Raw genomic sequence first — 115,343 nt, 5'->3', positions numbered from 1 at the left:
GCGAAGCCGACATCGAACTCGCGCTCGACGCCGCGCACAAGGCCAAGACCGCATGGGGCAAGACCTCGCCCACCGAGCGCGCCAACATCCTGAACCGCATTGCCGACCGGATCGAGCAGAACCTGCACAAGCTCGCCGTGGCCGAAACCATCGATAACGGCAAGCCGCTGCGCGAAACGCTCGCCGCCGACATTCCGCTCGCCGCCGATCACTTCCGCTACTTCGCCGGCTGCGTGCGCGCGCAGGAAGGCGGCATCTCCGAGATCGATCACGACACGGTCGCCTATCACTTCCATGAGCCGCTCGGCGTGGTCGGCCAGATCATTCCGTGGAACTTCCCGATTCTCATGGCCGCCTGGAAGCTCGCGCCCGCGCTCGCCGCCGGCAACTGCGTGGTGCTCAAGCCCGCCGAGCAAACACCCGCCTCGTTCCTCGTGCTCGTCGAGGTGATCCAGGACCTGCTGCCGCCCGGCGTGCTCAACGTGGTGAACGGCTTCGGCCTCGAAGCGGGCAAGCCGCTCGCCTCGAACAAGCGCATCGCCAAGATCGCCTTCACGGGCGAGACCACGACCGGCCGCCTCATCATGCAGTACGCGAGCCAGAACATCATTCCGGTGACGCTGGAACTGGGCGGCAAAAGCCCGAACATCTTCTTCGCCGACGTGCTCGACCACGACGACAGCTACTTCGACAAGGCGCTCGAAGGCTTCGCGATGTTCGCGCTCAACCAGGGCGAAGTGTGCACGTGCCCCTCGCGCGTGCTGATCGACGAGAAGATCTACGACCGTTTCATGGAGCGCGCGCTCAAGCGCGTGGCGGCGATCCATCAAGGACACCCGCTCGACACGAAAACGATGATCGGCGCGCAGGCCTCGCAGGAACAACTGGAAAAGATCCTCTCGTACATCGACCTGGGCAAGCAGGAAGGCGCGCAATGCCTGATTGGCGGCGAGCGCAACACGCTGGGTGGCGAGCTGGGTGACGGCTACTACGTGAAGCCCACGGTTTTCCGCGGCCACAACAAGATGCGCATCTTCCAGGAAGAGATTTTCGGGCCCGTGGTTTCGGTCACGACCTTCAAGACCGAAGAGGAAGCGCTGGAGATCGCCAACGACACGCTCTACGGGCTCGGTGCGGGCGTCTGGACGCGCGACGGCACGCGTGCCTACCGTTTCGGCCGCGCGATCCAGGCGGGCCGCGTGTGGACCAACTGCTATCACGCCTATCCGGCGCACGCGGCGTTCGGCGGCTACAAGCAGTCGGGCATCGGGCGCGAGAACCACAAGATGATGCTCGACCACTACCAGCAAACGAAAAACCTGCTCGTGAGCTATAGCGAGCAGCCGCTCGGGTTCTTCTGACCGCTCCTGGTGCTTTGGCGTCGCGCGATGCGGCGGCCAGACGGCCGCCATGGCGTGCGACGCCACCCTTTTTGGCATCCTCATTGGAGCGATCTGACATGGTCGACCGCGTAACCGCCACACCGGCCGCGCTCGCGCTGATAGAGCAACTCGCGCGCGAGCACGGCTCCCTGCTCTTTCACCAGTCGGGCGGCTGCTGCGACGGCAGCGCGCCGATGTGCTTTCCCGCCGGCGAGTTCATGGTCGGCAACGCCGACGTCCAGTTGGGCGAGATTGGCGGCGTGCCGTTCTATATGACGGGGGCGCAATTTGAGTACTGGCAGCATACCCAGCTCATCATCGACGCCGTGCCGGGCAACGGTGGCATGTTTTCGCTGGAAAGGCCCACGGGACTGCGCTTTCTCACGCGTTCGCGGCTGTACGACGATGCGGAAAACGCGTGGCTCGAGGCGCATCCCGTGACGCGGGTGAGTTCGTAGCGCCCGGCACGCTGACACACACGAAGTACGTCTCTCAAGGCGCGGTGCTATCTTGGACCGCATGTAGCCGCGCATTCGCGCGGCCAGCGCACCTGGAGAGATCATCATGCCGAACCGCGAAGCGAAGCTCCTTACCCTCGAGCCAATGGACCTGCTCGCTGTTAGCCACGTGGGCCCGTACATGAAGATCGGCGACGCGTTCTATACGCTCGCGCAGTGGCTCAGCGAGCGCAACGTGCGCACGTCGGGCGCGAAGATGGTCGGCATCTATTACGACGATCCCAATACGGTCGAAGAATCGAAGCTCAGGTCGAAGGCGGCGCTGCGTCTTGCGCACGAGACCGACGTGGAGATCGTTTCACCCGTGGAGAAGTTTCAGCTACGCGGCGGCGAGCACGCGATGGTCCTGCACGTAGGGCCTTACCAGGGGCTGCAACAGGCGTGGATGTGGTTCTACAACGAGGGATTGCAGAAGCTCGGGCGCAAGCCGGACTTTTCGGCGCCTTCGTTCGAGGTGTATCTGAATACGCCGGATGAAGCGGCGCCGGAGGATTTGAAGACCGAGCTCTATATCCCGCTGGCTTGATTTGCGCGATTCGCCGGTTTGCACGATGCCGCCTGAGAGGTTTTCCGGCGGCGTCGCTGTTTCCGGTGAGCGGTTTCTTAGGTTTCTTTAATTTATGTATACGTAAACGTAGTAATAGTTAACAAGCCCCTGGGTAATCTGTGGATAACGGGGGAAAACCGTTGAGTAAACAAAGCTGTGGAAAATTCATAACCTTGCGGGCGTTAACGGGACAACGCCAGGCAGCTGCTGGCAACTTTTCCACATTTTCCGGGTGACGCAAGTTATCCCCGATTCGTGCACAGTGATTTCCAGGGGTTTTCCGAGGGTTTTCCGAGGGTTATCCGCTGGGGGCTGTGGATAGTGTGTGGCCCGTGGCTGCGCTGCGTTCAGGGCAAAAAAAAGCGCCCCGAAGGGCGCTTTTTTGCTGGCGAGTAAGCTCGCGCGTTGCGATCAAACGTCAATATTCCCCGCGCGCAACGCATTGCTCTCGATAAACGCGCGACGCGGCTCGACATCGTCACCCATGAGCGTCGTGAAGATGCCATCGGCGGCGATCGCATCTTCGATCTGCACGCGCAGCAAACGGCGCACAGCCGGATCCATCGTCGTTTCCCAGAGCTGCCCAGGGTTCATCTCGCCGAGGCCCTTGTAGCGCTGTTTCGACACGTTGCGCTCGGCGTCCGCAATCAGCCACTTCATCGCGCTCTTGAAGTCGTTCACGGCCATGCTGCGCTCGCCACGCTTGATGATCGCGTTCTTGCCGATCAAGCCCTTGAACGTATTGGCCGTGTTCACGAGCTGCTGATAGTCGGCGGTGAGCTGGAACTCCTCGTCGATGACCGACACCTTCACGTTGCCGTGATGGCGGCGTTCCACGCGCAGCGAACGCTGTTCGCGCACCGCGTCGTACATCGGCACCACGGTCACTTCAGGCTTCAGCGGATCGTCGCGCAGTTGCGCTTCGAGCGCACGCGCCGAAGCTTCGGTCGACTCCTCGCTCGACAGATCGAGTGCCACGCCGTCCATGATCGCTTCGAGCGCACGCACATCGTACAGGCGGCTCAAACGGTCCACCACGCCGCGCGCGAGCTGGTACGAACGCGCGAGTTCGCCGAGCGCGTCGCCCGAGATCGGTGTCGCGCCTTCGGTCGGCACCAGTTCCGAGCCGTTCAGCGCGAGACGCAGCATGTGTGCGTTCAGATCGGCGTCGTCCTTCAGGTAGCGCTCGTCTTTGCCCGCCTTGAGCTTGTAGAGCGGCGGCTGCGCGATATACACGTAGCCGCGCTCGATCAGCTCCGGCATCTGGCGATAGAAGAACGTGAGCAGCAGCGTGCGGATGTGCGCGCCGTCCACGTCCGCGTCGGTCATGATGATGATGCGGTGATAGCGCAGCTTTTCCAGGTTGTAGTCGTCCTTGCCGATGCCGCAGCCCAGTGCGGTGATCAGCGTGACGATCTGCTCGGAAGACAGCAGCTTGTCGTAGCGCGCCTTTTCGACGTTCAGCACCTTGCCGCGCAGCGGCAGGATGGCCTGGAACTTACGGTCGCGGCCTTGCTTGGCCGAGCCGCCTGCCGAGTCGCCCTCGACGATATAGACTTCCGACTTCGCCGGATCCTTTTCCTGGCAGTCCGCGAGCTTGCCCGGCAGGCCCACGCCGTCGAGCACGCCCTTGCGGCGCGTCATTTCGCGTGCCTTGCGCGCGGCGTCGCGCGCACGCGCAGCGTCGACGATCTTGCCGCAAATGGTCTTCGCGTCGTTCGGCGTTTCCAGCAGGAATTCTTCGAGCGCCTTCGCCACGACGTCTTCGACGGGCGCACGCACTTCCGAAGAAACCAGCTTGTCCTTCGTCTGCGAGCTGAACTTCGGCTCCGGCACCTTCACCGACAGCACGCACGACAGGCCTTCGCGCATGTCGTCGCCCGAGGTCTCGACCTTGGCTTTCTTGGCGATTTCGTTATCGGCGATGTACTTGTTGATCACGCGCGTCATGGCCGCGCGCAGACCCGTCAAGTGCGAGCCGCCGTCGCGCTGCGGGATGTTGTTTGTGAAGCACAGCACGCTTTCGTTGTAGCTGTCGTTCCACTGCATCGCCACTTCCACGCCCACGCCGTCCTTCTCGCCCTGGATGTAGAAGATGTTCGGGTGCAGGACGGTCTTGGCCTTGTTGATGTACTCGACAAAGCCCTTCACACCGCCCGCGAACGCGAAATCGTCTTCCTTGCCCGTGCGCTGGTCGGTCAGGCGAATGCGCACGCCGTTGTTCAGGAACGAGAGCTCCCGAATCCGCTTGGCGAGGATGTCGTAGTGATACTCCACGCTGCCGAAGATCGTTTCGTCGGCCATGAAGTGCACTTCGGTGCCGCGATTTTCGGTGTCGCCGAGCACTTGCATCGGCGAGACGGCGTGGCCGTCGCGCTCTTCGAGAATGCGGTTCTGCGGCACGCCACGGTGGAATTCCATGAAGTGCTTCTTGCCGTTGCGGCGCACGGTCAGGCGCAGGAAGCTCGACAGTGCGTTCACGCACGAGACGCCCACGCCGTGCAGGCCGCCCGAGACCTTGTAGCTGTTCTGGTCGAACTTGCCGCCCGCGTGCAGCTCGGTCATCACGATTTCAGCGGCGCTGCGCTTCGGATCGTGCTTGTCGTCCATCTTCACGTCCGTGGGAATGCCGCGGCCGTTGTCGGTGATCGAGATGGAGTTGTCCGCGTGGATCACCACGTGGATGTCGTTACAGTAGCCGGCGAGGGCTTCGTCGATCGAGTTGTCCAGCACTTCGAAGACGAGATGGTGCAGACCGGTGCCGTCCGACGTGTCGCCGATGTACATCCCGGGGCGCTTGCGCACCGCCTCCAGACCTTCGAGGATCTGGATCGACGAGGCGCCGTAGCTGTTGTCGGGTTGCGAGTTGTTCGTATCAGTCATGGATTTTTCCGGTTCTGCGTACTGCCTGTGTTACTGCTCGAGACTTTTTCGAAAAGCCATAAAAACGCCAAAGGGGCGCAGCGCCCCCTGGTGTTCTTCTTCTGTCGCGCTTTTTAGATGCGCATTGGCATCACCACGTACTTGAATTCCTCGTTCTCGGGAATCGTGATGAGTGCGCTGGAACTGGCGTCGCCGAGGCTCACTTCCAGCGTGTCGACCTTCAGGTTCGCGAGTACGTCGAGCAGATACGTGACGTTGAACCCGATGTCGATGGTGTCGCCCTGGTAGGCGATTTCCAGCTCTTCCTGCGCCTCTTCCTGGTCGGCGTTGGTCGACATGATCTTGAGCTGGCCCGGCTCGATGATGCAGCGCACGCCCTTGAACTTGTCGGACGTGAGAATCGCCGCGCGTTGCAGCGAGCGTTGCAGTTCTTCGCGGCCGATCTGGAAGGTGTTCTTGTGCGCCTTCGGAATCACGCGCTGGAAGTCGGGGAACTTGCCTTCCACGAGCTTCGAAACCAGTTCGACCTGGCCGAACGTGAACTTCACCTGGGTCGAGCCGATGTCGATCTTCAGCGTGTCGTCGATGTCTTCGAGCAGGCGCTGGAGTTCGAGAATGGTCTTGCGCGGGATGATGACTTCCTGGCGCGCGAACGAGCCTTCGATCTTCATCGACGAGAACGCGAGGCGGTGGCCGTCGGTCGCGACCGCCATGAGCTGGTCGCCGTCCACGACGAGCAGCATGCCGTTCAGGTAGTAGCGGATGTCCTGCTGCGCCATGGCGAAATACACCATGCCGAGCAACTGGCGGAACGTCTTTTGCGGCACCGCGAGGTTCGCACCGAAGTCCTTGGCCTGCGCCACCGTGGGGAACTCGTCCGCGGCGAGCGTTTGCAAGGCAAAACGGCTTTTGCCCGACTGCACCGTGAGGCGCTTGTCGGCGAGCGTGAGCGTGACCTGGCCGTCGGGCATCGCGCGCAGGATGTCGAGCAGCTTGCGCGCCGCGACCGTCGTGGCGACCTGGTCGTTGCCAACGCCGAAATCGGCGGTCGTGGTGATCTGCAACTCGAGGTCGGTCGACAGGAACGAGACGTCGGAACCGGTTTTGGTGATCAGCAGATTGGCGAGGATCGGCAACGTGTGGCGGCGTTCGACAATGCCGCTCACCGTTTGCAGCGGCCTCAGCAGGTTATCGCGTTCGGTCTTGACCAGTTGCATAGAGTTCCTTCGTTGATGTGACGGTCTGCGCGCCCGCCCGGCGCCGATACTGCCGACGTGACTCCACGTAAGTCACGCGGCCCTGGCGCCGCTCAGGCGGTTGATGCAGCACAGGCCGCGGCGTGGTGACCGCCCCGGACCGCCGGGCGGTTAAACCCATATTGTGCCTGAAAACGGACCACTTCCCTAAATTGGGGGCGATCCGCGAAATAAACAGGGGGTACCTGCCCGGCTGCGACCTCCGGCCCCGCCTTTTGCCTGCTGCGTGGGTGCTACGGACCTGCGATTAACCCTTCAGCGTCTGCTCCAGCACGTGCAGCTCGTGGTTGAGCTGGGCGTCCTTGGTGCGTTCGTCGGCGATCTTGCGCACGGCGTGCAGCACCGTGGTGTGGTCGCGGCCGCCGAACAGCTCGCCGATTTCCGGCAGGCTCTTCTGCGTGAGCTCCTTGGCCAGATACATGGCGATCTGGCGCGGGCGCGCGATGTTGGCCGGACGCTTCTTCGAATACATGTCGGCGACCTTGATGCTGTAGAAGTCGGCCACCGTTTTCTGGATGTTTTCGACCGAAATCTGGCGGTTCTGCACCGTCAGCAGGTCCTTGAGCGCTTCCTTGGTCAGCTCGATCGAGATCTCGCGGCCGTGGAACTTCGAGTACGCGAGGATCTTGCGCAGCGCGCCTTCGAGTTCGCGCACGTTCGAGCGCAGGTGCTTCGCGACGAAGAACGCCACGTCCTCGTTCAGGCTCACGCCTTCCGATTGCGCCTTGCGCATCAGAATCGCCACGCGCATTTCCAGCTCGGGCGGCTCGATCGCGACCGTCAGGCCCGAGTCGAAGCGCGAGATCAGGCGGTCGTCGATACCCGAGATTTCCTTCGGATACGTATCGCTCGTGATGATCACCTGCGCCTTGTTGGCGACCAGCGCCTCGAACGCGTAGAAGAACTCTTCCTGCGTGCGCGACTTGCCCGAGAAGAACTGAATATCGTCGATCAACAGCAGGTCGAGCGAGTGGTAGTAGCGCTTGAAGTCGTCGAACGCCTTGCGCTGGTACGCCTTCACCACGTCGGACACGTACTGCTCCGCGTGGATGTAGCGAATGCGCGCGCCCGGCTTGTCGAGCAGAAGCTGGTTGCCGATCGCGTGGATCAAGTGGGTCTTGCCGAGGCCCACGCCGCCGTACAGGAACAGCGGGTTGTATGAAATGCCGGGGTTGTCCGCCACCTGGATGGCAGCCGCGCGCGCGAGCTGGTTCGCCTTGCCGGTCACGAAGTTGTCGAACGTGAGCACCGGGTTGAGCTTCGAGCGCTCGTAGGTCGGGTCCGGCTCGCCGCTCGAGGCGGCCGCAGCCGCGCCCTGACCGGGGCGCCACGTGCGGCGGCCGGCGGCGGCTTCGTTGGCGTCGAGGCTCGGCAGGTCGAGATCGGCGGCGTCATCGGCGCTCGCGTGCGCGGCGGCCGAAGCGGCTTGCACCATGCCCGCGAGGCCCGTGCCGCCCATCGTGGCCGATTGGGGCGCGCTGGCGCTCATGGCCGCGCCAACCGGCGCGGCGTCGACACGCGCGGGCGAAAGCGGCGCGCGCGGCGCAGCGGGTGCCGCGACGTGAGGCGCGCGCATGCCCGCCTTCGGGTCGAGGACGAACTGCACGTCGACAGGCGTCTGCCAGAAGTCGCGCGCCATGTCGGTGATCCGGCCCGAAAACTGGCTTTTGACCCAGTCGAGCTTGAAGCGGTTGGGAGCGGCTATCTGCAGCGTGTTCGCCGCAGCATCGAAGGCAACCGGGGCCAACGGTTTAATCCACGTCACGTACTGCTGGGGCGTTAGCTCACGCTCCAGTAGTGCGGAACAGTGTTGCCAGAATTCGTTCATCGAGTTGCTGTGGTCGTTTTGTTTGCATACATTGCGGTCGCTCCGCTCTTGTCGCACCAATGCAACGAGGCCCTGGCGGAGCGACGGCAAATGCTCCGGAAGCCCGCGCGGCAAGGGTTTTGCGGCAAGCAGGCGGGCCGGAGCGGCATGCAGGATTCTTGGGATAGCCGAGATTCTAACGCCGAAATCCCCTGACCAGGAAGTTATCCACAGGGACGGATCAACGCACGGACGTTCGGTCGCCACCGGCCCCGCAGCCCCGTCAATATGGCCGCCGCATAGCCGTCGCGTGCGGTTCGATGCCCTAACCTATTGACGGCCAACGAAAAAGCGGCTTAAATAGCGGGTTCCTCGAAAACCAATCCCTAGTACCACCGGCCATTGCCTTTTTCCGCGATGCTCGCCGCGGTCAAAACTCAACAGTGAGAGCAACATGAAACGTACTTTCCAACCTTCCGTTACCCGTCGCAAGCGTACCCATGGTTTCCGCGTGCGCATGAAGACCGCCGGTGGCCGCAAAGTGATCAACGCACGCCGTGCGAAGGGTCGCAAGCGCCTCGCCGTCTAAGTCGGGCAGCATCGCTATCAGCGAAATCACGGGTAGCGGCCCGCTCGCGAGCACGGCGAACAGGACGACCCCGGTAACTGATCGGGGCGTCATGCCGTCGCGAACGCAAGCCGCTTTTCCGAAAGCCGCAAGGCTACTGAAAACGGATGAATTCTCATCCGTTTTTCGTTTGCGCCCTTGGCGCCGCACCGAGCACTTCGTTGTGTACGGCCGGCCCACGGGTAACGAGGCGCGGCTCGGGCTCGTGATCGGCAAGAAGTTCGCGCCGCGCGCAGTCACGCGCAATCTCGTGCGCCGGATCGCCCGCGAGGCGTTTCGCGTGCGTCGCGCGCAGTTCGAAGGTTTCGACCTGCTGCTGCGCCTGCACACGAAATTCGACCGCAAGGCGCGGCCGGCCGCGTCGTCGCCGGGGCTCAAGGCCTTGTGCCGCGGCGAGATCGAGACGTTGCTCGAAAAGGCCGCGCGCGAAGTCACGCGGCGCGCAGGCGCTTCGCCTGCCGCGCCTGCGACATCCGCGCGCACCCCTTGCGCGACGCAAACCGCGGCACCAGATGCAGATCCGGCGCGTGACCAGGCCGGTAAGGATTTGCCGCCGGACCAGGGCACGTCCGAAACAGGCACACCCCGCACGTCATGAGCGGGGCGCGCGAGTCCGGTATTTCCGATGTGCGCGCCGCGCGAGCGGCGCGTGCTTCGTCATCGAGCGCGGCGCAGTCGGGCCGCAACGCCATGCAAACGGTACTGATCGCACTGCTGCGTTTCTACAAGCTTGCCGTGAGTCCCCTCCTCGGCAACCGGTGCCGTTTTTATCCTTCCTGTTCGGATTACGCACGCGAGGCAATCCAGTATCATGGCGCCGCGCGTGGGACTTACCTCGCCGCGCGGCGGCTGTGCCGCTGCCATCCGTTTTCGGCGGGCGGCGTCGATCTCGTCCCGCCTGCATCTCCGAAAAAGCGCTGACGCGCCATTCCATCGACACTGAGACAACGCATGGATATCAAACGCACCGTCCTATGGGTCATCTTCTTCATGTCAGCGGTCATGCTGTACGACAACTGGCAGCGCGACCACGGACGTCAGTCGATGTTCTTCCCGAGCGCGACGCAAACGCAGACGCAAACCGCCGCGGGCGGCGCCGCGCCCGCCAGCGCCGCCAATGGCGCGTCCGACTTGCCGACGGCTAACGCCGCCGCCGGTCAGGCGCCGACGAACACGGCCCAGCCCGCCGCCGTCGCGGCACAGCTCGTGCATTTCCGCACCGACGTCTACGACGGCGTGATCGACACGCGCGGCGGCACGCTCGTGAAGCTCTCGCTCGTGAAGGAAAGCGCCGACGGCAAGGGTCCCGAGCAGTACATCACGCTGTTCGACCACACGAACGACCACACGTATCTTGCGCGCACGGGCCTGCTCGGCGGCGACTTCCCGAATCACAACGACGTGTTCACGGCCGTCGACGGTCCGCGCGAGCTGACCGGCGACGCCAACTCGTTCCAGGTCGCGCTCCAGTCGCCCGAGAAGGGCGGCGTGAAGGTCACCAAGACCTACACGTTCACGCGCGGCAGCTACGTGATCGGCGTGGACTGGAAGGTGCAGAACGTGAGCGGCGCGCCCGTCTCGCCCACGCTCTACATGGAAATCGTGCGTGACAGCGAGCCGGTCGAAACGCCGCGCTTCTCGCACACCTTCATCGGCCCGGCGGTGTACTCGAACGAGCATCACTTCCAGAAGATCACGTTCAGCGACATCGACAAGAACAAGGCCGACTTCGTGAGCCAGGCCGACAACGGCTGGATCGCGATGGTGCAGCACTACTTCGCGACCGCGTGGATTCCGCAGCAGGGCGCCAAGCGCAGCATCTATGTCGAGAAGTTCGACAACTCGCTCTACCGCGTGGGCGTGAAGCAGCCGCTCGGCACGATCGCTCCGGGTGCGACGGACAACGTGCAGGCACGCCTCTTCGCCGGTCCGGAAGAGGAGCGCATGCTCGAAGGCGTCGCGCCGGGTCTGGAGCTCGTGAAGGACTACGGCTGGGTGACGATCATCGCCAAGCCGCTCTTCTGGCTGCTCGAGAAGATCCACGGTTATGTGGGCAACTGGGGCTGGGCGATCGTGCTGCTCACGCTGCTCATCAAGGCCGTGTTCTTCCCGCTCTCCGCCGCCAGCTACAAGTCGATGGCGCGCATGAAGGAAATCACGCCGCGCATGCAGGCGCTGCGCGAGCGCTTCAAGAGCGACCCGCAGAAGATGAACGCAGCGCTCATGGAGCTCTACAAGACCGAGAAGGTGAATCCGTTCGGCGGCTGTCTGCCGGTGGTGATCCAGATTCCGGTGTTCATCTCGCTGTACTGGGTGCTGCTCTCGTCGGTGGAAATGCGCGGCGCGCCGTGGATTCTCTGGATTCACGACCTTTCGCAGCAGGACCCGTTCTTCATCCTGCCGGTGCTGATGGCCGTGTCGATGTTCGTGCAGACCAAGCTGAACCCGACGCCGCCGGACCCCGTCCAGGCCAAGATGATGATGTTCATGCCGATCGCGTTCTCGGTCATGTTCTTCTTCTTCCCGGCGGGTCTCGTGCTGTACTACGTCGTGAACAACGTGCTCTCCATCGCGCAGCAGTACTACATCACGCGCATGATGGGCAAAGGCAAGAAGAAGGAAGCTTGAGTGTAGAAGCGGCGCGGAGTGACTCCCGCCGCTTGCTCGGGGCTCGAAAAAAAGCCGTCCGGTTCACGCCGGACGGCTTTTTGTTTTGCTGGGCCGCTATTTTCTTGACGGCGCAAAGCGCGGTGGTCGCGCTCGCGGGTCAATTCTTGTCGGCGTCACCGTAGAATTGGGCGATCAGTTCCTGCACGAGGTAACGGTGGTGAGCGCTGAGCGATTCGATTTTCGAGGCCAGTTCCAGCGCTTCTTCGGAGAGCGGATATTTTTCGTCCGGCTTGCGCGGTCTCGGCACTGCTGAAACGGCGTTACCCGGCGGCCCGTAATGCAGCCAGTGCAGATCGACGTCGAACCATTTCGCCAGTGTCTCCAGTTTGTCGTGCGTAGGGATGGTGCGGCCGCTCAGCCATTTGTGCGCCGTTTGCGGCGACACCGGATGCTCGCCGTGATGCCGCAGGTTGAACCGGTTGGCCAGGTCGGTGCTGCCACGCAATTTTTCGGGTGCGCGCTTCATCGCGAACTTAAGACGTTCGGCAAAGGCGGCTTTTTCTTCGGGTGTGGGCATGGGCCAGATTGTGCAGCCCGAAATCGACGAAGAAGACAACCAATTAGGCTATGTTTAGCGCATAAAAGCGATAACTTGCCCGCCTGTAATCGTCTTATGATTTCGATCGTGTCTCCATTGATTCCTTGCTCAGCCGACGATTGGCCGAACAGCACACCGGTTTTTTCCTTGATTTGGCAGAAATAAATAAGATCACTCTTATCTAAATCAAGATAAAACGCGACGGCTCTCAAAGCGACTTGCCACCGGGGAACGATCTGTCCGCCGCGTTACAATGCCTCGCGTTCCGCGACCGCTCTGCCTGTCGCCGTTCGCGCCGATTCCAGCTCTGCTCTACGGTCCACTCCTGCCATGCTCGCCACCGATTCCGATCCCATCGTCGCCATTGCCACTGCGCCCGGACGCGGCGGAATTGGTGTTGTGCGCGTCTCGGCGGGCCGCGCGGGCGCCGCGGCGACCGAAGCCCTGATGCAGGCCCTCACCGGACAGAAGCTGGCCGCCCGCCACGCGAGCTACGTGCCCTTCCTGGACGGCGCCGGCACGGTGCTCGACCGTGGCATCGCGCTGTCCTTCCCGGCTCCGCATTCCTACACCGGCGAGCACGTGCTCGAACTACAGGGCCACGGCGGCCCGATCGTGCTCCAGCTCGTCTTGCAGCGCTGCATCGAGGCAGGCCGCGAGTTTGGGCTGCGACTTGCCGAACCGGGCGAGTTCACGCGGCGCGCGTTCCTCAACGACAAGCTCGACCTCGCCCAGGCCGAGGCCGTGGCGGACCTGATCGAAGCGAGCACCGAGGCCGCCGCGCGCTCGGCCGGACGCTCGCTCGACGGGGCGTTCTCGCGCGACATCCACGCGCTCGTGGACGACGTCGTCACGCTGCGCATGCTTGTGGAGGCGACGCTCGACTTCCCCGAAGAGGAGATCGACTTTCTCGAAGCCGCCGACGCGCGCGGCAAGCTCGCGCGCATCCGCGCGCAGCTCGACCACGTGCTCTCCGAGGCGCGCCAGGGCGCGTTGCTGCGCGAAGGGCTTGCGGTGGTGCTCGCCGGGCAGCCGAACGTGGGCAAGTCGTCGCTGCTGAACGCGCTTGCGGGCGCCGAGCTCGCGATCGTCACGCCCGTGGCCGGCACGACGCGCGACAAGATCTCCCAGACGATCCAGGTCGAAGGCATTCCGCTGCATGTGATCGACACCGCAGGTCTGCGCGACACCGAGGACGAAGTCGAGAAGATCGGCATCGAGCGCACGTGGAGCGAAATCGGCCGCGCCGACGTGGTGCTGCATCTGCTCGATGCGCGCACGGGCATGAACGCCGAAGACGAGACGATCGCCGCTCGATTCCCCGCGGGCGTGCCGGTAGTGCGCGTGCTCAACAAAACGGACCTAACCGGCGCGGCGTCCGACGTGACCCGGCGCGCGGCTGTGGACGGCAGCGAAGTTTGCGAGGTGCGCCTTTCCGCGAAAAAAGGCGAAGGCATCGGGCTGCTGCGCGCGGAGCTGTTGCGCATTGCGGGCTGGCAGGCGGACGCGCAGAGCGTGTATCTCGCGCGCGAGCGGCATCTGATTGCGTTGCGGGCGGCGCGTGAGCATCTCGAGCAGGCGGCGGCGCATGCGGACCAAAACTCCCAACTACTCGATTTGTTCGCCGAGGAACTGCGGCTCGCACAGGAATCGCTCAACGCGATTACGGGCGAATTCACGTCCGATGATCTCCTGGGCGTGATTTTTAGCCGGTTTTGTATTGGGAAGTAACCGGTTTCTCTCAGCTTCGCTGGCCACCGCGAATGCCGTATCAAGCAGGCCTCCACGCGCCGAGTCGATCCCTGCATTCTGCTGCGGGCTGGAACAATGCCTTCGATTCATAGGGGTTAACCCTTGAGCGCAACACTCCTAGACTTTCACTCATCGGATGCAGACAAGTTGTCGCACCGCTAACAAAAGTCGATGGAGGTAGTAATCATGAAGTCCCTGATCCAGGCCGTTGCCGTTGCTGTTGCCCTTGTTGTGCCGGTTGCTTCGTTCGCACAGTCGAACGGCCCGGTGACCCGCGCCCAGGTCCGCGCGGAACTCGTTCAGCTCGAAAAGGCTGGTTATCACGTTGGCGACGGCGACCAGGCGCACTACCCGGATGCGATCCAGGCCGCCGAAGCGAAGGTCGCTGCGCAGCAAGTGGCAACGAGCGGTTACGGTGGTGTTGTGAGCGGTTCGTCGGAAGCGGGTCGCCCGGCAGTGTCGAAGGCCGACTGGAACGCGATGTACAGCCATCCCTGATGCACTGATTTCGGATACACGGGCAGGATGCCCGAAGTACCTGATCTGAGCATCGCAGTCTGAGCGCGCAGTACCGTAGCGCGCTCCCATTTAAAGAACCGGCTCGCTAGCGCGGCAATATCCGCGAGCGGGCCAGTTCCATTCCGAATACCTCCGCCGTCGGCCATCCGATGGCTTCGCTCGGGCCTGACGGCCTGGGCGCTTTTTCGATGAGATCGATCCAAGGCTTTTGCCCTTGATCGTCTATCGCACCCATTTCGCTAAACACGCTGTCTATCGCCGCTGCGCCGCTCCGGTGCCGCGCATCAAGTGGTGGGCACGCGTCTGTGGCGCCATTCACGACAGCCCATTCTGCTTGCGGCGTGGCTTTCGGTTCGTCCCCGAGTTTTGTATCGCACCGATTTCTCCCGGCTTTGCAGGCCAGCACCAATGTCAGTACCAAGCCGACCTGCACCTGCTTTGCCGATGCCTGCATTCTGCTACGGGCTGGAACAATGCCTTCGATTCATAGGGGTTAACCCTTGGGCGCAACACTCCTAGACTTTCACTCATCGGATGCAGACAAGTTGTCGCACCGCTAACAAAAGTCGATGGAGGTGGTAATCATGAAGTCCCTGATCCAGGCCGTTGCAGTTGCTGTCGCCCTTGTTGTGCCGGTTGCTTCGTTCGCACAGTCGAACGGCCCGGTGACCCGCGCCCAGGTCCGCGCGGAACTCGTTCAGCTCGAAAAGGCCGGTTATCACGTTGGCGATGGTGACCAGGCGCACTACCCGGATGCGATCCAGGCCGCCGAAGCGAAGGTCGCTGCACAGCAAGTGGCAACGAGCGGTTACGGTGGTGTCGCAAACGGCTCGTCGGATGCCGGGCAAGCGCGCGACAGTCGGGTTTCGTCGTACTCGGCTCCCGTGTACAACCACCATTAAGCAGGCCGTCGTCGAGCGCAGCGCTTAAGCCGCTGCGAGACCGGTTTGAATTGCGGTGACCAGGCGCGCTCCGAAAGGGGCGCGCTGTGATAACGCGCGTACTTTCGCCGTCGGCCAGGCGATGGTTAGTGGAGTTGGTGCTCGATGAGTTTCGGGAGATTGGATTCGCTGAAGGTGACCGTTTTGCCCGTGTAGTAATTCGCGCGCTCGAACTGGGCCTTGCCGACCGACGTTTGACTCTCCGCGATGGCCAGAACAAATCCCGGCTTCTTTTCCAGGCGATATTGGACGTGAATGACTTCTGCCTCGAGCAGGCGGGTTGCATTCGTCGCCGCGATGACCAACAGAGGCACCTGGTGATCGAGGATGTAATCAGCCTTCATACCTCCCGCGATTGGTAACTCCACGTCCGAGCGGAATGCAACACCCAAAGTCGTGGCGGTTTTCTCGATCACCGCTGCCAGGCGCTCACGGAAATCACTGGTCTTTTTGGGACCTCGAGCCGTTGCGACGGAAAATAGATGCTGCGCCGCCTCGGCGACGCGGAAAATATAGGGTGCCGTTAGTCGTTCGTCAGGAGTGGTGACAGAGATAACCTCGTCATCCGAGAACGTGGTGGGCGAATAGGCAAGCGTCTCCTCTACCCAGCGTGCCACGACGTCCGATTCGACATCACCGCCAGCCATACTCGCGTAGAGCGCGGCCTCGCCGTTGTCGTCAATCTTGTAGCCGGTCTGGGTGGGCCGAACCCGGATGACAATGCGATCCCCGCTGCCAGGGTATTCGAGAGGCGTGATTACCCGTTGCACGCCCTTCTCGTCGGCGTGCACCTCAAATAGACCACAGATGGCCCGTTTCAGGGTGGATGTCAGTTCCATAAGTCGTCAGCTCGCCCGAGCGTGATGCCGGTCGCCTTGCAGAATACCGTGATCAAGTGACTTCGGTCACTGGGAATCCGCGGATCGAACGTGCGAGTGGATTTTAATGCCAACTCAGGAGCACCGGGGAGTAACCGATTGGTGTAATCCAGATTGGTATTGCAGGGAACTTTGATGTGGATACCTTTGTGGCTTGGATGCCAATGGAACTCAAGTAGTGGGGACCAGGAACCGTTAGGCAGTCCGCACAGCAGATACCCGTAAAACTTCGTGTCTGTGAGAATTTCGCCGTCGCCCCAAATGAACAGGACCGAATGGGAATGCGAAACAGGAATCAGGCCCGTCGCGAAATAGCGTGGACCACCGATTTTGTGGAACGGCCTCGGCAGCTTCCCTCGCTTCAGTTGCTTGAACGAGGGCATATGCGGCAGGCGCTTCAAGGCGGTCTTGTGGCCGGCAAGGTCGCGACTTTTCACTGTCAGTCCTCGGGCGATGGAGTGCGATACGCTAGCACGCACCCCATCCAACAAAAGCGCCCTCCCTGATTGCGACTGCGTGCATCTGGTAGTCCTTTGATTAATGGCATATGCGATGGCGGACAAATGCGCGCAATTTGCCCGGAGATGTGGCGTGTTGGTCTGCGCGAAGCCTCGCCATGCCGCACATCACCCCCGCCTCACCCCACCCCATTCTTCCACCGCCTGGAACAATGCTTCTGAAGCATAGGGGTTAACCCGCGACGACGATCCTCCTAGACTTTCACTCATCGGATGCAGACAAGTTGTCGCACCGAATCAAAAACCAAAGGAGGTAGTTGCCATGAAGTCCCTGATCCAAACCGTAGCCGTTGCCGTTGCACTCGTCGTACCGATGGCATCGTTCGCGCAATCGAATGCGCCCGTGACCCGCGCCCAGGTGCGCGCCGAGCTCGTGCAGCTCGAAAAGGCGGGCTGGCGTCCGGGCGCAGGGGCGGACCCGCACTACCCCGACGACCTCCTCGCTGCCGAAGCAAAGGTGGCAGCCGCCAACGGTGCCACGAGCGGTTACGGCGGCGTGGCCGCAGGCAGTTCGGATGCCGGCCGCCCCGCTGTCACCAAGGCCGACTGGAACGCGATGTATAACCATCCGTAACACAGCAGCACGGCAAAAGCGCTTGCCTCGAACGTACGCAAGCGCTTTGCACACCTGATCGAATACCTCCGCCGTCGTTAATCCGATGGCTTCGCCCGGGCCTCCCGGCCCGGGCGCTTTTTCCGGCGATCGCCAGCGCGTGTGGCGCCGCCCACGAAAACAATGCTTATCCACGCGTCCATCCTCGCACTACGAGCTAACTGCATCGCCATTTAGTTCGTAGTGCGATTCAATTTTCAGCTCTCGATCGCGCGACATATCCAACGCGGCTTCGCCCTCGCCGCTCATTGCCGACCCGGCGCTACATCCACGGCTGCCCCACGGCCGCCAGTCGCCGCTGTAATTTGCGGACACACATCGTTGCGATTCCAAACCCTCTCCATCGCATCGCTCATCGACAATCGAGCGCATCAGGAGAATGACGATGAAAACACTGTTCTGCGCGATTGCCATGGTTGCCTTGTCGGCGGGCCTCACGGGTTGCATCGTGGCCCCGCCCTATGCCTACGCACCGGCGCCAGCCTACGGCTACGCGCCGGGCTACTATGCCGCCCCTGCGGTGGATATCGGGGTTGGCGTGGGTGGCTATTACGGTCACGGCTGGCGACATTAAGGGGACCGTAACAAGCTGATTGAAAGGCTTGCGCGAGACTCGTCTGAAGACCTATCCGATGTGATAGCTGCGCAGGCGCTGCCGTCGCACTAAAGTGGCGGCAAACGGTTCGCAAAGACGCTGGACCATCGCACGGGGCAACCATGAAATTCATCGACGACGAAATCGCGCACATTACGCGCGCCATGGCGCCCTCATTATCGGCTGGCACGAGACCCGCCGTTTTCTCATTCGACTACTGGTACAAGCGGCTTGCCGCGCTGCTCGATCTTGGCCAGATCACGCCGGCCCAGTTCAGGACGATCGACGCGCTCATGGTCGAACTCGAAGCGATCAAGCGCACTGTCGACGTGAACACGCCCGAGCCGCTCGCCGCCTGACCTGCGGATTCACGAATTCGATTCACCGGCGCCTCGCACCGTGAATCTCACCCGCTAACCTCGCCATGTCACCCGAGCATGGATTCGCCCGCGCATGCGGGCTTCTTTCTTTCTGGATGTTCGATGCGCCGGCCAGGGCGGCCCAGCCCACCTGACAAAAAAAGACCGCGACAGGGGCCGCGGTCAAGAGCTTGTACTGCGTCTTCCAGCGCGGCGCGAGGGGATGTCGCCGCCACATCATTCTCGCGGCACGCCTCGCACGCGGCAACGACTAGTGCCCTGATTTGACTATCGTTAACGTTTGAGGCACGCCGGCTCGCGCTCTTGAAAACGTCTTGCGGCCCCTGCATGTACAGCCCACTTTTCTCGGAGATTCAGATCGTGGGCAGAAGACCTTCCTTCATTGACGATCTGGCTCGCGGCGTCCCATCCGACGGCGCGGGCCAGCGTCCCGGCATCGACGACGACGCGCTCCTCGACGCCTATTCACGCACCGTGATCGGCGCGCTCGAGCGCGTCCAGCCAGCCGTGGCTTACATCGCGGTCGAGCGCCGCGCATCGGGCCAGGCCGCCGCGCGCGGCGGCAGCGGCTCGGGCTTCCTGTTCACGCCCGACGGCTATCTGCTGACGAACAGCCACGTGGTGCATGGCGCGAGCAAGCTACGCGTAACGCTCGCTGACGGCGCGACCTACGCGGCCGACCTCGTCGGCGACGACCCGAGCACGGACCTCGCCGTGCTGCGTATCGGCGCTTCCGAAGCATTGCCGCACGCGCAACTCGGCGACTCGGCAGGGCTGCGTGTCGGGCAGGTCGCGATTGCGGTGGGCAGCCCGCTCGGGCTCGCGCAAACGGTGACGACAGGCGTGGTGTCGGCGCTCGGCCGTTCGTTGCGCTCGGAGTCGGGGCGCCTGATCTACGACGTGATCCAGACCGACGCGGCGCTCAACCCCGGCAATTCGGGTGGGCCGCTCGTCAATTCCGCCGGTCAGGTGATCGGCGTGAACACGGCGATCATTCCAGGCGCGCAGGCCATCTGCTTCGCCACGGCCATCGACACCGCGAAATGGGTCATCACGCAGCTTTTCGCGCATGGGCGCGTGCGGCGCGCCTACATCGGCATTGCCGGCACCACGGTGCCGATCGCGCGCAAGGTGCAGCGCTATTTCGACCTGAGTGCGACGACTGGCGTGCGGGTGATGGAGATCGTCAAGGGCAGTCCCGCGGCGCTCGGCGGCCTGCGCGTGGACGACACGGTCGTCACGATCGACGGCGCGCCGGTGGACGGCATCGACGCGCTACAGCGCCTGCTCGACGCTTCGCGCATTGATCGGGAAGTGGAAATCGGCGTGGTCCGCTTGACGCAGCGCCTCAACCTGCGCGTGACGCCCGTCGAGCAGACGAGCTAGGCGAACGAAGCGCGGTCGGCGCTGCGGGCGCGCCGGCCGTGTTGCACCGTCTCGCACCGTGTTGCACCGTGTCGGATACGGCGCGCATTTGCATGGTGCCTTTGCATGATTTACCAGCCGCTGCCAGGCTGGGCATAGACGGGCGCTTGCCCATAGCCGGGCTGCGCGTAACCGTCATCGTATTGCGGCGGCGGAAGCGGCGCGGGTTGAGCCGGCGCGCAAGCCACATAGCGGCCCGAATACTGGTCGTAGCACGCTCCCGGCGGGGCTGCGGCGTAGACCGGCGCGGGCTGCGCATACACAGGCGCCGGCTGCTCCACATAGGCCGGTTGCGCCGGGTATGCCGGGTACGCCACTGCCGGGCCACTGTTCAGCACGGCGCCTACGGCTGCGCCGATCAGCGCGCCGCCAACCAGCGCACCCACCACGTCGCCGCCGTGGTCGTGCGCGCTCGCGGGGCCGGCCGCAACTGCACAGCCCGCCAGCACTAAAACGGCTGCCATCTTTCGCATTTCGTTCTCCCTGAGAACCTTTGAAAACATGCGACGGATTGTCAGCCTGATCGGCGGATACAGGTGCTGCAAGTGGTAACGACGAATTACGCGCGGTGCGGGTGCGCACGCTCTGCCGGGAGTCCCGTCAGTGTGCGTGCGTGCCGTTCTGAGTGTCGTCCTCCGGTGTGCGCGGCGTGCTGTTGCGCCGCCCGGCAGACGGACAAAGAGGCGTGAGCGCGATGGCTAGCACCATCAGCACGAGCAGCGGCACGAAGTACGGCTTCCAGGAGAACTCGACATCGCGAGTGCCTCCCTGCCATTTCGGTGCGTTTAGTCGCGCGAGGTGCGGTCCGGCTCAGTGATGCAGGATGCTGCGCAGCGGATGCCGCCAGTCCATGTGATGTCCGTCCCCCGCTTGTACGCGCTGTCGGTGTTCCTCGAGAATCTCGTCGGAAAACAGGAATACGACAATGACGAGGGGGATGACCAGAAACGCGCCCAGTATTACGTGTTCGATCACGATAACCTCCTGGTTGTCAAGCGGCTTGCAGTTGCATTGTAGCCGCGACGCGACAGTTTGCACATTGGGCGTGCTCAGAAGCGCCAAAACAATGTTCGCCAACCATCACAACCGGGATGACGCAATACATGTGCCCGCTCGCGCAACCCTGCTTGTAGAGGCGAATGCCGGGCGCCGGGAGGCCGCGGCACGGACCACCGGCGATCGATGTGAATAACCCCTGGATAAGTAGGGGTGATGGTCTGGATAAGGCCTGGAAAACTGCGGGAAAACTTCGGGGCTTGTGGAGAAACGCGCGGAAGGGACGGTTGCCCGCGCCAAAGCGACCGACAACCGGGTGATGCGCGGCTCATGTCGCCGACTTTCGCCACGCGGCGGCGAAGAGGCCGGCGCCGATCAGCAGCGTGCCGCCGGTGCGATTGACCGCGCGCTGCACGCGCGGGCTGCGCACGGCTTTGCGCGCCGCGGCCGCGAGCAGCGCATAGCCGAACGCATTGAGCGATGCGAGCACGAGGAAGGTGGCTTCGAATACGACAATCTGCGGCGCGATGGCCATGTGCGGATCGATGAACTGCGGCACGAAGGCGACGAAGAAAATGATGCTCTTCGGGTTGAGGGCCGTCACCGCGAAGGCATGCGCGAAGATGCGGCCGGTGCGCGTTTCGGACGTGTCGGGTTCATTGCCTTCGCTAACGGGGGCGCGCCAGAGTTTCAGGCCGAGGTAGATCAGATACGCCGCGCCCACCCATTTGAGCACCGAGAACAACGTGGCGGAGGCTGCGAGGATCACACCGAGGCCGAGCATGGAAGCCGTCATGGCCGTGAAATCGCCAAGCGCGACGCCGGCCGTGGTGGCCAGCGCATAGCGGCGGCCGTGGCCCAGCGCGTACGAAACGACGAGCAGCACGGTGGGTCCGGGAATGGCAACGAGAATCGCCGACGCGATCGCGAACGGCAGCCAGTGAGCGAGAGTCATGGAGGTCTCCTTTGGGAAGCCCGATTTATCCACGAACTCAGACGGTGTGCAAGCGTGTCGGCGGCGCTGGCTATGGCATGCACCAACGCGCCTGGCATTGTTTTTATTCTGCGTTCAGCACATTAATGCGCCGGGTTTGGATCGCGCCGTCAGCGACTTTAGGTGCGGTGCGTCATTTGCCCATTTGGCGACCATTAAATCGATTCCGTAATCGCAAGCCGAACGGGCCTATTCCGGCTATAACCGTAAGCGCCTTGTAGTACAAGACGCCAGGTCTTTTAATCGACGTTTCGGACTGCTCCAAAACTTGCAATGGCGCCGCTTCTCGCGGCATTGCGGTGTCCCCGGCTACGCGGCGTGAATTCCTTGCTGTTGCGATCGCACACAAGTCGGGCTTGCAGTCTTTGAGCCGTTTTCTATGTTTAAAAACGCGGGTGAAACGTGAGAGTTAAATACATAGCTAACCTGAGTCAAAACCCGCAGGAGGCAAAAATGAAAATGCTGTCCGGTATGGTCCTCGTGGCGGCAAGCCTGGCTTGCGCCGTTGCCGCTCAAGCTCAGGATGCGAGCGTCAAGCCGCAGCAAACCGTGCAGTTCAAGCCCGGCTCCTATGGCTGCCTCTCGAAGGACAAGCTCGACGCGGTCGCGCAGCACGAGCAGGCTGGCGAGCACCAGCAGATGCAGGAGTACTTCACGGGATTCCAGTGCCTTTCCACACCGGATAACCAGTCGTTCCGCGTCGTTCAGGTGGTGGGTCATGACGTCGAATTCGTCAACGCGGCCAACACCGACCAGCAAGGTCTCTGGACCAACGACCGCTTTATCAAGCAATAACGCCACGGCGGGTGTGCCAAAGGATTACGCGCGCATGCACGCGTGCGAGCCTGCCCGGAACGCCCTCATCGCCTCCGATACGCCCCTCGCAAAATGGCCCGACGCGCGAGCGCCGGGCCCTTCGCATGGCTGCCCGCACAGCCGCGACGTGAAGTAAAGCGCCGCGCGCCGCTGTCAAACCACCGTCATTTTCGCGTCAGACTATCCGCATTGCGCCGCACGCGCAGGTTCGCCGTGCGCGCGGCCCGTGCGTTGTACGGCACGTGGTTTGCTCCAAACTTCGCTATCATGTGCGGCTTTCGCGCGCCCGGAATTCGGCATGGCACTCAAATCGACCATCTATAAAGTAGAACTGCAAATCGCGGACATGGACCGGCACTATTACGCCGACCATGCGCTCACGATCGCGCGCCATCCGTCCGAAACCGACGACCGCATGATGGTCCGCATCGCCGCCTTCGCGCTGTTCGCGAGCGAGCGGCTCGAATTCTGCAAGGGCCTGTCCGATACGGATGAACCGGACCTCTGGTGCAAGGACTACACGGGCGCGATCGAAACGTGGATCGAGGTCGGCCAGCCCGACGAACGCCGCATCGCCAAGGCAAGTGGCCGCGCCAACGAAGTCATCGTGATCGCTTACGGCGGCCGCACGTCCGATATCTGGTGGCAAGGGGTGCGCAGCAAGGTCGAGCGCCTGCGCAACGTCACCGTGTGGTCGCTGGGCGAGGGCGTCGCCGCATCGCTCGGCGCGCTGGCCGAACGCACCATGCGCCTGCAATGCACGGTGCAGGACGGCGCAGCATGGATCGGCAATACGAGCGCCGAGCCCGTCGCGGTCGAGTGGAGCGTGTTCAAGGCGCCTGAAAACGTCTAGGCGTCGTCTGGACGCGCCGTGCGCGCGGACCTTCACGCGCGCGGCGGCCCCTTGAGCTCCAGCATGTTGCCCTCCGGGTCGAACAGATACAGCGACGGCCCCAAACCCTCGGCTCCATAACGCTCGACGGCATTGCCGGGCCGCGCGCCATGTTGCGTGAGATGCGCGGTGAGCGCCTCGGCGTCGAATGGTTCGACGCGCAGGCAAAGGTGGTCCATGTTGCCGTCGGCGCCGGCGGGCGGTGCGCCCGCGCCGCGATCCAGCGGGCCGCCAATCGTGACCAGGTCGATGAGCGAGCGCCCGGCGCGCAACTGCACGAGCCCGAGGTCGCCTTGCTCGCGCTCGGGCTCACAGCCGAGCACCTCGCAATAAAAGCGCCTCATCGCGGCCGGATCGGCCGCCCGGATCACGACGTGATCGATCTCGCGAATCTGGATCCGCATGGCGTCCTCCAGGACATGCAAGGCATTCCATGATGAACCTATGGACGTGCGCCTGCGCGGCGCGCGCGCATACGCACGGCATTCGGGCGGGCTTGGACGGCAAAACGGAGGGAACCGGCGGAGAATAGCCGGATAAACCGGGAGAGGTCGGGCGCAGCGCAAACGCTGGACGAAAAAAAGCCCGCTGCTGTGAGCGGGCTTAATCCATATCAGGAGGAGACATGGAGGAGACAGGAACCACTATACACAGCCGCCTGACGCGACGCAACAACTTTTTAAGGGAAAACCCGCAATTTCGTTATTTTGTCGCACGGGAATGCGCAACGCGCCACCAGGGATTCACCGCAGGCCCTAAAAGGGCTGGATAAAGCGTCAGATGGCAGCGGAATCGGCGGCAATGACAGCGCAAGATCCGGCGCGCCGCAGTCGATGCGCGACGGTACAGTGAGGGCATGCAGAGAGGCACCTCAAGGAGTCGTGAGATGAGCGCCGTCCAGAATCTGAAAGCCCAGGTGAAAGATCCGATGAAACCCGCGATGCAATCCACCCAGCCCGCCGCGCCGCGGAGCGAATGGTCGACCGATGCCGCGCGCTGGCAGGCCGTCACCGCACGCGACGCCCGTGCCGACGGCGCGTTTTTCTACGCCGTGCGCACGACCGGCGTGTTCTGCCGCCCGTCCTGCGCGTCGCGGCTGCCGCGCCGCGAGAACATCGAATTTTTCGCCGACCCGGACGCCGCGCGCGCCGCGGGCTACCGCGATTGCAAGCGCTGCCGGCCCGGCGGCTTGCCGCGCGAACTGGAGATCGTGCGCCGCGCCTGCGCGGCCCTCGACGCCGATCCGCAGCAGCACCTCACGCTCGCGCAACTGGGCGACGCCGTGCATCTGAGCCCATTTCACCTGCAACGCCTCTTCAAGCGCGTGCTGGGCGTCTCGCCGCGCCAGTACCAGGCGGCGCGTCGCGGCGCCGTGCTGCGCGACGCGCTGGGCGAGGGCGCCGACGTCACCCGCGCCAGCGCCGACGCGGGCTTCGGCTCGTCGTCGCGGCTCTATCACAGCGTGCCGGGCGAACTCGGCATGGCGCCTTCCACATATCGCCGCAAGGGTGCGGGCCTGACGATCCGCTATGCCGCCACGCCCACACCGCTCGGCTTCGTGCTTATCGCGGCCACGGGGAAGGGCATCTGCCGGATCGCGTTCGGCGACGACGCCCAAGCGCTCACTGCCGCGCTCGCCACGGATTTCGCAAACGCGAACTGCGTCGAGGATCAGGCCGCCGTCGCGCCGTTCGTCGCGCAGATCGACGCGTATCTGCACGGCCGCCGCGAGCGTTTCGACCTGCCGCTCGACATCGCCCCCACGGCGTTCCAGCAGCGCGTCTGGGACGCGCTCCAGCGCATTCCCTACGGCGAAACGCGCAGTTATTCGCAGATTGCCGAGACGCTCGGTGCGCCGCGCGCGGTGCGCGCCGTCGCGAGCGCCTGCGCGTCGAACCCTGTGGCGCTGGCGATTCCGTGCCATCGCGTCGTGCAAAAGGGCGGCTCACTCGCCGGTTATCGCTGGGGGCTGGAGCGCAAGGCGGCGTTGATCGACGCCGAGTCGCGCGCGGGCGAGATCCGCGCGGACGCCGCGCCCAACGCCAGCGTCACGCAGCCAGGCAAGTCCGCCCGCACCACCCCGAGCCGCGCCAACACGCCGGAGACCGCCGCTTGAGCGCCATCGCCCCGCAAACCCGACAGCAACCCGAACCACCGCCAACACAGAGCGCCACGCTCGAACTGCCGTTTCGCGCGCCCTACGACTGGCCGCGCGTGCTGCGCTTCTTCGGCGGCCGCGCGACGCCGGGCGTCGAGGCCGTGGAAGACGGCGCATGGCTGCGCGCCATCGACTTCAACGGCGCGAGCGGCACGCTCGCCGTGCGCCGCCATGCCCGCAAGCATTGTCTCGTCGTGCAGATCGACGGCGCCGTCAGCGCGCACGCCGCCGCGCTCGCCGCGCCGCTCTCGCGCATGTTCGACCTGCACGCCGATCCCGCCACGATCGTCGCGCATCTGCGCACCGATCCGTGGCTGGCGCCGCTCGTCGCCGCGGCGCCGGGGCTGCGCGTGCCCGGCGCATGGTCGGGGTTCGAGCTCGTGGTGCGTGCGATCGTCGGCCAGCAGGTCAGCGTGAAAGCGGCGACCACGATCGTCGGGCGGCTCGTCGAGCGCGTGGGCGAACCGATCGAAGGGCATCCGCACGCGCGTACCGCGTGGCGCTTTCCGAAGCCCGCCGCGCTCGCCGCCGCCGATCTCGCGGGCATCGGCATGCCGGGCAAGCGCGTGGCCGCGTTGCAGGGCTTCGCGCAAGCTGTGGCGAGCGGCGCGGTGGTGATCGAACGCGGCTACGACGCGACGCACTCGGCCGACCGCCGTCAAGGCCGCCAAAGCAGACGAATCGAGGCCGTCGAGCCGGCGGCCGGGAACATCGAAGACCTCGACGCCATGCGCACCGCGCTGCTCGCCTTGCCGGGCATCGGCCCGTGGACCGTCGAATACGTCGCGATGCGCGCGTGGCGCGACGCGAACGCGTGGCCCGCCACCGATCTCGTGCTCATGCAGGCCATCGCGGCGCGCGATCCGGCGCTCGTACGCGCGACGCAACAGCGCACGCGCACCGACGCCTGGCGCCCCTGGCGCGCGTACGCGGCCATGCACTTGTGGAACGAAATCGCCGACCGCGCGGGCGCGGCGCGCGGCGGCTGAGGCCGGGCGCGGCGAACCCGGCAAAGCCGCGCGCGAGCAGGGTGAAACCCCGCCCGAGGTAGCCCCAAGCAGGTCTTCCGGCGAGATGTTAAAGTGCCCGCTACCGAAAAGAATCCCGGCCGGCGAGCGCGCGCAGCACCGCACCGCCGGCCCGAGCCCGACTTGCCTCAATGTCAGACACGACCTCTACACGCACGAACGACGTTCTCGCACAGCGCCTTTCCGTGCTGGGCGACGGGCCACATCGCGACGCGCTCACGCGCGGTCTGCGCGGCATCGAAAAGGAAAGCCTGCGCGTGACGCGCGACGGCCGTCTCGCCATGACGCCGCATGCGCCGGCGCTCGGCTCGGCGCTCACGCATCCGTCGCTCACGACCGACTATTCGGAAGCGTTGATCGAGATCATCACGCCCGCCGAGCAGGACGCGTCCATCACGCTCGAAAAGCTCGACGAACTGCATCGCTACGTCTATGCCGTGCTCTCACGCGACGGCGAACTGCTCTGGAACGAGTCGATGCCGGGCCTGCTTCCGGCGGCCGACGACGACATTCCCATCGCACGCTACGGCAGCTCGAACATCGGGCGGCTGAAGTACGTGTACCGCATGGGCCTCGCGCTGCGTTACGGGCGCACGATGCAGTGCATCGCGGGCATCCACTACAACTATTCGCTTAGCGAAGACGTGTGGCGCGTGCTGCACGCGCATCATCAGTCGACGGCCACGCTCACCGACTACCAGTCGGAGCGCTACCTCGCGCTGATCCGCAATTTCCGCCGCACGAACTGGCTGCTGATGTACCTGTTCGGCGCGTCGCCCGCACTCGATGCGCGCTTCCTGCGCGGCCACGAACACAAGCTCGAAGCCTTCGACGCCGACACGCTATATCTGCCGTATGCCACGAGCCTGCGCATGAGCGACCTCGGCTACTCGAACACGACGGGGCAGTCCGCGTTGCGCGCCGACTACGACACGCTGGCCGGCTATCTCGACGCGCTCGCGCAGGCCGTGAGCCAGCCCTATCCGCCCTACGAGGCAATCGGCACGCATCGCGACGGCGAGTGGGTGCAGATCAACACGAACGTGTTGCAGATCGAAAACGAGTTCTATTCGACGATCCGCCCCAAGCGCGTGACGCATCCGGGCGAGCGGCCCTTGCATGCGCTCGCGGCACGCGGCGTGCAGTACGTCGAAGTGCGCTGCATGGACATCGACCCGTTCGAGCCCATCGGCATCTCGCTCGAAACCGCACGTTTTCTCGACGCCTACCTGCTGGCCTGCGCGCTCGACGACAGCCCCTTCCTTCCCGAAGACGCTTACGCCGAATCGAATGCGAACTTCGGCCTGGTGACGAAAGAAGGGCGCCGTCCCGGCCTCACGCTCGCGCGCGACGGCCAGGACGTGCCGCTGCGCGACTGGGCCGAAGAGTTGTTCGAAAAGATCGGACGCGCGGCAGCCACGCTCGACGCGGCGCGCGGCGGCGACGAGCACATGCGCTCGTTCGCGGCGCAGCGCGCGAAGCTCGACGACCCCTCGCTCACGCCTTCGGCGCGCGTGCTGCAAACGATGCGCGATGCGAAGCAGTCCTTCCTTCAATTCGCACTCGCGCAAAGCGAGCGTCACGCGGCGCAATTCCTCGCGCACCCGCTCGACGCCGCGACCACGGCGCAATTCGAAGCGCTCGCTCGCGACTCGCTCGACGAACAGGCGCAACTCGAACGCAACGAAGTCGGCTCGTTCGACGCTTTCGTCGCCGCCTACCGCGCCTACACGCTCAATCGCTTCAGCGTTTGAGCGAGGCGCCGCCGCGGCGGCGCGCGCGTCCTTCTCCACCTCGTTTGCCCCAGGCACCGCATTTGCTCGCAACACCCGTGCGCAAATGCGGTCCAACAAGGTAACAGGCGCCACGTTGCCGGGCGCGCCAATGGGCTGGCAGCAACGGACTCGCAGCCGTGGGCCAGCGCCAACCTCACCGGGCGAACGACGCTGTAAACATCAAAAAAACGCACGGGCCGCGTGAGGCGGCTCACTCTGGGAGGAACCCACGCGATGAAACGAATTCTTGCGATCCTGCTGTGCGCGACGGCTGCGGCCTGCGCGTCGCACGGCCAGGTCAACCCCGACGTCATGCAGATCGCGACCGCGCCGCTCACCTGCTCGAACAAGACCGAATGCGATCTCTGGTGGAAACGTGCCGAGGACTGGGTGCGCAGTCATTCGAAGTACGAAGTGCAGACCGTGACCGACACGCTGATCCAGACGTCGGGCCCGGGCGGCGGCAGACGCCTGCTCGCCTATGAGATCACGAAGGCCGTCAGCAGCGACGGCACGGCCACCATCGGCTTCGCGGCGCACTGCGACAGCTCGCTCGGCTGCAAGCCCAACCCGTGGTCGGCGGGCGCGGCGTTCAAGCAGTTCGTGCGCACCGGCGTCGACGCGCCGCTGCCCGACGACACCACCACCGGCTCGGGTGGCGACACGGCCGGGGTGAGCGGCGCGGCCGTCGCCGAGCCCGCTTCCAGCGCGCATTGATCGGTGCCGGACACGTTGGCCGTGCGTGGTTCGCGGCCAACGCCTGCGGCTGACATTACGGATTTCGAATCATGTCGATTGCCGATTTAGGCATTGTCTGATTGAGGGAGGGAACGGGGTGCCCGTATTGTGGCCTCGCTACGGCCGGCGTGTTGCGGGCCGTCACCCCGTCACCAACAACTCGAATCGACAATGAAACTGCGACTCCTGTCCGCCAGTGCCATGGCCGCTGCAATCGTCGTGGCCGCCGGCTGCACCACCGCCTCGGGCCCCACCTACAACCTCGACGTCGTCACGCTCGCGAATGGCACACAGGCGTACCGCGTGCAGTGTCTCGGCGTATTCGAAAGCTCCAGGACCTGCATGGCCAAGGTCAACGAGGTTTGCGGCGACAAGACGCCGCTGCGCGTATCGTCGGTGGATCGCGCCGCTTCCGGGTTCACGCCCAAAGACGACCCGCGTGAAATCACGTTCATCTGCCAGACGCCGCAGGCACCGGCCCCCGCGCCTGTCGTCCAGCCCCCGCCGCCTCCGCCGCCCGCCGTTCAGCCGCGCACGATCACGCTGAACGCGGACGCCAACTTCGCGTTCGACAAGGCCGATCTCCTGCCGGGCGGCAAGCAGACGCTCGACAAGTTCATTCAGGAAAGCGACGGCGTGAACATCGGCACGGTCGCGATCAGCGGCTACACCGACTCGGTCGGTTCGAAGGCGTACAACGACCGCCTGTCGCTGCGCCGCGCCCAGACCGTGCGCAGCTACCTCCAGTCGCACGGCCTGCACGCCGGCCAATACGAAGTGAACGGCTACGGCTTCTCGAATCCGGTCGCGCCGAACACCACGCCTGAAGGCCGCGCGAAAAACCGCCGCGTCGAGATCGAAACGAGCGGCATCACGCAACGCCAGTAACGCTGCACCCGACCTTGCGCGCCCCCCCCCGCGCGCAAGGTCTTTCGCGGGACCGTCAATGACCCATTGCCGGTCCCGCGCCTTTTTTCGGCTTTGTCACCCACACCAGCACGGCCAGCACCACGAACATCGCGCAGGAAATGCGGAAGAAGTCGTTGGTGGCCATCATGTAGCCCTGTGTCGTCACGACATCGTTGAGCTTCGCGGTCAGGCTCTGGCCCGCATACCCCAGGTTCTTGAGCGCGTCCTGGTAGGCAATCGTGTTCTGCGAATACGGGCTGACCGACTCCGAAAGCACGGCATGGTGATAGATCGCCGCGTCTTCCCAGAACGTCGTGCTCGCGGCAGTGCCAATCGCGCCTGACAGCGTGCGCAAAAAGTTCGAAAGGCCCGAGGCGCTCGCAAGACGCTCGTCGGAAATGCTCGACAGCGTAATGGTGGTCATCGGCACGAAGAAGCAGGCCACGCCTATGCCCTGCACGAGTCGCGGCAGGATCACGTGGTCGAACGGCACGTCGAGCGTGAACGTGGAATTCCAGAGCGAGACGAGCGCGAACACCACGAAAGCGAAGCTCGCGACCATGCGCAGATCGAGCCTGTGCATGTTGCGGCCGATGAGCGGCGAGAGCACGAGCGCAAGCAAACCCACGGGCGCGGTGGCGAGACCCGCGAGCCCGGCCGTGTAGCCCATCACCGTTTGCAGCCAGAGCGGGAAAATCACCACCGAGCCGAAGAAGGCCATGAAGCCGAACGAGATGATCATCGCGCCGAGTGCGAAATTGCGATCGCGAAAGAGCGAGAGGTCGACTACAGGGTCTTTCTCCGTGGCCTCCCACGCGAGCATGAACGCGAGCGCCACCACCGCGACGATGGCGAGCGTGACGATGAACTTCGAATTGAACCAGTCACGGTCCTTGCCGAGGTCGAGCACCATTTGCAGGCACGACACCCCGATCACGAGCAGCGCGAGGCCCACGGCGTCGATGCGCTGCTTCGTCGTTTTCGTTTCGCGCCCGCGCAAAAGCAGATATGCGCAGACGCCCGAGAAGAGACCGATCGGCACGTTGATGTAGAAGATCCACGGCCATGTGTAGTTGTCGGTGATCCAGCCGCCCATGACCGGCCCGAAAATCGGCGCGACGATCACGGTCATCGCCCACAGCCCGAGCGCGAGGCCGCGTTTGGCAGGGGGATAGGAGCGCATGAGGATGGTCTGCGAGAGCGGCACCATCGGCCCGGACACGAGGCCCTGCACGAGGCGGAACGCAATGAGCGTCTCGAAGTTCGTGGCGAACCCGCACAAGGCCGAAGCCACCGTGAAGAGCAGCACCGACAGGGTGAAGAGGCGCACTTCGCCCACCCGGCGCGCCAGCCAGCCGGTGAGCGGCACGGCAATCGCGGAGGCGACCGAGTATGACGAGATGACCCACGTGCCTTCGCTGTTGGCCACGCCCAGGTTGCCCGAGATGGTCGGCACGGCCACGTTCGCGATCGAGGTGTCGAGCACCTCCATGAAGGTGCCGAGGGCGAGCCCGACGGTGAGGAGCGCCAGTGTCGCGCCGGAAAACGGCGCGGGTTCGGCCCGCGCGGGCACCGTGGTGGAAGCGTTCATATTCCGTTTCCTTGTTCGGGCAGTCCGTTGCCGCTGCAAGAAAGCGCCTGCGTGCACCGGCCTGCCATTTCGTGTCCGTGCATTTTCTGCCCAGACAGTGATTTATCCGAAGTGCGGCCCGTGCTGCGCCGCCGCGTTGCGCGATGCTTTTTAGCCGCCGCCTTCCACCGGCCCGCAAAGAGGCGTGTTCAAGCCATCATTTGCGATGAAGCGCTGCAACAAATGCACGAGCGTCGTGACTTCCTCGGGCGCGAAACCGCGCAACTGCTCGGTCATCACCGCCGCGATCAGATCGGGCAATTGTTGCGCTGCGTCGCGGCCCTGGTCGGTGAGCGCGAGTTCCACCACGCGCCGGTCCGACTGGCTGCGCTGACGCACGAGAAAGCCTTTCTTCTCCAGGCGATCGAGCATGCGCGTCATGGAACCCGTGTCGTACGACAGCACCCGCGACATCTCATTGGGCGTGCGGGCGCGCTCGTACCACAGCAGCAGGATCACGCCGATTTGCGACGACGTGAGCCCGAGCGGCGCGACCGCGCGGTCCATCCGGCCGGCCAGCACGTTGCGCGCGGTCGAAAGGAAATAGCCAAGACTCGGCTCGACGCCAACCTTGGCCGGTACGAAAAGGTCGTCGCTCATGACAGTTCGCTAGCTTGCATCTCGAAAACGGGCGAATTATAGCGGCTTGTTTCGCTGCTCAGGCAGATAAATCAATCGACGGTCGGCGAACACGGAGGCTGCGACGATCAGCGCGAAAAAACAACAGATCGGTTGATGCGGTGCAAAGTATGTTGTGATTTGATTGCATAGTCAATATTATGACTGGCAAGCACTTATATGCTTCAGCTTTCACTCTCATTTCACGCTCGCACCATGCTTTACTTCATCAACGCGCTTGGCGGCCTTGGCCGCTCCGTCACCGGCACCGCCCGTCTCGCCTTCGCGAAGGCCGGCGCGTCGTCGCGCTGGCGCAAGCTCGCGTTGTATGCGGCCATGTTTGCGTTGCCGGGCGGCTCGCTCGCCGTGGTCGCCATGGAGTTGGTGCGGCGGCGCCGCGCGCGCCAGGCATCGGCGTCGGCCACGGGTGCCGTCGCACCCGCCGTGGCGGCGGCCGCAACGTTGGCGCCTGCGTGCGGCGGCGGCCAGCTCGCATGCCGCGCGCAAAAGCGCCGTCGTAACGACGCGTAACCTGCGCGTCCCGCGCCGTAACACTCACCCAGCCTTCCAACGCGTAAGCTTGCGGATTCCGCGCAGTGCGTAACGCGTGCGCTACCATTGCCGCAACGCGACAAACCCGTGCGCGCCGGGCCTGACGGCGCGGCAGCGCGCCGCCCGGCCGGCCGCCGAACCCGGCGCCGGTCGCATCGACAGGAATCCTTGCATGCCTTGCCGTTTCGTCAGCCCCGGCGTCGCCGCCGGGCCCGTGGCGCGCCGCGCGCCCTCGCTCGCCATGCTGTGCGCCGCCACCGCGCTCACGTTCCAGCTGGCCGGCTGCGCCGTCGGCCCTGACTATCACCGTCCCGCCGCCGCTGTGCCGGCTTCCTACAAGGAAGCGCCCGAGGGCTGGAAGGTCGCGCAACCTGCCGATACCGCCGACCGGGGCGAGTGGTGGCGCATTTACGACGATGCGCCGCTCAACGCGTTGATGGACCAGCTCAACGCGAACAACCAGACCGTCGCCCAGTACGCCGCCGCCTACCGGCAGGCGCGCGCGCTCGTGGGCGAGGCCCGCGCGGCGTATTTCCCCGTGATCAGCGGGTCGTTCTCGGGCACGCGCTCGCACACGCCCACGCGCGTGTCCAACTCGAGCGGCGGACTCTCGAGCGGCGGGATCACGAACAACGTCAACCTGGGTCTCGACGCGACCTGGGAACCCGACCTGTGGGGCAAGGTGAGCCGCACGGTAAGCTCGCAGGAAGCGGGGCAGCAGGGCGCCGCAGCCGATCTCGCGAACGCGCGTCTGTCGGCCCAGGCCACACTCGCGCAGACCTACTTCACGCTGCGCTCGCTCGACGCGCAGCAGAAGCTGCTCGACGACACGGTGCTCGCCTACCAGAAGTCGCTTCAGCTCACACAGAACCAGTACGCGCAGGGCGTGGCGGGCCGCGCCGACGTGATCCAGGCGCAAACGCAACTGCAATCGGCCCAGGCCTCGGCCATCGACAACGGCGTGGCGCGCGCCCAGGACGAGCACGCGATCGCCGTGCTGGTCGGCCAGCCCGCCTCCACGTTCTCGATTCCGCCAACGCCACTCACCGCCACGCCGCCCACGGTGCCGCTCGCGATGCCTTCGGCGCTGCTCGAGCGCCGGCCCGACATCGCCTCGGCGGAGCGCAAGGCCGCGGCCGCCAACGAGCAGATCGGCGTCGCCATCGCGGCGTTCTTCCCGACGCTCACGCTTTCCGCGAGCGGCGGCTTCGAAAGTTCGGTGATGTCGCAGCTTCTGCAAATGCCTTCGCGCTTCTGGACGCTCGGGCCTTCGCTTGCCGGCACGATCTTCGACGCCGGACTGCGCAAGGCGCAGACCGAGGCCGCGCGCGCCGCCTACGACCAGCAGGTGGCCACTTACCGGCAAACCGTGCTGGCCGCGTTCCAGGACGTCGAGGACAACCTCGCTTCGCAGCGCATCCTCGGCCAGGAAGTCGTCGTGCAGCAGCAGGCGGTGGACTCGGCGCAGCATGCGCTCGCGATCGTGACGAACGAGTACAAGGCTGGCACAACCGATTTCCAGAACGTGCTCTCCGCGCAGGCCACGGCGTTTACGGCGCAGCAAAAGCTCGTGAGCATCGGCGGGCAGCGGATGGTGTCGTCGGTGGGACTCGTGAAGGCGCTGGGCGGCGGCTGGGACGCCACGCAGATGGACCGCGAAACCGGCGACGTGGCCGCCCCCGAACCCGCGTCGGCGACGCTTGCCGGTTCCGCGCCGACCGTGGCCGACTCACAGGCTGATTCACAGGCCAAACCACAGCCGCAGTGACGCAAAAACGCAAAAGGGCGCGCGCGCCTAGTGCATGAACGTCAGCGCGACGGTTCCCGGCGAAACCGGGCGGCCCAGCAAGTTGAGGAGGCCCGCCAGGTTGTCGCGCTGCTCGGGCGTCGCGCTCGCCGTGCCCTGAAACGACGCCGACGCGCGCGAGAACGTGCCGTGACCGTCGAGCAGCAGCGGTCCCTTGAGCGTCGAGAGATCGAGCGTCGACGAGGCGCCCTGCGCCTGAAGCACCACCTGATACGAACCGAGCGGCTTCACGAGCGACACGCGCGAACTCATGTCCGTGAGCGAGACGCTCAGGCGGCCGAACGCGTCGGCGCCGAAGGTGCGCCACGGGCTCCACGCGAGCTTGACCTTGCCGTCCAGATCGAGCGTGTTGAAAGGCGCGCCCAGGCCCGCGAGCAGCGAAGCCGGCACCGCGATGGCGCCCGCGCTCACGTTCGCGCCGCGCAGTGTCGCGTCGAGCGTCACCGCGTCGGGCATCGCTTCGGTCTGGAGCAGTTCCATGCGCACGCGCGCGATGAAAAGCGGCCAGAACGCCGTGCGCCAGACAATGCGCCCCGGCAGCAGCGTCGCGCCGCTGGCGTCGCGCCCGGCGGAAAGCATCAGCGTGGCGGAGCCATGCCAGAGCGAACCCTCCGGATCGACGAGATTCACGTGGCCTTGGGTCGCGCGCGCGAACTGCGGCGCAATCCAGGCCGCGGGCAGGCGGGCGAGCAGCACGAAGCCGCTCGATAGCAGGCCCACCAGCAGCCAGGGCAACGCGGCGCGCACGCGCCGCATCCAGTAAGTCATGCGTTATTCCTCGCGGCGTGTTTCAGCGCATCTCAGTGCGCGTTCGCCGGTTGCAGCGAGGCCGTCAGGTCGACCTGGCCATCGGCCTTCAGCGCGGTGAAGTGCGCCTCGACCACCTGCACCTTGAATTGCTTGCGCACGTCGTCGAGCCATGCGGTCCACGCCGGAAACGACGCGTTCTTCATCTGCACCTGCACCGTCGTGCCGATCAGCTGCACCTGCGCGCCCCCGAGCGCATGATCGGCGAGCGACGCCGTGAGCGCATCCTTGAGCGCCTGGCCGCCCGGCGCCACGCTCGCCGCCGCCCCCGCAAGCGCGCGCGCCTCGTCGGCCTGTGCCGTCATCTGCGCAAGCTCGCGCTGCATGCCGGGCAAGCTTTCACGCAGATGCGCACGGCCGTCGGCGGCCGGCTGCCAAAGCACCGACCAGCCGATCGCCACGGCCAGCACCGCGCCGCCCCAGGTGAGGAGTGTCTTTTCGCGCGGCGTGCGCGCTTCCCAGAAGGTCGTCCAGGCCTCGGCCAATGCGCCGCTCGTCGCTGTTGTCTTCACGATGCGCTCCTGATGGTCCATTTGCCCGTGCTGGCGTCCGCCGTGCCCGCGAGGCCGTTGCCCGCAAGGCGTTTGGCGAGATCGGGGTCGACATTGACGCCGGGTTTGAAGGTGACTTCCAGACGGCGGTCGTGATAGTCGAGCGCCGCGATGCCGTTGGCGGGCACCGGGCCGAGCGAGCGCGCAAGGCCGTCGGAAAGCGCGAGGAAGTCGTCGGGCGAAGGCTCGCCCGCCGCCAGGCGCAACTGCTGGAGCTGGCGCGACATCTGGCCCGCGGGGTCGAGCACCACGGTGGTCTTGGGGAATGCGTTGAGGAGCAGCTCGGTCATCTGCGCGCTCATCGCGTCGCGCTGGCGCGCCATCATGAGCCACTGCACGTTCGCGCCCACCACGGCCACCACGAGCGACGCCGCCACGAGCGCGATCGGCACGCGCAGGCGTCGCAGCGTCGCGCGATCGAGCCGCCACGGCTGCGCGGCGAACTCGAACTGGCAAAGGTCGAAGCGGCACGCCAGCGCGCGGCGCGCGAGCGCCTCGAAGGTGAGCGTTTGCGCGCCCGGCAGCACGGCGGCCAGCGACGCGCGCGCGGCTGCGCTGGTCGGCTCGCCCGGCAGGTTGGTCAACACGTAGCTCGAGACCGGCGCCGCGCCGGCGAGCGCCGAAACGGTCGCGGCGACGCTCGCGGCCGGCACCGCGAAGCCGTCGGCCAGCACGCCGCGCACGATCGCGAGTTCGAGCGCGCTTTCGGAGGTGGCGGCAGCCGGCTCCGGTGCGCCGCCCGGCAGGAGAGCCGGCGCGGTGGCGATGACGTGGCCGAGCACGCACGCCGTCACCGGCGCGAGCGCGGGCGTGTCCGTCGCCGCGGCGTCGGCAGTGCGCGTGGCGTTGGCATCGCCGGCGGTTTCGGTCGGCTCCGCCGCCGCAGGCTCCGGCGCTTGCGCCACAGGCAGACAGCGCGCCACCGGCACCGCGCGCAGGTTGCGATGCCCCGCGCCGGCGAAGCCTTCCACGAGAAAGCGGAACCAGCCGCGATCGATGGCCGCGACGACCTGGCGTCCGTCGGGCAGGCGCTGGGGATCGAGCGCCAGATGGCAGGTCTGCGGGTCCTGGATCAGATGATCCTCGACCACGTTCGGCAGCGCCTGGCGCAGGCGCGGACCCTTGAGCGGCGGCACCACGGCGGCGAGCGTGAGCAGGTCGCGCGCGGCGATCAGCAGGATCGTGGCCGAAGCCTTCGGCAGCAGCCCGAGGGCCGCGCGGCCCGCGCGCTGCGTGTTGCCCGCCTTGTCGAGCAGCACGAACGGCAGTTCCGGCAGCTGCCATTCCTGCGAGTGAACCGCCGGGTCGCGGGGCGGCATGAGAACGATCAGCGTGCTCAAACGCACCTCTTTTTGATGTGGATCGGGGACGGGTTCATGGTTCGTCGCGAACGCGCACGATGCGCGTCGTATGGGTGAGCGGGTCGCGCCAGACGAGCGTCGTGCGGTCCACCTCGGCGCGCTCGTGCTGCACGCGCCCATGCACCAGAAAATAGCTCGTGTTGACGTCCAGCTGCGTCGTATCGATGGAAACCTGCTTCACGCCCACCGCTTCGAGCGCGAGCTGCACGTCGCCCACATTGCGGAAAAACACGTTCTGGCGGTGGGCGACGAGCGCCTGCGCGCTCGAAAGACTCATGCCCGTCACGACGGAGGCGATCACCTCGGCGCTCGCCGTGTTCATGTTCACGGGTGTGACGGTTGGCAGCACGGTCACGAACGGGCGCAGCCGCGCGACGGCTTCGGGCGTGAAGCCGGGCACGTCGAGCAGCGCGTCCACGCTCGTCATCATGAGCGGCGCGACTGCGCTGTTATTGTCCGCGTCGGCAAGGCCGGGGTTGTTGGTGAAGTTGCCGCCGCCGGTCGAACCGCCGCCCGCGAGCTGCTGCGTGCTGCTGCTCGTCGTGGTGGTTTGCGTCTGGAAGCGCGTGGCCGAGTAGGCGAGGCCCGAGCGCAGGTACACGGCGGTGTTCTTCGCGAGCTGCTGATCGATGCCGAGTATCTGCAAGAGGCGCGCGAACGCCTCGATTTCCGTGAGGTTCAGTTGCAGCGCGCCAGGCGCGCTCGTCGCGACGAGATCGCGCAGATTGAAACGCGCCTGGGCGTCTTCGATCGAGCCCGAGAGCCAGGTGTCCGCGCCTTCTTCGGCACGCACCTCGCCAATCTGGCCGAGAAAGTCGGACAGGCGCGTTTTCGCGAGCGGCACGCCCCACGCGCCGCCGAGATAGGTGATGCCCGCCGCCGTATCCGCCTCGGAGCGCAGCACGAGGCGCGTCCAGTCGAGCGAAGCGCGCGCGATCCATTGCGCCTGGGCCAGCAGACGCTGGTTCTCGATGCGGCGCAGTTGCACCTGCTGACGCCACAACATGCCGGAGACGAGAATCGCCGAAAGCGCCACCACGAGCAACGCGCTGATGATGGCCGCGCCGCGCCGCGTGCGTGACGAGCGCTTGCCGGAGGATCGTTGCGCGCGCACCCTTATTCCCCCACCATGAACACGCGGGTCACGGGCCGCTCGAACGAATGCGAGCCGACGCTCACCTGCACGCCCGTCACCGCGCGCGGCAACGGCGCGTTGCCGAGCTGCGGCACCTTGAGGCCTTCGTTGTTGCCGTTCACCTGCGAGCGCACGTCGCCCATGTTCGAGGTCCAGCCGGTCTTCGGCACGTAGAGGCGCGCGTTGATGACGTCCACGCCGCCCATCATCGGCAGCGCGCTCCAGTTGCCGCTTTCGCCGCCGCGCAGCGCGCGCCGCAGTTCGCCGAGATTGGCGAGCGGAGGCGACGCATAGCGCACCACCTGGCCGCCCGTCACGCGATAACGCACCACCTGGAGCCGCGGCGCCGCGCCTGGCGGCACCGCGAATGCGCGCACGATCTGGAGCGCGCCGCCGTCGAGCGAAATGGCGAGCCCGCCCGCTTCGTCGTCGGAGGCGGCCGCGCGCGCGTCGAAGCGCATCTGGTCGAACATCTGCGCGAACACGCGCTCTTCGGCCATCGACCGCGTGATGGTCTCGCGCCCGCGCACGATCGCGTCGAGCCCGCGCCACGAGAGCAACGCCACGACGGCCATGATGGCGATCGCGACGAGCAGCTCGATCAGCGTGAAACCACCCGCCGATGAGGCGCCGCGCACGCGGTCACAACGAGCGGTTCGTCTCATTGGCGAGCACCGTGACGAGTTGCGCGAGATTGCCCGCGCGGCCTGGCGTCGCGACCGACACCTCCACGCGGCGAAAAACCGGGTTGGGCGTGGCCGTGACGTGCTGCGTGCACGTGAGATGCAGATTGCCCTGCGAGCAGTCGAACCGCTGCTCGCCGACATCGGGCCACGCATGCGCGAGACGCAACTGGGCAAGCGCGTTGTCGGCGCTCCATCCCGCAAGCAGGCGGTCATGCAGATCCGCTTCGCTCGCGGCGAGACTGCCCACGGCGCGCAGCGAAGCGGCCAGCGCGATCGCGATGATTGCGAGCGCAACGAGCACTTCGATCATCGTGAAGCCGCGCGCGCCCATGGTGCGCACGGTGCGCTTTTCCCTGCGCTTCGAAGCGAGCATCTCAGCGCACCTCGAAGCGGCCGGTGCCGGTGCCGACAATCGTCGCGCGGCCCGCCGCCGAGAAAAGCGTCACCTGCACCGGCACATCCACCGCTTCGGTGCCGAACACGAGCCGGTTCGCATGCATGTCGTCATCGGCGCCGGGGTAGGAGATCGCAACGCCGGTCACACCGCCTTCCCAATGACGCGCGCCGAGCAGATCGTCGCGCAGCGGGCGCCAGCCGTCCTCGGTTCGCACATCGAAGCGATACCCGCCCGCGAGCGGCTGCCACGCAATGGGTCGCGCACGCACCTGCGCCTCGTCGCCCGCCGACTCGAACAGCAGCGCGAGACGCTGCGCTTCCTCGTTCAGATCGGTGCGCGGATTGCGCGTGAGCGTGAGCGAAGCCAGCGAAATGAGGATCCCCGCGATCAGCAACACCACGAGCATTTCGAGCAGCGTAAAGCCCGCCGCGCGCGAGCGGGCGCTCACGCGTGCAGATCGGCGGTCCCGGCAAGGGGAAGGGCGGCGCGGTGGCATGGATGCTGACGGATGAATGACGGCCAGGAATTACTGCCAGGATCCCACGTCGGCGTCGTTGCCTTCGCCGCCCGGTTTGCCGTCGGCGCCGTAGCTGAACACATCGATCTCGCCGTGTACGCCGGGGTTCAGGTACTGGTACGCACTGCCCCACGGGTCGTTCGGCAGGCGTTCGAGATAGCCGCCGTCTTTCCAGTTGTTCGGCACGGGGTCGGTGGTCGGCTTTTGCACGAGCGCCTGCAATCCCTGATCCTGGGTCGGATAGCGGCCGTTGTCGAGGCGGTAGAGCTTCATCGCCTGCATGATCGTGCCGATGTCCTGGCGCGCGGCGACGCGACGCGCTTCGTCGGGACGACTCATGATCTTCGGGACGATCAGCGCGGCGAGAATGCCGAGGATCGCGATCACGACCATGATTTCGATGAGCGTGAAACCGCGTTGGCGGCGCGCGCGCATCCCTTCGATTTCGGCACGGCGTTTGGCCCACATGGACATGAGTGACTTCCTCCCTCGCTAGATTGGGTTGCGGCGCACGCCTGTGCGCCGCGCTTTCGTTGCGCCCGCGTTGCGGCCTGCCCGATGCTTCCGGCCGGGTCGTCGCGCGCGTGACGGGTCATTGTAATGTCACACGATGACGCCTTTCCGACGCCTTGCGGGCATCGCAAACGCGCACATCAAAAATTTCATAAACCTTCGTACAATGAGCGCATGAACCCACTGCAAATCCGCCTTCTTTCCCTCGCCGCGTTTGCGGTGTTCTGCGCCACGGCCACGTGGTGGGCGATCACGCTCGCCACGAGCCGCGGGGCACCCGTGCAGGCCGCCGCCGCGCACGCGCCGGTGTCGCTCGACCAGGCCGCCACGCTCTTTGGCGGCAAGCTCGAACGCAACCCCGTGCAGGACATTCACCTGTTCGGCATCCTCGCGCTTTCGCGGGGCGCCGCGGCTATCCTGAGCGTGGGCGGCGAGCCGCCCAAGGCCGTTTCGCTGGGCGGTCCGGTCGACCAGAACTCAACGCTCGCCGAAGTGCGTCCCCGCTCGATCGTCATCGACCGCCACGGCGTGCACTCCGAAATTTTCCTGCCGCCCAACGCAGCCGGTCCCACCATCTACATGCGCTGAACTCGCGCATCGCCTCGTGCCGTTCGGATCCCTTACTGCACGAGGTTGTTCAACTCGATGATCGGCAGCATCACCGCTAGCACGATCACAAGCACCACGCCCCCCATCGCCAGGATCAGGAGCGGCTCCAGCAGGCTCGTGAGGAACATCGTGCGGCGCTCGAGCTCGCGCGCTTCGCCTTCGGCCGCGCGGTCGAGCATGGTCGTCACGTCGCCGGTCGCCTCGCCCGAGCGGATCAGGTGCACGAGCACGGGCGGAAACGTCTTCGTATTGCCGAGTGCGCGCGAGAGCGACGTGCCTTCGCGCACGCGCACGATGGCTTCGTCGATGTTCGTGCGCATTGCCTTGTTCGAGAGCGTTTCGCCCGCCGCCTGCAACGCGCGCAGGATCGGCACGCCCGCCGCGCTCAGAATGCCGAGCGTGCTCGCGAAACGCACCGTGTTGTAGCCGCGCACGAGCTTGCCCGCGAGCGGGGCGCCCAGCATCCAGCGGTCGAACGCGAGACGGGGCCCGGGCCGGCGCAAGGTCGCGCGCACGATCCACACGAGCACGGCCACGACGATCAGCACCGCCCACCACCATTGCCGCACGAACGCCGAGAGCGCCATCATCATGATGGTGAGAAACGGCAGTTGCTGCTTGGTGCTCGCGAACACGTTCACGACCTGCGGCACCACATAGCTCAGCAGGAACGTGACGATGCCGAACGCGATGATCGTGACGATGGTCGGGTACGTGAAGGCAAGCACGATCTTCTGCTTGAGCGCGTTGCGTTGCTCGATGTAGTCGGCCAGACGCGAGAGCACGATGCCGAGTTTGCCGGTATGCTCGCCCGCCGCCACGAGCGCGCGATAGATATCGGGGAAGTCGCGCGGATGCTGCTCGAGCGCGCTCGCGAGCGAATGGCCGCCCAGCACCTCGGCGCGAATCGCGGCCATCAGTTCCCGGATGTAGTCGCGCTCGGCCTGCTCGGTGAGCACGGCGAGCGCTTCGCCGAGCGGCAGGCCCGCCACCAGCAGGCTCGCGAGCTGGCGCGTGAGAATGGCCTGCTCGCGCTGCGAGAGCTTGCGCCCGAGCGCGAGCCGCTGCGCTCGTGCGCCGCGCGTGCGGCTCGCGGCCGGTTCGACCACGAGCGGCGTAAGGCCCTGGCCGCGCAACTGCGCGCGCGCGCCGCGTGCGCTGTCGGCGTCGAGCACGCCTTTTTGCGCCTTGCCTGTGGCGTCGATGGCTTCGAAGCGAAATGCCGGCATCTTGCTGATCGCCCTCGCTTATTGGCAGTCCGTCGGGTGAGGCATCATGCGCCACCCGTCACGCGCAGCACTTCTTCGAGCGATGTCCGGCCCGCGTCGACCCAGCGATCGCCGTCTTCGCGCAGCGTGCGCATGCCTTGTGCGCGGCCGGCTTCGAAGATTTCCGCGTCGGCCGCGTTGCGATGGATGAGCGCGCGAATCGGCTCGTCGATGAGCAGCAGCTCGTACACGCCGCGCCGCCCCGAGTAGCCCGAATGGCCGCAACGATCGCACCCCACCGGATGCCAGCGCTTCCTGCCGTCGTCTTCCACGCGCTCTTCCTTGCACACGGGGCAGAGCTGGCGCACGAGGCGCTGCGCGAGCACGCCGAGCAGCGACGAAGCGAGCAGATACGGCTCGACGCCCATGTCGGTCAGACGCGTCACGGCCGAGGCGGCGTCGTTGGTGTGCAGCGTCGCGAGCACGAGGTGGCCCGTGAGCGAGGCCTGCACGGCGATCTGCGCGGTTTCGAGGTCGCGGATTTCACCGATCATGATGATGTCCGGGTCCTGACGCAGGATCGAGCGCAGCGCGCGCGCGAACGTCATGCCGATGCGCTCGTTCACCTGGGTCTGGCCGATGCCCGAGAGGTCGTACTCGATCGGGTCTTCCACGGTCATGATGTTGGTCGTGGCCGTCTCCAGCCGCGACATCGACGCATAGAGCGTGGTCGTCTTGCCCGAGCCCGTCGGGCCGGTCACGAGCACGATGCCGTGAGGCTTCGCGATCAACTGGTCGAACTTGCCGAGCGTGTCGCCGGCCATGCCGAGCGCCTCGAGGTTCAGGCGCTGCGCGTCTTTTTCCAGCAGACGCAGGACCGCGCGCTCGCCGTGGCCCGTGGGCAGCGTGGAAACGCGCACGTCCACCGGCCGCCCGCCCACGCGCAGCGTGATGCGGCCGTCCTGCGGCAGGCGTTTCTCGGCGATGTCGAGCTGCGCCATGATCTTGATACGCGAGATGAGCGCGCCGTGCAGCGCCTTCTTCGGGCGCACGACGTCGCGCAGCGTGCCGTCCACGCGAAAGCGCACCACCGAGGCATTCTCGAACGGCTCGATGTGAATGTCCGACGCCTGCTCGCGCGCGGCCTGCGTGAGGAGCGCGTTGATCATGCGGATGATCGGCGCGTCGTCTTCGGACTCCAGCAGGTCTTCCACCTCGGGAATGTCCTGCATGAGGCGCGAGAGATCGACTTCGCCTTCCACTTCGCCCACCACCTGCGCCGCGCTGCCGTCCTGGCGCGCATACGCCTGGTTGATGGCCTGCGCGAGTTCGTCGGCGGGCACGCGCACGAGCGCGAACGCGCCGAAGTTGCGCGCGACCTCGGCGATGGCGGCCTGCGACGTGCGCTCGCTGATCCACACTTCGAGGCCGTCGGCGCGCTGCTGAGCGACGAGAATCTGGCCGCTCTTCGCGAAGCCGTACGGCACGAGGCGAGCGGCGAGCGGCGAGGGCGGCTCGCGCTGCGCGTCGTCCGCGGCCGCCGGGGGCGAAGGCACGCCCGGCGCGTGAGGCGTGCTCACGGCTGCACCCTCTGCGTGCTCGTGGCCGGCTGCTGCACCGGCGTTGTTTGCGCCGGATCGGCCGGTTGCATCTGCGTGGCGTTCGCGGGGCTCGTGGGTGAAACGGGTGCGGCGGGCGCCACGCCCAACGCCTGCTGACGGCGCATCTGGTCGAGGTCGAACAGGTTGAGCGGCGAACCGCCCTGGCTCGGGCCGAGCGGCATCGGCGGCACGACCGGGTCGTCCTTGTCCTTGATCAGGTTGTTGTCGGAACGGTAAGCGCCCGTCACGCCCTGGATATAGTCGTAGCGGTTCGACGTCACCGCTTGCGCCGTATCGCGGTCGTTGATGATCACCGGCCGCAGGAACACCATCAGGTTGGTTTTCTGGCGGGTCTTGTTTTCCGAGCGGAACAACTGCCCGAGCCACGGAATGTCACCCAGCAGCGGCACCTTGCTGTTGCTGACCTGATAGTTGTCCTGCATCAGGCCGCCCAGCACGATGATCTCGCCGTTGTCGGCCAGCACGGTCGACTGGATCGAACGCTTGGTGAAGTCGGGGCCGGCCGGATTGGTCGACACGTTGGTCGTGCCGTTCACGATGGCCGAATCTTCCGTGTAAAGCTGGAGCTTCAGGATGCCGCCGTCGGTGATCTGCGGCTTGATGTGCAGCGTCAAGCCGACGTCCACGCGATCGTAGGTGTTGAACGCCGAGCTCGCCGTGCTGCTCGTGAGATTCGAATACGAGCCCGTCTGGATCGGCACGTTCGTACCCACGACGATCTTCGCTTCCTGATTGTCGAGCGTGATCAGGTTCGGCGTGGAGAGCACGTTGGCGTCGGCCGTTTGCGAGAGCGCCTGGAGCAGCGCGCCGAGCCCTTGCACACCGAAGATGTTGTGGAGCCAGCCGACATTCAGGCCTTGCTGGAGGGTCTGCGACGAGAGCGCGCTTGCGAGGCCGCCGGTACTGGCCGCCGCCGCCGCTGCCGCCGTCACGTTGATGATGCTGTTGCCGCCGCCGGTGTACAGATTGGTGCCCGCGTACACATTGCCGTTCGCGACCTGCCACTGAATGCCGAGATTGGCGTTCGTATTCGAATTCAGTTCGACGATCAGCGCTTCGATATAGACCTGCGCGCGTCGCGCGTCGAGCTGGTCGATCACGGCGCGCAGGTTGCGGTACACCGCATCGGGCGCCGTGATGATGAGCGAGTTGGTGGGCGCGTCGGCCTGGATCATGCCGCCCGCGCTGGTGTCGTCGCCCTTGTCCTTGTCGCCGCCCAGGAACGGCGCCTCGTTATTGCTGCCCGACGACGAACCGCCCGACAGCGAACTGCCCGACGACGAACTGCCGCCAAGCGAGTTGGGCAACGGCGGCGTGCCGGACGTGCCCGTCGACGTGCCGCTGCCGCTGCTGTTGCCGCTCTGATTGAAACCGTTCGCGTTGCCGGACGACGAGGACGACGAATCGTTGCTGCCTTTGCCCAGCATCCCGCGCAGCGTCTTGGCGAGCTGCGTGGCGTCGGCGTTGCGCAGGCGCACGACGTGCATGTTGCCGGGCATGCTGGTCGGGCCGTCGAGCTGCTTCGCGAGCTGGGCCGCGGCCGCGAGGCGCTGCGAGTTCGAGGCGCGCAGCATCAGCGAATTGGTGCGCGGGTCGGCGACCACCGAAACCTTGAGCGACGGGTCCGAGGCGCCAATCGCGCCCGGATCGAGCATCTTCGAGATTTGCGGCGCGATGTCGAGCGCGTTGGCGTTGCGCAGCGGCACCACCTGCACCTGCTGACCGACGGCCGAGTCCACGCCCGCGATGATCGAGGCGATGCGGCGCACGTTGTCCGCGTAATCGGTGACGATGAGCGTGTTATTGCCCGGATAGGCGGCAATCGTGTTGTTCGGCGAGATGAGCGGGCGCAGCACCGGCAGCAGGTTGTTGGCCGATTCGTGCTTGAGCGTAAACACCTGGGTCACCACCTGGTCGCCGCGCGCGGTGGGCGCGTTGCCGACGTAGGTGGGCACGCCCTGGAGCTTGGCGTCGGCCTCGGGCACGACTTTCAGTACGCCATGGTCCTGCACGAGCGCGAAACCCTGCATGCGCAGCGCCGATTGCAGCGTCTTGAGCGCCTGGTCTTCGGGTACGGGGTTTTCGGAGACGAGATTGAGCTGCCCCTTCACGCGCGGATCGACGATGATCGTTTTGCCGGTAGCGGCGCCAATCGCCTTCGCCACCTGGTCGATGTCGGCGTTGACGAAATTGAGCGTGACCGCTGCGTGCGCGAGCTGCGCCGTAATGAGTCCGCTCACGAGCAGCGCCGTGGCGACGCGGCGCAAAGCCATACGATTTCTTCTCATGGATGTCATATCGAAGCCGGCGGCAGACGCGCGCGGCCATTCGTACTCGACGTACGGCCAGAAGGCCGCTTCGCCTGTGCTTTTTCGACCGGTTCCGGCGCCGGTTCTCCTCTACCCGGACGTCCGTTGGTCAACAAAAGATGGAACAGTAGCAGCTTTTCGTGTCGAAATTGTCACAAAAAAGGAACCACCGGGGAATTCTTCTAATCCCTGAGCCGCGGCTCGCTTCGCTCACAAGCTTTTTGTAAGAATTCTTGCCGGATGCGTGCAGCGCGACGTCGATTTTGCGTTGCCTGCGAGCACCGTCTTGTCCGGATGGCCAGCTTGACGCGTCATACGCGACCGGTATCATACGAGCGGCCCGAACGATGGCCAACGCACTTTTCCCCTATCTATATGTGGGAATTGCCGCATTGTTCGCCGGAATTCCCGCCCGCTTGCGCGAGATTGCGCCATCCTTCAGACAGTGCGGGCTGGCTCGCAGCCGCACGCCGTCCGGTCACCGCCGGTGCCTGACCTCGATTAACCGATTGTCCGCCTCGCGCGAGCTGTGATGAAAAACGTCTGGTCCGCAACGCTTACCGCCGCTGTCACGCTCGCGCTCGCAAGCGCCAGCACGCTCGCCCGCGCGGACTGTTTCGACGAAGCCGCGCGCTACCAGAAGGTCAACCCGCTCATCCTGCGCGCGATCGCCTGGCAGGAATCGCACAACCGCCCCGACGCGGTACACAGGAATGCGAACGGTTCGACCGACTACGGCGTCATGCAGATCAACTCCGTGCACCTGCCCGTGCTCTCGCAGTACGGCATCTCGTCGAGCACGCTCATGGAGCCGTGCAAAAACGTTTATATCGCCGCGTGGCATCTGCGGCAGAAGATGAACAAGTACGGCAACACGTGGGCGGCCGTGGGCGCGTACCACTCCGAAACGCCGTCGCTGCGCGACCAGTACGCACAGCAGATCGCCGACATCCTGCGCAAGTGGCATCTCATGCAGTAGCGCGCTGAGCGCGCAAGACGCGCTCGCGCCCCGAAAGCCGCGCGGGCCTGTCCTGCGCCGCACGCCTGCATGGTGCAAAATGCTGGCTTACGCCGCGCCTTCGCGCGCGCCGATCCCACCCGTTTTCACTTTCTGCACCCCACTGCGATGAACCAGCCGCCACTGCCCGTCACCGTGCTCTCCGGCTTTCTGGGCGCGGGCAAGACCACGCTGCTCAACCATATCCTCACGAACCGCGCGGGCCTGCGCGTGGCCGTGATCGTCAACGACCTCGCCTCGGTGAACGTCGACGCCGCGCTCGTGCGCGACGCCTCGGCGCTCTCGCACGTCGAGGAGCGCCTCGTGGAGATGTCGAACGGCTGCATTTGCTGCACGCTGCGCGACGACCTGCTCACCGAAATCCAGCGCCTCGCCGACCCGGCGCGCGCCGGGCAGCGCTTCGACGCCATCGTGATCGAATCGACGGGTATTGCCGAGCCCATGCCGATCGCCGAGACCTTTACGTTCGCCGGTGACGACGGCGTCGCGCTCGACGGGTTCGCGCGCCTCGACACGATGGTCACCGTGGTCGACGCCTTCAACTTCCTGCGCGACTACGCGAGCGCCGATCAACTCGCGCAGCGCGGGGTGGCCGCGAGCGAGGACGACGACCGCGCGATCGTCGAGCTGCTCGTCGATCAGGTGGAGTTCTGCGACGTGCTCGTGCTCAACAAGGCGGACCTCGTGAGCGAGGACGAACTCGCGCACCTGCAACATATTCTCGCGCGCATCAATCCGCGCGCGGTGCAGGTGGTGAGCCGCTTCGGCGCGGTGGCGCTCGACGAGGTGATCAACACGGGCCGCTTCGATTTCGACGCGGCGTCGAGCGCGCCGGGCTGGCTCGCCTCGCTTCACGAACACGATCACGACCATTGCGACGACCCGACGCATAACCACACGCATCGCCACGAAGCCGACGCGTTCGGCATCGGCAACTTTGTGTATCGCGCGCGCCGCCCGTTTCATCCCGAGCGCTTCTGGGCGCTGCTGAATCAGGAATGGAAGGGCGTGCTGCGCTCGAAGGGCTTTTTCTGGCTCGCCACGCGCAACGACATCACGGGTACGCTCTCGCAGGCGGGCGGCGTGTGCCGTCACGGTCCCGCGGGCACGTGGTGGGCCGCGCTGCCTCGCGAAGAGTGGCCGCAAGACGCCGAGCTCGAAAAGGAGATTGCCGCCGACTGGCTGGGCGAGCTCGACGACGCCAGCGTCGGCGACCGGCGCCAGGAGCTGGTGATGATCGGCGTGGATCTCGATCGAGACGCGTGGCAAGCGAAGTTCGACGCGTGCCTGCTCACCGACGCCGAATACGCGGCGGGCCCCGACGCCTGGCGGGGCTACGCGGACCCGTTCCCGTCCTGGGAGCTCGATGACGACGATCACGATCATGACCACGACGATCATGGTGAAATCATCCACCGTCCGTGATCGTTCCAGATAGCCGGAACGACGCACTCAACGAACAACGGCGCCGCACAATGCGGCGCCGTTTGCTTGTGTGCGGCACGGATGTTTGAACCGTGCAGGCGAAAAAAAACCCGCCAGGGGCGGGTGTCAACTTAAAGCGGTAATACCTTAGCGCTTGTTGACGGCGTCCTTGAACGCCTTGCCAGCCGTGAACTTGACGGTCTTGGCTGCGGGAATCTTGATGGTTTCGCCGGTCTTCGGGTTACGGCCCGTACGGGCTGCGCGCTTGCCCGAACCGAAGCTGCCGAAGCCGATCAGTTGCACTGCGTCACCCTTCGACACAGCCTTCTTGACCACTTCGAGGAGCGTGTCCAGCGTCTCGCCGGTTTGTGCCTTGCTAGCGCCCGTCTGTGCTGCGACGGCGTCGATCAGTTCCTGTTTATTCATTGAGAAGTTCCTTTCTGTGTTTAGGTTGACACGAACAGCGCGAACGCGCCGATTATACGGACGCGTGCCGCGCCGTCGAGCAGCAACGGACCCGGAGCACCCCGGCGATTTCGCGTTGCGGCGGCAAGCATATGTGCTTCGCCACAACGGCCGTGCTGCCGCTTCCCTGGGCGGCGCTTGCTATGATAGCGCAGCGCAAACCCAATAACGACAAGGGTTTCGAAGATTTCGCGCCGGTTTTGCGGGTTTTTTTGGGCATGCAGATGTTTTTGGGGTGTTCGCCCCTGCAAATCCCCCCGGCCAGGACGATTTCCGACAGCCGCGCGTTGCGCCGCGCCAACGCAGCATAAGCGCAAACGCCGGTCAGGCAAGCGTTTGCGGCGATCTCGCCTGGCCGCGCCGCGTGCTTTTTTCAGCCGCTTTCCAGCGACTTGCAGCTTCGTTCCTTCCTCGCTTTAACCTCACCTCTGGCTTCGCGTTCCTCATGACCGCCACCCTGACACCCGCCACGCTCGCTTTCCGGGAAGACGGCACACCGTATTCGCCCATGTATGGCGACGTTTATCACAGCACGTCCGGCGCACTCGCCCAGGCGCAAGCCGTTTTCCTGCACGGCAACGGCCTGCCGCAGCGCTGGCAAGACCGGCGGATCTTCACCGTGGTCGAGACCGGCTTCGGCATGGGCGCGAACTTTCTCGCCACGTGGCTCGCGTGGCGCGACGACCCGGCGCGCTGCGAGCGCCTGCATTTCGTCTCGGTCGAAAAACACCCGTTCGCGCCCAGCGATCTGCGTACCGTGCTCGACGCGGTCGTTGCGCACACACCCGAAGCGCCGCTCGCGCGCGAACTCATCGACGCGTGGCCCATGCTCGTGCCGGGCACGCACCGGCTCGAATTCGAAGGCGGACGAGTGACGCTCACGCTCGTTTTCGGCGACGCGCTCGAGGTATTTCCCAAAATGTGGATGCGCGCCGACGCGATCTACCTCGACGGCTTCGCGCCCGCGAAGAACCCGGATCTCTGGTCGCCCGCCATCTTCAAGGCGCTCGCGCGCATTGCGGGCGAGGGCGCCACCTTCGCGACGTGGAGCAGTTCGGGCGACGTGAAGCGCGCATTGCAGCAAAGCGGCTTCGAATATCAGAAGGTGGAGGGCTTCGGCGGCAAGTGGGCGATGCTGGTCGGACGCTTCGCGCCGCGCTGGCGCGTGCGCCGCTACGAGCCGCCGCTGCCGCTCGCGCTGCGCGAGCGGCATGCGATCGTCGTGGGAGCCGGGCTCGCGGGCTGTGCGCTCGTCGAGCGGCTCGCGGCGCGCGGCTGGCGCGTGACGCTCATCGAGCGCAACGCCGCGCCCGCGCTCGAGGCCTCGGGCAATCCGGCCGGCGTGTTTCATCCGCTGATTTCGCGTGACGACAGCAGCGCCTCGCGCATCACGCGCGCGGGCTTCCTTTATGCGCTGCGACGCTGGGCAGCGCTCGAAGCCGCGGGCCATGCGCCCACCCGCTCGCACGCGGGCCTGCTCCATCTCGCCACCGACGACGAATCGCGCGCCGTCGCCGCCGCGCTCGAATCATTCGGCTATCCCAACGAATTGGTGACTGCTGTCACTCGCGAGGAGGCTCAGGCGCTTGCCGGCGTCGCCCTCGCGCAAGGCGGCTGGTTCTATCCGCACGGCGGCGCGATCGACCCGGCTTCGTTGTGCCGCGCGCAATGCGCGTTCGCCGCGGCGCTGCCCGGCGCGCAGGTCGAAACACGTTTCGGTGTGCGTATCGGTCACATCGCGCGCGCAGGTCAGGGCAACCAAGCCGATGACGCCGATGACTCCGATTGGCAGGTATTCGACGAAGCCGGGCAGCTCGTGGCGCAGGCGGGCGTCGTGATCTTCGCGAATGCCCAGGACGCTTCGCGCGCCGCCGCGCTCGCCCATGCGCCCACGCGCATCGTGCGCGGCCAGCTCACGCTCGTCGATCCCAGTCCGCTCGCGAACCTGCGCGTACCGGTGATCGGTGAAGGCTACGCGGTGCCGCTCGACGGCGGAGTGACGCTCGCTGGCGCCACCTACGAAGTCGACGACGCGGGCGGCGAACTGCGCGCCGCAGGCCACATCGAGAATCTCGAACGCGTGGCGCACATGCTGCCGGAACTCGCCGGGGCAAGCGGCACAAGCGGTTCACCCGGCAACTTCGCCGGCCGGGTGGCGTTTCGCTGCGTGACGAGCGACCGTATGCCCATGCTCGGCCCGCTCGCCGACGAGGAAGCCGCCCGCCGCGACGCCCAGCGCCTCGCCGGGGCGTGGCCGCAGGACCTGCCGCGCGCGCCGGGGCTTTACGGCGCCTATGCGTTCGGCTCGCGCGGGCTCGTGTGGGCCGGGCTCGGTGCCGAGCTGATCGCGTCGCAGCTCGAAGGCGAGCCGTGGCCGATGGAGCGCGAACTCGCCGATCAACTCGATCCGGCTCGCTTCCTCCAACGGGCTTTGCGCCAGCGCAATGTTTGAGCGTGGGGCGGGAATCAGGTCAGACAGAAGCCGGCAACCGGTTATCCCCGCGAATCTGTGGATAACCGCGAGAATTCACAGCGAATCGAGTGTGGACGCGGTGTGGACGTAAACGGGGTAACTCAGTGGGGCGCGAACCAGGCCCAAAAGTTACTCTTCGAAGCGCCTGCGGTCCGCACATGCTTTGCATGCGGTTGTGCGGACGCCAACTGCCTGATCTTTTTCGGTTAACCGGAGTTATCCACAGAAAAAGGTCCCCTTTGTTAACTTCTACTACGTATACATACGGTAAACCGTAAACCCAAAGCTAACGCTACCGCCGTCGGCCAGCATCACCAGGCTAAAGCTTGAAAACCCAAGGGCAAGCGCTCCGGCCGAAGCGGTCATTTTTTCCGCTCGCATCGCGAAAAGCGCACAATGAGGACGCAATTACCGTCTTCGTGACGGCTTTCGAACCCGCGCGGACAATTGCAAAAAAGCTATGGCACAATCGCCGTTCTTTCCGCGTCACATGCCACATCAGATGGCCGACGCGTCCAAGGAACGGTTGCCCCTCATCCCGAATCTGAGTGCTCAGGGAAGACGGCAACGTTCGTTCATCCAACGCGGGCGCCGCCATACCAAACGGAACGCGCCCGTACCGGCTGTTCGCCGCACCGCGATGTGCCGGCGCAATGGTTTCCCGCAGTCGCAGCAGCTAGCGCAGGTTCACGTCGGCTCGCCACACGGGCGCGCCGGCCGGCCACATCGAACCGCGCCAGCGCGGCGCGAGCGCGAACGCTGCGCCAACCGGGGTTAGAGGCGCCGCTCGCCTTGCGCGGCACGCGGCTTGCCTGCGTGTCAGTCGTTTGTCGATCCAACGTCGGACAGCCGGACTGTCTCTGAAAAATGGGAGAAGCCACCACGATGAAGTCGGCGTTTTCGTTTTTCCCCGCCTGGCCGTTGCCGCTCGACGGAATCTTCTGGGCCGGGCTCGCACTCCTCGCCGCCGGTTTGTGCGGCGAGCTCTGCTATCGGGCGTGGCGCTTGCCGCGGATTTCGGGCTATGGGGTGATCGGCCTCATTGCCGGATCGGCCGGATTTGGCGTGATCGACGCCAATGTCGGCACCTCTGCGCGGCCGCTGCTCGATGTCGCGCTCGGCCTGCTGCTGTTCGAACTCGGCAGCCGGCTCGACCTGCGCTGGATCCGCCGCAATCCCTGGCTGATCCTCTCGAGTCTTGCCGAGGCGTCGCTCACCTTCGTGCTCGTGCTCGTGGTGCTGCTGTTCCTTTCGGTGCCGGCGATGATCGCGCTCGTCGTAGCCGCGATTTCCATGGCCACGTCGCCCGCCATGGTGATCCAGCTCAAGACCGAGTTGCGCGCGGAAGGGCAGGTCACGCAGCGTCTGCTCACGCTCACGGCGCTCAACAGCATGTATGCCGTGATTGTGGAAAAGCTTGCTTCCAGCTGGCTGCACCAGGAAATCTATGGAAACGTGTTCGCGACCATTCTTCAGCCGCTTTACCTGCTGATCGGCTCGCTGATTCTCGCGTTCGTGCTGGCGCGCGCGTGCACGCTTTTTTACCGGCGCCTGAGCCCGCAGGACGAGCACTCGTTCGTCGCGCTCTTCGGCCTCGTGCTGCTCGCGATCGCCATTGCGCATCTGCTCAAGCTTTCGACGATCCTGAGCCTGCTGGCCGCCGGCATCATCGTGAAGAATCTCGAAGCGCGGCCGCAGTTGTGGCCGCAGCACTTCGGCACGGCGGGGTGGCTGCTCACCGTGATCCTTTTCGTGCTCACGCTCACGACCTTCGAGTGGCACGACATTCTCGTGGGCGGCGTGGCCGCGGCGGGGCTGATCGTCGCACGGCTCGTGGCGAAACTCGTCGGTGTGCTGATCTTCGCGAAGCCGAGCGGTCTCGACTGGAAGCAGGGCGTCGCGCTCGGCGTTGCGCTCGCGCCAATGTCGGCGCTGGCGCTGCTGCTTGTCGAGGACACCTACGAGCTTTATCCGACCTTCGATCCGCGGCTGCGCGCGATCATGCTCTGCGCGATCGTCGTGCTTCAGCTCCTCGGGCCGTGGCTCGTCTACCGCGCGCTGGCGCTCGTCGGCGAGCGCGGCGAACAATGAATTACGCGGCGCGCGAGCATCGCCGCGCGCCGCCCTGTAAGGGGATGCCATGTCACTGGAAGCGTTTGTCGATTCGAAGCCGTTCACCTTCGGCATCGAACTCGAAATGCAGATCGTTAACACGCATGACTACGATCTGACCAAGGCGGGGAGCGACCTCATGCGCCTCGTCAAAGATCAGGAGATTCCGGGCAACATCACGCCCGAAATCACCGAAAGCATGATCGAGCTTTCCACGGGTATCTGCACGACGCACGAGCAGGCCGTGGCCGATCTGCGCAAGATTCGCGACGTGCTCGTCGCCGCGGCCGATCGCCTCAACGTCGGCCTGTGCGGGGGCGGCACGCACGCGTTCCAGCAGTGGAGCGACCGGCGTATCGTGGATACCCCGCGCTTTCAGTACCTTTCCGAGCTCTACGGCTACCTCGCCAAGCAGTTCACGGTGTTCGGCCAGCACGTGCACATCGGCTGTCCCGATCCCGACAGCGCGCTCTTTCTGCTGCACTCGCTTTCGCGCTTCATCCCGCATTTCATCGCGCTCTCGGCGTCGTCGCCCTATGTGCAGGGCGTGGACACCGGCTTTCACTCGGCGCGCCTGAATTCGGTGTTCGCGTTTCCGCTTTCGGGCCGTGCGCCCTTCGTGCTGAGCTGGGAGGAGTTCAAGGAGTACTTCTCGAAGATGGTGCACACGGGCGTTGTCAACAGCATGAAAGACTTCTACTGGGACATCCGCCCGAAGCCCGGTTTCGGCACGATCGAGGTGCGCGTGATGGACACGCCGCTTTCGGTGGAGCGTGCGGCCGCGATCGCCTGCTACATCCAGACGCTCGCGCGCCATCTGCTCACCGATCGCCCGATCGCGCCGCGTGAGGACGACTATCTCGTCTACACGTTCAACCGTTTCCAGGCGTGCCGCTTCGGCCTCGCCGGCACCTGCGTGAATCCGCAGACAGGCGAGCGCCGCACGATTTCGGAAGACATTCTCGACACGCTGGAGCGGATCGCGCCGCACGGCGAGGCGCTCGGCTCGACGCGCGCGCTCACGGAAATCGGCACGATCGCCCGCGCGCAGACCAACGACGCCACCTGGCTGCGCAGCGTGGTGGCCGAGGAGAAGTCGCTGCACGAGGCGGTGCGGCAGCAGTGCCTGCGCTGGCGCGCATAAGCGCGGGGCACTCGTAAAGGACCACTGACCGAATTTGCAAGGTGCGCCGCAAGGGCCCTGAGTGGTGCAGGCAGGTAAAGAAGGGCGGCTCTCGGGCCGCCCTTCTTGCTTCCAGCCGCCAAAAAAGCGCTGAAACCGGGCCTTGCGGGGCCCGGAGCGCACTTTTTTCGAGGCGCGCAGAAATATTTTTTTGCTTGTTTCGAGGTACCAGGGGATCCTTATATTTTGACCTGGATCGCGACATACGCCATATTCACGGCGGAAAAGGCCACACGCCTGTGGGTAACCTTCGAATTCCCTGCAAACTCAATGGACTGCGTAATGAAAGACGCGCGACAATCGGGCAGATTTCAGTTGCGTTTGCGACAGAAATCCGCGATAACCTGCAAACATCCCGGGTGAAGATTGCGCGTTGTCAAGAACCTGTGCACATGATCGTAGCGCGCTTATCAACGGGTTATCCACAATTCACGTTGGATAAGTTAGCTGTGCGATTGGCTACTCTCGCATAGAATGGCGGTTTGCTGCTCGGGCGTCGGGACTTGAAGGATGTTTTCGCCGCCCGCGGCAAGAAGCATGACCGTGCAACGCGTACCATGGCGTACGCGAAGCAGGAATTTTTTGAGATGGTGCGGCGTCCGGGAAAACCGGGCGCCAGCGTTCCCACAGGCCGTCGGCCAGAACGGCGGCTGACGATGCAGCGCAAGCTGCCAATAACCAGCGAAAGACTATGAGCGAAGGCGTATACGGAGAGCAGGCAGCCGGGCGGGTGACCCATAGCCTGCTGCGACTGAGCACGGCAATGCGGAGCCAGGCGTGGGACTGGGCCGAAGGGGCAGGACTCACGCCTACCCAGGGCGAAATTCTCGTGCTGCTGATGCAGCGCAAGGGGCCGATGCGCCTCGGCGAGATCGCACGTGAAACGGCCCTCACGGCCGCGACCACCAGCGATGCGGTGAGCACGCTCGAAACCAAGGGGCTCGTCGAAAAGCGTCGCGCGCTCGACGACGGCCGCGCACTCGCGGTGCGTCTCACCTCGCGCGGCCGCACGGCGGCGAAGAAGGCGTCGCAGTGGCCGGACTTCCTCTCGAAGGCGGTCGGCACGCTCAAGGCCGAAGAGCAGTCCACGCTCTATCGCACGTTGCTCAAGACGGTTTATCTGCTCGAAGCGCAGGAAACCAGCCCGCAACACCGCATGTGCCTGACCTGCTCGCATTTCGAGCCGAGCAAGAACCCGAAGAAGACGCCGCATCATTGCCAGCTGCTCGGCATCGATATGGCCGACACGGATCTGCGTCTCGATTGCTCGGTGTACGAACAGGCCGACGCGACGACCCAGAAGAAGAACTGGAAGATCTTCGCGGTTTAAGCCCGAAGCTGCGCTGCCGCCCCGTGCGGGCGGCGCGCGCGTGCACGCGTCATGCGTGCAACGCGCGGTCATGCAGCGCTTCCCGACGCCGCTTGCGCGCGCAATCGATTTGCGCCGCGCCGGCGTCGAAATTCGCATAGTTGTCACAAGTTTTTTGCCACGACCGTTGGCGCAAACGTTCGTCTTGAGCCAGGCCAACGCGGCGACGCGCTGGACAATGGGCAGGACGACGTACTAGTTGCCGACCGCCGACCCGGGAATTTGCCGATGAATCGCGAAGTATTGGCCGTCCGCCATGTCTATTTCGAGGACCTCGGCAGTTTCGAGCGCGTGCTCGGCGATCGTGGACGTCCCGTGCGCTACGTGGACGTCGGCTTCGCGCGTATCGGCGCGCTCAATCCCTTGTCGGCCTCGCTCATGGTGATCCTGGGCGGCCCGATCAATGCGTGCGACGACGCACGCTATCCCACGCTCGTACCGCTCGCCGCGATGATCGAGAAGCGCATCGCGGCCGGACTGCCCACGCTTGGCATTTGCCTTGGCGCGCAGCTCATCGCGCGCGTGCTCGGCGCGCGCGTCTACGCAGGGCCCCGGCCCGAAATCGGCTGGACGCCGCTCACGCTCACCGACGCCGGCCGCGCCTCGCCGTTGCAACATCTCGACGGTGCGGCGACCTCCATGCTGCACTGGCATGGCGACACGTTCGATCTGCCGCAAGGCGCGACCCGTCTCGCTTCCACGCCGCTGTGCGAAAACCAGGCGTTTGCCTGGGGCGATCACGTGCTTGGCCTGCAATGCCATCCCGAAGTGCGCGCCGACCGCTTCGAGCCCTGGTTGATCGGCCATGCCTCGGAAATCGCCACGGCGGGCGTCGATGTCAACGCGCTGCGCGGCGACACGGCGCGCCACGGGCCGCTGCTCGAAGCGCAGGCGAGCCGCATGTTTGGCGAATGGCTCGACGCCGCCGACGCGCACATGGCACGCCAGTCCGCAAAGCAGCCCTGAGTCGCGCTGAGGCGGTCCACAGGCGGACCCCACCGAAACACCAGCCGAATCCCCTGTCGAGCGCGTGAAAAATCCGCGTGCTATTCTCGGACGCTTCCGCCAACCGTCCGTGGACCTCCCATGAGCAAGCTCTTCACTCCGCTCGAACTGCGTGGCGTGACGCTCGCCAATCGCATCGTTGTCTCACCGATGTGTCAGTACTCCGCCGAACGAGGCGAAGCCAACGACTGGCACATGATCCATCTCGGTCACCTCGCGCTCTCGGGCGCCGCGATGCTCTGCATCGAAGCGACTGCCGTGGAGCCCGACGGCCGCATCACGCCAGGCGACCTCGGCCTGTGGGACGACGTGACCGAAGCCGCGCTCGAACCCGTGATCGCCGCGATACGCCGCCATTCGCCGATTCGCATCGCGATGCAGATCGCGCACGCGGGGCGCAAGGCGTCGAGCCACGTGCCCTGGGAGGGCGGCCAGCTGATTCCCGTCGCCGAGGGGGGATGGCTTCCGCATGCGCCTTCCGCGCTCCCGCACAAGGCCGATGAAACGCCGCCGCTCGCGCTCGACGTCGCGGGCCTCAATCGCGTGCGCGATGCGTTCGTGGCTACGGCGCGCCGCGCCGCGCGCCTCGGCATCGACGCGCTCGAAGTTCACGCGGCGCACGGTTATCTGCTGCATCAGTTCCTTTCGCCGATTGCGAACCAGCGCAGCGACGAATACGGCGGCTCGCGCGAGAACCGCATGCGCTTTCCGCTTGAAGTGTTCGACGCGGTGCGCGCGGAGTTTCCCGCCGATCGTCCGATAGGCGTGCGCGTTTCCGCGACGGACTGGGTCGATGGCGGCTGGACGCCCGAGGACACCGTGGTGTTCGCGCAGGCGCTCAAGGCGCGCGGCGCGGACTGGATCGACGTGTCGTCGGGCGGCGTGTCGCCGTTGCAGAAGATTCCGGTGGAGCCGGGCTATCAAGTGCCGTTCGCGCGCAAGGTGAAAGCGGAAACGGGCATGACGACCATCGCGGTGGGGCTCATCACCGACGCGTTGCAGGCCAACCAGATTCTCGAAGACGGCGAAGCCGACATGATCGCCATGGCGCGCGCGATGCTCTACGATCCGCGCTGGCCGTGGCACGCCGCTGCGCAACTGGGCGCGAGCGTGAGCGCACCGCCGCAATACTGGCGCTCGCAACCGCGCGAGTTCAAGAAGCTGTTCGGCGAGACGACGCTTGGCCAGCGCTGAGGCGCGTATTGCGTCAGGCAGGTTGCGCGCGGCATACGGGTTGAACGAAAGAGGCGCGAACGTGTACGATGCCGTCTGTGGCGCGCCGGGCGTCACACGAGCGCGGCGCCGAATCGGCGCCGCGTTTGCGTGGGGGCGAGAAGCGAAGCGAGAAGCGATGCGTGCCGCTTCACCAGGCGAGCCGCCACACACGGCTTCATGAGAAAGCCGCTTGCCATGACCGGGGCAGTCTCCCCCAGTACTTCACAAGGATTCATTCAATGAGTGTACGCAGGATCGTCGTGCGCCAGTCGGGCGTGCACGGCAAGGGCGTGTTTGCGGCGGTCTCCATCGCGGCCGGAGATCGGCTGGTCGAATACAAGGGCGAGCGCATTTCCTGGAAGGAAGCGCTGCGCCGTCATCCGCATAATCCTGACGAACCGAATCACACGTTCTACTTCGCGCTCGACGAAGGCGGCGTGATCGACGGCAAGGTGAACGGCAACAGCGCGCGCTGGATCAATCATTCGTGCGCGCCGAACTGCGAAGCCGAGGAAATCGACGGGCACGTGTACATTCACGCGCTGCGCGACATTCCCGAAGGCGAGGAGCTTTTCTACGACTATGGCCTCGTGATCGACGCGAAGCAGACGAAGAAGCTCAAGCGCGAATACGAGTGCCGTTGTGGCGCGCGCAAGTGCCGCGGCACGATGCTCGCGCCGCCCGACGACGACAAGCCCGCGAAGGGCTCGAAAGGCAAGGGCAAAAAGAAGAAGTGAGCGAGTGAGCACGCCGCCGCGCGGCGCGTTGCACAAGACACAAGGGCCGCATGAGCGGCCCTTGTCGTTTGTGTCGCTGCGTGGCGTTACAGATCGACGCTTGCCTGGTGCGTGGGGTTCTTGCTGCCTTGCGGCTCACTGGGTGCGACGGCGTGAAGTTGGGCGGCTTCGGCAACCGGCGCTTCCTTGATGTCCTTCGCGTCCCTCGCATCCCTGGCGCCAGGCGCGCGGGGTTTCACGAGCGGCACGCGCACGATGAAGCGCGCGCCGCCTTCGGGCGCATCTTCGTAATGCACGCTGCCACGATGCAGCGTCATGATGTCGTGCACGATCGCGAGACCCAGGCCCGCGCCGCTGTCCACGCCGCTTTCGCTCTGGCCGTCGCCGCGGAAAAAGCGCTTGAAGAGATCCGCCTGCTGCGATGCCGGCACGCCCCCGCCGTTGTCCTCCACGATGATCTCGGCCATCGGCATGCCGTCGGCGACAGACTGCGAAACGGTCACGGTGATGCGACCGCCGTCCATGCGCGCGGGCGGCAAATACTTGAGCGCATTGTCGAGCAGATTCGCAATGACCTCGTGCAGCAGCACGGGGTTGCCACGCACCATCAACGGCGAGTCGTTCTCGGGGTCGTCGAGGCGCTGGAAGCCGAGGTCCACGTGGCTCGCGAGCGCGCGCGGCACCCACTCGGCGCCGGTCTCGAAGGCGAGCGCCGCCATGTCGATATCGACGAAACGCGCGGCCTGTTCACCCGGCTCCGCGCGCGCGAGCGACAGCAACTGGTTCGACAATCGCACCGCGCGGTCGGCCGCCGCGCGCAGCTCGCGCACGGCGTCGTTGACCTTTTGCGGCTCGCGCGCATTCACGGCTTGCTCGGCGTGCAGCTTCACCGCAGTGAGCGGCGTGCGCAACTGGTGCGCGGCGTCGGCGATGAACTTGCGCTGTGCGTCGAGCGCGGTTTTCAGGCGGCCGAGCAGCGCGTTGAGCGCGCCGGTGAGCGGACGGATTTCGACGGGCACATAGGTCTCGTCGACGGGTTCGAGCGAGGTGTGCGTCTGGCGATTGAGCGAATCGGCGAGCTGCGTGAGGGGGTTGAGCTGCTGATTCACCACGCGCCACACGATGACCCAGCCGGCCAGCAGCAGGAGCAGCAGCGGCATCATGATTGCGACGAGAAACTCGGCTGCGATGCGAAAGCGATGGTGCACGGGCTGACCGACTTCGACGACGATGGGATTGCCGTGCGGCTGTGGCACGCGAACCTGCGCGACGCGTACGCTCACGCCCCGGTACATCGTTTCGAACACGTACGCATAGTGCATGCGGCGCACGTTGGTGCCCTGGAGCGGCAGGTCATGATCGCCCGCGATTTCCGTTTCGCCGTTGCTGATGCGATAGATGAGATGTTCCACGGGGTCGGAGAACATCGCCTGCGCGAGCGGGGGAACGGTTTTGGGCGCGTCGGCGCCGGCGATCTGGATTTGCCGCGAAATGGCCGTGGCGAGGTCGGCAAGCGAGCGGTCGACCACGTGCTGCGTGTATTGCCAGGCCAGCCAATAGGCGATCAGGCCGCTCATGAGCGCGAGCAGCGAAAGCGGGGCGGCGAGGCGCCGCAGCAGCGTGCGCCGCAGACTCGTTGCGGCAGGTGAGGACATGGTGGCTTCGGTGCGAATGATGAATCGTGGGTGCGGCGGCGTGCGCCGCACGGGATCGATCCATTGTACGCGGGCCGCGGGCGCGGCGGCGCAAGCATCGTAAGACGTATGAAGGCGGCGGAGCACTCCGCCGCCTGGTCTGGCTCCGGCTCAGGAAACCGTGGCGGATCAGGCCGCCTGGCGGATTTCCTGGAGCAGATAGCCGAAGCCGCGCACCGTGACGATCTCGACACGGCAGTTTTCGAGCTTCTTGCGCACGCGGTGCACGTAGACTTCGATCGCGGTGTCGCCGAGGTCGCCGCCGAAGTGCGTGAGGTGGTCTTGCAGTTGCGCCTTGCTCACCACGCGGCCATGGCGCAGCAGCAGCATTTCGAGCACGGCGAATTCGCGCGGCGAGAGTTCGAGCGGCTTGTCGTCGTTGAAGATGCGGCGATCGACGCCCGACAGGCGCACGCCGCCAAGCGACACTTCGGGGCGCGGCACGTCGCCGTGCGGGCCGCTGCGGCGCATCACGGCGCGAATGCGCGCTTCGAGTTCGGCCGGCTCGAACGGCTTGAGCATGTAGTCGTCGGCGCCCGAATTCAGGCCCTGGACGCGGTCGTTCAGCTCGTCGCGCGCGGTGAGCACGATGACGGGCGTGTGCCGGTTGCTTTGACGAAAGCGCGAGAGCAGCGTCATGCCGTCGATGCCGGGCAGGCCCAGATCGAGAATCACGAGCTCATGTCGATTTTGCGTGAGGGCCTGTTCGGCGAAGATGCCGTCGTGGACCATGTCGACCGTGAAGCCGGCTTGTTCGAGGCTGGACTGGATGCCGCGTGCGATGGGGCGGTCGTCTTCGATCAGAAGGAGTCGCATGGGATTCGCTCAAGTACAATGGGTTTAGCGTTCAGGCACGCAGTTCGCGAAGCGTCGCTCGCCGGACTCATCGAGGCACAGCGACTGAGTGGCGCCGCGTGCGACAGTTGCACGATCACGATCCACATGTCCGATATTTCGATCACCGAACTCGAAGCCGCGATCAACTTCTGGCGCAACCGCTCGCCTTCGAGCGGCGACGAACTCGCGTTGTGCCAGGAGGCGAGTGCGCTCTCCAAGCCGTATGCGCTGCTGATTGTACAGCGTCAGAACACCATATCGCCGGAACGTTTAGACCCGATTGCCCGTGCTGCCTGGGAGTCTTACGTATCCATCAAGAATAGCCTTCAAAGCTGAAGGTTTGAGCGCCTGACACCCTGCATTATGCTTTCATGACGCGATGCGCGCACGTTGTGCGCATCGCGTAGTGTTAGCTGCCCCTCGCATTCATCTGTCGCGTTGATCTGCGCTGATTTGCGTTGATCTGATTAGTACCGCTTAAGCGCTCAGCGGGCCCGCTGCGATCGAATCGATGAAACGCGCGAGTTCGACGTCGCGCGAAGTGAGGCCGTCGGCTTCGTGTGTGGAGAGTGTGATTTCGACACGGTTGTACACGTTGAACCACTCGGGGTGATGGTCCATTTCCTGCGCCTTGATCGCCACGCGCGTCATGAAGCCAAAGGCTTCGTTGAAGTCCGCGAAACGGAAGTGGCGCTGGATCGCGTCGCGCCCGGCGACAGACTGCCAGCCGCGCAGGTCGGCCAGTTGCGACGCGCGTTCTTCGGATGTGAGTCGGTTGATCATCGTTGCACCTGTGTTGAGCTTGCGGCCCGGCGTGCGCCGTTGGCCAATCAGTCATTTTTTCACGTATGCCGGAGGCGTGCGAGCGCGCACGTCAACGCTCGTGCGCGTGCTGCGGCGCAAGGCGGCTCGCTTGCCGCGCTTCGTGGCGCGCCAGGCTCAGACGTCCCCGTCGTCGAGCCAGCCTTCGCGGGTGCCGCGCGTGATGATCGTGTCGCTGTGCAGCACGTCGCCCGCGGCGTGGGGCTGTGCCGCGATCGTCACGCTGCGCGCGGCCGGATCGGCGAGGCGCGAAGCGATGCCCGCGCCGAGCGCGTCGAAAAGCTGCGCGAACGAGTCGATCACGAAATAGGTCTTCTGGAACGTGTCGATGCGATAGCGCGTGTTCAGCACGCGCTCGAGATCGAACGCGAGGCGGTTGGGCGCCGCGCTTTCCACGCTATGGAGTGTTTCGCCCTTGCTCGACACGATGCCCGCGCCATAGATCTTCACGCCGTTGGGCGCGCTCGCGCTGCGCATCAGGCCGAATTCCACCGTGTACCAGTAGAGCCGTGCGAGCAGCGGCAAGGCGCGTTCCTCGACGGCGAGCGCGGCGCGCCCGTAGGCGTGAATCGCGTCGGCGAAAGTGGGGTCGGTGAGGAGCGGGACATGCCCGAACAGATCGTGAAAGCAGTCGGGTTCCTGGAGGTAGTCGAGTTGATCGGGGCGGCGCATCCACCACGTCACCGGAAAGCGCCGGTTAGCCAGGTGTTCGAAGAAAATGCGGTCGGGCACGAGGCCGGGCACGGCCACGATGCGCCAACCCGTCGCCGCCATCAGGCGCTCGCTCACCTGCTCGAACGAGGGCACGTGCGCGACGTTCAGGCCGATGCGCAACGCGCCTTCGATAAAGGCGTCGCAGGCACGGCCTTCGAGCAGGGCGCGCTGACGCCGGTAAAGAAGATCCCACACGGCGTGATCGGCCGCGCCGTAGCGTTCGAGCGGCTGGTCGATCGTGAAATCGGGTCGGGTGGTGAGACCCGCGTCGAACTGCTCTTGCAGTTTCGCGGTGGCGGCGGCCATGTTCGTAACGCTCCACTAAAAAAACTTGCTGTGATGCAAGTGTAGAGCGGGTGGCGTGCGGGAGGTGCGCGTATCTAATGGGATAAGCTGTGGATATGCGATAATCGAGCGCAAAGTAGTCAATTGACGCGGATTTTATTCATGCTCGAACTCGATCACTTCGATCTGGCGCTTCTCGACGTGCTACAGCGCTTTGGCCGCGCCACGCATCAGCAGCTTGGCGAGCAGGTGCCGCTCTCGCCCTCGCAGATCGGCAGGCGGTTGCAGCGGCTGGAAGCGTCGGGGGTGATCGACGGCTATCGCGTGGTGCTGCGGCCCGAAAAGCTCGGGCTCGGCGTGACGGCGTTCACGAGCCTCAAGCTCAAGCATCACGGGGACTCGATCATCGAGCAGTTCCAGCAACAGATCGACGTGCTGCCCGAAGTGCTCGAATGCCATGCCGTGGTGGGAGACGCCGACTATCTGCTGCGCATCGTCGCGCCCGATCTGAACGCACTCTCGACGTTCGTCATGAAGAAGCTCATGCGCGTGCCCGGCGTGGACAGCGTGCGCTCGAACATCGTGCTCACCACGTTCAAGCGCAACGGGCCGCTGCCGCTCGGGCATCTGGAGCCGGGCGCACCGGCGGCGTAACGACAAGGCGATGGCGGGCCGCAAGGGCCCGCGCGCCGGGGTTGCTGATGGCTGCGGCTGGTTGTGGCTGGTTGTGCCTATCAGGCCGCGCTGGCCGTATTGAGCAGATCCACGTAAGCCACGGCCACGAGATCGTTTTCGTCCACGCCGAGCTTCGCGAATACCGCGTGCGCTTCGGCTTCACCGCCTTGCTCGTCGTCCTCGGGGCCGAGCACCACTTCCAGTTCGACGAAATCGCCCAGGCCGTCCACCCGGTCGAGGTGGATGCGCGTGCGGCCCGCCAGATACACGTGGCGCTCTTTCGAGACGATGCCGCGCGTGGTGAGCGCCGTGGCGAGCAGCGAATGCATCGCCTCGGCGTTGGTCACCGGGCTGCGCGTGTAATACGAGGCCTTCGGACCGTCGCGGTCGTCGCGCTGATAGAAGATCAGCTCGGGCGGCGTGCCGTCGTCGAACTGGCGCAGCTTCAGGCGGCCGCGCGGCACGTCGTAGAAGAAGTCCTGCTGGCGAAAGATCAGCGGCGCTTCGGAGGCGAGCTGGGAGGCGCGCTCGCGCAGGGCGTCGAACTGACGGGCGCGGGCTTTGATTTCGATGTTGCGGGCCATGCAAGGCTCCTGTCGAACAAGGGAACGATGGGAGAGTCGGGAAGGAAGCGCGCCGTGCATCATGGGCACGCCGGTGAGCGTGCCAAAAACGCGGCGCGAATTCCGAATCTAGCAAAACTTGCGTGACAGCGGCGTTACACGCGCAAGACGAACGCGCGGGCGCACGGTGCGCTCCATGGCCGCGTCTTCATGAGCGCGGCTCATATCGCCCACTGCGTTTCGATGGACTTGAGCGCCGCCGCGATGGTGGGTTCGTCGCGGCGCGCGGCGAGCGTGATGAAGGTGAGCTCGGTCGGCACGCTTACGCCTTCGATGATCGTGAGCCCGTGCGCATGCGCCTCGGCAAGCGCGGTCGAATCGCGCGCGAGTGTGAGGCCCACGCCCGACTTCACGAGATCGAGCATCGACGGTTCCTGGTCCACTTCCGCCACTTTCACGGGCTTCGCGTTCGCGGCCTCGAACAGCGTGGTGAGCAGGCGGTTGTGCGCGGAGGCGGGTGGCGTCCAGATCCACGGCAGCGCGGCGAGCGCCCGCCAGTCGCGCGCGTCCTTCACGCGCTCCTTCCAGCCCGCGGGCGCGAGCACGCGGTACTGGAAGCGGGTGAGCGTGATGGCGTGGAAGGCGTCGGGGTCGGGTTCGGGCTGGCCGATGTAATACCCCACGTCGAGCTCGCGCGAGCGCACCTGGTCGAGCACCCAGCCCGACATGCCGTGGCGCAGCGCCGTTTCGATCTGCGGCCAGGTCTCGACGAGCTGGCGCAGAAAGCCGCCAAGGCGCAGGAACGCCGGATCGAGAATCGTGCCGATGCGCAGCCGCCCGCGCACCTCGTGCCGCAGCGCGGCGGCGGCGCGCTGCACGTCGCCGGCGGCGGCGAGCGCGCGCTCGGCGTGCGGCAGGAGCGCCTGACCGTCGCGCGTGAGCGCGAGGCCGTGCGACGTGCGCGTGAAGAGGGCGACGCCCAATGCCTCCTGCAAATGCTTGATCTGGAGGCTCACGGCGGGTTGCGTGAGATGCAGATGCGTGGCCGCACGCGTGAGGTTGCCCTCGCGAGCGACCGTGACGAAAGCGCGGAGCAAGGTCAGGTCCATATCCTGATATTAAACCGCCTTATATCGCTGTTGAGCATTAATCATTGGATCGCGCCCCGGCGTCGCGATTACGCTAGGTGGATCGAGGCTTCACGACAGAAGAGGCACACACATGGGCGAGACACATCAAAGCGATGCCGGCGTGCGCACACTCACGCACTACATCAACGGCAAGCCGCTGGAGAGCACGAGCGGCCGTTACGGCGACGTCTTCAATCCGGCCTTTGGCAAGGTCAGCGCGCGCGTGCCGCTCGGTTCGGTGGCAGAGGTGGACGCCGCCGTGGCCGCCGCGAACGCCGCCTTTCCCGCGTGGGCGGAAACCGCGCCCATCAAGCGCGCCCGCATTCTCTTCAAGTTCAAGGATCTGCTCGACCAGCATCACGACGAGCTCGCCGAACTCATCACGCGCGAGCACGGCAAGGTGTTCTCCGATGCGAAGGGCGAGGTGATGCGCGGCATCGAGGTGGTCGAGTTCGCGTGCGGTATTCCCAATCTGCTGAAAACCGATTTCACCGACCAGATCGGCGGTGGCATCGACAACTGGAATCTGCGTCAGCCGCTGGGCGTCGTGGCCGGTATCACGCCGTTCAACTTCCCGATGATGGTGCCGTGCTGGATGTTTCCGATCGCGCTTGCGTGCGGCAACACCTTCGTGCTGAAGCCTTCGGAGCGCGATCCTTCGGCGTCGCTGCGTCTGGCCGAACTGCTCAAGGAAGCGGGCCTGCCCGACGGCGTGTTCAACGTCGTGCACGGCGACAAGGTGGCCGTGGACGCGCTGCTCGTGCATCCCGAAGTCACCGCGCTGTCGTTCGTCGGCTCGACGCCGATCGCCGAGTACATCTACACGGAAGGCACGAAGCACGGCAAGCGCGTGCAGGCGCTGGGCGGCGCGAAGAATCACCTCGTCGTGATGCCGGACGCCGATCTCGACCAGGCCGTCGATGCGCTGATCGGCGCGGCCTACGGGTCGGCCGGCGAGCGTTGCATGGCGATTTCGGTGGCGGTGGCCGTGGGCCATATCGCCGACGAACTGGTCGAGCGACTCACGCCGCGCGTGAAGGCGCTTCAGATCGGCAGCGGCATGGACGGCGCCTCGGAAATGGGGCCGCTCGTCACGGGCGTGCATCGCGCGAAGGTGCAGGGCTATATCGAGGCGGGCGTGGCCGCGGGCGCGAAGCTCGTGGTGGACGGGCGCGGCCACAAGGTGGATGGCCACGAAGAAGGTTTCTTCCTCGGCGGCACGCTGTTCGACGGCGTGAAAACCGACATGACGATCTACAAGGAAGAGATCTTCGGGCCGGTGCTCGCGGTCGTGCGCGTGCCCGATTTCGCGAGCGCGGTCGAGCTCATCAACGCCCATGAATTCGCCAACGGCGTGTCGTGCTACACGTCGGACGGCGGCGTGGCGCGCGCGTTCTCGCGGCAGATCAAGGTGGGCATGGTGGGCATCAACGTGCCGATTCCGGTGCCGATGGCGTGGCACTCGTTCGGCGGCTGGAAGCGCTCGCTGTTCGGCGATCACCATGCGTATGGCGAGGAAGGCGTGCGCTTCTATACGCGCTACAAGAGCATCATGCAGCGCTGGCCCGACAGCATCGCCAAGGGCGCCGAGTTCACCATGCCGGTGGCGAAGTAAGCAGGCGGGCGCCGGGCGGTTTTGCAAGCAGACCGAAGCATTTTCTGCCGCCCGGCGCAGCATTCGCAACAACCGCAGTACGCTTGAACACAAACAAAACGGCAGCAAGTCGAGCGGAGCCGTAGAAGGAGACAACCATGCCCGCAACGAGCGAATCTCAAGGAGCGCACGGCGCGTCCTCGCGCCGCCTGGAAGGCGAATTCGACTATGTGATCGTCGGCGCCGGCACCGCGGGCTGCGTGCTCGCCAATCGCCTGACCGAAGATCCGGACGTTTCCGTGCTGCTCATCGAAGCGGGCGGCAAGGACGACTATCACTGGATTCACATCCCCGTTGGCTACCTCTATTGCATCGGCAATCCGCGCACCGACTGGCTGTACAAGACCGCCGCGGAAAAGGGGCTCAACGGGCGCTCGCTGGCGTATCCGCGCGGGCGCGTGCTCGGCGGCTCGTCGTCGATCAACGGTATGATCTACATGCGCGGCCAGCGCGAGGACTACGACAACTGGGCGCGCGAGACCGGCGATTCGGGCTGGTCGTGGGACAGCGTGCTGCCCGTGTTCCGCCGCAGCGAGGATCATCACAGCGGCGCGAGCGAGTTTCACGGCGCGGGCGGCGAATGGCGCGTGGAGAAGCAGCGCCTCAAGTGGCAGATTCTCGAATCGTTCGCGAGGGCCGCGCAGGAGCAGGGCATTGCCGCCACCGACGACTTCAATCGCGGTGACAACAGCGGCGTGGGCTATTTCGAGGTGAACCAGAAGCGCGGCGTGCGCTGGAACTCGGCGAAGGCGTTCCTGCGCGCGGCGATGAAGCGGCCCAATCTCGCGGTCGTCACCGGCGCGCTCACGCAGCGCGTGATCTTCGAGGGCAAGCGTTGCGTGGGCGTGGAGTATCGCGGCGATGTCGACTACGTCGCGCGGGCGAGGTGTGAAGTCATTTTGAGCGCCGGCGCCGTGAATTCGCCGCAACTGCTGGAGCTTTCCGGCATCGGCGACGCTGCGCGGCTCGCGCAACTCGGCATCGGCGTCGTGCAGGACCTGCGCGGCGTGGGCGAGAATCTCCAGGACCATCTGCAACTGCGCATGGCGTATCGCGTGAACGGCGTGCGCACGCTCAACACGGCCTCCGCGCACTGGTGGGGCAAGCTGATGATCGGCATGGAGTACGCGCTGTTCCAGAGCGGCCCGATGTCGATGGCGCCCTCACAGCTCGGCGCGTTCGCGAAATCGGACCCGAACGACCCCGCGCTCACGCGGCCCGATCTTCAATATCACGTGCAGCCGCTTTCGCTCGACCGCTTCGGCGAGCCGCTCCATCGTTTCAACGCGTTCACGGCTTCGGTGTGCAACCTGCGGCCCACGTCGCGCGGCAGCATCCACGCCATATCGGCGGACCCGTCGCAGGCGCCCGCGATCGCGCCCAATTATCTGGCGACCGACCACGACCTGCGCGTGGCCGCCAATTCGTTGCGGCTCACGCGACGCATCGCGGCCTCCGCGGCGCTCGCGCGCTACGCGCCGCAGGAGATCCTGCCGGGACTCGCGTACCAGACCGAGGAACAATTGCGGGAGGCGGCGGGCAACGTCGGCACGACGATCTTTCACCCGGTGGGCACCTGCCGCATGGGCCGCGCCGACGACCCCGACGCCGTGGTCGACGCGCGCCTGCGTGTGCGCGGCGTAACGGGCCTGCGCGTGGTGGACGCCTCGGTCATGCCGACCATCACTTCGGGCAACACGAATTCGCCAACGCTGATGATCGCGGAGCGCGCCGCCGAGATGCTGCGCGCCGACCGGCGCGAAGGTGTGCGCATGGCAAAGGAGACCGCCGCCAACGCGCCGCTGACGACGGCCTGATGACCGCCTGAGGGGCGACGCGACGCCCGCGATTGCGTCGTTTTGACGACTATCTGGGACGCATGCGGAAGCGCTTCCGCGTGCGAGTTCCTGCACGCCTGTCATATTGTGGCTGCGCATCGATCTTGCACCGATGTTGCGCATATCTTTCGTGAATCTGTCGTGAACATGCATTTACGGGATGGGTTCACCCTGTGGCGCTCCCTTAAGTGCAAATCCCAATGATTGCGGTGCATCATTGGCGAGAGAATTAGAAGATAGTCGGCAGGCGCGCGTTGCGCGCATCGGGAGGCGCGCCGCCATGTCCGCGCCGGACCCCACCGTGCAACGGGAGGCACGGACGGTCTCAAGTGTTACGCCTTACCACGCACGGAAGGGGACATGATTCTCGGCGACACGATTCTGGAAACGCGCGGACTCACGAAACAGTTCAAGGGCTTCACGGCCGTGAACGGCGTGAACCTGCGCGTTTGCCGCGGCTCGATCCATGCGTTGATCGGACCGAACGGCGCGGGCAAGACCACCTGCTTCAACCTCCTCACCAAATTCCTCGTGCCGAGCGCGGGGCGCATCGTTTTCAACGGCATCGACATCACGCACGAGCGGCCCGCACAGATCGCGCGGCGCGGCATCATCCGCTCGTTCCAGATCTCGGCCGTGTTTCCGCACCTCACGGCGTTGCAGAACGTGCGCGTGGGCTTGCAGCGCTCGCTCGGCACCGCTTACCACTTCTGGAAGAGCGAGCGCTCGCTCGCGGAGCTCAACGACCGCGCCATGGACCTGCTCACGCAGGTGGGCCTCACCGATTTCGCCGACGTGCCCACGGTCGAGCTGGCCTACGGCCGCAAGCGCGCGCTCGAGATCGCCACGACGCTCGCGATGGAGCCCGAACTGATGCTGCTCGACGAGCCGACCCAGGGCATGGGCCACGAAGACGTGGACCGCGTGACGGCGCTCATCAAGAAGGTGTCGAGCGGGCGCACCATCCTCATGGTCGAGCACAACATGAACGTGATTGCGGGGATCTCCGACACCATCACCGTGCTTCAGCGCGGCGAAGTGCTCGCCGAAGGCAGCTACGCGGAAGTCTCGAAAAATCCGCTCGTCGCCGAGGCCTACATGGGCAGCGCGGACACGGCGCTCACGGGGGCGCACGCATGAACACGGTCACCGAACGCGAACCGCTCGCCGCCGCAGGCGCGGCCGAGGGCGCGAACGCGCTGGAAATCGCCGGGCTGCAAGCCTGGTACGGCGAATCGCACATTCTGCACGGCGTGGACCTGAGCGTCGCGCGCGGCGAGGTCGTCACGCTGCTCGGGCGCAACGGCGCGGGGCGCACGACGACGCTGCGCGCCATCATGGGCCTCACGGGGCGGCGCACGGGGTCGATCCGCGTGGGCGGGCGCGAAACCATCCAGATGCCCACCTATCGCATTGCGCATTGCGGCGTGGGCTATTGCCCCGAGGAGCGCGGCATCTTCTCGAGCCTCTCGTGCGAGGAAAACCTGCTCCTGCCGCCGCATATCGGCGTGAAGGGTGCGCAGGGCATGTCGCTCGACGAGATCTATTCGATGTTTCCCAATCTCGCGGAGCGTCGTCACAGCCAGGGCACGCGCCTGTCGGGCGGCGAGCAGCAGATGCTGGCCGTGGCGCGCATCCTGCGCACGGGCGCGAACCTGCTGCTGCTCGACGAGATTTCCGAAGGTCTTGCGCCCGTGATCGTTCAAACGCTCGCGCGCATGATCCTCACGCTGAAGGCGCGCGGCTACACGATCGTGATGGTCGAGCAGAACTTCCGCTTTGCGGCGCCGCTTGCCGACCGCTTCTACGTGATGGAGCACGGGCACATTGTCGAGCGCTTCGGCATTGCCGAACTCGAAGGAAAGATGCCGGTGCTGCACGACTTGCTGGGCGTTTAAGTTTCGGTCTGATTTTTGCACGGCGTGGCACGGGCGCCGCGCGAATCGTTTTGCCTCCGATGTTCATGGAGTGTTCCTGAATAACTACGCAACCAAAGAAGGAGACTGCAATGAAGAAAACCACGTTCGCGCGCCTCGCGGGCCTCTTTGCCGCATCGGCAGCTGCGATGGCGCTCAGCGCGGGGAGTGCGCAGGCTGCCGACGACGCGGTGAAGATCGGCTTCATCACCGACATGTCCGGCCTTTACGCCGATGACGACGGCCAGGGCGGTCTCACCGCGATCAAGATGGCCGTTGCCGATTTCGGCGGCAAGGTGCTCGGCAAGCCGATCCAGATCGAGTACGCGGACCACCAGAACAAGGCCGACATCGCCGCTTCGAAGGCGCGCGAATGGTTCGACCGTGACGGCCTGACCATGCTGCTCGGCGGCACGAACTCGGCCACGGCGCTGGCGATGAACCAGGTCGCGCAAGAGAAGAAGAAGGTGTACTTCAACACGGGCGCGGGCACGGACGCGCTGACGAACGAGCAGTGCACGCCGTACACGGTACACTACGGCTATGACACGGTCGCGCTCGCGAAGGGCACGGGTCTCGCCGTGCTCAAGCAGGGCGGCAAGACCTGGTTCTTCCTGACCGCCGACTACGCGTTCGGCAAGTCGCTCGAGAAGAACACCGCGGACGTCGTGAAGGCGAATGGCGGCCAGGTGCTCGGCGAAGTGCGCCATCCGCTCTCGGCGTCGGACTTCTCGTCGTTCCTGCTCCAGGCGCAGTCGTCGAAGGCGCAGATCCTCGGTCTCGCGAACGCGGGCGGCGACACGGTCAACGCGATCAAGGCGGCCAAGGAATTCGGCATCAACAAGACGATGAAGACCGCGGCGCTGCTGATGTTCCTGCCCGACGTGCATAGCCTCGGGCTCGACACGACGCAGGGCCTCGTGCTCACGACCGGCTGGTACTGGGATCAGAACGACGACACGCGCAAGTGGGCGCAGCGCTACTTCGAGCAGACGAAGAAGATGCCGTCCGAACTTCAGGCGGCCGACTATTCGGCGGTGACGACCTACCTGAAGGCGGTGCAGGCGGCCGGCACGACCGATTCCGACAAGGTCATGGAGCAACTGAAGAAGACCAAGGTCAACGACTTCTATACGAAGGGCGGCTATATCCGCCAGGACGGCGTGCTGATCCACGACATGTATCTGGTCGAGGTGAAGAAGCCCTCCGAGTCGAAGAAGCCGTGGGACTACTACAAGGTGCTGCAAACCATCCCGGGCGAGCAAGCGTACACGACCAGGCAGGAGAGCAAATGCGCGCTGTGGAAGTAAGCGCGTTCGTGTAGATGCGGCAGTCGCATGCCGCGCCCGGCGCCCGGTTGGCGCGCAGGGCGCGGCATGATTGCGTAATCCGTTACTGGCGCGATGGCGTCTATGGGCGGCTTTCATGACGATTTTTGGCATTCCGCTTCCGGCAATGCTGAGCCAGTTGCTCCTCGGGCTCGTGAACGGCTCGTTCTACGCGATCCTGAGTCTTGGCCTCGCGGTGATCTTCGGCATGCTCAACGTGATCAACTTCGCCCACGGCGCGTTGTTCATGCTGGGCGCGATGCTCACGTGGATGGGGCTCGCGTATTTCAATCTGCCTTACTGGGCGATGCTCGTCGTGGCTCCCCTCGTGGTGGGTGCGTTCGGCATCGTGATCGAGCGCACGATGCTGCGCTGGCTGTATCGCCTCGATCATCTGTACGGACTCCTGCTGACCTTCGGGCTCACGCTCGTGGTGGAGGGCGTGTTCCGCTCGATCTACGGTTCGTCGGGGCAGCCCTATGACGTGCCCGACCTGCTCGCCGGCGCGACCAACCTCGGCTTCATGTATCTGCCGAACTATCGCGCATGGGTGGTGGTGGCCTCGCTCGCCGTGTGTTTCGCTACCTGGTTCGTGATCGAGAAGACGCGTCTGGGCGCGTATCTGCGCGCGGGCACGGAGAACCCCAAGCTCGTCGAGGCGTTCGGCATCAACGTGCCGCTCATGATCACGCTCACCTACGGCTTTGGCGTGGCGCTCGCGGCGTTCGCGGGCGTGCTCGCGGCGCCCGTGATCCAGGTGTCGCCGCTCATGGGGCAGTCGATGATCATCACGGTGTTCGCCGTGGTCGTGATCGGCGGCATGGGCTCGATCATGGGCTCGATCCTCACCGGCCTCATGCTCGGCGTGATCGAGGGCTTCACGCGGGTGTTCTGGCCCGAAGCCTCCGCGACCGTGGTGTTCGTGATCATGGCGATCGTGCTGCTGATTCGCCCAGCTGGCCTCTTCGGCAAGGAACGATGATGCAAAGAAAAGCGCTGTATGGTTTATTGCTGGCCGGCTTGATCGTCGCGCCGTTCGCGGGCATCTATCCGCTCTTCGTGATGAAGGTGCTGTGCTTCGCGATGTTCGCGGCGGCCTTCAACCTGCTGATCGGCTACACGGGCCTGCTCTCGTTCGGCCACGCGCTCTTTCTTGCGAGCGCGGGCTATACGACCGGCTACGCGATCCAGTCGCTCGCCTTCACGCCGGAGGCGGGCGTGCTCGCGGGCACGGCGGTGGCGACGCTGCTCGGCTTGGCGGTGGGCGTTTTCGCGATCCGCCGCCAGGGCATCTACTTCTCGATGGTCACGCTGGCGCTCGCGCAGATGGTCTACTTCGTCTTTCTGCAAGCGCCGTTCACGCACGGCGAGGACGGCTTGCAGGGCGTGCCGCGCGGCAAGCTGTTCGGCGTGCTGTCGCTCGACTCCGATCTCACGCTCTACTACGTCGTGCTCGTGGTAATGGTGCTGGCGTTCGGTCTGATCGTGCGTATCGTGCATTCGCCGTTCGGGCAGGTGCTCGTCGCGATCAAGGAGAACGAGCCGCGCGCAATCTCGCTCGGCTACGACACCGACCGCTTCAAGCTGCTCGCGTTCGTGCTTTCGGCGGGGCTCGCGGGGCTCGCAGGCGCCCTCAAGGTGCTCGTGCTCGGCTTCGAGACGCTCGGCGATGCTTACTGGACCATGTCGGGTCTCGTGATCCTCATGACGCTCGTGGGCGGCATGGGCACGCTCTTCGGGCCGCTGCTCGGCGCAACGCTGATCGTCGCGCTGGAGGACCGGCTGGGCGACATCGGCACGGCGCTCGCGCGGGGCACGGGCGTGGAGTGGTTCCGCTCGCTCGGTGAGTCCACAACGATCGTCACGGGGCTCATCTTCATCGCCTGCGTGCTGGCGTTCCGGCGCGGCATTGTCGGCGAGATCGTGGCACGCGTGCGGCCGTTGCGCGCGTGAACGGGCCGTGCTGCCCGGGTTGCGCGGCGTGCGCTAGAATGATCGTCCCTCGCGCAACCATGTCGCGTTGCGGCATGAAGGAGCGCCCCGCAGTGCGACAATCGCGTGGCGGCGCGCCCCATATCGGTGCCGCACTGCACCACTAGGGTAAATGCTAGTTGCCGGTGGGAGGGGTGAAGTTTAAAGTTGCACCTAGTTCTGATGCACCGAATTTGCAGGTGGAGAACGAGGAGACAACTGAGGCACCAAGTGCCCGGACAAGGAAGCGCTGTTGGATGAGAGTCCAACAGCGCTTTTTATATTTCTGCGCGCCTTTTCGCGGATTATCTTTTCCCCAATTCAGTGCGTGCGATATTCACGCATTCTCGCCCGAATATTCCCCTTCCCTCAATTACGCGAATCGCGCTGTTTGGCGTGAAACGCCCGCCACGCATACGTTTGAGCGTTACGCAAAGCCAAGGCTTAATCCCGCGCGTTGTAAGCCACTGGAAAGCACTTGCCATTCGAATACGCAGACCGCTACACTCGCCATTCACCGACCATGCGGTCAGCATTTTTGCGTTGATATCCGGCAACCGATTATCGATTGGGCTGTGGGGTAATCGGCCGAGGTGCGCCACAAAATCCGTAGCAATAAAGAAAACGATTATCGAAGGAGTGGAGATGCAGTTGGTTTGGCGTTGGATGGGGGCGGCTTGCGTCGCGACCGGGGTGCTCGCGGCGACGGCCGGCGCGGCGTATGCGGACATCAAGATCGGCGTGACGCTGTCAGCCACGGGGCCAGCCGCCTCGCTCGGCATTCCGGAAAAGAATACGGTTGCGCTGCTGCCCAAGGAAATTGCGGGTCAGAAGGTCGATTACATCGTGCTGGACGACGCCACCGACTCCACGCAGGCGGTGAAGAACGCACGCAAGCTCACGAGCGAAGACCACGTTGACGCGCTGATCGGTTCGACCGTCGTGCCCAACTCGCTCGCCATGATCGACGTCGCCGCGGAAACCGCCACGCCGATGATCTCGATGGCCGCCGCGGCCTCGATCGTCGAACCAATGGACGCCAAACGCGCCTGGGTCTTCAAGACGCCCCAGAACGACGCGCTGATGGCCGGCGCCATTGCCCAGCACATGGCCGCGCACGGCGTGAAGACGGTGGCCTTCATCGGCTTCTCCGACGCCTATGGCGAGAGCTGGTACAAGGAATTCGGCGCGGCGGCCGCGAAGCAGGGCATCAAGGTCGTGGCGAACGAGCGCTTTGCGCGCAATGACGCTTCGGTCACGGGCCAGGTGCTCAAGATGATCGCGCAGCACCCGGATGCGGTGCTGATCGCCGGCGCGGGCACACCGGCCGCGCTGCCGCAGAAAACGCTCAAGGAGCGCGGCTACGCGGGCAAGTATTACCAGACGCACGGCGTGGCCAACAACGACTTCCTGCGCGTGTGCGGCAAGGACTGCGAAGGCACGTATCTGCCCGCAGGTCCGCTGCTCGTCGCCGACCAGTTGCCCGACTCGAACCCCGTGAAGCAATCGGCGCTGGCCTACAAGGCCGCGTACGAGAAGGCCTATGGCGCGGGCTCGATCTCGACCTTCGGCGGTCACGCGTGGGATGCGGGCCTCTTGCTCCAGCACGCCATTCCGGTTGCGCTGAAGGCCGGTCAGCCGGGTTCGAAGGCGTTTCGCGACGCACTGCGCGCCGCGCTCGAAAACTCGCACGACGTGGCGGGCGCGCACGGCATCTTCAACATGAGCGCGACGGACCACGCCGGCCTCGACCAGCGTGCCCGCGTGATGGTGGAGATTGTCGGCGGCAAGTGGAAGCTCGCCGGCGATTGAGCGTCGGCTGAACACCACACGGAACACGAACAAGGCACGCTCTTTCGAGGTGCCTTTTTTGTTGCCGTTGCAACGGATACACAAGGAGTTCGCAAGGAATTCGCAGCAGCAGGGAAGCAGCAAGGGCAGGGCGGTAAAGGAAGGGCAGGGAGCAGTCGATAAAGCGGAGAGCGCGTTCTATGCGGCGGCGGCTTGTGCAGCGCCGCAGGCAGGGAAAACCATGCATTACACGCGCGATCCCGATTACTACACTCAAGGGCCAGCGTCGATTTACGTAGATCATAGTGATTTCGATGTAGAGCGACGCCAGGATCAATCGACAACACGCAGACGAAGCGTTTGGAGACGCGCAATGAAAACGAAGAAATGGGTTTTGAGATCGATTAGCGCCGGACTCGCAGCGGCGCTGATGGGCACGGCGGGCGTTGCCGCCGCGCAGGTGAAGATCGGCGTGACGCTTTCGGCAACGGGGCCGGCGGCGTCGCTCGGCATTCCCGAGAAGAACACGATCGCGCTGCTGCCCAAGGAGATCGCGGGCAAGAGCGTGCAGTACATCGTGCTCGACGACGCCTCGGACACGAGCAAGGCGGTGCAGAACACGCACAAGCTGATCGACGAAGACCATGTGGACGCCATCATCGGCTCCTCGGTCACGCCGAACTCGCTCGCGATGCTCGACGTCGTGTCGCAAGGCAAGACGCCGATGATTTCGCTCGCGGCGTCGGCGGCCATCGTCGAGCCGATGGACGCGAAGCGCCAGTGGTCCTTCAAGACGCCGCAGAACGACAGCCTGATGGCTGACGCGATCGCCGGCTACATGGAGAAGCACGGCGTGAAGACGGTGGGCTTTATCGGCTTCACCGACGCCTACGGCGACAGCTGGTACAAGGAATTCGGCAACGCGGCCGCGAAGCACAACCTGAAGATGGTCGCGAACGAGCGCTACAACCGCACCGATTCGTCGGTGACGGGGCAGGTGCTCAAGCTGATGTCGGCGAACCCCGATGCGGTGCTGATCGCCGGTTCGGGCACGCCCGCGGCGCTGCCCGCGACGACGCTCAAGGATCGCGGCTACAAGGGCAAGATCTACCAGACCCACGGCGTGGCCAACAACGACTTCCTGCGCGTGTGCGGCAAGGACTGCGAAGGCGAGCTGCTGCCCGCAGGCCCGATCCTCGTGGCGGACCAGCTCCCGGACTCGAACCCGGTGAAGAAGTCGGCGCTGGCCTACAAGACCGCCTATGAGAAGGCCTACGGCGCCGGTTCCGTGGCGACCTTCGGCGGCCATGCATGGGACGCCGGCCAGCTGCTCGAGCGCGCGATTCCGGTCGCGCTGAAGGCGGGCGAGCCGGGCACCGAGGCGTTCCGCGTGGCGCTGCGTGCCGCGCTCGAAAACTCGCATGACGTGGCGGGCGCGCACGGCATCTTCAACATGAGCGCGACGGATCACGCGGGTCTCGACCAGCGTGCGCGCGTGATCGTGGAGATCGTCAACAACAAGTGGAAGCTGCAAGGCGAGTAACGCGCGGAGCACGGGAAAGCACGGCGTGCTTTCCCGTGAAACACACGCGCGCGCCACGGCGTCATTCTGGCCACCGAGAATGATGCACGAGCACGCCGGGGCGCGCACGGGCAAGCCCAAGCTCCGGCCCGTCCGGTGTGCGGCAAGGGCGCTGCACGCCGGCTTCACACACAGGTAGTCCGAACCGCGCATTCGCCGGTTCTTTCTCGCATTTCCGTTTTTTCGACGTTGCTGTTTTTCCGGGTTCTCGCCGGGTTCTTACCGGGCTCCAGAAGGTTTCAGGAAGAGGGGAGTATGGATTTATCGATCGCCGCGATCCTCGCGCAGGACGGCATCACCACCGGTGCGATCTACGCGCTGCTTGCGCTCGCACTGGTGCTGGTGTTTTCCGTCACGCGGGTGATCTTCATTCCGCAGGGCGAATTCGTTTCGTATGGCGCGCTCACGCTCGCCGCGCTGCAATCGCAGAAGTTTCCGGCCACCTGCTGGCTGCTCGTCGCGCTGGGCGCGGCGTGCTTCGTTGTCGAGACGATCGGGCTCGTGCGTCACGCCGAGCGCCGCCGTCATGCGGCGCGCACGCTCGTTTCGCTCGCGGGCAAGTATCTGCTCTTTCCCATCGCGCTCTACGCGATCACGCGCGGCGTAGCGGGCCAGCCGTTGCCCATGCTCGTGCAGATCGCGCTCACGCTCGCGATCGTGGTGCCGATGGGGCCGTTCATCTATCGCCTCGCCTACGAGCCCATCGCCGAGGCGACCACGCTGCTCCTGCTGATCGTGGCGGTGGCGGTGCACTTCGCGATGGTGGGCCTCGGGCTCGTGATGTTCGGCGCGGAAGGCTCGCGCACCAACGCGTTCTCCGACGCCACGTTCAACATCGGCAGCCTCTCCATCTCCGGGCAGAGCCTCTGGGTGATCGGTACGGCGGCCGTGCTGATCGTCGCGCTGTATCTGTATTTCGACCGCACGATTTCGGGCAAGGCGCTGCGCGCGACGTCGGTGAATCGGCTTGGCGCGCGGCTCGTCGGCATCGGCACCACGCAGGCCGGTCGGCTCGCGTTCACGCTCGCCGCGGGCCTCGGCGCGCTGTGCGGCATTCTCGTGTCGCCGCTCACCACCATCTACTACGACTCGGGCTTCCTGATCGGCCTCAAGGGCTTCGTGGGGGCCATTATCGGCGGTCTGGTGAGCTATCCGCTGGCTGCGGCAGGCTCGGTGCTGGTGGGCCTGCTGGAGTCGTACTCGTCGTTCTGGGCGAGCTCTTATAAGGAAGTGATCGTGTTCACGCTCATCATCCCCGTGCTGCTGTGGCGCTCGCTCTCGACGCCGCACGCCGAAGAGGAAGAGGAGTGACGCGATGAAACGATTCGTCATGCACAACCGCTTCTTCTGGCTGTTCCTCGTGGTGATGTTCGCGCTGCCGGTGCTGCCGCACCCGCTGCACGTGCCCGAATACTGGATCACGCTGCTCAACTATATCGGCCTCTATTCGATCGTCGCGATCGGGCTCGTGCTGCTCACCGGCATCGGCGGGATGACGAGCTTCGGGCAGGCCGCATTCGTCGGGCTCGGCGCCTATGCGACCGCGTATCTGACGACGCAGTACGGCGTTTCGCCGTGGCTCGCGCTGATCGTCGGCGTGGTGATCACGGGGCTCGTGGCGCTCGTTCTGGGGCTCGTCACGATGCGTCTGTCGGGCCACTTCCTGCCGCTCGGCACGATCGCCTGGGGCCTCGCACTGTTCTTCCTGTTCGGCAATCTCGATATGCTCGGCAAGTACGACGGCATCAACGGCATTCCCGTGCTGAACGTGCTGGGCATCGAGCTGGAATCGGGCCGCCATATCTATTACCTGATCTGGGTCGTGGTGCTCGCCTCGGTGGTGTCTGTTCAGAATCTGCTTAATAGCCGCCTGGGCCGGGCGATCCGCGCGTTGCGCGGCGGCGGCCTGATGGCCGAGGCAATGGGCGTGAACACCGGCTGGATGCGCGTGGTGATCTTCGTCTATGCGGCCGTGCTCGCGGCCGTTTCGGGCTTCCTCTACGCCCATTTGCAGCGCGCCGTGAACCCGACGCCGTTCGGCCTGAATCACGGCATCGAGTATCTTTTCATGGCCGTGGTGGGCGGCGTGGCGCACGTCTGGGGCGCGGTGCTGGGCGCGGCGATCCTCACCGTGTTGCAGGACTGGCTTCAGACGCTGCTGCCCAAGCTGCTCGGCGAGAACGGCAACTTCGAGGTAATCGTCTTCGGCATCTTGATGGTGCTGCTGCTGCAATACGCGCGGCGCGGCGTGTGGCCGTTCGTGGCGCGCTTCTTCCCGCGCGGCCCGCGGGCGCACGTGCCCGAGCACGCTGAATCCTTGCCGCAGCGCAGCAAGCCCGCCACCGGCGAGATGCTGCTGACGGTGAACAAGGCACGCAAGCAGTTCGGCGGCCTCGTGGCGGTGAACGACGTGAGTTTCGAAGTGAAGGCGGGCCAGATCATTGGCCTGATCGGCCCCAACGGCGCGGGCAAGTCGACGACCTTCAATCTCGTGACCGGCGTGCTCCAGCCCACCAGCGGTGAGATCACGTTCCGGGGCGAGCGCATCGACCGGCTGACTTCACGTGAAATCGTCGCGCGCGGCATCGGTCGCACGTTCCAGCACGTCAAACTGCTGCCGACGATGACGGTGCTCGAAAACGTCGCCATCGGCGGGCATCTGCGCGGCCATGCAGGCGTGCTGCGCAGCGTCGCCAAGCTCAACGCGGCGGAGGAGGGGCGGCTCATGAGCGAGGCGGCGAAACAGATTCGCCGCGTCGGTCTGGAGCAGCATATGTACGACGAGGCGGGCAGTCTCGCACTCGGTCAGCAGCGCATTCTGGAGATCGCACGCGCGCTGTGCTGCGATCCGACCTTGCTGCTGCTGGACGAACCGGCGGCCGGCCTGCGTTATCAGGAAAAGCAACAGTTGGCCGCATTGCTGCGCAAGCTGAGGGAAGAGGGGATGAGCGTGCTGCTGGTCGAACACGACATGGATTTCGTGATGAATCTCACCGACCGGCTGGTGGTGATGGAGTTCGGCACGCGTATCGCGGAAGGCCTGCCGGAAGACGTGCAGAAGGATCCGGCGGTGCTCGAAGCGTACCTGGGCGGGGTGGAATGATGACGACACCCGTACTGGAAGTCACCGGCCTCGCGGTGCGCTACGGCAAGATCGAGGCGCTGCACAAGGCGGCCATCAAGGTGGGCGCGGGGCAGATCGTCTCCGTGATTGGCCCGAACGGCGCGGGCAAGTCCACGCTGCTCAACGCCATCATGGGCGCGCTGCCGGTCAGCGGGCATGCGAGCGGCCGGATCGCCTATATGGGCGAAGAGGTCGGTGCGCTGCCGATCGAGCGGCGCGTAGCGCGCGGCATGTGTCTCGTGCCGGAAAAGCGCGAGCTGTTCGCTACGATGACCGTGGAGGACAACCTCGTGCTCGGCGCCTACCGGCGTAAGCGGGCAGGCGAACGCAATTTCCTCGATCAACTGGAGCCCGTGTTCACGCTGTTCCCGCGCCTGAAGGAACGGCGTGCGCAGGCGGCCGGCACGCTCTCGGGCGGCGAGCGTCAGATGCTTGCGGTCGGCCGCGCGCTCATGGGCAAGCCCGACTTGCTCATGCTCGACGAGCCGAGCCTGGGCCTCGCGCCGCTGATCGTGAAGGAAATCTTCCACATTATTAGTGCGCTGCGGCAAACAGGCGTCGCGACGCTGCTCATCGAGCAGAACGCGCGTGCGGCGCTCCAGATTTCCGACTACGGCTACGTGCTGGAGACCGGCGACCTGGCGCTCGAAGGGCCGGCGGCGGACCTGGCGCAGAATCCGCGTGTGATCGAAACGTATCTCGGCCTTGCGAAGAAGCCGGTCTGACGGAGCGCGCTGACTTCGTCTATCGCTGTAGAAATGAGCGGCGTGTTTCACGTGAAACACGCCGTTTTTTTTCGTCCAAACGCCGCTCGCTTTATTCGGGCGTGAACGGTACAAAACCTGAAACCGCTATAATTCGTCAATACCACTTTTTCCGAGAAGGCTCACGCGGTCGTTTCCGTCCATGCGTGAGGTTCAGCCATGCTTTATCCCACAGAGTTTGACGTAATCGTCGTTGGTGGCGGTCACGCCGGAACCGAGGCTGCGCTTGCCGCAGCCCGCATGGGCGTCAAGACGCTCCTGCTCACGCATAACATCGAAACGCTCGGTCAGATGAGCTGCAATCCGTCGATTGGCGGCATTGGCAAGGGTCATCTGGTCAAGGAAGTCGACGCGCTTGGCGGCGCCATGGCCGCTGCGACGGACGAGGGCGGGATCCAGTTCCGTATCCTCAACTCGTCCAAAGGCCCGGCGGTGCGGGCGACGCGCGCCCAGGCGGACCGCATTCTTTATAAGGCGGCGATCCGTCGACGTCTCGAAAATCAGCCGAATCTCTGGCTGTTCCAGCAGGCCGTAGAGGACCTGATGGTCGAGGGCGACCGCGTGGTGGGCGCCGTGACGCAGGTCGGCATTCGCTTTCGCGGCCGTGCCGTCGTGCTGACGGCCGGGACTTTCCTCGACGGCAAGATCCACGTGGGCCTGAACAACTACACGGGTGGCCGCGCGGGCGACCCCGCCGCGGTCACGCTGTCGTCGCGCCTGAAGGAGCTGAAGCTGCCGCAGGGCCGCCTCAAGACGGGCACGCCGCCGCGTATCGACGGCCGCACGATCGACTTTTCGGTGCTCGAAGAGCAGCCGGGCGACCTCGATCCGGTGCCGGTGTTCTCGTTCCTGGGCCGGGCGGAGCAGCATCCGCGGCAGATTCCGTGCTGGGTCACGCACACGAACGAGCGCACGCACGACATCATTCGCGGCGGTCTCGACCGTTCGCCGATGTACACGGGCGTGATCGAAGGGGTGGGGCCGCGCTATTGCCCGTCGATCGAGGACAAGATTCACCGCTTTGCCTCGAAGGAATCGCATCAGATCTTCCTCGAGCCGGAAGGCCTGACGACGAACGAGTTCTACCCGAACGGGATCTCGACGAGTCTGCCGTTCGACGTGCAACTCGAACTCGTGCACTCGATGCGCGGGCTGGAGCACGCCCATATCCTGCGCCCCGGCTATGCGATCGAGTACGATTACTTCGATCCGCGCGGCCTGAAGGCTTCGCTCGAAACCAAGGCGATCAATGGCCTGTTTTTTGCGGGCCAGATCAACGGGACGACGGGTTACGAAGAAGCGGCTGCCCAAGGCCTGCTCGCCGGTATCAACGCAGGCTTGCAGGTGCAGGGCAGGGATGCATGGTGCCCGCGCCGCGATCAAGCCTACCTTGGCGTGCTGGTCGACGATCTGGTCACGCGTGGCGTGTCCGAGCCGTACCGCATGTTCACGAGTCGCGCCGAATACCGTTTGAGCCTGCGCGAAGACAATGCGGACATGCGTCTCACGGAGATTGGCCGCGAGCTGGGCGTGATCGACGATGTGCGCTGGGACGCGTTCTGCCGCAAGCGCGACGCTGTTTCACGTGAAACAGAGCGCCTGAAGTCGACGTGGGTGAATCCCAAGAGCCTTTCCGCCGAAGAAGCGACTGCGCTGCTCGGCAAGCCGATCGACCGCGAGTACAACCTGGCGGATCTGCTGCGTCGCCCGGGCGTGAGCTACGACGGCGTGTGCGGCCTGCGTGAAGGCGCTTGCGCACCGGAAGCCCCGCTCGCCGACGACGAGATTCTGCTTGCCCAGATCAAGGAGCAGATCGAGATCGGCATCAAATATCAGGGCTATATCGACCGTCAGGCCGACGAGATCGAGCGCAATGGCGCGCACGAGAACACGCGCCTGCCGGAAGGGATCGACTACGCGGACGTGCGTGGCCTTTCGTTCGAAGCGCGTCAGAAGCTGACCCAGTTCCGTCCCGAGACCATCGGTCAAGCTTCGCGCATTTCGGGCATCACGCCCGCCGCGATTTCGCTGCTGATGGTGCACCTCAAGCGTGGCCTCGGCCGTCGTCGCCAGGGCAACCCCGGCGACGCGGGCACCGACTCGACGCCGGTGGCGCAATGACGGGCCGCGCAAGGCAACCCGGCATCGCGGATCGCGACGCGCTGGCTCGTTTGCTGAAAGAGGGCGCGCAGGCGTTGGGTGTCGAGCTGAACGAACGGCAGCACGAGCAATTGCTCGACTACGTTGCGCTGCTCGCGAAGTGGAACGCCGTCTACAACCTGACGGCGATCCGCGACCCGCGCCAGATGCTGATCCAGCACATTCTCGATTCGCTTTCGATCCTGCCGCATCTGCCGTCGCGCGCCGACGCGGCGGTGCTCGATGTCGGTTCCGGCGGCGGTCTGCCGGGCATCGTGCTGGCCATTGTGCGTCCCGACTGGCAGATCACGCTCAACGACATCGTGCACAAGAAGTCCGCATTCCAGTCGCAGGCCAAGGCCGAACTCGGCCTCACGAACCTGTCGGTTGTGACTGGAAGGGTCGAATCGCTGCGTCCCGGCATCGAAGTACCGAAAAAATTCGACTTGATCGTCTCGCGGGCATTCGCGGATCTCGCCGATTTCGTTACACTGGCCCGTCACCTCGTTGCAGAGGGCGGCGCGATCTGGGCAATGAAGGGCGTGCGCCCCGCAGACGAAATCGAACGCTTGCCCGCCGGCGCGAAAGTGCTGAACACGATCCGCCTGACCGTACCGATGCTCGAAGCGGAGCGTCATCTGATTGAAGTATCGGTTGACCCGATTACCGCAACCTGACTCCGCTCAGCGGATGGCAGGATCGGCCGAACGGTGCATCAGACGAATGCGGTGCAACGTAAGCAAACTTTTCAAGGCAGTAAAAGGGACACACAAAAGATGGCAAAAATCTTCTGCGTTGCGAACCAGAAGGGCGGCGTCGGCAAGACGACGACAACGGTCAATCTCGCCGCGAGCCTCGCATCGCAGGGACAACGTGTCCTTCTCATCGATCTCGATCCGCAAGGCAACGCCACGATGGGCAGCGGTATCGACAAGGCGGCCTGCGAGAACACGGTGTACGAGGTGCTCGTCGACGGTGTCACGGTGAACGAAGCGCGTACGCGCCCGGAGCAGGTGGGCTACGACGTGCTGCCCGCCAACCGCGAGCTGGCCGGAGCCGAAGTGGAACTGGTGACGGCCGAGCAGCGCGAGCGGCGTCTCAAGACCGCGCTTGCCGAAGTCGACGATCAATACGATTTCGTTTTGATCGACTGCCCGCCGGCGCTGTCGCTGCTCACGCTCAACGGCCTGTGCGCCGCGCATGGCGTGGTCATCCCCATGCAATGCGAGTACTTCGCGCTGGAGGGGCTGTCGGATCTCGTCAACACGATCAAGCAGGTCCACGCGAACATGAATCGCGACCTGAAGGTGATCGGTCTTCTGCGCGTGATGTTCGATCCGCGCATCACGTTGCAACAGCAGGTTTCCGAGCAGTTGAAGGAGCACTTCGGCGACAAGGTTTTCGACGCCGTGATCCCGCGCAATGTCCGCCTCGCGGAAGCGCCCAGCTATGGCTTGCCCGGCGTGGTGTTCGATCGCACGTCGCGCGGCGCGCAGGCCTATGTGCAGTTCGGCGCGGAAATGATCGAGCGCGTGCGCGCACTCTGACGAGAGACTGAGGAAGCACGATGAACGCAGTAGCACGGAAGAAGGGGCTGGGCCGAGGGCTGGAAGCATTGCTCGGCGGCACGGCGGACATTACCGAAGCGGTGAAGATCGACGGCGCGCCGAACACGCTGCCGCTCACGCAGATGCAGGCCGGCAAGTACCAGCCGCGCACGCGCATGGACGAGGGCGCGTTGCAGGAGCTGGCCGCGAGCATCCGGGCGCAGGGGCTCATGCAGCCGATCCTGGTGCGGCCGGTCTCGGCGGATCGTTACGAGATCATCGCGGGCGAGCGGCGCTTTCGTGCGGCGCACATCGCCGGGTTGACCGAAGTGCCGGTACTCGTGAAGGACGTGCCCGACCAGGCCGCCGCCGCGATGGCGCTGATCGAGAACATCCAGCGCGAGGATCTGAATCCGCTGGAAGAGGCGCAGGGCATCCAGCGTCTGCTCGACGAATTCAGCTTCACGCATGAGCAGGCGGCCGAGTCGGTCGGCCGCTCGCGCAGCGCGGTGTCGAACCTGCTGCGTTTGCTCAATCTCGCAGCGCCCGTGCAGACCATGCTGCTCGCGGGCGATCTCGACATGGGCCACGCGCGCGCGCTGCTCGCCGTGGACGCGGCCACGCAAATCACGCTGGCCAACCAGGTGGTCAACAAGCGCATGTCGGTGCGTGAAACCGAGAAGCTGGTTTCGGCCACCACGAAGGCGGCGCCCGCAGTGAAGGCGAAGGCGGCGCACGACGGTGGTCGCGACACGCGCCGCCTCGAAGAAGAGTTGTCGGACCTGCTCGTCGCGACGGTGAAGATCAAACTCGGCCGGCGCGGGCGAGGGCAGCTCACCGTCGACTTCGGCGACCTCGACGCGCTCGACGGCATCCTGCTGCGGCTGCGCGGCGAAACGGCCGCTTGATGCCCGCCGCCGCAAACGCGCGCACCGTCGCCTAAGCGGTGGGCGAATCGCAGCAGGGCGCAAGCGGGCCCTTGAACGTGGTGCGCCGGATCGGCGCATTCGCGTTGTCGGAGCCGGTGCTCGCCATTCTCGTCGTGGCGCTCATTGCGTTGCAGATCTTCGCACCGCGCCCGTTGCTCACGTTGCCCTCGCTCGTCGACTGGCAAACGGTGATGACGCTAGCGGGCCTGCTCATTCTCACCAAAGCGATCGAATATTCAGGACTGCTGACCTGGCTCGCGCACAAGCTCGTGCACCACATACACTCGGAGCGCGGGCTCGCGTTGCTGCTGGTCGCGCTGGCCGCCGGGCTGTCGATGATCGTGACCAACGACGTTGCGCTCTTCGTCGTCGTGCCGCTCGTGCACTCGCTGCACCAGCTCACGCCGCTGCCGCTCAAACGTCTCGTCATTGTCATCGCGCTTGCCGTGAATGCGGGCTCGGTGCTCACGCCGCTCGGCAATCCGCAGAACCTGTTTCTCTGGCAGGTGAGCGGCGTGTCGTTTGGCTATTTCGTCGCGGGGCTCGCGCCGTTGTGCGCCTTTCTGATGGCGATGCTCATCGCGCTCGCTGCGGTTCTGTTCAAGAGCACGCCGCTGGACCTGTCGAAGGACGCCGCCCCCCAGCGCGTCGATCGCGCGCTCGCCGGCGTGGCCGCGGTGCTGTTCGTGGCCTTCGTGCTGCTTGCCGATGCACACCATGCGGGCGTGGCGCTCGCCGCCGTCAGCGCGGGCTTCGTGATCTGGCGCATCCGCATCGTGCTGAAGATCGACTGGCTGCTTCTGCTGATCTTCGTGCTGATGTTCATCGTTCTGCGCAGCGTGGCCGCATTACCCTGGATTCATCACGCGCTGACCGCGCTTTCGTTGCAAACGCCCATGCGTGCTTTTGCCGCAGGCGCCGTGCTGTCGCAGGTCATCAGCAACGTGCCGGCCGCCATCGTGCTCGCCGGTTTCACGCACGACTGGCGCGCGCTGGCGTTCGGCGTGAGCGTCGGCGGGTTTGGGGTCGCCATCGGATCGCTCGCGAATCTCATCGCCGTGCGCCTTTCCGGCCAGCGCGGCGTGTGGCTGTCATTTCACCTGATCGCCGTGCCATTCTGGCTTGCGGCCTTTTTGGGCGGTGCGCTGCTGCTGCATCTGTTTTGATGCTGCGCGTCCCATATCCTGAATGACGAGCACGGTGGCGGCCGAATTTACCTGGTCCTCCTGACGATTGCTAGCTCCCTTACAGTTACCGGTCACAGCTTTGCGACACCGTGTTTTCCGCATCATGAAGTCGCATTTCACAGGTGTTATTGAACGCCCTAAAGTCTTGAATTGCCTGCAACTATCGCTTACAATCGCCCGGATTTATTTGGTTGGCGATGCTGTAAGTGCGCTGTAATAAAAGGCGCGCAAGGCGAATTTCCGGAATAAAGCGATGGTGGGTCAGAGGCCAGATGAAGCGCCGCAGGCGCATGACGGGCCCGATGTTCCACCGGGCGCGGTCGGGGCATCCAGCCGGGGGCAGGATGCGGCGGCAAAAAATTCCGGAAGCGGTGGCGGTCAACGTACCGATCACAACGCGCGCTGGGATGAGCTGGACGCCAGCCAGCAAGATAACAACGACATCGTGCCGCTCACCCGGACCGAAGCCGAGCAACTCTTCGGCGCGCAGGTGAGTCGCCCATCGCGCGTCACGCCGTTTCGGGTCGTGGCGGCGCAAGTGGTTTTGTCCCTGGTTGCAACATTGGTGTGGTGGCTGTTTTATAAGCCGCCGGGGGATGCTGCGCTGTCGGCCTTTCTGGGCGGAGCGATTTGCTGGTTCCCCGGAGCGCTGTTCGCAGCGCGCCTCAAGCAGTTGAGCCGTGCCGGCACCGTGCTGAACTGGATGCTCGGTGAAGCCTTCAAGATGGGGGCGACGATTGCGATGTTCGTCGCCATCGCGTTCTGGTATCACGACGTGCGGTGGATTCCGCTGCTCGTCACGTACCTGATCGCACTAAAGACATATTGGATCGCGCTCGCGTGGCGCTGACCCCCCGACATCGCGCCGCCTCAAGTCAGGGCGTCGAAGCGATGACGGTGGAAGTTAGCTGGCCGATGCGAAGCAGATAAGACACGATCCACGGCGGTGCGTTCCCGCAATACAGAATTGCGGCGGGAGCGGCCGAAAACGATTTTCGACAATTTGGGTGTTTTTAACGATATGGCAGCCAGCGAAGGAACGAGCGGTCCGGGTCCGTCCGAGTACATTGCTCACCACTTGCAGAACTTTGCGACCTCGCACCAGACGTCGATCGTCGACTTCAGCGTCTGGAACATCGACACGCTGTTCTGGTCGATCCTGTGCGGCGTTGTAACTATCCTCATCTTGCGCCTCGCTGCGCGCAAAGCGACTCCGGGCGTTCCGGGCCGCTTCCAGTGCGCCATCGAAATGCTGGTCGAGATGGTCGAGGACCAATCCAAGTCCATCGTTCATGGCAACCGCGCCTTCATCGCGCCGCTCGCGCTGACCGTGTTCATCTGGGTCGCGCTCATGAACTCGCTCGACTTCATCCCCGTCGATCTGCCCACGCGCGTGATCGGCTGGCTCGGTCTTTCCGAAGTGCTTCCGCACCAGCGCATCGTCCCGACGGCCGACCTCAACGGCACGTTCGGCATCGCGCTCGGCGTGTTCGTGCTGATGATTTACTACAACCTCAAGATCAAGGGTCCTGGCGGCTTCGCACACGAACTGCTCTCGGCTCCGTTCGGCTCGCATCCGCTCTTGTGGATCCCGAACCTTGCACTGAACATCATCGAGTTCGTCGCCAAGACGGTTTCGCTCGCACTGCGGTTGTTCGGCAACATGTATGCAGGCGAACTGCTGTTCCTGCTGATCGCGCTGCTGGGCGGTCTGTGGAGCTTCGGCGCGGACACGACGGTGCTTGGCTTCATCGGCCACGTGATTGCAGGCAGCGTCTGGGCGATCTTCCACATCCTGATCGTCCTGTTGCAAGCGTTCATTTTCATGATGCTGACGCTGGTGTACATCGGCCAGGCACACGACAAGCACTAAGTGCTCGTCAAACCAGATTTGCAGTTTTAAATCCCCAGTTCCAGAAAATCTCACAAAGGAGTGATCATGCAAGCTTTCATCGCCAACATCCAGGGTTTCACGGCCATCGGTATCGGCATCATCATCGGCCTGGGTGCTATCGGCGCCTGTATCGGTATCGGCCTGATGGGTGGCAAGTACATCGAAGCCTGCGCACGTCAGCCTGAGCTGATGAACCCGCTGCAAACGAAGATGTTCCTGCTGGCTGGTCTGATCGATGCGGCGTTCCTGATTGGCGTTGGTGTTGCAATGCTGTTCGCGTTCGCTAACCCGCTGCTCTCGAAGCTCGCGGGCTAAGTTCCCTGGAAGGTTGCGCCTGACCTATAACGGTTAAGGGCGCATGGCGGAACGGGAGACGAGGCGCTGATCGAGTTTCACAACCGATGAGCGCCTTGCCGTTTCAATTCCCCGGAATAGCAACGATTAAGGAAACACCGTGAATCTCAACGCAACCCTGTTTGCGCAAATGGTCGTGTTCCTGATCCTCGCGTGGTTCACGATGAAGTTCGTGTGGCCGCCGTTGATCAATGCCCTCGACGAGCGCTCGAAGAAGATCGCAGACGGCCTGGCCGCTGCGGATAAGGGTAAGGCGGAACTCGAAGCGGCGCACAAGCGCGTCGGTGAAGAGCTCGCTTCGGCCCGCAACGAGGGTCAAAACCGCATCGCCGACGCTGAAAAGCGCGCGCTGGCCGTCGCGGAAGAAATCAAGGCCCAGGCACACGCCGAAGCGGCGCGCATCATCGCTCAAGCGAAGGCCGACGCCGACCAGCAGGTCGTCAAGGCACGCGAAGCGCTGCGCAGCGAAGTCGCGGCACTCGCCGTGCAAGGCGCCGAGCAGATCCTGAAGCGCGAAGTCGATCAGTCGGCCCACGCCGAACTGCTGAATCAACTGAAAGCCGAGCTCTGATCATGGCCGAACTTGCAACCATCGCCCGCCCGTACGCAGAAGCACTGTTTGGCGTGGCCGAAGCTGGTGACACCGCTGCCTGGTCCACGCTCGTATCGGAGCTGGCACAGGTTGCGGCCTTGCCCGAGGTGCAGTCGGTCGCGACGAGCCCGAAAGTGAGCCATGCCCAGGTCGTCGAGCTGCTGCTCGCGGCGGTGAAGTCGCCGGTCAAGGAATCGGCCGAGGTGAAGAACCTCGTGCAGATGCTGATCGAGAACCATCGCCTCGCGCTGCTGCCGGAAATCCACGCACAGTTCGAAGCGCTCAAGAACGCCAAGGCAGGCGCGGCCGACGCAGTGATCGTCAGCGCATTCCCGCTCGAAGGCGCGCAGTTGAACGACCTCGTGGCCAGCCTCGAACGCAAGTTCAAATGCAAGCTGAAGCCGGCCGTCGAGATCGACAAGTCGCTCATCGGCGGCGTGCGCGTCACGGTCGGCGACGAAGTGCTCGATACCTCGGTCCGCGCGCGGCTCGCCAGCATGCAGGCGGCTCTGACCGCTTGAGCGCCTCGATCCCAGGGATCGGGCGCGGCGGCTGGCACGCAACAGAATTGAACATCAGGAGCGAATAATGCAACTCAATCCCTCTGAGATCAGCGAGCTGATCAAGAGCCGGATCCAGGGCCTTGAAGCGAGCGCCGACGTTCGCAACCAGGGCACCGTGATCTCCGTGACCGACGGCATCGTGCGTATCCACGGCCTGTCGGACGTGATGCAGGGCGAAATGCTCGAATTCCCGGGCAACACCTTCGGCCTCGCGCTGAACCTCGAGCGCGACTCGGTCGGCGCGGTGATTCTGGGTGAGTACGAGCACATCTCGGAAGGCGACATCGTCAAGACGACGGGCCGCATTCTCGAAGTGCCGGTGGGTCCGGAACTGGTCGGCCGCGTGGTCGACCCGCTCGGCAACCCGATCGACGGCAAGGGCCCGATCAACGCCAAGCTGACCGACGCGATCGAAAAGATCGCTCCGGGCGTGATCTGGCGTGAAGGCGTGTCGCAGCCGGTGCAAACGGGTCTGAAGTCGATCGACGCGATGGTGCCGATCGGCCGTGGCCAGCGTGAGCTGATCATCGGCGACCGTCAGTGCGGCAAGACCGCGGTGGCCGTCGACACGATCATCAACCAGAAGGGCAAGGACCTCATCTGTATCTACGTCGCCATCGGTCAGAAGGCTTCGTCGATCCAGAACGTGCTGCGCAAGCTCGAAGAAACGGGCGCGATCGAATACACGATCGTCGTGGCCGCTTCGGCTTCGGAATCGGCCGCGCTGCAATACCTCGCGCCGTACTCGGGCTGCTCGATGGGCGAATACTTCCGCGACCGCGGTCAAGACGCCCTGATCATTTATGACGACTTGACCAAGCAAGCCTGGGCATACCGTCAGATCTCGCTGCTGCTGCGCCGCCCGCCGGGCCGCGAAGCTTACCCCGGCGACGTGTTCTATCTCCACTCGCGTCTGCTCGAGCGCGCCGCGCGCGTGTCGGCCGACTACGTCGAGAAGTTCACGAACGGTGAAGTCAAGGGCAAGACGGGTTCGCTGACGGCACTGCCGATCATCGAAACGCAAGCCGGCGACGTGACCGCATTCGTTCCGACGAACGTGATCTCGATTACCGACGGCCAGATCTTCCTGGAAACCGACCTCTTCAACGCAGGCATCCGCCCGGCAATCAACGCCGGCGTTTCGGTGTCGCGCGTTGGCGGTGCGGCTCAAACGAAGGTCGTGAAGAAGCTGTCGGGCGGTATCCGTACCGACCTCGCGCAGTACCGTGAACTGGCGGCGTTCGCCCAGTTCGCATCGGACCTCGACGAAGCGACCCGCAAGCAGCTCGAGCGCGGCCGCCGCGTGACGGAACTGCTCAAGCAGCCGCAGTACCAGCCGCTGCAAGTGTGGGAACTGGCCGTGGCGCTGTTCTCGGCGAACAACGGCTACCTCGACGACATCGATGTCAAGGACGTCCTGCCGTTCGAAAAGGGCCTGCGCGAATACCTGAAGTCGAAGCACGCTGACCTCGTCGCGCGCATCGAGGACAAGAAGGACCTGTCGAAGGACGACGAGAACGCGCTCCACGCGGCTCTCAAGGACTTCAAGAAGTCCGGCGCATACTGATCCGTCCGGGAATCCCTCACGATAAACGGACTGGGACCCGGGTAAGCGCTCAGGCGCAGACTCGGGTCGACAAAGGAGCAAGCAATGGCTGGAATGAAGGAAATTCGCGGCAAGATCAAGAGCGTGCAAAACACGCGCAAGATCACCAAGGCGATGGAAATGGTCGCGGCGTCGAAAATGCGCCGTGCCCAGGAGCGCATGCGCGCCGCCCGCCCGTATGCCGACAAGGTCCGCGACATCGCTGCGCACATGAGCCGTGCGAACCCCGAGTATCGCCACCCGTTCATGGTGGAAAACAACGATGCGAAGGTCGCCGGCGTGATTCTCGTTACGACCGACAAGGGTCTGTGCGGCGGGATGAACACCAATGTGCTGCGCGCAACGCTACAGAAGTTGAAGGATCTGGAAGCATCCGGCAAGTCGGTCGAAGCAACGGCGATCGGCAGCAAGGGCCTCGGTTTCCTGAATCGTCTGCGCGCAAAGGTCGTCTCGAACGTCGTGCAACTCGGCGACACGCCGCACCTCGAAAAGCTGATCGGCGCGATCAAGGTGCAGCTCGACCAGTACTCGGAAGGCAAACTCTCGGCTGTGTACCTCGCGTACACGCGCTTCGTCAACACGATGAAGCAGGAGCCGGTGATCGAGCAACTGCTGCCGCTGTCGGCCGAGCGTCTCGAAGCAAATGACGACGGCACGACGCCGAAGTCGGCGTGGGACTACATCTACGAGCCGGACGCGCAAACCGTCGTGGACGAACTGCTGGTCCGCTATGTCGAAGCCCTGGTCTATCAGGCCGTGGCGGAAAACATGGCTTCGGAGCAGTCGGCCCGGATGGTCGCGATGAAGGCGGCGTCGGACAACGCGAAGACGGTCATCAACGAACTGCAACTCTCGTACAACAAGAGTCGCCAGGCCGCGATTACGAAGGAACTTTCGGAAATCGTCGGCGGCGCAGCAGCCGTTTGATCGAGCGACAGGCGCGAACCGATTGCGAAACCGCGCCGGTGTTGAACCGGTGAGCGAGTGAAGAATTCAGGTATCTAAAGGAAAATCGATGAGTACAACTGCTTTGGTAGAAGGCAAGATCGTACAGTGCATCGGCGCGGTGATCGACGTGGAATTCCCGCGTGAGCACATGCCGAAGATCTACGACGCGCTGATTCTCGATGGCTCGGAACTGACCCTCGAAGTCCAGCAGCAGCTGGGCGACGGCGTTGTCCGCACCATCTGTCTGGGTGCATCGGACGGCCTGCGTCGCGGCACCGTCGTGAAGAACACGGGCAAGCCCATCAGCGTGCCGGTCGGCAAGCCGACTCTCGGCCGCATCATGGACGTGCTCGGCCGTCCGATCGACGAAGCCGGTCCGATCGTGAGCGAAACGACGCGCTCGATCCACCAGAAGGCTCCGGCGTTCGAAGATCTGTCGCCGTCGGCGGAACTGCTCGAAACCGGCATCAAGGTTATCGACCTGATCTGCCCGTTCGCAAAGGGCGGCAAGGTTGGCCTGTTCGGTGGTGCTGGCGTGGGCAAGACCGTCAACATGATGGAGCTCATCAACAACATCGCGAAAGAACACGGTGGTTTCTCCGTGTTCGCGGGCGTGGGCGAGCGTACCCGTGAGGGCAACGACTTCTACCACGAAATGAAGGACTCGAACGTTCTGGACAAGGTCGCGCTGGTGTACGGCCAGATGAACGAGCCGCCGGGCAACCGTCTGCGCGTCGCGCTGACGGGTCTGACGATGGCAGAGCACTTCCGTGACGAAGGCCTCGACGTGCTGTTCTTCGTCGACAACATCTACCGTTTCACGCTGGCTGGCACGGAAGTGTCGGCACTGCTCGGCCGTATGCCGTCGGCAGTGGGCTATCAGCCGACGCTGGCAGAAGAGATGGGCAAGCTGCAAGAGCGCATCACGTCGACCAAGAAGGGCTCGATTACCTCGGTTCAGGCCGTGTACGTCCCTGCGGACGACTTGACCGACCCGTCGCCTGCTACGACCTTCGGCCACCTGGACGCAACCGTCGTGCTGTCGCGTGACATCGCTTCGCTGGGTATCTACCCGGCAGTCGATCCGCTCGACTCGACTTCGCGCCAGATCGACCCGAACGTGATCGGCGAAGAGCACTACTCGATCACGCGCGGCGTGCAGCAGACGCTCCAGCGCTACAAGGAACTGCGCGACATTATCGCGATTCTGGGCATGGACGAACTGTCGCCGGAAGACAAGCTGTCGGTCGCCCGCGCACGCAAGATCCAGCGTTTCCTCTCGCAGCCGTTCCACGTCGCGGAAGTCTTCACGGGCTCGCCGGGCAAGTACGTGCCGCTGAAGGAAACCATCCGCGGCTTCAAGATGATCGTTGGCGGCGAATGCGATCACCTGCCGGAGCAGGCGTTCTACATGGTCGGCACGATCGACGAAGCCTTCGAAAAGGCCAAGAAGATCCAGTAAGGGTTGAGTTGCCAACGGGCGAATAAGTAACACGTTACTTATTCGCCGCCGCAACCGATTAACCCCAGGAGTCGACACATATGGCAGCAACCATCAAGGTAGACGTCGTGAGCGCCGAAGAGAGCATCTTCGACGGCCAGGCGAAGTTCGTCGCGCTTCCGGGCGAGGCGGGCGAGCTGGGCATTCTGCCGGGCCACACGCCGCTCATCACGCGGATTCGTCCGGGTGCCGTGCGTATCGTGGCGGAAGACGGCAACGAGGAATTCGTGTTCGTCGCAGGCGGCATTCTCGAAGTGCAGCCGGGCGCCGTCACGGTGCTCGCCGACACCGCGATCCGCGGCAAGGATCTCGACGAAGCGAAGGCCACGGAAGCGCGCAAGCGCGCCGAAGAGGCGTTGCAGAACTCTGGCTCGAACCTCGAGTACGCCACCGCCCAGGCCGAACTGGCCTACGCGGTCGCACAACTCGCGGCGATCCAGCGCCTGCGCAAGATGAATCAGCACTGATTCCGGCGCGCGCTCTCGTGGCGCGGTGGCCGAAGCGAAAAGGCTCCCCATGTGGGGAGCCTTTTCGCATTTGGGGGCCGGAAAGCACACGCGGGCGGCCGAAAATGCAAGCCGCGCCGGATGGCATGGTGATGAAAAAACGGCATAAATGGCGTGAGCGGCGGAGGTCGACCAAAACGCTCTGACATACTTGACGTTTACGGAAAGGTAATGCCAAATCATGCCTTCGTGACCGGCGCAGGAGGAGGCGACGGACCCGAACCCGGGGCATGTGCTGCGGGTAAGACTTGATGCCGTCGCCGGTCAGGCCGGTGGCACAATCGTTTTCAAATTCATTTCAAACGCGGGAGTGAAGCTCCCCAGGAGACGGCAATCATGGCAATCGACGCAGCAGGCGCGAGCGCCGCGCCCGGTGTACATGAGGCGCTCATCGCGCCGAAAGACGGGCTTTCCTACGTGCGGGGCACGACCGAGGTGCCGCTCAGCGACGCGACCATCGGCACGTTCCTGCTCGACACCGCGAGCCGGTTTCCGGAGCGCCCGGCCGTGGTGTTTCGCGAGCAGGGCATCCGCTGGAACTGGCGCGAGTTCGCCGCCGAAGTGGACGTGCTCGCCGCCGGCTTTGCCGAGATCGGCATCGTCAAGGGCGACCGGGTGGGCATCTGGTCACCCAATCGTGTTGAATGGCTGCTGACCCAGTTCGCCACCGCACGCATGGGCGCGGTGCTCGTCAACATCAACCCCGCGTATCGGCTCTCCGAGCTCGAATACGCGTTGAACAAGGTCAGTTGCAAGGCGATCGTCTCCGCCGAGAGCTTCAAGACGTCGAAGTACCTGGAGATGCTGCAAACGCTCGCGCCCGAGCTGGCGAGCGCCCAGCCCGGCCGGTTGCAGGCGGCGCGGCTGCCCGAGCTGCGCGCGGTCGTGCGCATGTGCGACACGGCCACGCCCGGCATGCTCTGCTTTAGCGAACTCGTTGAGATGGGCCGCGAGCGCATTGCCCGCGACGGCACGGCCTGGCTCGACGCGATCAACGCGACGCTCTCGCCCGACGACGCCATCAACATCCAGTTCACGAGCGGCACGACCGGCAACCCGAAGGGCGCGACGCTCACGCACCGCAACGTGCTCAACAACGGGCGCTTCATCGCCCAGGCGATGCGCCTCACCGAGCAGGATTCGCTGTGCATTCCGGTGCCGCTTTATCACTGCTTCGGCATGGTGCTCGCGGTGCTCGCCTGCGTGTCGGTGGGCGCGAACATGGTGTTCCCCGGCGAGGCGTTCGATCCGCGCGCAACGCTCGAAGCCGTTTCGGAAGAGGGCTGCACGGCGCTGCACGGCGTGCCTACGATGTTCATCGCGGAGCTCGATCATCCCGAGTTCGCGCGCTTCGATCTTTCGAAGCTGCGCACGGGCATCATGGCCGGCTCGCCGTGTCCGATCGAGACGATGAAGCGCGTGGTCTCGAAGATGCATCTCGGCGAGATCACCATCGCCTACGGCATGACGGAGACGAGCCCGGTGTCGTTCCAGAGTTCGACCACCGACCCGCTCGACAAGCGCACGACCACCGTTGGCCGCATTCAGCCGCATCTGGAAGTAAAGATCGTCGACGCGCTCGGCAACATCGTGCCGGTGGGCGAGACGGGCGAGCTGTGCACGAAGGGCTATTCGGTGATGCAGGGCTACTGGGGCGACGAGGCGAAGACGGCCGAATCGGTCGTCGATGGCTGGATGCACACGGGCGACCTCGCCACGATCGACGCCGAAGGCTACTGCAACATCGTCGGCCGCCTGAAGGACATGCTCATTCGCGGCGGCGAGAACATCTATCCGCGCGAGATCGAGGAGTTTCTGTTCCGCCACCCGAAGGTGCAGTCGGCGCAGGTGTTCGGCGTGCCCGATGCGAAGTACGGCGAGGAAGTGTGCGCGTGGATCGTGCTGCGTCCGGGCGAAGTGGCCACGGCGGAGGACATTCAGGCGTTCTGCCAGGGGCAGATTGCGCACTACAAGATTCCGAAGTACATCCGCTTCGTCGACGAGCTGCCGATGACGGTGACGGGCAAGGTGCAGAAGTTCGTGATGCGCGCGCGCATGATCGACGAACTCAAGATCAGCGAGCAAAAGACAGCTTGACGGAGACGGCCGCGGCGGACGATGCAACACGCCGCCGCGGCTTTTCCAGGCGCGTGAAACCGGGCGCGTAAAAAATGCTCGGGAACCCGAACAATCGTCTGGCGGCGGAGGGAGTGTGCGCAGTGCGATGACCGGCGAAGAACGGCCAGGCGCTGCGGAAAATGAGGACGAAAAAAAAGCGGGCCTGGAGCCCGCTAAAAACCACACGCTACGGGGTTAGCGCGAGGAGACCAAAGGAGGAGCCGGGTCATGAAACGTCGTAGACGCCGGTCACGGCTCCAGCAAGGATGCCCCTCGAGAGGGCTTCGGCACAGGGCCGACCGGCTGGTGTTTTGTGTCCGCTCACACTGGCACCAAGCCACATCCGTGTTGAAACCGTTGAAGGCATTGTGGGCGAATTAGAGTAGCTTCGCGGTAACAAAGTGTTTCAGGTTGTAACGCCCGTGGGATAAGGCTTCGCGGGACTTTTTGCCATCCTGAGCGTTTTGCGGAAGTCATTTTTACCGCGGCTTTCACGCGGCGTCAGACAGCTTGAATGCGTCGTCGCGAACCAGGATTCGTATTGCATGACGAAAGGCCCGCTGCGCGGGCATTGGGCCCGTGGCATCGCGCGCATGGGCTTGATGGGGCGCACGCATGCGCAATGCGTGGCAGCCGGGTGTGTGCGCGAAATGCAAGGATTGCGCGCCTCGTATTGCGGATACGCTTTGCAACTCACCGTAGCAATTCCAAGGGTCGAAACGCCAGGCGAGAAGCGGGAAGTGAGAAGCGCAGCACGAGGCGCGCGATATCGCCGCTCACTCACTTCAGCCACTTGTCGGAGATTGCCTGATATTCGCCGCTCGCGCGCGCAAGATGCAACCACTGGTCGACGTACTGCTGGAACACCACGTCGCCGCGCGGCACCATCCACGCTTTTTCGCCGTACTGGAACGGCTTGTCCGGATGCACCGAGCACAAGCCGGGGTTCAGCTTTTGCTGAAGCATGGTCTCGGAAGCGTCGGTCACCATCACGTCGGCCTTGCCCGCGAGGATCTGCTTGAAGATCGTCACGTTGTCGGGATACGTGATGAGATTCGCATGCGGAAAGAACTGCTTCGCGAAGCGCTCGTTCGTGCCGCCGGGGTTCACGATCACGCGCACCGTGGGCTGGTCGATCTGCGCAACGGTCTGATACTTGTTCACGTCGTCGCAGCGAACGATCGGCGTCTTGCCGTCGACCTGATAGGCCTCGGTGAAGAACGCGCGCTTCTGGCGATCGAGCGTGGTCGACACGCCGCCCACCGCCACATCGCACTTCGCGAGGAAGTCGTTCATGAGATTCGACCACGAGGTCTTCACGAACTCGGCCTTCACGCCGAGCGACTTCGCGAGCGACTCCGTCATGTCGATATCGATGCCTTCGAACGTGCCGTCCTGCTTGTAGAACGAGTAGGGCTTGTAGTCGCCGGTCGTGCACGCGCGCAGCGTGCCGCGCGCGATGATTTCGTCGAGCCGCGAAGGCGCGGCGGCCGCGGCCGGTGCGCCGGCGGACTGGGCGAGCGCGCCGGCGCTCAGCAGCGCGGCGGTCAGGGCGAGGGCGGCTTTTTTCATCGTGTCTCCTGTGTCCCATACCGCATGCGCGGCAGGATCTGGTTCTGTTGAAGTCATGTTTCGGAAAGGCGCTTGATGATAGCCCGCGTATGCGCGGCAGTTAAGCGCGGACTTACCTGGGTAGGCAGCGCGCGGGTTGCGACGTCATGGCGCTTTCCAATCTCGCCCATCAGCGGCATGGCGCGGCGGCCGCTCCGGTAAAATGCTTGTTTGCTTCCGAACCCAGGCGCGACTTTGCGCATCCCGCACGTGGCACACAATCTCCTGAACGACACCTTCCTGCGCGCGCTGCTGCGTCAGCCGACCGACTACACGCCGATCTGGCTGATGCGCCAGGCGGGCCGCTATCTGCCGGAGTACAACGCCACGCGCAGCCGCGCGGGCAGCTTCCTCGGTCTGGCCAAGAATCCCGACTACGCGACCGAAGTCACGCTGCAACCGCTCGAACGCTATCCGCTCGACGCCGCGATCCTGTTCTCCGACATCCTGACGATTCCCGACGCGATGGGCCTCGGTCTCTCGTTCCAGGCGGGCGAAGGGCCGAAGTTCGCGCATCCCGTGCGCACCGAAGACGACGTGGCGCGCCTCGCCGTGCCCGACATTGGCGCGACGCTGGGCTATGTGACCGACGCGGTGCGCGAGATCCGCCGCGCGCTCACCAACGCCGAGGGACGCCAGAGCGTGCCGCTGATCGGCTTCTCGGGCAGCCCGTGGACGCTCGCCTGCTATATGGTCGAAGGCGGCGGCTCGGACGACTTCCGCACCGTGAAGTCGATGCTGTACGCGCGCCCCGACCTCATGCAGCGCATTCTCGAAGTCAACGCGCAGGCCGTGGCCGCCTACCTGAACGCGCAGATCGAAGCGGGCGCGCAGGCCGTGATGATCTTCGACACGTGGGGCGGCGCGCTCGCGGACGGCGCCTACCAGCGCTTCTCGCTTGCCTACATCGCGCAGGTCGTGGCGCAGCTCAAGCGCGAGCACGACGGCGAGCGCGTGCCGGTCATCACGTTCACGAAGGGCGGCGGCCTGTGGCTCGACGAAATCGCCAATACGGGCGTGGACGCGGTGGGCCTCGACTGGACCGTCAACCTCGGCCGCGCACGCGAGCGCGTGGGCGATCGCGTGGCCTTGCAGGGCAATCTGGACCCCACGGTGCTGTTCGCGTCGCCGGCCGCAATCCGTGAGCAGGCGCGCGCGGTTCTGGACAGTTTCGGCGCGCATCCGGGTCACGTGTTCAATCTCGGCCACGGCATTTCGCAGTTCACGCCGCCCGAAAACGTGGCCGAACTCGTGGACGAAGTGCATCGTCACAGCCGGACGATTCGCGCTGCGACAGTGTGACGCTTTTGTTGCGTTGCAGCGAGCTGGGCTCCGGCTACCAGGGTATGACCGGGCTCAAGAGGCCATCCAGACGCCAATTCGGTCCTGTCAAGACTTGACTTATTCACACTTGTCTCGTTGCGGCGCGCAAGAGGGAAAGATTGCCGCAGATCGCCATGCGAGTCAGAGCAGAATCAATCAGACCCTTGACAGACAAGGGTTTCGGCGCTCCACGGCGCTCTGTGCGGTATCCCACATAACGGCCGGGCGCGGGCGCCCCGTGGCGGCGCCCGGCGAGTTCTCAACAAAGTTATCCACAGGCGCAGGATCGGGGGCGCGATTGTTCTGCGGAATCCAAAACTTAGCGTGGAATCTCAAGTTTTACTTGAGGTTTGGGTGTCGGCGCGCCGTTCTACGGAACTTCCCTGGGGGCGCGGCATGACGGAAACGTACGTGCGCGTGGCGCTGGATCATCCGCTGGACGCGCTCTACGACTATCGCTACACGCTGGACGCCTGCGTGCCCGAGCCCGGCATGCTCGTGCGCGTGCCGTTCGGGCGGCGCGACGTGGTTGGCCTGATTTGCGAAGTGAACGCTCACAGCGACGTGCCGGCCAACAAGCTGCGCGACGTGCTTGCCGTGTGCGCCGCCTGTCCCCCGCTTTCCCTGCAATGGCTCGCGCTGGCCGGTTTCGCCGCCGACTACTACCAGCGGGGCTTGGGCGAGGTCGCGCTGCCCGCGTTGCCGCAGGCGTTGCGCGATCCCTCGCGCTGGGCGCGTCTGCTCGCGCCCGAGGAACGCTACCGCCTGCTGCCGGCGGGCCGCGCCGCGCTACCCGATGCCTTGCCTGCTCGCGCCCAGGCGCTGCGCCGCCTCGCGCAGGCGCTGGCCGAAGCGGGCGAACTCGAAGCGGCCGAGGCGCGCGCGGTGCACCCGAAGGCCATTGCGACGCTGGACGCCTGGCGCGACGCGGGCTGGGTGGAACACGAAAGCATCGAGTTCGGCGCGGCAGGGAGCGCCTCGAACGGCGCCTCTGGTTCCGGCGCCGCAGTGGCCGTGCCGCGCCTGAGCGACGAGCAGGCCGAGGCCGTGGAGGCCATCGGCGCGGCGGGCGGTTTCGCGCCGTTCCTGCTGCACGGCGTGACGGGCAGCGGCAAGACCGAGGTGTATCTGCGCGCACTCGCGGCCTTGCTCGAACGCGAGCCGGATGCGCAGGCGCTCGTGCTCGTCCCCGAAATCAATCTTACGCCGCAGTTCGAAGCGGCGTTTCGCACGCGCTTCGCGGCCACGCTCGCCGACGAGGCCATCGTCACGCTCCACAGCGGCCTTGCCGAAGGCGAGCGCGCCCGCAACTGGCTCGCGGCGCACACGGGCCGCGCGCGCATCGTGCTCGGCACGCGGCTCGCCGTGCTCGCCTCGCTGCCGCGTCTCGCGATGCTCGTGGTGGACGAGGAGCACGATCCCGCCTACAAGCAGCAGGAAGGGCTGCGCTACTCGGCGCGCGATCTCGCCGTGTGGCGCGCGAAGCAGCTCGGCGTGCCGGTGGTGCTGGGTTCCGCCACGCCTTCGCTCGAAAGCTGGTGGCAGGCCGAACAGGGCCGCTATACGCGCCTCACGCTTTCGCGCCGCGCGATTGCCGAGGCGGTGCTGCCCACGGTCAAGCTCATCGATCTGGAAGAGGAGCGGCGGCGCGGCCGCGCGTCGTTCGAAGGGCTCTCGGGGCCGCTGGTCGCGGCGATGAAGGCGCGCCTCGAGCGCGGCGAGCAGAGCCTCGTGTTCCTGAACCGGCGCGGCTACGCGCCCACGCTCGCGTGCGACGCCTGCGGCTGGGTGGCGGGCTGTCCGCGCTGTAGCGCCTACGTCGTGCTGCACAAGCCCGAGCGGGCGCTGCGCTGCCATCACTGCGGTTGGGAGTCGCGCATCCCGCACTCGTGCCCCGAGTGCGGCAACGTCGATATCGCGCCGATGGGGCGCGGCACGCAGCGCATCGAGGAGGCGCTCGCGAGCGCGGTGCCGGGCGCGCGGGTGCTGCGCATCGACGCCGACAGCACGCGCCGCAAGGGCAGCGCGCAGGCGCTTTTCTCCGACGTGCACGCGGGCGACGTCGACATCCTGGTGGGCACGCAGATGATCGCGAAGGGGCACGACTTCCAGCGCGTGTCGCTGGTGGGCGTGCTGAACGCCGACAATGCGCTCTTTTCGCATGATTTTCGGGCCAGCGAGCGGCTTTTCGCGCAACTGATGCAGGTGAGCGGGCGCGCGGGCCGGGCGGGACTGCCCGGCGAGGTGCTCGTGCAGACGCGCTATCCGCGCCACCCGCTCTATCACGCGCTGGCGCGCCAGGACTACGTGGGATTTGCGAATACGACGCTCACCGAGCGGCGCGACGCGCACCTGCCGCCGTTCGTCTATCAGGCGTTGCTGCGCGCCGAAGGGCGCACGCTGGAAGCCGCGCTGGCGTTTCTCGCCCAGGCGGCGGCTGCGCTCACGGCGCTCCCGGCCGCCGGGCGCGTCATGGCCTACGATGCGGTGCCGCTCACCATCGTGAAGGTGATGAACGTGCATCGCGCGCAACTGCTCGTGGAGAGCCAGTCGCGAGCCGCGCTACAGGCAACGCTGCGCGCGTGGCAGCCCGCCTTGCGCGCGCTGCGCGGCGTGCTGCGCTGGAATCTCGAGGTCGATCCGCTCGACATCTAGCCGGGCCGCGATCGATCAAACCGCGCCGGGCCGTAGCCCGGCGCAGTTTCCCCGTCTTCCCGTCCTGCGCTTCCCGCTTACTGGCCGGCGGTGTCGGCCACCTGAGCTCGCGCCGCTCGCTTCAAGGTCATGCGGCGCTCGTCGGGCGCCGTCGCGCCGCGCATGAAGAACACGGCGCACAGGGCGCACATCGTCCAGATTCCTGCAATCACCAGCATCTTTTCCATTTTCCGGTCCCTTCGCTCTTGCTGCTCTTTCTTGTGATCTACAACCCCCGTTGTGTTTGTATAACGGCACGGCCGCGGAATCGATTAGGGTTGTCCTGCGTGTTGTAGAGCCAGGGAAAATACCGAGCGCAACCTTCGCGCCCCGGCCGGCGGCCGTCCGCCGCAACGCCCGTCACGCAAGGCTTTCAGTGTGGTGCAACCATTTCAAGAGAGTGGTTGCACCTTTTTATTGGTGGGGTTACGATTCGCCAACTTTTTAGTCACCGCCGGTGCGGGTCAGCCGGCATACGAAGGAAACATGGCTAGCACCACACTTGGCGTCAAAGTCGACGATCTCCTGCGCTCCCGTCTCAAGGACGCCGCCACGCGCCTCGAGCGCACGCCGCACTGGCTCATCAAGCAGGCGATCTTCGCCTACCTCGAGAAAATCGAGCATGGCCAGCTGCCCCCGGAACTCAACGGCCATGTGGGTGCGACCGATCTCGCCGAGGGTGCTACCGGCGACGACGACGAAGCGGCATCGCACCCGTTCCTCGAATTCGCCCAGAACGTGCAACCGCAGTCGGTGCTGCGCGCGGCCATCACGGCCGCCTACCGCCGCCCCGAGCCTGAGTGCGTGCCGTTCCTGATCGGCGAAGCGCGCCTGCCGGCCAACCTCACGGGCGACGTCACGAAGCTCGCCACGAAGCTCGTCGAAACGCTGCGCGCCAAGCGCTCGGGCGGCGGCGTGGAAGGCCTGATCCACGAGTTCTCGCTTTCCAGCCAGGAAGGCGTGGCGCTGATGTGCCTCGCCGAAGCGCTGCTGCGCATTCCCGACCGCGCCACCCGCGACGCGCTCATTCGCGACAAGATCAGCAAGGGCGACTGGAAGTCGCACGTGGGCCACGCGCCGTCGCTGTTCGTGAACGCCGCGACCTGGGGCCTCATGATCACCGGCAAGCTCGTCACGACGAACAGCGAAACCGGCCTCTCGTCGGCGCTCACGCGCATGATCGGCAAGGGCGGCGAGCCGCTGATCCGCAAGGGCGTGGACATGGCCATGCGCCTGATGGGCGAGCAGTTCGTGACGGGCGAGAACATCTCCGAAGCGCTCGCCAACAGCCGCAAGTTCGAAGCACGCGGCTTCCGCTACTCATACGACATGCTCGGCGAAGCCGCGACGACGGAAGCCGATGCTCAGCGCTACTACGCATCGTACGAGCAGGCGATCCACGCCATCGGCAAGGCCGCGGGCGGCCGTGGCATCTACGAAGGTCCGGGCATCTCGATCAAGCTCTCCGCGCTGCATCCGCGCTACTCGCGCGCGCAGCAGGAACGCACGATGAACGAACTGCTGCCGCGCGTGCGCGCACTCGCCGTGCTCGCGCGCCGCTATGACATTGGCCTCAATATCGACGCCGAAGAAGCCGACCGGCTCGAGCTTTCGCTCGACCTGCTCGAAGCGCTGTGCTTCGACCAGGAACTCGCGGGCTGGAACGGCATTGGCTTCGTGGTGCAGGCTTACCAGAAGCGCTGCCCGTTCGTGATCGACTACATCGTCGATCTCGCGCGCCGCAGCCGTCACCGCATCATGGTGCGCCTCGTGAAGGGCGCGTACTGGGACACGGAAATCAAGCGCGCGCAGGTGGATGGCCTCGAAGGCTACCCGGTGTACACGCGCAAGATCTACACGGACGTCTCGTACCTCGCCTGCGCGAAGAAGCTGCTCGGCGCGCCGGACGCGGTGTATCCGCAGTTCGCCACGCACAACGCGTACACGCTCTCGGCGATCTATCACCTCGCGGGCCAGAACTACTATCCCGGCCAGTACGAATTCCAGTGCCTGCACGGCATGGGCGAGCCGCTGTACGAAGAAGTCACGGGTCCGCTCTCGCAGGGCAAGCTGAACCGCCCGTGCCGCGTATACGCGCCGGTCGGCACGCACGAAACGCTGCTCGCGTATCTCGTGCGCCGCCTGCTCGAAAACGGCGCGAATACCTCGTTCGTGAACCGCATCGCCGACGAAACCGTGCCGGTCGCCGAACTGGTCTCGAACCCCATCGACGAAGCCGCGAAGGTCGTGCCGCTGGGCGCGCCGCACACGAAGATTCCGCTGCCGCGCGAGCTGTTCGGCAGCGAGCGCTTCAACTCGATGGGCCTCGATCTCTCGAACGAGCATCGTCTCGCGTCGCTTTCGTCGGCGCTGCTGGCGAGCGCGCATCATCCGTGGCGCGCCGCGCCGATGCTTGCCGATATCGATCTCGCGGAAGGCACTGCGCGCGACGTGCGCAATCCGGCCGATCATCGCGATCTGGTCGGGACCGTTGTGGAAGCAACGAGCGAGCACGTGAGCGCCGCGCTCTCGCACGCCGTGGCCGCCGCGCCGATCTGGCAGGCTACGCCCGTCGAAGCGCGCGCCGATTGCCTCGCGCGCGCCGCCGACCTGCTCGAAGCGCAGATGCACACGCTCATGGGCCTGATCGTGCGCGAAGCGGGCAAGTCGCTGCCGAACGCTGTGGCAGAAATTCGCGAAGCGATCGACTTCCTGCGCTACTACTCCACGCAGATCCGCGAAGAGTTCTCGAACGACACGCATCGCCCGCTCGGCCCCGTGGTGTGTATCAGCCCGTGGAACTTCCCGCTCGCGATCTTCATGGGTCAGGTGGCCGCCGCGCTCGCGGCCGGCAACACGGTGCTCGCGAAGCCCGCTGAACAAACGCCGCTGATCGCCGCGCAAGCCGTGCGCATCCTGCGCGAAGCCGGCGTGCCGGCTGGCGCGGTGCAACTGCTGCCGGGCGACGGCGAAACCGTGGGCGCGGCGCTGGTTGCCGACGCACGCACGCGCGCCGTGATGTTCACGGGCTCGACCGAAGTCGCGCGCCTCATCAACAAGACGCTGTCCGAGCGCCTCGACTCCGATGGCCGCCCGATTCCGCTGATCGCCGAAACCGGCGGCCAGAACGCGATGATCGTCGATTCGTCGGCGCTCGCAGAGCAGGTGGTCGCGGACGTGCTGCAAAGTGCGTTCGACTCGGCCGGTCAGCGTTGCTCCGCGCTGCGCGTGCTGTGCCTGCAAGACGACGTGGCGGACCGCACGCTCGAAATGCTCACGGGCGCGATGAAGGAACTCGCGGTGGGCAACCCCGACCGCCTTTCGACCGACGTGGGCCCCGTGATCGACGTCGACGCGAAGCGCGGCATCGATACGCACGTGGCAGGCATGCGCGAAAAGGGCCGCACGGTCCAGCAGATGCCTACGCCCGACACCTGCGCGCAAGGCACGTTCGTGCCGCCGACGCTCATCGAGCTCGATAGCCTCGACGAACTCAAGCGCGAAGTGTTCGGCCCGGTGCTGCACGTGGTGCGCTATCGCCGCAGCCAGCTCGACAAGCTGCTCGAGCAGATCCGCGCCACGGGTTACGGCCTCACGCTCGGCATCCACACGCGTATCGACGAAACGATCGCGCATGTGATCGGCCGCGCGCACGTGGGCAACATCTACGTGAATCGCAACGTGATCGGCGCTGTGGTGGGCGTGCAGCCGTTCGGCGGCGAAGGCCTGTCGGGCACGGGTCCGAAGGCGGGTGGCGCGCTGTATCTCGCGCGTCTGCTCGCCAAGCGCCCGGCCGGCTTGCCGAAGTCGCTTGCCGATGCGCTGATCGTGGACGCGCCGCAAGGCGAGACGGCGCCGCAGTCGGCTCATGCCGCGCTCACGACGCTGCGCGACTGGCTCATCGCCGAGCGCGAGCCCGCACTCGCGGCGCGCTGCGACGGCTACCTCGAATACGTGCTCGCGGGCGCCACGGCGGTTCTGCCGGGCCCGACGGGCGAGCGCAATACGTACACGCTGTCGGCGCGCGGCACGGTGCTGTGCGTGCCTGCGACGGCAACGGGTGCGCGCGCGCAACTCGCCGTTGCGCTGGCGACGGGCAACCGCGCGCTGTTCCAGGGCGCGGCTGGCGAAGCGCTGGTGAATGCGCTGCCTGCGTCGCTCAAAGCGCACGTGGCGATCAAGAAGACGGCCGACGCCGACTTCGATGCGGTGCTCTTCGAAGGCGACAGCGACGAGCTGCTCGCGCTCGTGAGGGAAGTGGCAAAACGTCCGGGCCCGATTGTCTCGGTGCAGGGCGTAGCGGCGCACGCGCTGGCCAACGGCGATGAAGATTACGCACTCGAACGCCTGCTTGCAGAACGTTCGGTCAGCGTGAATACGGCAGCAGCGGGCGGTAATGCGAATTTGATGACGATCGGTTAAGCACAAGCCATACTGTCGGTCGTCTCAAGACAAGGAAGCGGCAAGGCTCTCGCCTAAAGCCGCTCGTTTGATACCTGGTACCAAGGAGAAGCAATGCAACACACCATGAAGCAGCTGGCAGGCGCGACGCTTGTTGCGGCCGTGTCGCTGGCGGGGACTGCGCACGCACAACAAGCCGATGACGTGAAGATCGGTTTCGCCGGTCCGATGACGGGCGCGCAGGCGCACTACGGCAAGGACTTCCAGAACGGCATCACGCTCGCCGTTGAAGACATGAACGCAACGAAGCCCGTGATCGGTGGCAAGCCGGTGCACTTCGTGCTCGACGCAGCCGACGATCAGGCTGACCCGCGCACGGGCACGACGGTCGCGCAGAAGCTCGTCGACGACGGCATCAAGGGCATGCTCGGTCACTTCAACTCGGGCACGACGATCCCGGCTTCACGCATCTACGCGAACGCGGGCATCCCGCAGATCGCCATGGCGACGGCGCCTGAATACACGCAGCAAGGCTTCAAGACGACGTTCCGCATGATGACCTCGGACACGCAGCAAGGTTCGGTCGCGGGCACGTTCGCGGTGAAGAACCTGGGCATGAAGAAGATCGTCGTGATCGACGACCGCACGGCCTACGGCCAGGGTCTCGCCGACGAGTTCTCGAAGGCCGCGAAGGCTGCCGGCGGCAACATCATCGACCGCGAGTACACCAACGACAAGGCCGTCGACTTCAAGTCGGTCCTGACGAAGGCGAAGGCGATGAACCCCGACCTGGTCTACTTCGGCGGCGCCGATTCGCAGGCCGCGCCGATGGTCAAGCAGATGAAGTCGCTGGGCATCAAGGCGCCGCTGATGGGCGGCGAAATGGTCCACACGCCGACGTTCCTGAAGATCGCGGGTGACGCGGCGAACGGCACGGTGGCGTCGCTCGCGGGCCTGCCGCTCGACCAGATGCCGGGTGGCAAGGACTACGTCGAGAAGTACAAGAAGCGCTTCGGCGAAGACGTGCAGACCTACTCGCCGTACGCCTATGACGGTGCAATGGCGATGTTCAAGGCCATGAAGGCGGCGAACTCGACGGATCCGGCGAAGTACCTGCCGTTCCTCGCGAAGACCAGCATGCCGGCTGTCACGACGTCGGAACTCGCGTACGACTCGCGCGGCGACCTGAAGAACGGCGGTATCACGCTGTACAAGGTGGTCGACGGCAAGTGGACGACGCTGCAAAGCGTGGGCGGCAAGTAAGCCCCCGACGTTCGGCTGACGTCAAAAGCCCCGCAAGCTCATGAGGCTTGCGGGGCTTTTGTTTATGCGCTCAGACTGTCCGTCCGGACCGAAAGGTGAGCTTATTCAGGATTCCTTTTCAGTCGTTCTTCGCTCATTCTTCTCTCACTGCGCGCGCATTTTCTTGCCCGCTTCGCGAATCTGTTCGAGGGTCGCGGCGGGCGTGCTCGCTTCCTTCGGCACGCGGATCTCGATCAGCGCCGGCTTTCCGGCCGTGAGCGCGCGCTCCAGCGCGGGCGCGAATTGCGTGGTCGCCGTGACGACTTCACCGTGCGCGCCGAACGACTGCGCAAACGCCGCGAAGTCGGGGTTCGTGAGCTGCGTGCCGTGCACGCGGTTCGGATAGTGGCGCTCCTGGTGCATGCGGATCGTGCCGTAATGCGCGTTGTTCACGACGATGAACACGACGTTCAGGCCGTACTGCATGGCCGTCGCGAGTTCGGACGACGCCATCATGAAGCAGCCGTCGCCCGCGAGCGCGACCACGGTGCGTGAAGGATAAAGCGACTTCGCGGCGATCGCGGCGGGTACGCCGTAGCCCATCGCGCCGCTCGTCGGCGCGAGTTGCGAGCGGAAGTGGCGATACGCGAAATGCCGATGCAGCCAGGTGGCGTAGTTCCCTGCGCCGTTCGTGACGATCGCGTCGTCGGGCAGGCGTGCGCGCAGTTGCTGCATCACCTCGCCCAGTTGCACGTCGCCGGGCATCGGCAGCGGCTTGCGCCATGCGTGCCAGGCTTCGTGCGCTTCGGCGGCGCTGCCCGCCCACGCGGGTTGCTCGGGTGCGGGCAGTTCTGCGAGCAGCGCCGCGATTTCGGCTAGACCCGAAACGATTGGCAGATCGGCCGCGTAGACGCGCCCGAGTTCCTCGGCGCCCTGGTGCACGTGAATGAGCGTCTGCTTCGTCTTGGGAATGTCGAAGAGCGTGTAACCGCCCGTCGTGGATTCGCCCAGACGCGGCCCCAGCGCGAGCAGCACATCGGCTTCGCGAATGCGTTTGGCGAGCGCCGGGTTGATGCCGAGGCCCACGTCGCCCGCGTAGTTCGGGTGCTCGTTGTTGAGCGTGTCCTGGAAGCGGAACGCGAGGCCCACCGGCAACTGCCAGTTCTCGACAAAGCGCTGGAAGTCGGCGCATGCCTGCGTGTTCCAGCCATGACCGCCCGCAATCACAAAGGGCTTCTTCGCACCCGCGAGCAACTCGCGCACGCGTTCCATCTGCGCGGCGGAAGGCGAGGCCTGCACGCGTTGCGCGGGCGGCGCGATGGGCTGCGCTTCGGCGGCCGGAATCGCGCCGCTCAGCATGTCCTCGGGCAGCGCGAGCACGACCGGGCCGGGCCGTCCCGACATCGCGACGTGAAACGCGTGGCTCAGATATTCGGGCACGCGACGCGCGTCGTCGATCTGGGCGACCCACTTCGCCATCTGCCCGAACATGCGGCGATAGTCGATCTCCTGGAACGCCTCGCGGTCCATCTGCTCGCGCGCGACCTGGCCGATCAGGAGGATCATCGGCGTGGAGTCCTGGAACGCCGTGTGCACGCCAATCGAGGCGTGCGTGGCGCCCGGCCCGCGCGTGACGAGCGCCACGCCCGGCTTGCCCGTGAGCTTGCCGATCGCTTCCGCCATGTTCGCGGCCGCCGCCTCGTGACGGCACACCACGGTTTCGATCTTCGAGGTTTCGTCGGACAACGAATCGAGCACCGCGAGATAGCTCTCGCCGGGAACGCAGAACACGCGCTCCACGCCGTTGGCGACGAGCGCATCGACGACGAGGCGAGCCCCGGTGGTGGTGGCTTCGGTGGTGGCGGAATCGTTCGGCTGCTGCATGGCGGTCAAGTCTCCTTCAATCGTTACGTGATGACGTGCAGATACTTCGGGCAAGGCGACAGCGTGTCAAACGATCAGCACTCGACGATATTCACCGCGAGGCCGCCGCGCGAGGTCTCCTTGTACTTCGTCTTCATGTCGGCGCCGGTCTCGCGCATCGTCTTGATGACGGAGTCGAGCGAGACATAATGCGCGCCGTCGCCGCGCAGCGCCATGCGCGCGGCGTTCACGGCCTTCACCGACGCCATGGCGTTGCGCTCGATGCAGGGAATCTGCACCATGCCGCCCACGGGGTCGCAGGTGAGGCCGAGGTTGTGTTCCATGCCGATTTCGGCGGCGTTTTCCACTTGCAGCGGCGTGCCACCGAGCACGGCGGCGAGCGCGCCCGCGGCCATCGAGCAGGCCACGCCCACTTCGCCCTGGCAGCCCACTTCCGCGCCCGAAATCGAGGCGTTGAGCTTGTAGAGAATGCCGATGGCGGCGGCGGTCAGCAGGAAGTCGATCACACCCTGTTCGTTCGCGCCGGGCGTGAAGCGCACGTAGTAGTGCAGCACGGCGGGAATGATGCCCGCGGCGCCGTTGGTCGGCGCGGTCACCACACGGCCGCCCGCGGCGTTCTCCTCGTTCACGGCGATCGCGTAGAGGTTGATCCAGTCGATCATCGAGAGCGGGTCTTGCAGCGCGCGCTCGGGGTGGCCGGTGAGCGCGCGATAGAGCTGCGGCGCGCGGCGCTTCACGGCGAAGGGGCCGGGCAGCGTGCCTTCGGCGTCGGGATTGTTGATGCCGCAGCCGCGCGAGACGCACGATTGCATCACGTCCCAGATGCGCAGGAGACCTGAGCGAATCTGGTCGTCGCTGTGCCAGACGCGCTCGTTCTCCAGCATGAGCTGCGCGATGCTCTTGCCCGACGCTGCGCACAGCGCGAGCATCTGCGCCCCCGTGCTGAACGGATTGGGCAGTTGCTGCGCGGCGGCGAGCACTTTCGTATTCGGCGCGCCCGCCGTGACGACGAAGCCGCCGCCCACCGACAGATAGGTGCTTTCGCGCAGCGTCTCGCCGGCCGCGTCGAGCGCGCGCAGCTTCATGCCGTTCGGGTGCTCGGGCAGCGCCTGGCGATAGAACGCCACGTGCTCCTTCGGCACGAACGTGATCGGATGACGGCCGAGCAGCGCGAGCTGGCGCGCCTTGCGCACGGCTTCCAGGCGAGCGTTGATGGTGTCGGGATCGACGGTGTCGGGCGCGTCGCCCATCAGGCCGAGCATGACACCGCGGTCGGTGCCGTGGCCCTTGCCGGTCGCGCCGAGCGAGCCGTACAGCTCGACTTTCACGGCGGCCGTGCTGGCGAGCAGGCCGTCGCGCTCGAGTCCTTCGGCGAACATCAGCGCCGCGCGCATCGGCCCGACCGTGTGCGAACTGGAGGGCCCGATGCCGATTTTGAAGAGGTCGAAAACGCTCACTGCCATGGGTACTGCTCCTGCTTGTCTGACGTTGGTTTGTGGGGGTGCTGCGTTAATGCGACATCGTTTTTCCCGTGCCGCCGCCGCAACCCTCGCGCGCTTTTTAGCGCGCCGGCAACGGCAGGCAAACGGCGAGCCACGCGGGCGGCGTGGGCGCGAGTTTCAGCGCGACCGGCGCAAAACGGCCGTCGAGTCGCGCCGCCAGGTGAAACAGCTCGGCGGCGTTCTTCGGGTCCCACTGGCCGGAATAGCCGGGCAGGCCCGCTTCGCGCCGCTTCGCGTCGAATGGCACGTTCGAATGCACGAATTCCTCGTGCGTTTTCTGGCCGAGCGCGTACGGCGTGAGCCAGTCGAGCGCGGCGGCGAGCGACGCGCCATTGGCCGCGCGTTCGGGCAGCCAGTTGCGGTTGTGACGGCGCGCGGCGAGCGCGGCGGTCACGAGCGGCTGGAGATCGTAGGTGACGTAGTGCAACGCATCGCGCTCGCTGAAATCGAGCGTCGAGCCGTCGGGCGCGATGTTGTCGCCGATATGCTCGAGGAAGAGCCGCTGCGCCGTCGCGATCATCTTCCGGTTGTCGAGCGTGAACGCGATCATCGCTATCAGTTTGACCCGATGGCTCTGCCAGTTGTTCGCGAAAGTGCCCTTGAGCGGGCGCGGCTGCGCGTCGATCTGCCCGATATAGCCATTCGCGAAGCTGTTCAGGAACTGCATGGTCGCGTTGCGCGTTTTCACGGGCAGCGCGCTCGCGGTCAAGTCGTAGGCGAGGATCAGCCCCTCGAAGCGCGTTTCGTCGATGGGGTTGAAGCTGGGCTTGTACGTGGTGACCCAGGCGAGCAGAAAGCGGTCCACGAGCCGCAGAAAGCGCTCGTCGCTCGTCGCGCGCCACGCGAGCGCGGCGTTGCGCATGAGGTCGAGTTCCTTCGCGGCCTCGACGCTCTCGTCGTAGATGCCTTCGTGCGGCAGCGTGCCCTCGGTATGCAGCTTCGCGAGCGGCCGCGGCACATCGTTTACGTGCGCCACCACTTCGGCCACGAGCGCCTTCACGCCGGGGTCGGCGTTGGTGCGTTCGCTCGATTGCAGCGCGGGAGCCGCGCAAAAATTCATGGCCGCCTCGGCCGTGCCGGCGAAGGCGCCTGTGAAGGCGGCGCAGGCGAGCGCCAGCGCGGCGGCAAGGCGCGGCGGACCGCTTTGCTGCAATGCGCCAGGCGCCTGCCGGACCGAATTGCGCGTTGCGGCTTGCGGCAAGCCCCGCCGTGAGTCCCACATTGGAACCATTCGCACCTTCCGCGCCATGCGCGACTCCCTGATTCAAGGCTGACAGGTGTGTGATGTTAGCGGTTTGCGGCGGCAAATGTGAGCGGAATGACCGCCGCTGCGTCAACCGGAGGTGACGCAGCGGCCTGGCGGGGGCTCGCGTTGGCTTGCGGTGACTTACTCGCCGGCGGTCTGATCGGCGTAGTCGGCCATCGGCACGCACGAGCAGAACAGGTTGCGGTCGCCGTACGCATTGTCGGCGCGGCCGACCGGCGGCCAGTACTTGCGCGCGACGAGCGACGCGACCGGGTACGCGGCCTGCTCGCGCGAGTAGGCGTGCTTCCAGTCGTCGGCGACCACCACGGCGGCCGTGTGCGGCGCGTGGCGCAGCGGGTTGTCTTCCTTGTCCGCGCGGCCTTCTTCCACAGCGCGGATTTCGTCACGGATTGCCACCATCGCGTCGATGAAGCGGTCCAGTTCCTCCTTCGACTCCGACTCGGTCGGCTCGACCATCAGCGTGCCCGGCACCGGGAAGCTCATGGTCGGCGCGTGAAAGCCGTAGTCCATCAGGCGCTTGGCCACGTCGTCCACGGTGATGCCGCTCGCGTCCTTGATGGGGCGCAGGTCGAGAATGCACTCGTGCGCCACCAGCCCGCCCGGGCCGCTGTAGAGCACCGGGAAGTGCGGCGCGAGCTTCTTCGCCACGTAGTTCGCGTTGAGGATCGCGTTCTCGGTCGCGGCCGTGAGGTTGTCCGCGCCCATCATGGCGATGTACATCCACGAGATCGGCAGGATCGAGGCCGAGCCGTAAGGCGCGGCGCTCACCGCGCCGATGCCGTGATCGTCGCGTTTGTAGCCCGACGAAAGCTGGTTCGGCAGGAACTGCGCGAGGTGCGCGCCCACCGCGACCGGACCGACGCCGGGGCCGCCGCCGCCGTGCGGAATGCAGAAGGTCTTGTGCAGGTTCAGGTGCGAGACGTCGCCGCCGAACTGGCCCGGCGCGGCGAGGCCGACCATGGCGTTCATGTTCGCGCCGTCCACATACACCTGGCCGCCCGCCGCGTGCACGATCTCGCAGACTTCGCGCACGTTCGCCTCGAACACGCCGTGCGTGGACGGGTAGGTGATCATGATCGCCGCGAGCCTGGCCGCGTGCTGTTCGGCCTTGGCCTTGAGGTCGTCGAGATCGACGTTGCCTTGCGCGTCGCACGCCACCACGACCACCTGCATGCCGGCCATCTGCGCCGATGCGGGGTTCGTGCCGTGCGCCGAAGCGGGAATCAGGCAGACGTTGCGATGCGCTTCGCCGCGCGAGGCGTGGTACGCCTGGATGATCAGCAGGCCCGCGTACTCGCCCTGCGAGCCCGCGTTCGGTTGCAGCGACACGGCGGCGTAGCCGGTTGCGGCGACGAGCATCTGTTCGA

General features: G+C 65.1%; 102 protein-coding genes and 1 pseudogene (2 of these 103 only partly in view). 67 read left to right on the top strand and 36 right to left on the bottom strand.

Annotation, left to right across the window (positions count from 1 at the left end; all coding sequences use genetic code 11):
• The 3 genes from adh to C7401_RS03870 all read left to right on the top strand — a co-directional run.
• A protein-coding gene (adh, locus tag C7401_RS03880; protein ID WP_112170024.1) for an aldehyde dehydrogenase crosses the window boundary here: on the top strand, positions 1-1,361 show its 3' portion. The gene continues 160 nt to the left of window position 1, outside the view; only the last 1,361 of its 1,521 coding nucleotides appear in the window; its start codon lies beyond the left edge, outside the window; the stop codon is at positions 1,359-1,361.
• 98 nt (positions 1,362-1,459) lie between these two features.
• Positions 1,460-1,840, top strand: a complete 381-nt coding sequence (locus C7401_RS03875) for a DUF779 domain-containing protein (RefSeq protein ID WP_112170023.1) — start codon at positions 1,460-1,462, stop codon at positions 1,838-1,840.
• Between the two features lie 106 nt (positions 1,841-1,946).
• Positions 1,947-2,426 (top strand): AraC family transcriptional regulator, encoded by a 480-nt coding sequence (locus C7401_RS03870; RefSeq protein WP_112170022.1) that lies wholly within the window; start codon positions 1,947-1,949, stop codon positions 2,424-2,426.
• A 432-nt stretch (positions 2,427-2,858) separates the two neighbouring features.
• Here C7401_RS03870 and gyrB read toward each other — a convergent pair whose 3' ends face one another.
• From gyrB to dnaA, 3 genes are all read right to left on the bottom strand, one after another.
• Positions 2,859-5,330, bottom strand: coding sequence for a DNA topoisomerase (ATP-hydrolyzing) subunit B (gene gyrB / locus C7401_RS03865; RefSeq protein ID WP_112170021.1), 2,472 nt, complete (start codon positions 5,328-5,330; stop codon positions 2,859-2,861).
• Between the two features lie 113 nt (positions 5,331-5,443).
• A complete protein-coding gene (gene dnaN, locus C7401_RS03855) occupies positions 5,444-6,547 on the bottom strand; it encodes a DNA polymerase III subunit beta (protein ID WP_112170020.1) in 1,104 nt (367 codons plus the stop codon).
• Positions 6,548-6,833: 286 nt separating this feature from the next.
• Positions 6,834-8,414, bottom strand: a complete 1,581-nt coding sequence (dnaA, locus tag C7401_RS03850) for a chromosomal replication initiator protein DnaA (protein WP_220092805.1) — start codon at positions 8,412-8,414, stop codon at positions 6,834-6,836.
• 433 nt (positions 8,415-8,847) lie between these two features.
• Between dnaA and rpmH the strand changes: the two genes are divergently transcribed.
• From rpmH to yidC, 4 genes and pseudogenes are all read left to right on the top strand, one after another.
• Positions 8,848-8,982, top strand: coding sequence for a 50S ribosomal protein L34 (gene rpmH, locus C7401_RS03845; RefSeq protein ID WP_026120950.1), 135 nt, complete (start codon positions 8,848-8,850; stop codon positions 8,980-8,982).
• 91 nt (positions 8,983-9,073) lie between these two features.
• Positions 9,074-9,493 (top strand): annotated as a pseudogene (gene rnpA / locus C7401_RS03840) (ribonuclease P protein component); the annotation flags it as partial.
• A 218-nt stretch (positions 9,494-9,711) separates the two neighbouring features.
• Complete coding sequence (yidD, locus tag C7401_RS03835) at positions 9,712-9,942, top strand: membrane protein insertion efficiency factor YidD (RefSeq protein WP_028211944.1); 231 nt, start codon at positions 9,712-9,714, stop codon at positions 9,940-9,942.
• A gap of 30 nt (positions 9,943-9,972) precedes the next feature.
• The gene (gene yidC / locus C7401_RS03830; RefSeq protein ID WP_112170018.1) at positions 9,973-11,649 is read left to right on the top strand and encodes a membrane protein insertase YidC; all 1,677 of its coding nucleotides are present in this window, start codon (positions 9,973-9,975) and stop codon (positions 11,647-11,649) included.
• A 139-nt stretch (positions 11,650-11,788) separates the two neighbouring features.
• Here yidC and C7401_RS03825 read toward each other — a convergent pair whose 3' ends face one another.
• Positions 11,789-12,208 carry a transcriptional regulator gene (locus tag C7401_RS03825; protein WP_112170017.1) on the bottom strand — a complete coding sequence of 140 codons (420 nt, stop codon included), beginning with the start codon at positions 12,206-12,208 and terminating at the stop codon, positions 11,789-11,791.
• Between the two features lie 351 nt (positions 12,209-12,559).
• Between C7401_RS03825 and mnmE the strand changes: the two genes are divergently transcribed.
• From mnmE to C7401_RS03810, 3 genes are all read left to right on the top strand, one after another.
• The gene (mnmE, locus tag C7401_RS03820; protein WP_112170016.1) at positions 12,560-13,960 is read left to right on the top strand and encodes a tRNA uridine-5-carboxymethylaminomethyl(34) synthesis GTPase MnmE; all 1,401 of its coding nucleotides are present in this window, start codon (positions 12,560-12,562) and stop codon (positions 13,958-13,960) included.
• Positions 13,961-14,167: 207 nt separating this feature from the next.
• Entirely contained in the window at positions 14,168-14,479 is a 312-nt protein-coding gene (locus tag C7401_RS03815; RefSeq protein ID WP_112170015.1) for a DUF4148 domain-containing protein, read from the top strand.
• Between the two features lie 605 nt (positions 14,480-15,084).
• Positions 15,085-15,402 (top strand): DUF4148 domain-containing protein, encoded by a 318-nt coding sequence (locus tag C7401_RS03810; RefSeq protein ID WP_112170014.1) that lies wholly within the window; start codon positions 15,085-15,087, stop codon positions 15,400-15,402.
• 125 nt (positions 15,403-15,527) lie between these two features.
• On the opposite strand, the gene C7401_RS03805 is transcribed toward C7401_RS03810, so the two are convergent.
• Together C7401_RS03805 and C7401_RS03800 are read right to left on the bottom strand one after the other, a co-directional pair.
• Complete coding sequence (locus C7401_RS03805) at positions 15,528-16,280, bottom strand: hypothetical protein (protein WP_224044992.1); 753 nt, start codon at positions 16,278-16,280, stop codon at positions 15,528-15,530.
• Positions 16,271-16,756, bottom strand: a complete 486-nt coding sequence (locus C7401_RS03800) for a hypothetical protein (protein WP_224044993.1) — start codon at positions 16,754-16,756, stop codon at positions 16,271-16,273. The genes C7401_RS03805 and C7401_RS03800 overlap by 10 nt, the downstream gene beginning before the upstream one ends.
• A 343-nt stretch (positions 16,757-17,099) precedes the next feature.
• Here C7401_RS03800 and C7401_RS03795 point away from each other — a divergent pair, with 343 nt between their 5' ends.
• The 4 genes from C7401_RS03795 to C7401_RS03780 all read left to right on the top strand — a co-directional run bounded on the left by C7401_RS03795 (position 17,100) and on the right by C7401_RS03780 (position 19,811).
• The gene (locus C7401_RS03795) at positions 17,100-17,411 is read left to right on the top strand and encodes a DUF4148 domain-containing protein (protein ID WP_112170012.1); all 312 of its coding nucleotides are present in this window, start codon (positions 17,100-17,102) and stop codon (positions 17,409-17,411) included.
• Between the two features lie 424 nt (positions 17,412-17,835).
• Positions 17,836-18,024: a hypothetical protein gene (locus C7401_RS03790; RefSeq protein ID WP_112170289.1), complete on the top strand. Its 189-nt coding sequence runs from the start codon at positions 17,836-17,838 to the stop codon at positions 18,022-18,024.
• 143 nt (positions 18,025-18,167) lie between these two features.
• The gene (locus C7401_RS03785; protein WP_112170011.1) at positions 18,168-18,404 is read left to right on the top strand and encodes a hypothetical protein; all 237 of its coding nucleotides are present in this window, start codon (positions 18,168-18,170) and stop codon (positions 18,402-18,404) included.
• A 381-nt stretch (positions 18,405-18,785) separates the two neighbouring features.
• Positions 18,786-19,811, top strand: a complete 1,026-nt coding sequence (locus tag C7401_RS03780) for a S1C family serine protease (protein ID WP_112170288.1) — start codon at positions 18,786-18,788, stop codon at positions 19,809-19,811.
• Positions 19,812-19,921: 110 nt separating this feature from the next.
• Here the strand turns inward: C7401_RS03780 and C7401_RS03775 are convergent, their stop codons facing one another.
• The 3 genes from C7401_RS03775 to C7401_RS03765 all read right to left on the bottom strand — a co-directional run bounded on the left by C7401_RS03775 (position 19,922) and on the right by C7401_RS03765 (position 21,801).
• The gene (locus tag C7401_RS03775; protein ID WP_112170010.1) at positions 19,922-20,323 is read right to left on the bottom strand and encodes an ecotin precursor; all 402 of its coding nucleotides are present in this window, start codon (positions 20,321-20,323) and stop codon (positions 19,922-19,924) included.
• A 337-nt stretch (positions 20,324-20,660) separates the two neighbouring features.
• Complete coding sequence (locus C7401_RS44825) at positions 20,661-20,825, bottom strand: hypothetical protein (protein ID WP_165841758.1); 165 nt, start codon at positions 20,823-20,825, stop codon at positions 20,661-20,663.
• Between the two features lie 349 nt (positions 20,826-21,174).
• Positions 21,175-21,801, bottom strand: coding sequence for a LysE family translocator (locus tag C7401_RS03765; RefSeq protein ID WP_112170008.1), 627 nt, complete (start codon positions 21,799-21,801; stop codon positions 21,175-21,177).
• Between the two features lie 492 nt (positions 21,802-22,293).
• Here C7401_RS03765 and sap1 point away from each other — a divergent pair, with 492 nt between their 5' ends.
• Together sap1 and C7401_RS03755 are read left to right on the top strand one after the other, a co-directional pair.
• Positions 22,294-22,635 (top strand): surface attachment protein Sap1, encoded by a 342-nt coding sequence (gene sap1, locus C7401_RS03760; RefSeq protein ID WP_112170007.1) that lies wholly within the window; start codon positions 22,294-22,296, stop codon positions 22,633-22,635.
• 319 nt (positions 22,636-22,954) lie between these two features.
• Positions 22,955-23,509: a YaeQ family protein gene (locus tag C7401_RS03755; protein WP_112170006.1), complete on the top strand. Its 555-nt coding sequence runs from the start codon at positions 22,955-22,957 to the stop codon at positions 23,507-23,509.
• A gap of 32 nt (positions 23,510-23,541) precedes the next feature.
• Here C7401_RS03755 and C7401_RS03750 read toward each other — a convergent pair whose 3' ends face one another.
• Positions 23,542-23,952, bottom strand: a complete 411-nt coding sequence (locus C7401_RS03750; protein ID WP_112170005.1) for a VOC family protein — start codon at positions 23,950-23,952, stop codon at positions 23,542-23,544.
• A gap of 536 nt (positions 23,953-24,488) precedes the next feature.
• On the opposite strand from C7401_RS03750, the gene ada reads away from it, so the two are divergent.
• The 5 genes from ada to C7401_RS03725 all read left to right on the top strand — a co-directional run bounded on the left by ada (position 24,489) and on the right by C7401_RS03725 (position 30,135).
• Entirely contained in the window at positions 24,489-25,664 is a 1,176-nt protein-coding gene (gene ada, locus C7401_RS03745) for a bifunctional DNA-binding transcriptional regulator/O6-methylguanine-DNA methyltransferase Ada (RefSeq protein WP_112170286.1), read from the top strand.
• A gap of 5 nt (positions 25,665-25,669) precedes the next feature.
• Complete coding sequence (locus C7401_RS03740; RefSeq protein ID WP_112170287.1) at positions 25,670-26,695, top strand: DNA-3-methyladenine glycosylase family protein; 1,026 nt, start codon at positions 25,670-25,672, stop codon at positions 26,693-26,695.
• A 170-nt stretch (positions 26,696-26,865) separates the two neighbouring features.
• Complete coding sequence (gshA, locus tag C7401_RS03735; protein ID WP_112170004.1) at positions 26,866-28,488, top strand: glutamate--cysteine ligase; 1,623 nt, start codon at positions 26,866-26,868, stop codon at positions 28,486-28,488.
• Positions 28,489-28,743: 255 nt separating this feature from the next.
• Entirely contained in the window at positions 28,744-29,226 is a 483-nt protein-coding gene (locus C7401_RS03730; protein WP_112170003.1) for a hypothetical protein, read from the top strand.
• Between the two features lie 192 nt (positions 29,227-29,418).
• Positions 29,419-30,135, top strand: coding sequence for an OmpA family protein (locus C7401_RS03725; protein WP_112170002.1), 717 nt, complete (start codon positions 29,419-29,421; stop codon positions 30,133-30,135).
• Between the two features lie 55 nt (positions 30,136-30,190).
• Here the strand turns inward: C7401_RS03725 and C7401_RS03720 are convergent, their stop codons facing one another.
• Positions 30,191-31,747, bottom strand: coding sequence for a DHA2 family efflux MFS transporter permease subunit (locus C7401_RS03720; RefSeq protein WP_112170001.1), 1,557 nt, complete (start codon positions 31,745-31,747; stop codon positions 30,191-30,193).
• A gap of 150 nt (positions 31,748-31,897) precedes the next feature.
• The gene (locus tag C7401_RS03715) at positions 31,898-32,386 is read right to left on the bottom strand and encodes a MarR family winged helix-turn-helix transcriptional regulator (RefSeq protein ID WP_112170000.1); all 489 of its coding nucleotides are present in this window, start codon (positions 32,384-32,386) and stop codon (positions 31,898-31,900) included.
• A 234-nt stretch (positions 32,387-32,620) separates the two neighbouring features.
• On the opposite strand from C7401_RS03715, the gene C7401_RS03710 reads away from it, so the two are divergent.
• Both C7401_RS03710 and C7401_RS03705 read left to right on the top strand, forming a co-directional pair.
• Positions 32,621-32,935: a hypothetical protein gene (locus C7401_RS03710; protein ID WP_146757874.1), complete on the top strand. Its 315-nt coding sequence runs from the start codon at positions 32,621-32,623 to the stop codon at positions 32,933-32,935.
• 262 nt (positions 32,936-33,197) lie between these two features.
• The gene (locus C7401_RS03705; protein ID WP_112170285.1) at positions 33,198-34,724 is read left to right on the top strand and encodes an efflux transporter outer membrane subunit; all 1,527 of its coding nucleotides are present in this window, start codon (positions 33,198-33,200) and stop codon (positions 34,722-34,724) included.
• 27 nt (positions 34,725-34,751) lie between these two features.
• On the opposite strand, the gene C7401_RS03700 is transcribed toward C7401_RS03705, so the two are convergent.
• From C7401_RS03700 to gspG, 8 genes are read right to left on the bottom strand one after another with little or no spacing between them, the layout of a single operon-like run.
• Positions 34,752-35,531, bottom strand: a complete 780-nt coding sequence (locus C7401_RS03700) for a type II secretion system protein N (RefSeq protein ID WP_112169998.1) — start codon at positions 35,529-35,531, stop codon at positions 34,752-34,754.
• A 32-nt stretch (positions 35,532-35,563) separates the two neighbouring features.
• Positions 35,564-36,103, bottom strand: a complete 540-nt coding sequence (locus C7401_RS03695; RefSeq protein WP_112169997.1) for a type II secretion system protein M — start codon at positions 36,101-36,103, stop codon at positions 35,564-35,566.
• Positions 36,079-37,461, bottom strand: coding sequence for a type II secretion system protein GspL (gene gspL, locus C7401_RS03690; protein WP_112169996.1), 1,383 nt, complete (start codon positions 37,459-37,461; stop codon positions 36,079-36,081). The genes C7401_RS03695 and gspL overlap by 25 nt, the downstream gene beginning before the upstream one ends.
• A gap of 34 nt (positions 37,462-37,495) precedes the next feature.
• Positions 37,496-38,602: a type II secretion system minor pseudopilin GspK gene (gene gspK, locus C7401_RS03685; RefSeq protein ID WP_373864420.1), complete on the bottom strand. Its 1,107-nt coding sequence runs from the start codon at positions 38,600-38,602 to the stop codon at positions 37,496-37,498.
• The gene (locus C7401_RS03680) at positions 38,599-39,282 is read right to left on the bottom strand and encodes a PulJ/GspJ family protein (protein ID WP_112169995.1); all 684 of its coding nucleotides are present in this window, start codon (positions 39,280-39,282) and stop codon (positions 38,599-38,601) included. The genes gspK and C7401_RS03680 overlap by 4 nt, the downstream gene beginning before the upstream one ends.
• Positions 39,260-39,676: a type II secretion system minor pseudopilin GspI gene (gene gspI, locus C7401_RS03675; protein ID WP_112169994.1), complete on the bottom strand. Its 417-nt coding sequence runs from the start codon at positions 39,674-39,676 to the stop codon at positions 39,260-39,262. The genes C7401_RS03680 and gspI overlap by 23 nt, the downstream gene beginning before the upstream one ends.
• A 1-nt stretch (position 39,677) precedes the next feature.
• Positions 39,678-40,196 (bottom strand): GspH/FimT family pseudopilin, encoded by a 519-nt coding sequence (locus C7401_RS03670; protein WP_112169993.1) that lies wholly within the window; start codon positions 40,194-40,196, stop codon positions 39,678-39,680.
• Between the two features lie 30 nt (positions 40,197-40,226).
• Positions 40,227-40,691, bottom strand: a complete 465-nt coding sequence (gene gspG / locus C7401_RS03665; RefSeq protein WP_112169992.1) for a type II secretion system major pseudopilin GspG — start codon at positions 40,689-40,691, stop codon at positions 40,227-40,229.
• A gap of 213 nt (positions 40,692-40,904) precedes the next feature.
• Here gspG and C7401_RS03660 point away from each other — a divergent pair, with 213 nt between their 5' ends.
• On the top strand, positions 40,905-41,318 hold the full coding sequence (locus C7401_RS03660) for a general secretion pathway protein GspC (RefSeq protein ID WP_112169991.1): 414 nt from the start codon (positions 40,905-40,907) through the stop codon (positions 41,316-41,318).
• Positions 41,319-41,350: 32 nt separating this feature from the next.
• On the opposite strand, the gene gspF is transcribed toward C7401_RS03660, so the two are convergent.
• The 3 genes from gspF to gspD are packed head-to-tail and all read right to left on the bottom strand — an operon-like array spanning position 41,351 to position 46,442.
• Complete coding sequence (gene gspF / locus C7401_RS03655) at positions 41,351-42,568, bottom strand: type II secretion system inner membrane protein GspF (protein WP_112169990.1); 1,218 nt, start codon at positions 42,566-42,568, stop codon at positions 41,351-41,353.
• 44 nt (positions 42,569-42,612) lie between these two features.
• On the bottom strand, positions 42,613-44,127 hold the full coding sequence (gene gspE, locus C7401_RS03650) for a type II secretion system ATPase GspE (RefSeq protein WP_112169989.1): 1,515 nt from the start codon (positions 44,125-44,127) through the stop codon (positions 42,613-42,615).
• Positions 44,124-46,442, bottom strand: a complete 2,319-nt coding sequence (gene gspD / locus C7401_RS03645; protein ID WP_112169988.1) for a type II secretion system secretin GspD — start codon at positions 46,440-46,442, stop codon at positions 44,124-44,126. Before gspD ends, gspE begins: the two co-directional genes overlap by 4 nt.
• Before the next feature lie 568 nt (positions 46,443-47,010).
• Here gspD and C7401_RS03640 point away from each other — a divergent pair.
• Together C7401_RS03640 and C7401_RS03635 are read left to right on the top strand one after the other, a co-directional pair.
• Positions 47,011-47,457, top strand: coding sequence for a lytic transglycosylase domain-containing protein (locus C7401_RS03640; protein WP_112169987.1), 447 nt, complete (start codon positions 47,011-47,013; stop codon positions 47,455-47,457).
• Between the two features lie 147 nt (positions 47,458-47,604).
• Positions 47,605-48,921 carry a GTP-binding protein gene (locus C7401_RS03635; protein ID WP_181565484.1) on the top strand — a complete coding sequence of 439 codons (1,317 nt, stop codon included), beginning with the start codon at positions 47,605-47,607 and terminating at the stop codon, positions 48,919-48,921.
• A 147-nt stretch (positions 48,922-49,068) separates the two neighbouring features.
• Here the strand turns inward: C7401_RS03635 and C7401_RS03630 are convergent, their stop codons facing one another.
• Positions 49,069-49,347, bottom strand: coding sequence for an HU family DNA-binding protein (locus C7401_RS03630; RefSeq protein WP_027815965.1), 279 nt, complete (start codon positions 49,345-49,347; stop codon positions 49,069-49,071).
• Positions 49,348-49,478: 131 nt separating this feature from the next.
• On the opposite strand from C7401_RS03630, the gene C7401_RS03625 reads away from it, so the two are divergent.
• The 8 genes from C7401_RS03625 to C7401_RS03590 all read left to right on the top strand — a co-directional run bounded on the left by C7401_RS03625 (position 49,479) and on the right by C7401_RS03590 (position 59,480).
• Positions 49,479-49,697: a hypothetical protein gene (locus C7401_RS03625; protein WP_112169986.1), complete on the top strand. Its 219-nt coding sequence runs from the start codon at positions 49,479-49,481 to the stop codon at positions 49,695-49,697.
• Between the two features lie 134 nt (positions 49,698-49,831).
• Positions 49,832-51,838: a bifunctional tRNA (5-methylaminomethyl-2-thiouridine)(34)-methyltransferase MnmC2/FAD-dependent 5-carboxymethylaminomethyl-2-thiouridine(34) oxidoreductase MnmC1 gene (gene mnmC / locus C7401_RS03620; protein ID WP_112169985.1), complete on the top strand. Its 2,007-nt coding sequence runs from the start codon at positions 49,832-49,834 to the stop codon at positions 51,836-51,838.
• A gap of 906 nt (positions 51,839-52,744) precedes the next feature.
• The gene (locus C7401_RS03615; protein WP_112170282.1) at positions 52,745-53,950 is read left to right on the top strand and encodes a cation:proton antiporter; all 1,206 of its coding nucleotides are present in this window, start codon (positions 52,745-52,747) and stop codon (positions 53,948-53,950) included.
• Between the two features lie 49 nt (positions 53,951-53,999).
• Positions 54,000-55,115 carry a YbdK family carboxylate-amine ligase gene (locus tag C7401_RS03610; protein ID WP_112169984.1) on the top strand — a complete coding sequence of 372 codons (1,116 nt, stop codon included), beginning with the start codon at positions 54,000-54,002 and terminating at the stop codon, positions 55,113-55,115.
• Positions 55,116-55,845: 730 nt separating this feature from the next.
• Positions 55,846-56,484: a MarR family winged helix-turn-helix transcriptional regulator gene (locus C7401_RS03605; protein ID WP_112169983.1), complete on the top strand. Its 639-nt coding sequence runs from the start codon at positions 55,846-55,848 to the stop codon at positions 56,482-56,484.
• A gap of 267 nt (positions 56,485-56,751) precedes the next feature.
• A complete protein-coding gene (locus C7401_RS03600) occupies positions 56,752-57,489 on the top strand; it encodes a glutamine amidotransferase (RefSeq protein WP_112169982.1) in 738 nt (245 codons plus the stop codon).
• Positions 57,490-57,609: 120 nt separating this feature from the next.
• Positions 57,610-58,722 (top strand): NADH:flavin oxidoreductase/NADH oxidase, encoded by a 1,113-nt coding sequence (locus C7401_RS03595; protein WP_112169981.1) that lies wholly within the window; start codon positions 57,610-57,612, stop codon positions 58,720-58,722.
• A gap of 260 nt (positions 58,723-58,982) precedes the next feature.
• Positions 58,983-59,480, top strand: a complete 498-nt coding sequence (locus tag C7401_RS03590) for an SET domain-containing protein (protein ID WP_112169980.1) — start codon at positions 58,983-58,985, stop codon at positions 59,478-59,480.
• Positions 59,481-59,566: 86 nt separating this feature from the next.
• Here C7401_RS03590 and C7401_RS03585 read toward each other — a convergent pair whose 3' ends face one another.
• Positions 59,567-61,135: a sensor histidine kinase gene (locus C7401_RS03585; RefSeq protein WP_112170281.1), complete on the bottom strand. Its 1,569-nt coding sequence runs from the start codon at positions 61,133-61,135 to the stop codon at positions 59,567-59,569.
• A gap of 168 nt (positions 61,136-61,303) precedes the next feature.
• Positions 61,304-61,990: a response regulator transcription factor gene (locus C7401_RS03580; protein ID WP_027815974.1), complete on the bottom strand. Its 687-nt coding sequence runs from the start codon at positions 61,988-61,990 to the stop codon at positions 61,304-61,306.
• A 126-nt stretch (positions 61,991-62,116) separates the two neighbouring features.
• Between C7401_RS03580 and C7401_RS03575 the strand changes: the two genes are divergently transcribed.
• A complete protein-coding gene (locus C7401_RS03575; RefSeq protein WP_112170280.1) occupies positions 62,117-62,347 on the top strand; it encodes a DUF3717 domain-containing protein in 231 nt (76 codons plus the stop codon).
• Positions 62,348-62,488: 141 nt separating this feature from the next.
• Here C7401_RS03575 and C7401_RS03570 read toward each other — a convergent pair whose 3' ends face one another.
• Complete coding sequence (locus C7401_RS03570) at positions 62,489-62,842, bottom strand: 4a-hydroxytetrahydrobiopterin dehydratase (RefSeq protein ID WP_372460548.1); 354 nt, start codon at positions 62,840-62,842, stop codon at positions 62,489-62,491.
• A 108-nt stretch (positions 62,843-62,950) separates the two neighbouring features.
• Positions 62,951-63,853 (bottom strand): phenylalanine 4-monooxygenase, encoded by a 903-nt coding sequence (gene phhA, locus C7401_RS03565; protein WP_112169978.1) that lies wholly within the window; start codon positions 63,851-63,853, stop codon positions 62,951-62,953.
• A 141-nt stretch (positions 63,854-63,994) separates the two neighbouring features.
• Between phhA and C7401_RS03560 the strand changes: the two genes are divergently transcribed.
• Entirely contained in the window at positions 63,995-64,486 is a 492-nt protein-coding gene (locus C7401_RS03560) for an Lrp/AsnC family transcriptional regulator (RefSeq protein ID WP_028203286.1), read from the top strand.
• A gap of 80 nt (positions 64,487-64,566) precedes the next feature.
• On the opposite strand, the gene C7401_RS03555 is transcribed toward C7401_RS03560, so the two are convergent.
• Positions 64,567-65,091, bottom strand: coding sequence for a class IV adenylate cyclase (locus C7401_RS03555; RefSeq protein ID WP_112169977.1), 525 nt, complete (start codon positions 65,089-65,091; stop codon positions 64,567-64,569).
• Positions 65,092-65,291: 200 nt separating this feature from the next.
• Complete coding sequence (locus tag C7401_RS03550; protein WP_112169976.1) at positions 65,292-66,179, bottom strand: LysR family transcriptional regulator; 888 nt, start codon at positions 66,177-66,179, stop codon at positions 65,292-65,294.
• 112 nt (positions 66,180-66,291) lie between these two features.
• Between C7401_RS03550 and C7401_RS03545 the strand changes: the two genes are divergently transcribed.
• The 27 genes from C7401_RS03545 to C7401_RS03415 all read left to right on the top strand — a co-directional run bounded on the left by C7401_RS03545 (position 66,292) and on the right by C7401_RS03415 (position 98,031).
• On the top strand, positions 66,292-67,815 hold the full coding sequence (locus tag C7401_RS03545) for a CoA-acylating methylmalonate-semialdehyde dehydrogenase (protein ID WP_112169975.1): 1,524 nt from the start codon (positions 66,292-66,294) through the stop codon (positions 67,813-67,815).
• A gap of 137 nt (positions 67,816-67,952) precedes the next feature.
• Positions 67,953-69,671 (top strand): GMC family oxidoreductase, encoded by a 1,719-nt coding sequence (locus tag C7401_RS03540; RefSeq protein WP_112169974.1) that lies wholly within the window; start codon positions 67,953-67,955, stop codon positions 69,669-69,671.
• A gap of 381 nt (positions 69,672-70,052) precedes the next feature.
• A complete protein-coding gene (locus C7401_RS03535) occupies positions 70,053-70,832 on the top strand; it encodes an ABC transporter ATP-binding protein (protein WP_112169973.1) in 780 nt (259 codons plus the stop codon).
• The gene (locus tag C7401_RS03530; protein ID WP_112169972.1) at positions 70,829-71,590 is read left to right on the top strand and encodes an ABC transporter ATP-binding protein; all 762 of its coding nucleotides are present in this window, start codon (positions 70,829-70,831) and stop codon (positions 71,588-71,590) included. The genes C7401_RS03535 and C7401_RS03530 overlap by 4 nt, the downstream gene beginning before the upstream one ends.
• 110 nt (positions 71,591-71,700) lie before the next feature.
• Complete coding sequence (locus C7401_RS03525) at positions 71,701-72,918, top strand: ABC transporter substrate-binding protein (RefSeq protein WP_112169971.1); 1,218 nt, start codon at positions 71,701-71,703, stop codon at positions 72,916-72,918.
• 115 nt (positions 72,919-73,033) lie between these two features.
• Positions 73,034-73,918, top strand: coding sequence for a branched-chain amino acid ABC transporter permease (locus C7401_RS03520; RefSeq protein WP_112169970.1), 885 nt, complete (start codon positions 73,034-73,036; stop codon positions 73,916-73,918).
• Positions 73,918-74,889: a branched-chain amino acid ABC transporter permease gene (locus C7401_RS03515; protein WP_181565493.1), complete on the top strand. Its 972-nt coding sequence runs from the start codon at positions 73,918-73,920 to the stop codon at positions 74,887-74,889. The genes C7401_RS03520 and C7401_RS03515 overlap by 1 nt, the downstream gene beginning before the upstream one ends.
• Before the next feature lie 684 nt (positions 74,890-75,573).
• Entirely contained in the window at positions 75,574-76,719 is a 1,146-nt protein-coding gene (locus C7401_RS03510) for an ABC transporter substrate-binding protein (protein ID WP_373864419.1), read from the top strand.
• A gap of 352 nt (positions 76,720-77,071) precedes the next feature.
• Positions 77,072-78,241, top strand: coding sequence for an ABC transporter substrate-binding protein (locus C7401_RS03505; RefSeq protein WP_112169967.1), 1,170 nt, complete (start codon positions 77,072-77,074; stop codon positions 78,239-78,241).
• A 294-nt stretch (positions 78,242-78,535) separates the two neighbouring features.
• Positions 78,536-79,591, top strand: coding sequence for a branched-chain amino acid ABC transporter permease (locus tag C7401_RS03500; RefSeq protein WP_112169966.1), 1,056 nt, complete (start codon positions 78,536-78,538; stop codon positions 79,589-79,591).
• A gap of 4 nt (positions 79,592-79,595) precedes the next feature.
• Entirely contained in the window at positions 79,596-81,383 is a 1,788-nt protein-coding gene (locus C7401_RS03495; RefSeq protein ID WP_112169965.1) for a branched-chain amino acid ABC transporter ATP-binding protein/permease, read from the top strand.
• Positions 81,380-82,129, top strand: coding sequence for an ABC transporter ATP-binding protein (locus C7401_RS03490; protein ID WP_112169964.1), 750 nt, complete (start codon positions 81,380-81,382; stop codon positions 82,127-82,129). The genes C7401_RS03495 and C7401_RS03490 overlap by 4 nt, the downstream gene beginning before the upstream one ends.
• Before the next feature lie 198 nt (positions 82,130-82,327).
• Positions 82,328-84,289, top strand: coding sequence for a tRNA uridine-5-carboxymethylaminomethyl(34) synthesis enzyme MnmG (gene mnmG / locus C7401_RS03485; protein WP_112169963.1), 1,962 nt, complete (start codon positions 82,328-82,330; stop codon positions 84,287-84,289).
• Positions 84,286-84,984, top strand: coding sequence for a 16S rRNA (guanine(527)-N(7))-methyltransferase RsmG (gene rsmG / locus C7401_RS03480; RefSeq protein WP_112169962.1), 699 nt, complete (start codon positions 84,286-84,288; stop codon positions 84,982-84,984). The genes mnmG and rsmG overlap by 4 nt, the downstream gene beginning before the upstream one ends.
• A 99-nt stretch (positions 84,985-85,083) precedes the next feature.
• Positions 85,084-85,854: a ParA family protein gene (locus tag C7401_RS03475; protein ID WP_112169961.1), complete on the top strand. Its 771-nt coding sequence runs from the start codon at positions 85,084-85,086 to the stop codon at positions 85,852-85,854.
• A gap of 20 nt (positions 85,855-85,874) precedes the next feature.
• Complete coding sequence (locus C7401_RS03470; RefSeq protein ID WP_112169960.1) at positions 85,875-86,762, top strand: ParB/RepB/Spo0J family partition protein; 888 nt, start codon at positions 85,875-85,877, stop codon at positions 86,760-86,762.
• 71 nt (positions 86,763-86,833) lie between these two features.
• The gene (locus C7401_RS03465) at positions 86,834-87,949 is read left to right on the top strand and encodes an SLC13 family permease (RefSeq protein WP_112170279.1); all 1,116 of its coding nucleotides are present in this window, start codon (positions 86,834-86,836) and stop codon (positions 87,947-87,949) included.
• A gap of 274 nt (positions 87,950-88,223) precedes the next feature.
• Positions 88,224-88,820 (top strand): ATP synthase subunit I, encoded by a 597-nt coding sequence (locus C7401_RS03460; protein ID WP_112169959.1) that lies wholly within the window; start codon positions 88,224-88,226, stop codon positions 88,818-88,820.
• Between the two features lie 171 nt (positions 88,821-88,991).
• Positions 88,992-89,843: a F0F1 ATP synthase subunit A gene (atpB, locus tag C7401_RS03455; protein WP_112169958.1), complete on the top strand. Its 852-nt coding sequence runs from the start codon at positions 88,992-88,994 to the stop codon at positions 89,841-89,843.
• Positions 89,844-89,909: 66 nt separating this feature from the next.
• On the top strand, positions 89,910-90,179 hold the full coding sequence (gene atpE, locus C7401_RS03450) for a F0F1 ATP synthase subunit C (RefSeq protein ID WP_028203308.1): 270 nt from the start codon (positions 89,910-89,912) through the stop codon (positions 90,177-90,179).
• A gap of 139 nt (positions 90,180-90,318) precedes the next feature.
• A complete protein-coding gene (locus C7401_RS03445) occupies positions 90,319-90,789 on the top strand; it encodes a F0F1 ATP synthase subunit B (protein WP_112169957.1) in 471 nt (156 codons plus the stop codon).
• Positions 90,790-90,791: 2 nt separating this feature from the next.
• A complete protein-coding gene (locus C7401_RS03440; RefSeq protein ID WP_112169956.1) occupies positions 90,792-91,331 on the top strand; it encodes a F0F1 ATP synthase subunit delta in 540 nt (179 codons plus the stop codon).
• A 67-nt stretch (positions 91,332-91,398) separates the two neighbouring features.
• Positions 91,399-92,940: a F0F1 ATP synthase subunit alpha gene (gene atpA / locus C7401_RS03435; RefSeq protein WP_112169955.1), complete on the top strand. Its 1,542-nt coding sequence runs from the start codon at positions 91,399-91,401 to the stop codon at positions 92,938-92,940.
• An 84-nt stretch (positions 92,941-93,024) separates the two neighbouring features.
• Positions 93,025-93,906: a F0F1 ATP synthase subunit gamma gene (gene atpG / locus C7401_RS03430; RefSeq protein ID WP_112169954.1), complete on the top strand. Its 882-nt coding sequence runs from the start codon at positions 93,025-93,027 to the stop codon at positions 93,904-93,906.
• Positions 93,907-93,994: 88 nt separating this feature from the next.
• Positions 93,995-95,389 (top strand): F0F1 ATP synthase subunit beta, encoded by a 1,395-nt coding sequence (gene atpD / locus C7401_RS03425; protein WP_112169953.1) that lies wholly within the window; start codon positions 93,995-93,997, stop codon positions 95,387-95,389.
• 80 nt (positions 95,390-95,469) lie between these two features.
• Complete coding sequence (locus C7401_RS03420) at positions 95,470-95,895, top strand: F0F1 ATP synthase subunit epsilon (RefSeq protein ID WP_112169952.1); 426 nt, start codon at positions 95,470-95,472, stop codon at positions 95,893-95,895.
• A 375-nt stretch (positions 95,896-96,270) separates the two neighbouring features.
• The gene (locus C7401_RS03415) at positions 96,271-98,031 is read left to right on the top strand and encodes an AMP-binding protein (RefSeq protein WP_112169951.1); all 1,761 of its coding nucleotides are present in this window, start codon (positions 96,271-96,273) and stop codon (positions 98,029-98,031) included.
• An 801-nt stretch (positions 98,032-98,832) separates the two neighbouring features.
• On the opposite strand, the gene C7401_RS03405 is transcribed toward C7401_RS03415, so the two are convergent.
• On the bottom strand, positions 98,833-99,624 hold the full coding sequence (locus C7401_RS03405; protein ID WP_112169950.1) for a transporter substrate-binding domain-containing protein: 792 nt from the start codon (positions 99,622-99,624) through the stop codon (positions 98,833-98,835).
• Between the two features lie 249 nt (positions 99,625-99,873).
• On the opposite strand from C7401_RS03405, the gene hemE reads away from it, so the two are divergent.
• Positions 99,874-100,965 carry a uroporphyrinogen decarboxylase gene (gene hemE / locus C7401_RS03400; RefSeq protein WP_112170278.1) on the top strand — a complete coding sequence of 364 codons (1,092 nt, stop codon included), beginning with the start codon at positions 99,874-99,876 and terminating at the stop codon, positions 100,963-100,965.
• Between the two features lie 417 nt (positions 100,966-101,382).
• A complete protein-coding gene (locus C7401_RS03395) occupies positions 101,383-103,641 on the top strand; it encodes a primosomal protein N' (protein ID WP_112169949.1) in 2,259 nt (752 codons plus the stop codon).
• A 77-nt stretch (positions 103,642-103,718) separates the two neighbouring features.
• Here C7401_RS03395 and C7401_RS44820 read toward each other — a convergent pair whose 3' ends face one another.
• On the bottom strand, positions 103,719-103,868 hold the full coding sequence (locus C7401_RS44820) for a hypothetical protein (protein ID WP_165841756.1): 150 nt from the start codon (positions 103,866-103,868) through the stop codon (positions 103,719-103,721).
• Positions 103,869-104,166: 298 nt separating this feature from the next.
• Here C7401_RS44820 and putA point away from each other — a divergent pair, with 298 nt between their 5' ends.
• Entirely contained in the window at positions 104,167-108,102 is a 3,936-nt protein-coding gene (gene putA, locus C7401_RS03390; protein WP_112169948.1) for a trifunctional transcriptional regulator/proline dehydrogenase/L-glutamate gamma-semialdehyde dehydrogenase, read from the top strand.
• A gap of 93 nt (positions 108,103-108,195) precedes the next feature.
• Complete coding sequence (locus C7401_RS03385; protein WP_112169947.1) at positions 108,196-109,344, top strand: branched-chain amino acid ABC transporter substrate-binding protein; 1,149 nt, start codon at positions 108,196-108,198, stop codon at positions 109,342-109,344.
• A gap of 144 nt (positions 109,345-109,488) precedes the next feature.
• Here the strand turns inward: C7401_RS03385 and C7401_RS03380 are convergent, their stop codons facing one another.
• From C7401_RS03380 to gcvP, 4 genes are all read right to left on the bottom strand, one after another.
• Positions 109,489-111,207, bottom strand: a complete 1,719-nt coding sequence (locus tag C7401_RS03380; protein ID WP_112169946.1) for a thiamine pyrophosphate-binding protein — start codon at positions 111,205-111,207, stop codon at positions 109,489-109,491.
• A 74-nt stretch (positions 111,208-111,281) separates the two neighbouring features.
• A complete protein-coding gene (locus C7401_RS03375) occupies positions 111,282-112,670 on the bottom strand; it encodes an L-serine ammonia-lyase (protein ID WP_112169945.1) in 1,389 nt (462 codons plus the stop codon).
• Between the two features lie 97 nt (positions 112,671-112,767).
• Positions 112,768-113,931 (bottom strand): alginate lyase family protein, encoded by a 1,164-nt coding sequence (locus C7401_RS03370; RefSeq protein ID WP_112169944.1) that lies wholly within the window; start codon positions 113,929-113,931, stop codon positions 112,768-112,770.
• A gap of 165 nt (positions 113,932-114,096) precedes the next feature.
• Positions 114,097-115,343: the 3' portion of an aminomethyl-transferring glycine dehydrogenase gene (gcvP, locus tag C7401_RS03365; RefSeq protein WP_112169943.1), read on the bottom strand. It continues 1,705 nt past the right edge of the window; only the last 1,247 of its 2,952 coding nucleotides appear in the window; its start codon lies beyond the right edge, outside the window — the gene reads right to left on this strand; it ends in the stop codon at positions 114,097-114,099.

The organism is Paraburkholderia unamae (assembly GCF_003268775.1).
In the GTDB taxonomy this organism is placed as follows: Bacteria; Pseudomonadota; Gammaproteobacteria; order Burkholderiales; family Burkholderiaceae; genus Paraburkholderia; species Paraburkholderia unamae.
The sequence above is the reverse complement of the archived record's forward strand: the minus strand, read 5'-3'. Positions and strand labels throughout refer to the sequence as shown.

Bases quoted from the DNA above. Each gene is read 5' to 3' on its own strand.
- C7401_RS03490 (WP_112169964.1), top strand. From the start codon at position 81,380: ATGATGACGACACCCGTACTGGAAGTCACCGGCCTCGCGGTGCGCTAC.
- C7401_RS03775 (WP_112170010.1), bottom strand. From the start codon at position 20,323: ATGCGAAAGATGGCAGCCGTTTTAGTGCTGGCGGGCTGTGCAGTTGCG.
- gspD (WP_112169988.1), bottom strand. From the start codon at position 46,442: ATGGCTTTGCGCCGCGTCGCCACGGCGCTGCTCGTGAGCGGACTCATT.
- gspI (WP_112169994.1), bottom strand. From the start codon at position 39,676: ATGCTCGCTTCGAAGCGCAGGGAAAAGCGCACCGTGCGCACCATGGGC.
- C7401_RS03395 (WP_112169949.1), top strand. From the start codon at position 101,383: ATGACGGAAACGTACGTGCGCGTGGCGCTGGATCATCCGCTGGACGCG.
- C7401_RS03380 (WP_112169946.1), bottom strand. From the start codon at position 111,207: ATGCAGCAGCCGAACGATTCCGCCACCACCGAAGCCACCACCACCGGG.
- mnmC (WP_112169985.1), top strand. From the start codon at position 49,832: ATGACCGCCACCCTGACACCCGCCACGCTCGCTTTCCGGGAAGACGGC.
- C7401_RS03635 (WP_181565484.1), top strand. From the start codon at position 47,605: ATGAACCAGCCGCCACTGCCCGTCACCGTGCTCTCCGGCTTTCTGGGC.
- C7401_RS03790 (WP_112170289.1), top strand. From the start codon at position 17,836: ATGAAAACACTGTTCTGCGCGATTGCCATGGTTGCCTTGTCGGCGGGC.
- atpD (WP_112169953.1), top strand. From the start codon at position 93,995: ATGAGTACAACTGCTTTGGTAGAAGGCAAGATCGTACAGTGCATCGGC.
- atpB (WP_112169958.1), top strand. From the start codon at position 88,992: ATGGCAGCCAGCGAAGGAACGAGCGGTCCGGGTCCGTCCGAGTACATT.
- C7401_RS03470 (WP_112169960.1), top strand. From the start codon at position 85,875: ATGAACGCAGTAGCACGGAAGAAGGGGCTGGGCCGAGGGCTGGAAGCA.
- rsmG (WP_112169962.1), top strand. From the start codon at position 84,286: ATGACGGGCCGCGCAAGGCAACCCGGCATCGCGGATCGCGACGCGCTG.
- C7401_RS03505 (WP_112169967.1), top strand. From the start codon at position 77,072: ATGAAAACGAAGAAATGGGTTTTGAGATCGATTAGCGCCGGACTCGCA.
- C7401_RS03825 (WP_112170017.1), bottom strand. From the start codon at position 12,208: ATGCCCACACCCGAAGAAAAAGCCGCCTTTGCCGAACGTCTTAAGTTC.
- C7401_RS03555 (WP_112169977.1), bottom strand. From the start codon at position 65,091: ATGGCCCGCAACATCGAAATCAAAGCCCGCGCCCGTCAGTTCGACGCC.
- C7401_RS03580 (WP_027815974.1), bottom strand. From the start codon at position 61,990: ATGCGACTCCTTCTGATCGAAGACGACCGCCCCATCGCACGCGGCATC.
- C7401_RS03640 (WP_112169987.1), top strand. From the start codon at position 47,011: ATGAAAAACGTCTGGTCCGCAACGCTTACCGCCGCTGTCACGCTCGCG.
- C7401_RS03385 (WP_112169947.1), top strand. From the start codon at position 108,196: ATGCAACACACCATGAAGCAGCTGGCAGGCGCGACGCTTGTTGCGGCC.
- C7401_RS03765 (WP_112170008.1), bottom strand. From the start codon at position 21,801: ATGACTCTCGCTCACTGGCTGCCGTTCGCGATCGCGTCGGCGATTCTC.
- C7401_RS03420 (WP_112169952.1), top strand. From the start codon at position 95,470: ATGGCAGCAACCATCAAGGTAGACGTCGTGAGCGCCGAAGAGAGCATC.
- C7401_RS03730 (WP_112170003.1), top strand. From the start codon at position 28,744: ATGAAACGAATTCTTGCGATCCTGCTGTGCGCGACGGCTGCGGCCTGC.
- C7401_RS03605 (WP_112169983.1), top strand. From the start codon at position 55,846: ATGAGCGAAGGCGTATACGGAGAGCAGGCAGCCGGGCGGGTGACCCAT.
- C7401_RS03680 (WP_112169995.1), bottom strand. From the start codon at position 39,282: ATGAGACGAACCGCTCGTTGTGACCGCGTGCGCGGCGCCTCATCGGCG.
- C7401_RS03630 (WP_027815965.1), bottom strand. From the start codon at position 49,347: ATGAATAAACAGGAACTGATCGACGCCGTCGCAGCACAGACGGGCGCT.
- phhA (WP_112169978.1), bottom strand. From the start codon at position 63,853: ATGGCCGCCGCCACCGCGAAACTGCAAGAGCAGTTCGACGCGGGTCTC.
- C7401_RS03725 (WP_112170002.1), top strand. From the start codon at position 29,419: ATGAAACTGCGACTCCTGTCCGCCAGTGCCATGGCCGCTGCAATCGTC.
- C7401_RS03720 (WP_112170001.1), bottom strand. From the start codon at position 31,747: ATGAACGCTTCCACCACGGTGCCCGCGCGGGCCGAACCCGCGCCGTTT.
- C7401_RS03755 (WP_112170006.1), top strand. From the start codon at position 22,955: ATGGCACTCAAATCGACCATCTATAAAGTAGAACTGCAAATCGCGGAC.
- C7401_RS03815 (WP_112170015.1), top strand. From the start codon at position 14,168: ATGAAGTCCCTGATCCAGGCCGTTGCCGTTGCTGTTGCCCTTGTTGTG.
- C7401_RS03515 (WP_181565493.1), top strand. From the start codon at position 73,918: ATGCAAAGAAAAGCGCTGTATGGTTTATTGCTGGCCGGCTTGATCGTC.
- C7401_RS03875 (WP_112170023.1), top strand. From the start codon at position 1,460: ATGGTCGACCGCGTAACCGCCACACCGGCCGCGCTCGCGCTGATAGAG.
- C7401_RS03615 (WP_112170282.1), top strand. From the start codon at position 52,745: ATGAAGTCGGCGTTTTCGTTTTTCCCCGCCTGGCCGTTGCCGCTCGAC.
- C7401_RS03545 (WP_112169975.1), top strand. From the start codon at position 66,292: ATGGGCGAGACACATCAAAGCGATGCCGGCGTGCGCACACTCACGCAC.
- C7401_RS03590 (WP_112169980.1), top strand. From the start codon at position 58,983: ATGAGTGTACGCAGGATCGTCGTGCGCCAGTCGGGCGTGCACGGCAAG.
- C7401_RS03370 (WP_112169944.1), bottom strand. From the start codon at position 113,931: ATGTGGGACTCACGGCGGGGCTTGCCGCAAGCCGCAACGCGCAATTCG.
- C7401_RS03610 (WP_112169984.1), top strand. From the start codon at position 54,000: ATGTCACTGGAAGCGTTTGTCGATTCGAAGCCGTTCACCTTCGGCATC.
- atpE (WP_028203308.1), top strand. From the start codon at position 89,910: ATGCAAGCTTTCATCGCCAACATCCAGGGTTTCACGGCCATCGGTATC.
- C7401_RS03805 (WP_224044992.1), bottom strand. From the start codon at position 16,280: ATGGAACTGACATCCACCCTGAAACGGGCCATCTGTGGTCTATTTGAG.
- atpG (WP_112169954.1), top strand. From the start codon at position 93,025: ATGGCTGGAATGAAGGAAATTCGCGGCAAGATCAAGAGCGTGCAAAAC.
- C7401_RS03510 (WP_373864419.1), top strand. From the start codon at position 75,574: ATGGGGGCGGCTTGCGTCGCGACCGGGGTGCTCGCGGCGACGGCCGGC.
- C7401_RS03560 (WP_028203286.1), top strand. From the start codon at position 63,995: ATGCTCGAACTCGATCACTTCGATCTGGCGCTTCTCGACGTGCTACAG.
- C7401_RS03575 (WP_112170280.1), top strand. From the start codon at position 62,117: ATGTCCGATATTTCGATCACCGAACTCGAAGCCGCGATCAACTTCTGG.
- C7401_RS03870 (WP_112170022.1), top strand. From the start codon at position 1,947: ATGCCGAACCGCGAAGCGAAGCTCCTTACCCTCGAGCCAATGGACCTG.
- C7401_RS03695 (WP_112169997.1), bottom strand. From the start codon at position 36,103: ATGGACCATCAGGAGCGCATCGTGAAGACAACAGCGACGAGCGGCGCA.
- dnaN (WP_112170020.1), bottom strand. From the start codon at position 6,547: ATGCAACTGGTCAAGACCGAACGCGATAACCTGCTGAGGCCGCTGCAA.
- C7401_RS03585 (WP_112170281.1), bottom strand. From the start codon at position 61,135: ATGTCCTCACCTGCCGCAACGAGTCTGCGGCGCACGCTGCTGCGGCGC.
- C7401_RS03705 (WP_112170285.1), top strand. From the start codon at position 33,198: ATGCTGTGCGCCGCCACCGCGCTCACGTTCCAGCTGGCCGGCTGCGCC.
- C7401_RS03530 (WP_112169972.1), top strand. From the start codon at position 70,829: ATGAACACGGTCACCGAACGCGAACCGCTCGCCGCCGCAGGCGCGGCC.
- C7401_RS03460 (WP_112169959.1), top strand. From the start codon at position 88,224: ATGGTGGGTCAGAGGCCAGATGAAGCGCCGCAGGCGCATGACGGGCCC.
- dnaA (WP_220092805.1), bottom strand. From the start codon at position 8,414: ATGAACGAATTCTGGCAACACTGTTCCGCACTACTGGAGCGTGAGCTA.
- C7401_RS03660 (WP_112169991.1), top strand. From the start codon at position 40,905: ATGAACCCACTGCAAATCCGCCTTCTTTCCCTCGCCGCGTTTGCGGTG.
- C7401_RS03440 (WP_112169956.1), top strand. From the start codon at position 90,792: ATGGCCGAACTTGCAACCATCGCCCGCCCGTACGCAGAAGCACTGTTT.
- C7401_RS03535 (WP_112169973.1), top strand. From the start codon at position 70,053: ATGATTCTCGGCGACACGATTCTGGAAACGCGCGGACTCACGAAACAG.
- mnmG (WP_112169963.1), top strand. From the start codon at position 82,328: ATGCTTTATCCCACAGAGTTTGACGTAATCGTCGTTGGTGGCGGTCAC.
- C7401_RS03520 (WP_112169970.1), top strand. From the start codon at position 73,034: ATGACGATTTTTGGCATTCCGCTTCCGGCAATGCTGAGCCAGTTGCTC.
- C7401_RS03405 (WP_112169950.1), bottom strand. From the start codon at position 99,624: ATGAAAAAAGCCGCCCTCGCCCTGACCGCCGCGCTGCTGAGCGCCGGC.
- C7401_RS03375 (WP_112169945.1), bottom strand. From the start codon at position 112,670: ATGGCAGTGAGCGTTTTCGACCTCTTCAAAATCGGCATCGGGCCCTCC.
- C7401_RS03525 (WP_112169971.1), top strand. From the start codon at position 71,701: ATGAAGAAAACCACGTTCGCGCGCCTCGCGGGCCTCTTTGCCGCATCG.
- C7401_RS03670 (WP_112169993.1), bottom strand. From the start codon at position 40,196: ATGCCACCGCGCCGCCCTTCCCCTTGCCGGGACCGCCGATCTGCACGC.
- C7401_RS03550 (WP_112169976.1), bottom strand. From the start codon at position 66,179: ATGGACCTGACCTTGCTCCGCGCTTTCGTCACGGTCGCTCGCGAGGGC.
- C7401_RS03625 (WP_112169986.1), top strand. From the start codon at position 49,479: ATGTGCTTCGCCACAACGGCCGTGCTGCCGCTTCCCTGGGCGGCGCTT.
- C7401_RS03750 (WP_112170005.1), bottom strand. From the start codon at position 23,952: ATGCGGATCCAGATTCGCGAGATCGATCACGTCGTGATCCGGGCGGCC.
- C7401_RS03500 (WP_112169966.1), top strand. From the start codon at position 78,536: ATGGATTTATCGATCGCCGCGATCCTCGCGCAGGACGGCATCACCACC.
- C7401_RS03710 (WP_146757874.1), top strand. From the start codon at position 32,621: ATGCTTTACTTCATCAACGCGCTTGGCGGCCTTGGCCGCTCCGTCACC.
- C7401_RS03795 (WP_112170012.1), top strand. From the start codon at position 17,100: ATGAAGTCCCTGATCCAAACCGTAGCCGTTGCCGTTGCACTCGTCGTA.
- ada (WP_112170286.1), top strand. From the start codon at position 24,489: ATGCAATCCACCCAGCCCGCCGCGCCGCGGAGCGAATGGTCGACCGAT.
- atpA (WP_112169955.1), top strand. From the start codon at position 91,399: ATGCAACTCAATCCCTCTGAGATCAGCGAGCTGATCAAGAGCCGGATC.
- C7401_RS44820 (WP_165841756.1), bottom strand. From the start codon at position 103,868: ATGGAAAAGATGCTGGTGATTGCAGGAATCTGGACGATGTGCGCCCTG.
- putA (WP_112169948.1), top strand. From the start codon at position 104,167: ATGGCTAGCACCACACTTGGCGTCAAAGTCGACGATCTCCTGCGCTCC.
- sap1 (WP_112170007.1), top strand. From the start codon at position 22,294: ATGAAAATGCTGTCCGGTATGGTCCTCGTGGCGGCAAGCCTGGCTTGC.
- C7401_RS03540 (WP_112169974.1), top strand. From the start codon at position 67,953: ATGCCCGCAACGAGCGAATCTCAAGGAGCGCACGGCGCGTCCTCGCGC.
- rpmH (WP_026120950.1), top strand. From the start codon at position 8,848: ATGAAACGTACTTTCCAACCTTCCGTTACCCGTCGCAAGCGTACCCAT.
- C7401_RS03475 (WP_112169961.1), top strand. From the start codon at position 85,084: ATGGCAAAAATCTTCTGCGTTGCGAACCAGAAGGGCGGCGTCGGCAAG.
- C7401_RS03810 (WP_112170014.1), top strand. From the start codon at position 15,085: ATGAAGTCCCTGATCCAGGCCGTTGCAGTTGCTGTCGCCCTTGTTGTG.
- C7401_RS03600 (WP_112169982.1), top strand. From the start codon at position 56,752: ATGAATCGCGAAGTATTGGCCGTCCGCCATGTCTATTTCGAGGACCTC.
- gshA (WP_112170004.1), top strand. From the start codon at position 26,866: ATGTCAGACACGACCTCTACACGCACGAACGACGTTCTCGCACAGCGC.
- C7401_RS03785 (WP_112170011.1), top strand. From the start codon at position 18,168: ATGAAATTCATCGACGACGAAATCGCGCACATTACGCGCGCCATGGCG.
- mnmE (WP_112170016.1), top strand. From the start codon at position 12,560: ATGCTCGCCACCGATTCCGATCCCATCGTCGCCATTGCCACTGCGCCC.
- C7401_RS03415 (WP_112169951.1), top strand. From the start codon at position 96,271: ATGGCAATCGACGCAGCAGGCGCGAGCGCCGCGCCCGGTGTACATGAG.
- gspF (WP_112169990.1), bottom strand. From the start codon at position 42,568: ATGCCGGCATTTCGCTTCGAAGCCATCGACGCCACAGGCAAGGCGCAA.
- C7401_RS03595 (WP_112169981.1), top strand. From the start codon at position 57,610: ATGAGCAAGCTCTTCACTCCGCTCGAACTGCGTGGCGTGACGCTCGCC.
- C7401_RS03495 (WP_112169965.1), top strand. From the start codon at position 79,596: ATGAAACGATTCGTCATGCACAACCGCTTCTTCTGGCTGTTCCTCGTG.
- gspG (WP_112169992.1), bottom strand. From the start codon at position 40,691: ATGTCCATGTGGGCCAAACGCCGTGCCGAAATCGAAGGGATGCGCGCG.
- C7401_RS03715 (WP_112170000.1), bottom strand. From the start codon at position 32,386: ATGAGCGACGACCTTTTCGTACCGGCCAAGGTTGGCGTCGAGCCGAGT.
- yidD (WP_028211944.1), top strand. From the start codon at position 9,712: ATGCAAACGGTACTGATCGCACTGCTGCGTTTCTACAAGCTTGCCGTG.
- gyrB (WP_112170021.1), bottom strand. From the start codon at position 5,330: ATGACTGATACGAACAACTCGCAACCCGACAACAGCTACGGCGCCTCG.
- C7401_RS03700 (WP_112169998.1), bottom strand. From the start codon at position 35,531: ATGACTTACTGGATGCGGCGCGTGCGCGCCGCGTTGCCCTGGCTGCTG.
- yidC (WP_112170018.1), top strand. From the start codon at position 9,973: ATGGATATCAAACGCACCGTCCTATGGGTCATCTTCTTCATGTCAGCG.